General features: G+C 42.2%; 90 protein-coding genes, 2 pseudogenes and 1 riboswitch. Of the genes and pseudogenes, 83 read left to right on the forward strand and 9 right to left on the reverse strand.

What is annotated here, in order from left to right:
• Positions 1-187 (forward strand): annotated as a pseudogene (locus CARFE_RS14265) (L-lactate MFS transporter); the annotation flags it as partial.
• A gap of 60 nt (positions 188-247) precedes the next feature.
• Here the strand turns inward: CARFE_RS14265 and CARFE_RS0104495 are convergent.
• Together CARFE_RS0104495 and CARFE_RS0104500 are read right to left on the reverse strand one after the other, a co-directional pair.
• Positions 248-2,920 carry an FAD-binding and (Fe-S)-binding domain-containing protein gene (locus tag CARFE_RS0104495; RefSeq protein WP_028051893.1) on the reverse strand — a complete coding sequence of 891 codons (2,673 nt, stop codon included), beginning with the start codon at positions 2,918-2,920 and terminating at the stop codon, positions 248-250.
• Positions 2,921-3,081: 161 nt separating this feature from the next.
• Entirely contained in the window at positions 3,082-3,663 is a 582-nt protein-coding gene (locus CARFE_RS0104500; protein WP_028051894.1) for a TetR/AcrR family transcriptional regulator, read from the reverse strand.
• A 119-nt stretch (positions 3,664-3,782) separates the two neighbouring features.
• On the opposite strand from CARFE_RS0104500, the gene CARFE_RS14270 reads away from it, so the two are divergent.
• Positions 3,783-5,132 (forward strand): RsmB/NOP family class I SAM-dependent RNA methyltransferase, encoded by a 1,350-nt coding sequence (locus CARFE_RS14270; protein ID WP_051250153.1) that lies wholly within the window; start codon positions 3,783-3,785, stop codon positions 5,130-5,132.
• Here the strand turns inward: CARFE_RS14270 and CARFE_RS14275 are convergent.
• A complete protein-coding gene (locus CARFE_RS14275) occupies positions 5,100-6,749 on the reverse strand; it encodes a diguanylate cyclase (RefSeq protein ID WP_051250154.1) in 1,650 nt (549 codons plus the stop codon). The two genes, CARFE_RS14270 and CARFE_RS14275, sit on opposite strands and share 33 nt — an antisense overlap.
• Positions 6,750-6,943: 194 nt before the next feature.
• Here CARFE_RS14275 and CARFE_RS0104515 point away from each other — a divergent pair, with 194 nt between their 5' ends.
• Both CARFE_RS0104515 and CARFE_RS0104520 read left to right on the forward strand, forming a co-directional pair.
• Positions 6,944-7,456 carry an adenine phosphoribosyltransferase gene (locus tag CARFE_RS0104515; RefSeq protein ID WP_028051895.1) on the forward strand — a complete coding sequence of 171 codons (513 nt, stop codon included), beginning with the start codon at positions 6,944-6,946 and terminating at the stop codon, positions 7,454-7,456.
• 114 nt (positions 7,457-7,570) lie between these two features.
• Positions 7,571-7,792: a hypothetical protein gene (locus CARFE_RS0104520; protein WP_028051896.1), complete on the forward strand. Its 222-nt coding sequence runs from the start codon at positions 7,571-7,573 to the stop codon at positions 7,790-7,792.
• A gap of 240 nt (positions 7,793-8,032) precedes the next feature.
• Here the strand turns inward: CARFE_RS0104520 and CARFE_RS0104530 are convergent, their stop codons facing one another.
• Positions 8,033-8,539 (reverse strand): DUF6125 family protein, encoded by a 507-nt coding sequence (locus CARFE_RS0104530; protein ID WP_028051897.1) that lies wholly within the window; start codon positions 8,537-8,539, stop codon positions 8,033-8,035.
• A 155-nt stretch (positions 8,540-8,694) separates the two neighbouring features.
• Between CARFE_RS0104530 and CARFE_RS0104535 the strand changes: the two genes are divergently transcribed.
• Entirely contained in the window at positions 8,695-10,665 is a 1,971-nt protein-coding gene (locus CARFE_RS0104535; protein WP_028051898.1) for a transporter substrate-binding domain-containing protein, read from the forward strand.
• Here CARFE_RS0104535 and CARFE_RS0104540 read toward each other — a convergent pair.
• The 3 genes from CARFE_RS0104540 to CARFE_RS0104550 form a co-directional block, all read right to left on the reverse strand.
• Positions 10,607-11,536: an ADP-ribosylglycohydrolase family protein gene (locus CARFE_RS0104540; RefSeq protein ID WP_028051899.1), complete on the reverse strand. Its 930-nt coding sequence runs from the start codon at positions 11,534-11,536 to the stop codon at positions 10,607-10,609. The genes CARFE_RS0104535 and CARFE_RS0104540 overlap by 59 nt on opposite strands.
• A 12-nt stretch (positions 11,537-11,548) precedes the next feature.
• The gene (locus tag CARFE_RS0104545; RefSeq protein WP_028051900.1) at positions 11,549-12,820 is read right to left on the reverse strand and encodes an ArsB/NhaD family transporter; all 1,272 of its coding nucleotides are present in this window, start codon (positions 12,818-12,820) and stop codon (positions 11,549-11,551) included.
• Positions 12,821-12,919: 99 nt separating this feature from the next.
• A complete protein-coding gene (locus CARFE_RS0104550; RefSeq protein WP_028051901.1) occupies positions 12,920-14,197 on the reverse strand; it encodes an ArsB/NhaD family transporter in 1,278 nt (425 codons plus the stop codon).
• A gap of 199 nt (positions 14,198-14,396) precedes the next feature.
• Between CARFE_RS0104550 and CARFE_RS15500 the strand changes: the two genes are divergently transcribed.
• The 10 genes from CARFE_RS15500 to CARFE_RS0104600 all read left to right on the forward strand — a co-directional run bounded on the left by CARFE_RS15500 (position 14,397) and on the right by CARFE_RS0104600 (position 23,690).
• Positions 14,397-15,107 (forward strand): XdhC family protein, encoded by a 711-nt coding sequence (locus tag CARFE_RS15500; RefSeq protein ID WP_051250155.1) that lies wholly within the window; start codon positions 14,397-14,399, stop codon positions 15,105-15,107.
• A gap of 1 nt (position 15,108) precedes the next feature.
• Positions 15,109-15,435, forward strand: coding sequence for an XdhC family protein (locus CARFE_RS0104560; protein WP_051250156.1), 327 nt, complete (start codon positions 15,109-15,111; stop codon positions 15,433-15,435).
• 86 nt (positions 15,436-15,521) lie between these two features.
• Positions 15,522-16,823 (forward strand): uracil permease, encoded by a 1,302-nt coding sequence (uraA, locus tag CARFE_RS0104565; protein ID WP_028051903.1) that lies wholly within the window; start codon positions 15,522-15,524, stop codon positions 16,821-16,823.
• Between the two features lie 96 nt (positions 16,824-16,919).
• Positions 16,920-17,717: a diadenylate cyclase CdaA gene (gene cdaA / locus CARFE_RS0104570; protein ID WP_028051904.1), complete on the forward strand. Its 798-nt coding sequence runs from the start codon at positions 16,920-16,922 to the stop codon at positions 17,715-17,717.
• A gap of 3 nt (positions 17,718-17,720) precedes the next feature.
• The gene (locus CARFE_RS0104575; protein ID WP_028051905.1) at positions 17,721-18,086 is read left to right on the forward strand and encodes a CdaR family protein; all 366 of its coding nucleotides are present in this window, start codon (positions 17,721-17,723) and stop codon (positions 18,084-18,086) included.
• Between the two features lie 46 nt (positions 18,087-18,132).
• A complete protein-coding gene (locus tag CARFE_RS0104580) occupies positions 18,133-19,731 on the forward strand; it encodes an NAD(P)/FAD-dependent oxidoreductase (RefSeq protein WP_028051906.1) in 1,599 nt (532 codons plus the stop codon).
• 2 nt (positions 19,732-19,733) lie between these two features.
• A complete protein-coding gene (gene glmM, locus CARFE_RS0104585; RefSeq protein WP_028051907.1) occupies positions 19,734-21,065 on the forward strand; it encodes a phosphoglucosamine mutase in 1,332 nt (443 codons plus the stop codon).
• Positions 21,066-21,138: 73 nt separating this feature from the next.
• On the forward strand, positions 21,139-21,306 hold the full coding sequence (locus tag CARFE_RS16165; RefSeq protein WP_154652719.1) for a hypothetical protein: 168 nt from the start codon (positions 21,139-21,141) through the stop codon (positions 21,304-21,306).
• An 83-nt stretch (positions 21,307-21,389) separates the two neighbouring features.
• The gene (gene glmS / locus CARFE_RS0104595) at positions 21,390-23,219 is read left to right on the forward strand and encodes a glutamine--fructose-6-phosphate transaminase (isomerizing) (RefSeq protein WP_028051908.1); all 1,830 of its coding nucleotides are present in this window, start codon (positions 21,390-21,392) and stop codon (positions 23,217-23,219) included.
• A gap of 54 nt (positions 23,220-23,273) precedes the next feature.
• Complete coding sequence (locus CARFE_RS0104600) at positions 23,274-23,690, forward strand: CD1247 N-terminal domain-containing protein (protein WP_011344901.1); 417 nt, start codon at positions 23,274-23,276, stop codon at positions 23,688-23,690.
• 18 nt (positions 23,691-23,708) lie between these two features.
• Here CARFE_RS0104600 and CARFE_RS14285 read toward each other — a convergent pair whose 3' ends face one another.
• The gene (locus CARFE_RS14285; protein WP_051250157.1) at positions 23,709-24,296 is read right to left on the reverse strand and encodes a coiled-coil domain-containing protein; all 588 of its coding nucleotides are present in this window, start codon (positions 24,294-24,296) and stop codon (positions 23,709-23,711) included.
• Between the two features lie 92 nt (positions 24,297-24,388).
• Here CARFE_RS14285 and spoIIIAA point away from each other — a divergent pair, with 92 nt between their 5' ends.
• The 68 genes from spoIIIAA to CARFE_RS14330 all read left to right on the forward strand — a co-directional run bounded on the left by spoIIIAA (position 24,389) and on the right by CARFE_RS14330 (position 82,003).
• Entirely contained in the window at positions 24,389-25,336 is a 948-nt protein-coding gene (spoIIIAA, locus tag CARFE_RS0104610; protein ID WP_028051909.1) for a stage III sporulation protein AA, read from the forward strand.
• A 1-nt stretch (position 25,337) separates the two neighbouring features.
• A complete protein-coding gene (gene spoIIIAB, locus CARFE_RS0104615; protein WP_028051910.1) occupies positions 25,338-25,841 on the forward strand; it encodes a stage III sporulation protein SpoIIIAB in 504 nt (167 codons plus the stop codon).
• 12 nt (positions 25,842-25,853) lie between these two features.
• Complete coding sequence (gene spoIIIAC / locus CARFE_RS0104620) at positions 25,854-26,054, forward strand: stage III sporulation protein AC (RefSeq protein ID WP_011344897.1); 201 nt, start codon at positions 25,854-25,856, stop codon at positions 26,052-26,054.
• A 9-nt stretch (positions 26,055-26,063) separates the two neighbouring features.
• Entirely contained in the window at positions 26,064-26,453 is a 390-nt protein-coding gene (gene spoIIIAD / locus CARFE_RS0104625) for a stage III sporulation protein AD (RefSeq protein WP_011344896.1), read from the forward strand.
• A 10-nt stretch (positions 26,454-26,463) separates the two neighbouring features.
• Positions 26,464-27,591 (forward strand): stage III sporulation protein AE, encoded by a 1,128-nt coding sequence (spoIIIAE, locus tag CARFE_RS0104630; RefSeq protein ID WP_028051911.1) that lies wholly within the window; start codon positions 26,464-26,466, stop codon positions 27,589-27,591.
• A gap of 10 nt (positions 27,592-27,601) precedes the next feature.
• The gene (gene spoIIIAF / locus CARFE_RS0104635) at positions 27,602-28,084 is read left to right on the forward strand and encodes a stage III sporulation protein AF (RefSeq protein WP_028051912.1); all 483 of its coding nucleotides are present in this window, start codon (positions 27,602-27,604) and stop codon (positions 28,082-28,084) included.
• Positions 28,081-28,662 carry a stage III sporulation protein AG gene (spoIIIAG, locus tag CARFE_RS14290; RefSeq protein ID WP_051250158.1) on the forward strand — a complete coding sequence of 194 codons (582 nt, stop codon included), beginning with the start codon at positions 28,081-28,083 and terminating at the stop codon, positions 28,660-28,662. Before spoIIIAF ends, spoIIIAG begins: the two co-directional genes overlap by 4 nt.
• Positions 28,649-29,113 (forward strand): SpoIIIAH-like family protein, encoded by a 465-nt coding sequence (locus tag CARFE_RS0104645; RefSeq protein WP_028051913.1) that lies wholly within the window; start codon positions 28,649-28,651, stop codon positions 29,111-29,113. Before spoIIIAG ends, CARFE_RS0104645 begins: the two co-directional genes overlap by 14 nt.
• Before the next feature lie 121 nt (positions 29,114-29,234).
• Entirely contained in the window at positions 29,235-31,088 is a 1,854-nt protein-coding gene (gene oadA / locus CARFE_RS0104650) for a sodium-extruding oxaloacetate decarboxylase subunit alpha (protein WP_028051914.1), read from the forward strand.
• Between the two features lie 59 nt (positions 31,089-31,147).
• Positions 31,148-32,497 (forward strand): acetyl-CoA carboxylase biotin carboxylase subunit, encoded by a 1,350-nt coding sequence (gene accC, locus CARFE_RS0104655; RefSeq protein WP_028051915.1) that lies wholly within the window; start codon positions 31,148-31,150, stop codon positions 32,495-32,497.
• Between the two features lie 77 nt (positions 32,498-32,574).
• Complete coding sequence (locus CARFE_RS0104660; RefSeq protein ID WP_011344889.1) at positions 32,575-32,976, forward strand: Asp23/Gls24 family envelope stress response protein; 402 nt, start codon at positions 32,575-32,577, stop codon at positions 32,974-32,976.
• 45 nt (positions 32,977-33,021) lie between these two features.
• The gene (amaP, locus tag CARFE_RS0104665) at positions 33,022-33,561 is read left to right on the forward strand and encodes an alkaline shock response membrane anchor protein AmaP (RefSeq protein WP_011344888.1); all 540 of its coding nucleotides are present in this window, start codon (positions 33,022-33,024) and stop codon (positions 33,559-33,561) included.
• Between the two features lie 13 nt (positions 33,562-33,574).
• Positions 33,575-33,787 (forward strand): DUF2273 domain-containing protein, encoded by a 213-nt coding sequence (locus tag CARFE_RS0104670; protein ID WP_028051916.1) that lies wholly within the window; start codon positions 33,575-33,577, stop codon positions 33,785-33,787.
• A gap of 17 nt (positions 33,788-33,804) precedes the next feature.
• Positions 33,805-34,242, forward strand: a complete 438-nt coding sequence (nusB, locus tag CARFE_RS0104675; RefSeq protein ID WP_028051917.1) for a transcription antitermination factor NusB — start codon at positions 33,805-33,807, stop codon at positions 34,240-34,242.
• Complete coding sequence (locus CARFE_RS0104680) at positions 34,239-35,198, forward strand: tRNA (adenosine(37)-N6)-threonylcarbamoyltransferase complex transferase subunit TsaD (RefSeq protein WP_028051918.1); 960 nt, start codon at positions 34,239-34,241, stop codon at positions 35,196-35,198. The genes nusB and CARFE_RS0104680 overlap by 4 nt, the downstream gene beginning before the upstream one ends.
• A 52-nt stretch (positions 35,199-35,250) precedes the next feature.
• Positions 35,251-36,087 (forward strand): sulfide/dihydroorotate dehydrogenase-like FAD/NAD-binding protein, encoded by an 837-nt coding sequence (locus CARFE_RS0104685; RefSeq protein ID WP_028051919.1) that lies wholly within the window; start codon positions 35,251-35,253, stop codon positions 36,085-36,087.
• Between the two features lie 4 nt (positions 36,088-36,091).
• Entirely contained in the window at positions 36,092-37,486 is a 1,395-nt protein-coding gene (gene gltA / locus CARFE_RS0104690) for an NADPH-dependent glutamate synthase (RefSeq protein WP_028051920.1), read from the forward strand.
• A gap of 138 nt (positions 37,487-37,624) precedes the next feature.
• Positions 37,625-39,043, forward strand: a complete 1,419-nt coding sequence (gene xseA, locus CARFE_RS14295; protein WP_051250159.1) for an exodeoxyribonuclease VII large subunit — start codon at positions 37,625-37,627, stop codon at positions 39,041-39,043.
• A complete protein-coding gene (gene xseB, locus CARFE_RS0104700; RefSeq protein WP_226986703.1) occupies positions 39,030-39,266 on the forward strand; it encodes an exodeoxyribonuclease VII small subunit in 237 nt (78 codons plus the stop codon). The genes xseA and xseB overlap by 14 nt, the downstream gene beginning before the upstream one ends.
• A gap of 12 nt (positions 39,267-39,278) precedes the next feature.
• Entirely contained in the window at positions 39,279-40,166 is an 888-nt protein-coding gene (locus tag CARFE_RS0104705; protein ID WP_028051921.1) for a polyprenyl synthetase family protein, read from the forward strand.
• A gap of 449 nt (positions 40,167-40,615) precedes the next feature.
• The gene (locus CARFE_RS16685) at positions 40,616-40,738 is read left to right on the forward strand and encodes a hypothetical protein (protein WP_268874211.1); all 123 of its coding nucleotides are present in this window, start codon (positions 40,616-40,618) and stop codon (positions 40,736-40,738) included.
• Positions 40,739-40,869: 131 nt separating this feature from the next.
• The gene (locus CARFE_RS0104715; protein ID WP_218852499.1) at positions 40,870-41,454 is read left to right on the forward strand and encodes a hypothetical protein; all 585 of its coding nucleotides are present in this window, start codon (positions 40,870-40,872) and stop codon (positions 41,452-41,454) included.
• Positions 41,455-41,476: 22 nt separating this feature from the next.
• The gene (gene dxs / locus CARFE_RS0104720) at positions 41,477-43,336 is read left to right on the forward strand and encodes a 1-deoxy-D-xylulose-5-phosphate synthase (protein WP_456064301.1); all 1,860 of its coding nucleotides are present in this window, start codon (positions 41,477-41,479) and stop codon (positions 43,334-43,336) included.
• The gene (locus CARFE_RS0104725) at positions 43,333-44,133 is read left to right on the forward strand and encodes a TlyA family RNA methyltransferase (RefSeq protein WP_028051924.1); all 801 of its coding nucleotides are present in this window, start codon (positions 43,333-43,335) and stop codon (positions 44,131-44,133) included. The genes dxs and CARFE_RS0104725 overlap by 4 nt, the downstream gene beginning before the upstream one ends.
• 82 nt (positions 44,134-44,215) lie before the next feature.
• Positions 44,216-45,079: an NAD(+)/NADH kinase gene (locus CARFE_RS0104730; protein ID WP_028051925.1), complete on the forward strand. Its 864-nt coding sequence runs from the start codon at positions 44,216-44,218 to the stop codon at positions 45,077-45,079.
• Positions 45,072-45,674: a tRNA (mnm(5)s(2)U34)-methyltransferase gene (locus tag CARFE_RS14300; protein ID WP_154652720.1), complete on the forward strand. Its 603-nt coding sequence runs from the start codon at positions 45,072-45,074 to the stop codon at positions 45,672-45,674. The genes CARFE_RS0104730 and CARFE_RS14300 overlap by 8 nt, the downstream gene beginning before the upstream one ends.
• Positions 45,643-46,095 carry an arginine repressor gene (argR, locus tag CARFE_RS0104740; protein ID WP_011344873.1) on the forward strand — a complete coding sequence of 151 codons (453 nt, stop codon included), beginning with the start codon at positions 45,643-45,645 and terminating at the stop codon, positions 46,093-46,095. Before CARFE_RS14300 ends, argR begins: the two co-directional genes overlap by 32 nt.
• 8 nt (positions 46,096-46,103) lie before the next feature.
• Positions 46,104-47,762, forward strand: a complete 1,659-nt coding sequence (gene recN, locus CARFE_RS14305; protein ID WP_051250160.1) for a DNA repair protein RecN — start codon at positions 46,104-46,106, stop codon at positions 47,760-47,762.
• 116 nt (positions 47,763-47,878) lie between these two features.
• On the forward strand, positions 47,879-49,216 hold the full coding sequence (gene spoIVB, locus CARFE_RS14310; RefSeq protein ID WP_051250161.1) for a SpoIVB peptidase: 1,338 nt from the start codon (positions 47,879-47,881) through the stop codon (positions 49,214-49,216).
• Positions 49,159-49,950, forward strand: coding sequence for a sporulation transcription factor Spo0A (gene spo0A / locus CARFE_RS0104755; RefSeq protein WP_028051926.1), 792 nt, complete (start codon positions 49,159-49,161; stop codon positions 49,948-49,950). Before spoIVB ends, spo0A begins: the two co-directional genes overlap by 58 nt.
• An 88-nt stretch (positions 49,951-50,038) precedes the next feature.
• A complete protein-coding gene (gene steA, locus CARFE_RS0104760; protein WP_028051927.1) occupies positions 50,039-51,160 on the forward strand; it encodes a putative cytokinetic ring protein SteA in 1,122 nt (373 codons plus the stop codon).
• A gap of 19 nt (positions 51,161-51,179) precedes the next feature.
• Positions 51,180-52,061, forward strand: coding sequence for a copper transporter (locus CARFE_RS14315; protein ID WP_051250162.1), 882 nt, complete (start codon positions 51,180-51,182; stop codon positions 52,059-52,061).
• A 10-nt stretch (positions 52,062-52,071) separates the two neighbouring features.
• A complete protein-coding gene (locus CARFE_RS0104770; RefSeq protein WP_011344867.1) occupies positions 52,072-52,749 on the forward strand; it encodes a glycosyltransferase family 2 protein in 678 nt (225 codons plus the stop codon).
• Between the two features lie 168 nt (positions 52,750-52,917).
• Positions 52,918-53,565 carry an MraY family glycosyltransferase gene (locus CARFE_RS0104775; protein WP_245570755.1) on the forward strand — a complete coding sequence of 216 codons (648 nt, stop codon included), beginning with the start codon at positions 52,918-52,920 and terminating at the stop codon, positions 53,563-53,565.
• A 97-nt stretch (positions 53,566-53,662) separates the two neighbouring features.
• On the forward strand, positions 53,663-53,872 hold the full coding sequence (locus CARFE_RS0104780) for a 4Fe-4S dicluster domain-containing protein (protein ID WP_011344865.1): 210 nt from the start codon (positions 53,663-53,665) through the stop codon (positions 53,870-53,872).
• Positions 53,869-54,936 (forward strand): 3-methyl-2-oxobutanoate dehydrogenase subunit VorB, encoded by a 1,068-nt coding sequence (locus CARFE_RS0104785; protein WP_028051929.1) that lies wholly within the window; start codon positions 53,869-53,871, stop codon positions 54,934-54,936. The genes CARFE_RS0104780 and CARFE_RS0104785 overlap by 4 nt, the downstream gene beginning before the upstream one ends.
• Complete coding sequence (locus tag CARFE_RS0104790; protein WP_028051930.1) at positions 54,937-55,674, forward strand: thiamine pyrophosphate-dependent enzyme; 738 nt, start codon at positions 54,937-54,939, stop codon at positions 55,672-55,674. It begins immediately after the preceding gene.
• Positions 55,674-56,234: a 2-oxoacid:acceptor oxidoreductase family protein gene (locus tag CARFE_RS0104795; RefSeq protein WP_028051931.1), complete on the forward strand. Its 561-nt coding sequence runs from the start codon at positions 55,674-55,676 to the stop codon at positions 56,232-56,234. Before CARFE_RS0104790 ends, CARFE_RS0104795 begins: the two co-directional genes overlap by 1 nt.
• 21 nt (positions 56,235-56,255) lie before the next feature.
• Positions 56,256-57,779, forward strand: coding sequence for an HD-GYP domain-containing protein (locus CARFE_RS15505; RefSeq protein ID WP_051250163.1), 1,524 nt, complete (start codon positions 56,256-56,258; stop codon positions 57,777-57,779).
• Between the two features lie 4 nt (positions 57,780-57,783).
• Positions 57,784-57,981, forward strand: coding sequence for a hypothetical protein (locus CARFE_RS0104805; RefSeq protein ID WP_011344860.1), 198 nt, complete (start codon positions 57,784-57,786; stop codon positions 57,979-57,981).
• 94 nt (positions 57,982-58,075) lie between these two features.
• Positions 58,076-59,164: a DUF3866 family protein gene (locus CARFE_RS0104810; RefSeq protein ID WP_028051932.1), complete on the forward strand. Its 1,089-nt coding sequence runs from the start codon at positions 58,076-58,078 to the stop codon at positions 59,162-59,164.
• The gene (locus tag CARFE_RS0104815; RefSeq protein ID WP_028051933.1) at positions 59,157-59,813 is read left to right on the forward strand and encodes a hypothetical protein; all 657 of its coding nucleotides are present in this window, start codon (positions 59,157-59,159) and stop codon (positions 59,811-59,813) included. Before CARFE_RS0104810 ends, CARFE_RS0104815 begins: the two co-directional genes overlap by 8 nt.
• Positions 59,814-59,869: 56 nt before the next feature.
• Complete coding sequence (gene spoIIM, locus CARFE_RS15510; RefSeq protein WP_051250164.1) at positions 59,870-60,484, forward strand: stage II sporulation protein M; 615 nt, start codon at positions 59,870-59,872, stop codon at positions 60,482-60,484.
• A 9-nt stretch (positions 60,485-60,493) separates the two neighbouring features.
• Positions 60,494-61,357, forward strand: a complete 864-nt coding sequence (gene xerD / locus CARFE_RS0104825; RefSeq protein ID WP_028051934.1) for a site-specific tyrosine recombinase XerD — start codon at positions 60,494-60,496, stop codon at positions 61,355-61,357.
• Between the two features lie 11 nt (positions 61,358-61,368).
• Positions 61,369-62,535 (forward strand): phosphopentomutase, encoded by a 1,167-nt coding sequence (locus tag CARFE_RS0104830; RefSeq protein ID WP_028051935.1) that lies wholly within the window; start codon positions 61,369-61,371, stop codon positions 62,533-62,535.
• A 72-nt stretch (positions 62,536-62,607) separates the two neighbouring features.
• Positions 62,608-63,741 (forward strand): D-alanyl-D-alanine carboxypeptidase family protein, encoded by a 1,134-nt coding sequence (locus CARFE_RS0104835; RefSeq protein ID WP_028051936.1) that lies wholly within the window; start codon positions 62,608-62,610, stop codon positions 63,739-63,741.
• A 99-nt stretch (positions 63,742-63,840) separates the two neighbouring features.
• Positions 63,841-64,182, forward strand: a complete 342-nt coding sequence (gene spoIIAA / locus CARFE_RS0104840; protein ID WP_028051937.1) for an anti-sigma F factor antagonist — start codon at positions 63,841-63,843, stop codon at positions 64,180-64,182.
• The gene (locus CARFE_RS0104845; protein ID WP_011344852.1) at positions 64,172-64,600 is read left to right on the forward strand and encodes an ATP-binding protein; all 429 of its coding nucleotides are present in this window, start codon (positions 64,172-64,174) and stop codon (positions 64,598-64,600) included. Before spoIIAA ends, CARFE_RS0104845 begins: the two co-directional genes overlap by 11 nt.
• Positions 64,601-64,617: 17 nt before the next feature.
• A complete protein-coding gene (gene sigF, locus CARFE_RS0104850; RefSeq protein ID WP_034541638.1) occupies positions 64,618-65,370 on the forward strand; it encodes an RNA polymerase sporulation sigma factor SigF in 753 nt (250 codons plus the stop codon).
• 115 nt (positions 65,371-65,485) lie between these two features.
• Complete coding sequence (locus CARFE_RS0104855) at positions 65,486-65,680, forward strand: dodecin family protein (protein ID WP_011344850.1); 195 nt, start codon at positions 65,486-65,488, stop codon at positions 65,678-65,680.
• A gap of 65 nt (positions 65,681-65,745) precedes the next feature.
• Entirely contained in the window at positions 65,746-66,189 is a 444-nt protein-coding gene (gene spoVAC / locus CARFE_RS0104860) for a stage V sporulation protein AC (protein ID WP_028051939.1), read from the forward strand.
• Positions 66,186-67,178: a stage V sporulation protein AD gene (spoVAD, locus tag CARFE_RS0104865; protein ID WP_028051940.1), complete on the forward strand. Its 993-nt coding sequence runs from the start codon at positions 66,186-66,188 to the stop codon at positions 67,176-67,178. The genes spoVAC and spoVAD overlap by 4 nt, the downstream gene beginning before the upstream one ends.
• An 11-nt stretch (positions 67,179-67,189) precedes the next feature.
• Entirely contained in the window at positions 67,190-67,546 is a 357-nt protein-coding gene (gene spoVAE / locus CARFE_RS0104870) for a stage V sporulation protein AE (RefSeq protein WP_028051941.1), read from the forward strand.
• Between the two features lie 49 nt (positions 67,547-67,595).
• Positions 67,596-68,576 carry an acyl-CoA dehydratase activase-related protein gene (locus CARFE_RS0104875; RefSeq protein WP_028051942.1) on the forward strand — a complete coding sequence of 327 codons (981 nt, stop codon included), beginning with the start codon at positions 67,596-67,598 and terminating at the stop codon, positions 68,574-68,576.
• Positions 68,548-69,663, forward strand: coding sequence for a CoA protein activase (locus CARFE_RS0104880; RefSeq protein WP_028051943.1), 1,116 nt, complete (start codon positions 68,548-68,550; stop codon positions 69,661-69,663). The genes CARFE_RS0104875 and CARFE_RS0104880 overlap by 29 nt, the downstream gene beginning before the upstream one ends.
• The gene (locus CARFE_RS0104885; RefSeq protein WP_011344844.1) at positions 69,635-70,621 is read left to right on the forward strand and encodes an acyl-CoA dehydratase activase; all 987 of its coding nucleotides are present in this window, start codon (positions 69,635-69,637) and stop codon (positions 70,619-70,621) included. Before CARFE_RS0104880 ends, CARFE_RS0104885 begins: the two co-directional genes overlap by 29 nt.
• A gap of 79 nt (positions 70,622-70,700) precedes the next feature.
• Positions 70,701-70,879: riboswitch (Lysine riboswitch) on the forward strand.
• A 103-nt stretch (positions 70,880-70,982) separates the two neighbouring features.
• Positions 70,983-72,320 carry a diaminopimelate decarboxylase gene (lysA, locus tag CARFE_RS0104890; RefSeq protein ID WP_028051944.1) on the forward strand — a complete coding sequence of 446 codons (1,338 nt, stop codon included), beginning with the start codon at positions 70,983-70,985 and terminating at the stop codon, positions 72,318-72,320.
• 54 nt (positions 72,321-72,374) lie between these two features.
• Complete coding sequence (locus tag CARFE_RS0104895) at positions 72,375-73,445, forward strand: GerAB/ArcD/ProY family transporter (protein WP_028051945.1); 1,071 nt, start codon at positions 72,375-72,377, stop codon at positions 73,443-73,445.
• A 49-nt stretch (positions 73,446-73,494) separates the two neighbouring features.
• Positions 73,495-76,089 (forward strand): CBS domain-containing protein, encoded by a 2,595-nt coding sequence (locus tag CARFE_RS0104900; protein ID WP_028051946.1) that lies wholly within the window; start codon positions 73,495-73,497, stop codon positions 76,087-76,089.
• An 11-nt stretch (positions 76,090-76,100) separates the two neighbouring features.
• Positions 76,101-76,733, forward strand: coding sequence for a site-2 protease family protein (locus CARFE_RS0104905; RefSeq protein ID WP_028051947.1), 633 nt, complete (start codon positions 76,101-76,103; stop codon positions 76,731-76,733).
• 12 nt (positions 76,734-76,745) lie between these two features.
• Positions 76,746-77,726 (forward strand): tryptophan--tRNA ligase, encoded by a 981-nt coding sequence (gene trpS / locus CARFE_RS0104910; protein ID WP_011344839.1) that lies wholly within the window; start codon positions 76,746-76,748, stop codon positions 77,724-77,726.
• A gap of 5 nt (positions 77,727-77,731) precedes the next feature.
• A complete protein-coding gene (locus tag CARFE_RS0104915; protein ID WP_028051948.1) occupies positions 77,732-78,451 on the forward strand; it encodes a segregation and condensation protein A in 720 nt (239 codons plus the stop codon).
• The gene (scpB, locus tag CARFE_RS0104920; RefSeq protein WP_011344837.1) at positions 78,402-78,980 is read left to right on the forward strand and encodes an SMC-Scp complex subunit ScpB; all 579 of its coding nucleotides are present in this window, start codon (positions 78,402-78,404) and stop codon (positions 78,978-78,980) included. The genes CARFE_RS0104915 and scpB overlap by 50 nt, the downstream gene beginning before the upstream one ends.
• 23 nt (positions 78,981-79,003) lie before the next feature.
• Positions 79,004-79,612: a hypothetical protein gene (locus tag CARFE_RS0104925; protein ID WP_028051949.1), complete on the forward strand. Its 609-nt coding sequence runs from the start codon at positions 79,004-79,006 to the stop codon at positions 79,610-79,612.
• Positions 79,613-79,628: 16 nt separating this feature from the next.
• Positions 79,629-80,054, forward strand: a complete 426-nt coding sequence (gene ytfJ / locus CARFE_RS0104930) for a GerW family sporulation protein (protein WP_028051950.1) — start codon at positions 79,629-79,631, stop codon at positions 80,052-80,054.
• A 159-nt stretch (positions 80,055-80,213) separates the two neighbouring features.
• On the forward strand, positions 80,214-80,792 hold the full coding sequence (locus CARFE_RS0104935) for a nucleoside recognition domain-containing protein (RefSeq protein ID WP_028051951.1): 579 nt from the start codon (positions 80,214-80,216) through the stop codon (positions 80,790-80,792).
• Position 80,793: 1 nt separating this feature from the next.
• Positions 80,794-81,321 carry a spore maturation protein gene (locus tag CARFE_RS0104940; protein ID WP_011344832.1) on the forward strand — a complete coding sequence of 176 codons (528 nt, stop codon included), beginning with the start codon at positions 80,794-80,796 and terminating at the stop codon, positions 81,319-81,321.
• Positions 81,322-81,346: 25 nt separating this feature from the next.
• The gene (locus tag CARFE_RS14330; protein ID WP_051250165.1) at positions 81,347-82,003 is read left to right on the forward strand and encodes a phosphatase PAP2 family protein; all 657 of its coding nucleotides are present in this window, start codon (positions 81,347-81,349) and stop codon (positions 82,001-82,003) included.
• Between the two features lie 176 nt (positions 82,004-82,179).
• Here the strand turns inward: CARFE_RS14330 and CARFE_RS16430 are convergent.
• A pseudogene (locus CARFE_RS16430) lies at positions 82,180-82,459 on the reverse strand (transposase); the annotation flags it as partial.

Genomic DNA, 82,459 nt, shown 5'->3' on the forward strand with positions numbered 1-82,459 from the left:
AAATTATGGTTTGGTTTTTACCGCTTGGGGCATTGGAGGGGTTTTTGGCCCGCTTTTAGCCGGTAAAGTGGTAGACCTGACGGGGACTTATCTGTTGGCCTATAAAATTTCTGCTGCCCTTTTAGGCGGAGCGGTATTGCTTGCTTTACTTTTAAAAATACCGCGCTATGTCCTGGCCAAAGCGTAATTTTAGGGACGGTTCTGTCAACCACCATTTTCTGGGGCTGACAGAACCGTTTTTTTTTTGCTATTTTTTAAGCATTACGCAGGAGGGAGCTAAGAGCTTAACGGCAGCTTCCATGTAATTTTTAATTGGCTCGGTAGGGTCAAAGATGTCATTTATTCCAAGAGCCATGGCAACTAAATCGGTGATATCTTTTTGCCTTACTTTCGCATTTAAGGCGTTAGAAGTATAATTCATCTGTGAACCGCAGCCGGCACAGTTGGTAACGATATAATCTGCCTGGGTTTCTTCCGCCTCCTGAATCCGTTTTTGCCCTGAATAAGCAACGGTCGGCATGGAGTGAAACGATGCTACCAGTCCGCAGCAGAGTCCTTTTTCCCGGTTGTGCTGCATTTCCACTAACTCTACTCCCGGTAACGCTTTTAAAACATTTCTCGGTTCATCGTAAATGTTAAACCAGCGTCCGACATGGCAGGAATCGTGGTAAGTTACTTTAACATTTAGAGGCTGAGTGAATTTGAGCTTCCCTTCAGCGATAAGCCGGTTTAAAAATACGGTGACATGTTCGGTTTCAATATCCCAGTTAATCCCCAGATGGTGGGCCATCTCCGGATAGTTTTCGGTAAAGGTAGCAAAACAGCCGGGACAGGAGAGAATTAATTTTTTGATACCCCGGGCTTTTAAATTTCGGTAATTTTCCCGGACTTTTTCGGCAAACTGTTCTTGGTAACCGCCGAGAACATGATATAGACCACAGCATCCTTCTGCTTCTCCCAGGTACACAAAAGGTATGCCGGCCTTATTCATGATCCGAGCGATGTTTTGCGGCATATTTTTCATTATGATACTTGCCCAGCAGCCCGGCCAGTAGGCAATTTCACCTTCTTCCACATATTCAATATCCGGAAGCATCCAGTTTTTAGCCTCTTTTGGTACTCCCCAGAAGTTTCCGGTATTTACTACGTTATCTTTAACTAAATCCAAACCGGTGATAATATATCCCTTCTCGTTAACTATTGGTCTTAAGCCAATCCAGCGTTCGGCGTTAGGTAAATTGGTTTGACATACTACGTCACATTTTTTACAGGTAGTACACAGTACTAACGAGCTAACTAATTCTTCGCTGAGTTCAATTTCCCCTTTGGCGTACTGGTTTAATAAATACCATTTACCTCTGGGAGAGTTCGATTCCCAGGGGTCGGGCATAAAGACGGTACAATTGGTTCGGCAGAAACCGCACTGGGCACAAATATAACTTTCTTCCACCATTTCTGCCGGTAGTCCCTTTATGGCTTTACCGTTGCTATTTTCTTCTTTGCTGCCGCCTAATAGTTTACCGAGACCGCCTAAAAGGGATTTACTGAAATTAGCACTCTTCATTGCGGCGTTTAAAGCTTTTAAGGGAGAGTTCTTATCCAGAGATGGGGGAAGAATCTTGCCAGGGTTTAAAATACCGCTCTGGTCGGTTTTTTGTTTAAAACTTAAAATTTTTGTCACTAAATCTTTACCTAAAAACTCTTCCGCATAATCGGTAAAATACATGCCAAGGGCAAAAATCCGTCCCTGCATCTTAAAGGCCATGTCATTTACTACTAAGGAATTAGCGTAAAGCAGGGGGAAATTGAGTTTTCGTTCGTCCGCTAAAAGAAATCCCAAAAAGGTAATTTGGTCTTTAGCGGCAAAAGTGCCTTCAAAAGCAAATTCGCCTTTAAACTTATTTTTTGTTTCGGTTAAAAAGCGCCAGGCATGATTTTTTGGCAATAAAACTTCGGAAGCTACAATTGATGGACCAAGACGTTTTAAACGCATGGGATAAAAACGGTTGTTCCATTCCTCTTGAGCAACAGCGGAGGGCATTATTTGTCCGCCAAACCGGTTTAAGGTTTCCGTAAGGCTATCTAAATCTTTCTGGGTTGGAGATAGCAGGACAAAATTAAGAAAATATTTATCTTCAGGAAGAATATAGTGATTTTGGGCTTTTTGCTGAAGTTTTACAAATTCCGGGGACATTAAATTTACGGACCACAGGGGAAGATTTTCTTTTTCTAAACTATCCATTAATGCACTTAAACTTTCAAGCTCTGGAAAAGCTGCCAGTACGGGTACTTCTTCCTTTTTGGGCATAATTTTTAGCGTAACTTCGTAAATCAAGCCGGTGATACCTTCTAAACCGTAAATTAATTTTAGCTCTTCGCCTGCAAAAGTTTTTTCCGTTCCATCCCCGAGAATAGCCTTAACCTCTACGATATTTTCTGAAAAACTTCCAAACATATAACTACCGATACCCGTGCCGCCCTGGGCAACCCAGCCGCCAACGGTGGAACCGGGATAGCTGGTAGGATAGAGCCGTAACGTGTAACCGTAACGGTTTAGATACTCATCCAACTCCTGCCAGACAAGCCCTGGCTCAACGGTGACGGTTTGCTTTTCCGGGTTAAAGGAAATAACCTTTTTCATCCTGATAAAATCTACCACAATTCCACCTTTGGTGGGAACGGCTCCTCCAAAGCCAGCGGTAGCAGCGCCCCGGGGAACAATAGGAATTTTTGCCGTTTGCGCATACATTACTAACTGTTTAATTTCATCTTTACTTACAGGCTGAACTACAGCATCGGGCAGGGAGTTAAAAGTCTTTTTAACGGCACTCGGGATAACTCCCATGTCATGGCTGTAAAGAATTCTTTCGAGGTAATTATCCCGAAAACGTTCCTGAAAAATTTCCTTTAATTTTTCCATTTTTAAAACCTCCTGCAAAAGTTATTTTGAGAAACTTGTAACAAAAAATTATAAGAACAAAAGTCCCTTTACACCGTTTCACCTCCTTAAAAGAAAGAATATTCTTTCACTAATATTTATATAAAAAAGAATATTCTTTCTGTTGCATTTAAAAAATAAAATTACTTTTTTAAGGCATCAAATATTAGCTGGGCAGTGGTATCGATGATACTTGATAAAGGCTGGGTGATAATACCGTCAGTTTTTAATTCTATTAAACGCATGACAGGGCCGGAAATAAAAGCAGCTAAAAGTATCTGGTCAGTATCTTTAAAAGTACCTTCCTTTTGGCCAAACTCAACGATTTTTTTCACGGCTTCCAAGCCTTCAGCAGTGCAAATAGTAAAGTTGCAATCTAAAATTTCTTTGGGACGGGCGTGTAAAAGGTAGTTAACGGTGATTAAATCTTCATCGGCCCAGTTAAACATCATTTCTACAAAACCACGAATTTTTTCTTTAGCGGTGGCCTTTGTTTCAACCTGTAACTGGTAACGGCTTAAGAAGCTTTCCACCGCATCTTCGTGAATGACGCGGGCCAATTCCTCTTTAGAAGAGAAGTGATGATAAATTGCCCCAATACTTACCCCGGCATCTTTGACAATATCCGGGATACTGGTCCGGTGGTAACCTTTTTCAACAAAGAGTTTACGGGCTGACAGGTAAATTTTTTGTTTTATCTCTGTCTCAGGAGTTTTTTTTGCCAAATCCGCACCCCCACAGAAAGAACATTCTGTTTATATTATACCTTAAATTAAGATTTTGGCAAGGATAAATTTTTGTGTTATTTTGAATATGTAACAGAGTTTTGTGGAGGCTGGGGCCATTGGAAGGATTTTGGGAAAAGTACCAGACTTTTTTAGGAAATGCAGCGGAAAAATTAAAAGAAGTAATTAATGCTCCTCCTTTTCGCGGTTTAAGGATTAATCCAGAAAAAATTAGCGAAGAGGATTTATACAGACGCTATGGATATTTAGAAACGGTTCCCTGGTGCCCGGAAGGTTATTATCTTTCTGAAGATATGTTTTTAGGAAAAGATCCCTGGCACTGGGCGGGGGCATTTTATTTACAAGAGCCTTCGGCAATGCTGCCGGTGGAAGTTTTGGATCCAAAGCCAGGAGATAAGGTACTGGATTTGGCTGCTGCTCCCGGGGGTAAATCGACGCAAATCCTAAGCAAATTAAAAGGGGAAGGAATTTTAGTTGCCAATGAAGTAAATTCTTTCCGGGCTAAAGTGCTTACGGAAAATTTGGAACGGTGGGGCTATGAAAATTTTTTAGTTCTAAATGAAAGTCCGCCAAATCTTGAAGAAAAGTTTGAAGCTTATTTTGATCGGATTCTGGTAGATGCTCCGTGCTCCGGTGAAGGGATGTTTAGAAAAAATCCCAAAGCTATCGATGAATGGTCCATTGAGCATGTTCTGGGGTGCAGCGTGCGCCAGAAAAAGTTATTAACCACTGCAGCAAAACTCTTAAAAGAAGGAGGGGTAATGGTTTATTCAACCTGTACCTTTAATCCCGAAGAAAACGAAAGAGTGGTGGCTTGGTTTTTAAAACAAAACCCTAACTTTGCACTGGAAAGCATTGAAATCAAAGGGGTTTCGCCGGGTGTACCGGAGTGGGCCGAAAGTAACCTGGAGTTACAGAAAACCTTTAGGATCTGGCCCTTTAAACAAAAGGGGGAAGGACATTTTGCTGCACGAATGGTTAAATTGTTTGATGATGGAAAGAAAACGCATTTACCCAGGAAAGGTAAACCAAAAAGAAAAAAGGCAAATATGGAAGAGTTTAGCAAGTTTTGGCAGGAATATTTTACTGTACCCGAGCCGGAAGTAGTCTTTAAAGGAGAAAAATTATTTCTCATGCCGCAAAGTTTGCCGGATATAAACGGTCTAAAGGTGGTTTGTGCCGGCAGAGAACTTGGCGAAATAAAAAAGGGACGCTTTGTACCGTCCCAGACTTTAGCTTTTAGTTTGTTGAGCAAAAAATTTACTCGTGCTCTGGAATTGCCCGGGGAGCTGCTTCGAGCATTTATAAAAGGTGAAAGTTTTTCGGTACCGTGGGCGGAAGGCTGGTATTTAATCTGCGATAATGGTGTAGCTCTTGGTTTTGGGTACGTCAAAAAAGGAATATTTAAAAACCAATTAGCTAAAAATCTCCGTAGTTTCGCTTTTTAGCTGGTATAAGGTTTTTATAAAGACATCCAGCAAGTCGGGGTCAAAGTGACTGCCACTGCATTTTTTTATTTCGAGGATGGCTTCTTTGAAATTTAAAGGTTCACGGTACGGGCGGGTTGAGGTCATGGCGTCAAAGCTATCGGCCAAAGTAATTATCCGCGCAAGTAAAGGGATATTTTTTCCCGAAAGACCGTCGGGATAACCGCTGCCATCGTATTTTTCATGGTGGTGGTAAATTATTGGAATCAAAGGTTTTAAAAAAGATATGGGCTCTAATATTTCGGCGCCGATAACTGGATGTTTTTTAATTGCACCTGATTCTAAAAGGTTTAGAGGTCCCGGTTTATTGATAATTGCTTCATCAATCCAGATTTTACCCACATCGTGTAAAAGTCCTGCTAAATAAATAATTTTGAGGCTTTCCTGCTCAAGGTTTAAGTTTTTGGCCACATGGTAAGACAAAATGCTTACCTGACGGGAATGTTCTAAAGTATAGTGGTCTTTAAAATCAATTAAGGATAATAAAACTTTTAACGTTTTAAATAAGGTTTTTTCCGCCTGGTTAAAATCAGAAAGTATTTCATCCTCGATAGCGAAGTGGTTTAAGATGTTAAAGCGGCTTCTTTTAATCTGGTACATGGCTTTATCGGCAAGATCCAAAACCATTTGCGGAGTGGGAGCAATCCCTAAAGTTGAAGCTCCTACCGAGGCTCTAATAAAACCGCGAAAACGATTTTTCCCAATTACATAAGTATATTGTTTGATTTTTTCTGATATTCTTTGGGCTACATTTAAAGCAGTTTGGTAGTCAGTTGCTGGTAGTAAAACGGCAAACTCATCACCACCGTAACGAAAAACAAGGTCGTTTTTGCGTACGGAACTTTTTATGATTTTTGCGGTAGTTTTAATGATTTGGTCACCGGCTCTGTGGCCAAACATGTCATTAAACTTTTTAAAATTGTCCAGGTCGATCATGATAACCGAAAGGGGAAGCTTTGTTTGGTCTTCGGCTATTTTTAAAAGGCATTCCTGCAGGTAACGGTAATTATAAACGCCGGTTAAGAAATCTTGATATATACCTTTTTCCAGCCGGTATAAGAGCTGTAGATTTTCAATGACGTAAGCCGTATGATTTGCAAAAAAAGTCAAAAGTTCTAAGTCTTCAATAGTAAAAAAATCTTTTTCTTTATGAAATACTATAATTACACCCAAAGTTTTAGACTTTCCGACCATAGGAGCTGCAATAGCACTTTTGTGACCGTAGTAGTTAACTATTTCTTTGTTGGTAAGGGGAGAAGTGGTGGTATCGTTTATTAAAACAGGGTGTTTTTCCTTAAAAACATAAATACTGAGCCCCTGGTTTTCATTGATATTTTCCGGAAGTGGTTTAGCGGCAGATGAATAATGGGACTTTAGTTCAAATTCATATTTGGGGTTTTTGGGGATGACAATATTACATCCTAAGGCCTGCCATAAATCTTTAAGGTAAAAACATACCTCCCTTAAGATGTCATCGGGGTCTTTAAATTTTGCCAGCAGCTGATGAAATTCATTTACCTTTTGCAGGGGGTTTTTAAGATTGTTAACTCTAATATAGGCAGGTAGAGGATTTAACATAGTTACCCTCCCGCTTGTACTTTATATAGAGTATTTCTACATAAGATGGTAAAATCCTTTTTGATTTGCAAAAATTGTGAAAATGTATACATTGATTTTTATTTAAAAAAGGCGAAAACTATCTTGTAAAACAACTAAAGATATCCTAATATACAAGAGGTATTACTTTAATTTAACTTTGACGGAGGTAAAGTATGGACCTGAAAAAATATATTTATGATATTCCGGATTTTCCAAGTCCGGGGATTATCTTTCGGGATATTACCCCTTTGCTGCAAAATCCCGAAACTTTTCGCCGAACCGTAGAATTATTGGCCGAAAAGGTAGAAGAGTTAAAGCTTACCCACGTGGTAGCGATTGAGTCCCGGGGATTTATGTTTGGGGCTCCTTTAGCTTATAAGCTGGGACTTGGTTTTGTACCGGTGCGCAAGGGAGGGAAGTTGCCCCGGGAAAGTATAAGTGTTTCCTATGATTTGGAGTACGGAAGCAACACTCTGGAAATTCATACCGATGCGTTAAAACCGGGGGATCGAGTGGTAATTGTTGATGACGTCTTGGCTACTGGCGGAACCATGAAGGCAACGGTTGAGCTTTGTGAAAAATTAGGAGCGCAGGTAGAAGCCCTTTTGTTTGTAATTGAACTTTTACCCCTAAAAGGGCGGGAAAAGCTTGCCGGAAAAAAGGTAATCTCGCTTGTTCAATATTAGGTTCTTATCTCTTGGAAGGGATTTTGCGGGGAGTGAGTTAATATGAAAATTATTGTTTACGGAACACGGAAACGGGAGTGCTACAGTTGAGGAACGCTTCCAACTCAGGAAGAGTTGGTAAAGTTTTTAAAGCCAAGCCTGGAACGCCGCTTCGGTGGCAAAGTAAGCATCCAGTTTGTAGACGTGGAAGGAGAATTACCTCAAGAAGTAAAGGAAAAAATAAAAGAATACCCTTTGCCCCTGGTGTACTTTGACGAGGTATTTAAATTTGCCGGTACTTTAAATTACTCGGTGCTGGCAAGACACCTGGAAGAAGTGGGAATAAGAGAAGAATAACCGGGCACAGAAAGGCCCGGTTTTCTTTTGCAAGAAATTTGCATATCTCTTGTAAAGTTTATATTAAGTATGTTAGAGAAATGTAAAAATACCGGATGAAATCTTGAATTAATCTTTTCCATTATTAAAATATTAAAACGGAGGTGATAATGTTATGAAAAAAGATTCCTTAAAGGGTTTATTCTGGTATGAAACTTACGTAAAAATGATTACTGGCAACAAAAATAAAGGCCCCCAAAATTAATCTTCAACCCAGAACTCCCAGGCGCAGTAAAAATCGTCTGGATGCTCGTCCGGCGGGCAGGCCAGGCACCGGGTTTTAATCCGGGAATCAATGGTTTGAGCAAACCCGGAATATTCGGTTATCCCCACCGGCTTACAGGGAAAGTCTGGAAGATTTTTACGCTTGCGTGCTTCCTGGACCCGACAGGTTTTCATCTTGTAAATTAACTTGTTACCTTCTCTGGAGATTTCCTGCTGGTTTAAAAAGCCATACAGGCGAAACCGAAGGGCAACTTCTAAAGCTGCAAGGCCCCCGTTTTCCGGAAGTTTTAAAAAATCTTTAATTCGTTTGGCCTCGATGACTGTAAACTGGGCCCAGGCAGCTTCATCGAGCTCGATGGCTTTTTCCAGACCAAAATTTTTTTCCACCTCCAAAAACCAAAGGCCATCGTGAGCAAGCCATCTCTTGGCAAAATCCTCTAAAAGCTTTAAGGCCTGCTCTTTAGTTAAGTCTTGCGGATTCATCAAACCCCCTCCTTAAAGTTGTAAAAATTCGAAATATTTCCCCTATTTTGTTATTCGCTTTTTTATAAAAAAATCCTTTATAGTTATTTTTTTTATTAAGATTAAAAGGAATTGTTACAACTTTTGTCGAATATTACTCGCTTGAGGTGGGAATTTTGTCGAAAAAAGGCGTTAGGGTAATTTTTGGTATTATACTATTTATCGCATCTTTTTTAGTATTAGCAGCTAACCTGGCATTAGCTCGAGAGAAGGTTATCGTTGTTGGTGATAACGATTATCCCCCTTTATGCTATCTTGATGGTAACGATAATCCTGCGGGGTTTGATGTGGATTTAATTGTTGCAGTTGCCCGCAAGGCAGGAATTGATATTGAAATTAAGCTTTTACCCTGGGCTGAAGCCCGGAAAATGGTTGAAGATGGTAAGGCCGATGTCCTTTTGGGGGTAAATTATACCCGAACCCGGGCCAAGTTGTATGACTTTACCGAGTCGTATCTGGAAAACCGTCAGGTAATTTTTGTTAGAAGCGATAACTATGTGGTAAAAAGCTTTGACGATTTACGGAACCTGAAGGTAGGTGTCCAGAGGGCGGATGTCGCTTTAGACTTTATAGGTGATTATCCGGATATTACTCTGGAGTATTTTGAAAACCAGCAACAAGCTCTTAAAGCCCTCGGACAGAATGAAGTTGATGCGGTAATTGGAAATTATTATACCGGTCTTTACTGGCTGCAAAAACTGAATCTCGAAAATAAAATCAAGGTTGTGGGTATACCCCTTTCTATTACCAGGTACGGTTTGGGGGTTAAAAAAGGGCAAAACCAGGAGCTATTAAAAAAGTTAAATGGAGCTATCGTTAAATTAAAAACTACCGGAGAGCTTGATAGCCTTAAAACCAAGTGGTTTGGGGAATCTCCTTACGAGAAAAGACTATATTTTAACCGGATTCGTACATATGTTATCTTGGGAATATTTATTTTTACCGCAATCCTGCTGTTTATTTTATGGTTAAACCGTCTTTTACAGCAAAAAGTAGAACGGGCTACCTATGAGTTAAATTTAGCTTACCGTGAACTGGCCGCTCAAAAAGATTTAATGGACAAAATGTTAGAACATGAATTAAACGGTATTATAACTTTGGATGAAAATCGTATAATAAAAAGAATAAACAACAGCGCCTTAAGGATATTAGGAATTTCCGAAAAACAGATGGAAGGAAAACATTTTTCTTTTACACCGCTTAAAGATTATTTTCCTGAGCCTTTTTTAGAGCGAGCTTACCAGGGACAGACCTGTTCCCTTAATGAACATCGGGTGGTTGTAGAGGGACAGACGAAATATTTAAGCATAAACTTTATAAGCATTCCTTCAATTAGGGCGGTATTAATTAATTTTAGAGATGTGACCGAAGAAAAAAAGAGCCTTGAGTTAATGATCAACCGGGATAAATTAATAACCGTTGGCCAGCTGGTAGCGGGTTTTGTTCATGAAATAAAAAATCCTCTTTTTACGGTAAAAAGTTATTTAGAGCTGTTGCCGCTTAAGGCAAATGACCCTGCCTTCCGGGAAGAAGTTATTAATATAATAAAAAATGAATTGGACAACGTACAAAAATTGATTAATGATTTACTTAATTACGCGCGTCCGCAAAACTCGAAAAAAGAGATGGTTGTTTTAGAAGAAGTAATTGCTCCTTTATTGAATTTATTAGAACCGCAGTTTATTGCCAAACAAATAACGGTATTTAAAGAAAACCTGGGTTTTGCGGTTTATGCTGATCCCATGCAGTTAAGGCATGTTTTTATGAATCTTTTGTTAAATGCTATCGACGCTATCCAGGGTAAGGGTGAGATAAAAATTAAAGCTGCGGAGTACGGGGACAAAATAAAAATTGAGGTACAGGATACCGGAGTAGGTATCCCACCTCAGTACTTAAATCAAATTTTCAACCTCTTCTTTACCTCTAAAAAGGATGGCAACGGTATAGGACTTGCCATCTGCCAGAAATTAATTCAGGAAAATGGGGGCAGTATTTTAGTCGATAGTACTCCGGGCGCGGGTACGACCTTTACCATTTTTTTACCCAAAGGAGTTCCCCTAACTGTTCAAGATGAGAAGGTTGGGTAAGCTTTTTTAATAACTCTTCCGGCAGTTTCGCCCGGCCGTAATAAATACCGGCCAGGGCACCGGCAAGGGCGGCACGACTGTCGGCATCGCCGCCTAAGTTGGCGGATTTAACGATTATGTCCAGGGGATTATCTTCGGCAAGGAAAATATAGACCGCTGCTTCGACGGTATCGGTGACAAAACCCCCGGTTTTTAAGTCACAGGCGTTTAGATATGATAAACGGTATAATCTTTCCCGGGAAGCTCTGGCTTGAGCCAGAGTTTCTCTTTTTAGATAGAAGTCTGATTTTTTTAAGGCTTCTTCATATGCTTTTAAACGGTTTTTAGTTTGTAAAAGCTCTTTTAGAAAAAAGCCGCAAAAAACTACCAGATAATCGGTCACAGGATGGGGATGGGTAAGTCTTGACAGGATTAAAGCATATTGCCGGTAAACTTCATCGTCACCATAAAAAAGGGCTGTAGGTATTATACGAGGTAGACTGCCGTTTCCACAAAGCCTTTCTCCCAGTTTGCTAATTAAATAATTTTCAATTTTTTCCAAATCAGCGCCAAAGATGCCGTAAGCTTCCAGGGAGGTTCTGGTAGCAATACCGTATAATTCGGGCCGTTTGGAAATTTCTTTTTGCAGTTCTTCCAATAAGTAAGGAAAAGGATTTTCCGGATCTTGCAAGATTGCTTCGGCGGTTTTAGTTAAAATTATGGTTTCATCGGATCCTTCTCCGGGGGGTAGGTTAAAAGGACCGCCGCCGGCTATGTCCTGAAAGACGCCGTATTTGTTTCTAATTTCTTTTTCTTCCATATTTTCTAAAGTAACTCCCAAGGCATCCCCCAAATAAAAGCCTAGAAGACAACCGGTATATTTTTCTTTCATAAAACCTCTCCCTTACATAAAATAAAACAAAGTTAGGTAAACCATGGAGATTATTATTGATAATAGCATCAGAGGGAAACCGTAAATAAAATATCTTCCATAACTTATAGGATACCCTTCTTTTTCGGCAATTCCGGCAACAATAACGTTGGCCGAAGCACCGATAATCGTACCGTTACCGCCAAGACAGGCTCCTAAGGCTAAAGACCACCAGAAGCTTTCCATTATTTCCGGGGAAAAGGATGCCAGTTCGCCCATGGTTTTTATTAGAGGTATCATGGTGGCGACAAAAGGAATATTATCGATAAACGCTGAAGCTATGGCTGAAACCCAGAGGATAAACATTCCGGTTAGATATACATTGCCTTTAGTTAATTCTAACCCCCAAACGGCTATATTATGGATTACTCCGGTTTCTTCTAAAGCTCCAACCATGATAAAAAGCCCTAAAAAGAAAAAGATCGTGGGCCACTCTACCCCTAAAAGGACGTGTTCAATATCCTTACCGGAAATTGCCAGAAAAACCATGGCCATAAAAAGGGCGACGGTTGCCGATTCTAAGTGAAATAGTTGATGAAGACTAAAACCTAAAATTGTAAGGGCAATGATAATTAAACTCTTTTTTAATAAAAGATAATCGGTAATTTTGTGTCTGGGATCTAAAGTTAAAAGATTTTGTTTTAATTTATCGTCCACCGCAAAACTTTTTCTAAATAGAAAGTAGAAAATAGTAGAAGTTACTATAAGTATTACCAAAACAACCGGGGTAAGGTTAATTAAAAAATCAATAAAGCCAAGATGGGTTTGGCTTCCGATCATAATATTGGGAGGGTCCCCAATTAACGTGGCTGTACCGCCAATATTGCTCATTAAGATTTGGTTAATTAAAAACGGGTAAGGAGAAATATTAAGGGCCCGGGTAATGGTCAAGGCTACCGGCACAATCAGTAAAACAGTAGTCACATTATCTAAAATTGCCGATAAAAAAGCGGTAATTAAACCCAGAACAATTAGAAGTGCTATAGGATTGGCCCGGGTGAGATGAACCGCTTTAAGGGCTAAATACTCGAATAAACCGGAGTGCTTGGTGAGAGCTACGATAATCATCATACCTAAAAGAAGGCCCAAAGTATTCCAGTCGATGTAGTGGATTGCTTCTTCCTGGGTTAAGGTGCCGGTAATTAAAATCACGGTTCCGCCTAAAAGGGCAATGGCTGTTCGGTTTATTTTTTCGGTAATGATAAATAAGTAACTCACTAAAAAAACAGCAATAGCAATAAACATTAGGCACCTCCGGGCTTTTATTTTTTATCTTACCATTTATAAAAGAAAAGTATCAAATTTAATACAAAAGCCGCGCTTATGCGCGGCTTAAAAAAATCGTTAGAAGTAAAATAGGAGAAGATAAATCATCGAAATTACTATCGAAACCAGCATTAAAGGAAAGGCTATTTTCATAAAACCCATAAACGAAATCGGATAGCCGTTTTTCTCAGCTAACCCTGCCACAATTACGTTAGCTGAAGCACCGATTATCGTACCGTTGCCGCCCAGGCAGGCCCCTAAAGATAAGGCCCACCACAGCGGCTCTAAAGCCTGTGGTGTCATGCCGGCTAAAGCACCCATCTTCTGAATTAACGGAATCATCGTGGCCACAAAGGGGATGTTATCAACAAATGCCGAAGCTATGGCCGAAAGCCAGAGAATTAACATCCCGGTTAAAGTGAAATTACCTTTGGTTGCTTCCAGGCTCCAGCGGGCTACCCGGTCGATAACTCCCGTTTCCACAAGGCCTCCTACCACGATAAACAAGCCGAGGAAAAAGAAAATGGAAGGCCATTCCACGGTTAAAAGCACTTCCTCCGGCTCGTCCCGGCTGATGGTTAATAAAAGAGCTGCACCAAATAAGGCGATGGTGGCCGATTCTAAACCAAGTGCACCGTGCAAAATAAAGCCAAGAATGACGAGGCCTAAAACAAAAAGGCTTTTCTTTAAAAGGGCAAAATCTTTAATTTCGTCAATTTCATTTAAATCAAGTAACTTCTTTTTTAATTCTGCTGACACATTAAAATCTTTACGATAAATTAAATAAAAAAGAAACATGGTTGCAATATGGATTATTGCTACGACTGGAGTTAAATTCTTAAGAAAATCTAAAAAGTCCAAGTGAGTTTGGCTGCCAATCATAATGTTGGGCGGGTCACCGATTAAAGTGGCGGTACCGCCGATGTTACTGGCTAACACCTGTGAAATAAGAAAGGGAATAGGATTTATCCCCAGCCGGTCAGTTATAGTGAAGGTTACCGGAACAATTAGTAAAACTGTTGTAACGTTATCTAAAAATGCCGATAAAAAGGCAGTAACGGTAGCCAGAGCTATTAAAATATAAACTGGCTCACCTTTGGCCCATTTAACCGCTTTTACCGCCAGGTACTGAAAGACTCCTGTTTTCTTGGTAATGCCGACAATAATCATCATGCCAATTAAGAGACCCAGGGTATTCCAGTCGATGTGGTGGATTGCTTTTTCTTGAGAGACAATTCCAAGAATAATTAATAAAGTACCGCCTAAAAGTGCGGCAATGGCCCGGTGAAGCTTTTCGGAAATAATTAAGGCATAGGTCCCCAAAAAAATGGTGAGGGCAATTAACGATTGACCCATTTCCTTCTCCCCCTTTTAGTGAATCATAAGCCGTAATTGTCACCATAAATTCATCTTAAAACATAATAAATCCTTTGTAAATGTTTGATAATTTAAAAACTTATTGTTTATAAAAAAGTATCTTTATTAGGGTGCATGAATGTTTTAATATATTAGGAAAGACCTCTAAATTATAAAAATCCACAAAAGAGGAGTCGTTATGTTGTATAAAGTAATAGAAGAAAATTTAGCTAAAGGGAAAAAATGTATTCTGATTTCCCGCTTATTTTCCGAGGATAAGCTTCTTTTAGCTGAAAACGGTGAACTTCTTTTTGCCGCTACCGATAAATCGTTGGGGCTTAAAAAATATTACACCGGGGAAATTAACGAACCGGTATATTTAAAAGAGGAACAAATTTTCGTTGAACCTATTATTCCTCAAAGAAAGCTTCTTATCCTTGGAGCAGGTCATGTGGCTCGACCTTTGGTTACTTTTGCCCGGGAACTGGGCTTTCATATCACCCTTTACGATGACCGTCCAACCTTTGCCACAAGGCAAAATATTCCGGGGGCCGATGAGTACGTATGCGATAGCTTTGAACGGGTTTTAGAACATGTTAAACCCGCGGAAAATTTAGCAGTGGTAGTAGTTACCCGGGGGCACCAGCATGACCTTACCTGTGTGGAGCAGTTTTTACCTTATAAACTGGCCTATCTTGGAATGATTGGTAGCAGGACTAAAGTAAAAGCTGTATTTAAAGCTTTAAAAGAAAAAGGCTTTACCGAAAGCGAGTTAAAAAAGATTTTTGCACCTATTGGTTTAGACCTTGGGGGGACAGAGCCGGCAGAAGTTGCGTTGGCTATCATAGCTGAAATTCAGGCGGTTTATTACCATAAAACTCCAAAACATCGTAAACTCCCGGAGGTTTGATATGGAGACCTTGAATTTTGAGTTTTTAAAGGAAATAAATAAAATTCTTGAGGAACAACCCGGGGTGTTGGCCACGATAATTGCCACCCATGGTTCAACTCCAAGAAAACCCGGAGCCCGCATGTTGGTTTTGCGAGATGGTACTACCATCGGCTCCATCGGGGGCGGATGCGTGGAAGCGGAAGTAAAAAGGGAAGCCCTAACTCTTTTTGATAATCCGCAAAAAAAGTATGCTTTGGTAAAAAGCCAATTAACAGACTTTTTGGCGGGAGAAGAGGGGATGATCTGCGGAGGAAGTCTTGAGGTTTATTTAGAACTTTTAACTTGAAACCTGAAAATTTTGGCGATTATTGTTACAATTTTAAGTAACATGATAGAATAAAAAAAATTAATTTTTTTGGAAAGGGTGAAAAGATGGCAAGACGAATAATCCAGGTAGAAGAAAAGCTACCTCTGTTGGAAACGTTGCCGCTCAGTTTCCAACATCTTATGGCAATGTTTGGGGCGACGGTTTTAGTGCCGCTTCTGTTTAAAATTGATCCGGCAATTGCTTTATTAATGAACGGCATTGGGACACTGCTTTACACCTACATTACCCGGGGTGGAATTCCTGCTTATCTTGGGTCCAGCTTTGCCTTCATTGCTCCTACCTTACTTATCATGTCTAAATGGGGTTATTCTGTTGCCCAGTCTGGTTTTATCTTTTTTGGTTTATTCTTCATTGTGGTTTCCGGAATTATTTACATAGCAGGTACCAAATGGATTGATATAGTGTTACCACCTCCGGTGATGGGGGCCGTAGTTGCGGTAATTGGTCTGGAGTTAGCACCGGTAGCGGCCCAAATGGCGGGAATTGCTCCCAGCGGACAAAATTGGACAATGGATCCCAAAGTAGTCATGGTTTCCATGTTTACTCTTTTGGTTGCAATAATTGGGTCAGTAGTTTTCCGGGGTTTTTTGCAGATTATTCCGGTTTTAATTGCCATTATAGCCGGATATTTTTTTGCCTGGACTCAGGGGATGGTAGATTTTTCAGTGGTGGCTAAAGCTCCCTGGTTTAAAATACCAACCTTTAGTACACCTCAGTTTAATTTAAATGCCATTATAGTCATGGCGCCGGCAGCTCTTGTAGTATTGGCAGAACATATTGGTCATTTAATAGTTACTGGAAATATCGTTGAGCGGGATCTGGTGAAAAAACCGGGTCTTCATTTATCCCTATTTGCCGATGGTGTAACTAACGTAATTTCCGGTTTTACCGGCTCTCCTCCCAACACTACCTATGGCGAAAACATTGGGGTAATGGCGATTACCAGGGTTTATTCGGTATGGGTAATTAGAGGGGCTGCAGTATTAGCTATTATCCTCTCGTTAATTGGTAAACTTGCTGCAGCAATCCAAACCATTCCCCGGCCGGTGATGGGCGGAATAAGTCTTTTACTGTTTGGAGTTATAGCTGTTTCAGGTATTCGGATGTTAATTGAACAAATGGTTGATTATGGGAAAAATGTCAATTTGGTTTTATCGGCAGTAGTTTTTATTGTAGGAGTAAGTGGAGCTAAAATAACTTTAGGAACGGTTGAAATAAAAGGCATGGCTTTAGCTGCAGTAGTAGGTGTGATCTTGAGTTTAATTATTCACGGTTTAAATTATTTAGGGTTATTAAATGAGAATCTTACCGTTTCAGAAAATCTTGTTCGCAAAAATGAATCTTGATTAAACCGGCATTAAATTTTATGCCGGTTTTCTTACTTTTTTAGGAGAAAAATGTTAAAATAACGTATGTAGTAGCAAAATACAGGGAGAAGTTTTATGGGCATAAAAGAGGTTATTCCTTATTTTTTGACAACTCTGTTAGATATTGCTATAGTTTCCTTTGTTATTTACAAACTTTTGGTTTTAATTCGGGGAAGTCGGGCCGAATCCCTGTTAAAAGGGGTTGTGATTTTACTTTTAGCGAACGCTTTAGCAAAAGCCCTGGGGTTAAACACTGTAAGCTGGCTTTTGAAACAGTCAATGACTTTTTTAGCGGTGGCCCTGCCCATTGTTTTTCAACCGGAACTGCGCCGGGCTTTAGAACAGCTTGGCCGGGGCTCTCTTTTTAAAACTACCCTTACCGAAACCGATGAAAAGCAGTTAAGGCATAATATTGAAATATTAACCGGTGCCGCGTTAAAGCTTTCCGAACAAAAAATCGGGGCACTTATCGTGGTGGAGAAAAATACCGGTTTAAATGAATACATAGAAACGGGAATCAGGATAGATGCCGAACTTTCGGCGGAGCTTTTAATTAATATCTTTATTCCTAAATCACCTCTTCATGATGGGGCGGTGATTATTCGTAATGGCCGGATAGCTGCTGCTGCATGTTTTTTACCGCTGTCCCATAATGATTTTTCTTTAAAAAATCTCGGTACCCGTCACCGGGCTGGATTGGGCCTTTCCGAAGAGACCGATGCAGTGGTGTTAATTGTATCGGAAGAAACGGGAGTAATCTCCCTGGCGGTGGAGGGGAAACTTTACCGGTATTTAAGCCGCGAGGAACTGCAGCGAAAACTTACTGAAAATCTTTTATTTTACCGGGAAAGCGCCAAAAAATGGAGGTTTTAAAACTTGCGGGAAAATTTAATTTTAAAAGTAACATCGGTATTTTTGGCGGTTCTCTTATGGTTTTACGTAGCAAACGAAAAAAATAATTTTCTTCCCTTTTACAAGAAAGAAGTTAAAGTAACGCCGGTAATTACCGGCAAACCGGCTCCGGGGTACCAAATTGTACGGACGAAAATAACTCCCCCCAAGATACAGGTTTCCGGCTGGATTCCCTCGGGGGTTTTGCAGGATACGGTATTTACGGAAGAAATTAATATAGATGGGGCCAGAAAAAGCAAAAAGGTTACAGTTTCCCTTATTCGGGAAGATGGGGTATATTACAGCACTGATAGGGTCGAAGTATACATTGAAATTGACAAGAAAAAATAAAATATCTATAATTTCATTGATATTGGCAACCTAAAAGGTGACGATAATGCTTTTTAAAATAAGTAATTTAAGGTTAAGAATCGAAGACGATGAAGCAAAATTAAAAACCGAACTGTGCCGAAAATACGGTTTGAGGGAAGATAAGGTAATATCCCTGAAAATAATTAAAAAAGCCGTTGATGCTCGTAGAAAAGAGCGGCTTTTTTTTGTGTATACGGTTTTGGTGGATCTTGCTATTTCTCAGGAAAAAGCGAAAAGACTCTTAGAGGACCAGTATGTTTCTATCCCGGAACCGGAAGTGGAAGATTTTCATAAGCTAAATGTAGCTTTAAACCAACCGGTAGTGGTGGTTGGGGCAGGTCCGGCAGGCCTTTTTGCGGCTTTGTCTTTAGCAAAAGCTGGCTTTCCGGTTTTACTGCTGGAAAGAGGGAAGCCTGTAGCCGAACGGGTAGAGGATGTGCGGGAGTTCTGGCAAAAGGGGAACCTTAATCCCGAGTCCAATGTGCAGTTTGGGGAAGGCGGAGCGGGGACTTTTTCCGATGGCAAACTTACTACCCGCACCCACGACCGGAGGATTGCTTTAGTTTATAAATGGCTTTTGGCTGCCGGAGCTCCCGAAGAGATTTTTTATCTTGCCAAACCTCATATAGGTACCGACCGCCTGCGGGAGGTTGTAGTTAATTTAAGGAAGGAAATAATCCAATTAGGTGGGATGGTTCGCTTTTCGGCTAAAGTCACGGGATTATTGGTGGAAAAAGGGAAAGTTGTAGGTGTTGTAGTAAACGGCCGGGAAGAGTGCCGGGCAGCGGCGGTAGTTTTAGCAATAGGCCATTCGGCCCGGGACAGTTTTTCCATGTTATTAAATGCAGGTATTATGATAGAGCCCAAGCCTTTTGCTATAGGACTAAGAATTGAACATCCGCAAACCCTAATTGATAAAGCTCAATATGGCCGGTATGCCGGGCATCCCAAGTTAGGGGCTGCCGAGTACCAGCTTGTCTATAAAAACAAGGAAATGGGGCGGGTTACTTTTAGCTTCTGTATGTGTCCTGGCGTGGTGGTGGTTGGAGCTTCCTCTGAGGAAGGCGGTGTGGTTACTAACGGGATGAGCTATTACCGCCGGAACGGGAAATTTGCCAACAGCGCTCTTGTGGTATCGGTAAATCCCGAGGATTTTTACGAAGGGCCTTTGGGTGGAGTTAAATTCCAAAGGGAGATTGAGCGAAAAGCCTATAAAATTGGCGGCGAAAACTACTATGCGCCGGCGCAACGGGCTGTAGATTTTCTCTCAGGGAAAATAAGTAGTTTTGAAGAAGTAGCCAATGCTACTTATAAACCGGGAGTTATAGCTTCCGATTTAAACGATCTCTTTCCCGAATACGTAAATCAAATGCTAAAAGAAGGCCTGATGGATTTTAATCGGAAAATACCGGGCTTTATTGAAAAAGGAATATTAACGGGGCCGGAAACTCGAACGTCTTCACCGGTGCGGATTACGCGGGACGAAAAGGGGATGGCTTTAGGTTTTTTGGGACTTTTTCCTGCCGGGGAAGGGGCCGGCTATGCCGGCGGAATAGTAAGTGCTGCAGTAGACGGGATAAGAGCGGCGGAAGCGGTTATAAAATACCTGACAAAGGAGGAATGATGATGGGTAAGCTTTTTGGTACCGATGGGGTGCGGGGTGTTGCTAACCGCGATTTAACTCCGGAACTGGCTTATAAACTCGGTAGAGCTGCAGCCTATGTGTTAAAGGAAAAATATAATGGACAGGGAATAGTGGTAGGGAAGGACACCCGCATTTCCGGAGACATGTTGGAATCAGCCTTGGCTGCCGGAATTCTTTCCGTTGGCCTTAATGTTTTAAGAGTTGGGGTTATGCCTACACCGGCTATTGCTTATTTAACCCGGGAATTAAAAGCTACTGCCGGGGCAGTAATTTCTGCTTCGCACAATCCCATGGAAGATAACGGTATTAAATTTTTTAGCGGTTCGGGTTTTAAACTTCCCGATGAAATCGAAGAAGAAATTGAAAAGTATGTTTTAGGAGAAAAGGAAATTCCCATCCGGCCAATTGGTGCAGAAATAGGCAGGGTACGGGAAATTTCCGATGCGGTATTACTTTATAAATCTTTTGCTAAAAATACGGTAGAACTTCCCTTTAGTGGCCTTAGAGTTGTGGTGGATTGTGCCAACGGAGCTGCTTCTTACGTTGCTCCCAAAATTTATGAAGAACTTGGGGCGGAGGTTATTCCTATTTTTAACACTCCCGATGGTACCAATATTAATGCTAACTGCGGTTCGACCCACCCGGAAGCTTTAATGCGGGCGGTGGTGGAGGAAGGGGCCCATCTGGGTCTTGCCCATGATGGTGATGCTGACCGGGTGCTGGCGGTGGATGAAAAGGGAAATTTAGTTGACGGCGATCAGATTATGGTGATTATTGGTAAGTACTTAAAGAAAAAGGGTTTATTAAAAAATAACCGGATAGTGGTAACGGTAATGAGCAATTTGGGGTTAAAAAAAGCTTTTGCCCGGGAGGGTATTGAAGTTTTAGAGACGAAAGTTGGTGATAGGTACGTTTTAGAAGAGATGTTAAAAAATGGAGCGGTTATCGGTGGCGAACAGTCCGGGCACATTATCCTTTTAGACCATAATACCACCGGTGATGGAATTATTACCGCTTTACAGCTAATGCAGGTAATAGTGGCTGAAGGGAAAAAGCTATCGGAACTTGCTCAGGAAATGCCCAAATTCCCGCAGGTCTTAAAAAACGTGCGGGTTTTGGATAAAGAAAAAATTATGGCATCAGAGGAACTTGCCAAAGCCATTGCCCGGGGTGAAAAAAAGCTCGGGGAAGGAAGGATTTTGGTTCGGCCTTCGGGAACCGAGCCACTAATTCGGGTTATGGCGGAAGGAGCTGATGCAAAACTTACCGAGGAGGTGGTGGATGAGATTATAGCGGTTATCGAAAAATTATAGGCAATTTATTACCTTAAAGCGCCGGGACCCCTTTTGGGGTTGACGAGGTGGAGGTTTATCGAGGTATCGGCGGATGCCTCCCGGCTTATCGCGGCCGTTAAAGGCGTCGGACAAAACCGAAGAGCAATCTTCGGGACAAAGGGCGCCGGGCGAACTAGAGGTTAGAGGTTGGAAATTAGAGGTTGGAGAAAGCGCAGTTAAAGAATTGTCGGCAGGAGCCGACCCTACAAAACCCCGTTAAATAAAAACGGGAAAGGTATTTTATTGCTTTTTTGCCTTTTGGAAAAATTAACGAGAAATAAATTTTGATTGGGGGAAACAAACATGTGCGGAATTGTTGGCTATATTGGACCCAAACCTGCAGCACCGATTTTAATCAGTGGCCTTAAAAAATTGGAGTACAGGGGTTATGATTCGGCAGGTATAGCCGTTATCGAAGATAGCCATATCAAGATTACCAAGTCTGTGGGAAAAATTGCCAATTTAGAAGAAAAGCTTGCTGGGGTTATTTTAAATGCCACTACCGGTATAGGTCATACCCGCTGGGCAACTCACGGTAAACCGTCGGATGAAAATGCCCACCCGCACTTGGACTGTACCGGCAAATTTGCCGTGGTGCATAACGGGATTATCGAAAATTACCTGGATTTAAAAGAAGAATTAATGGCTGAGGGACATACTTTTCGTTCGGAAACCGATACGGAAGTCCTTGCTCACCTTTTGGAAAAGTATTATGCGGGTGACCTTTTAGAGGCGGTAATAAAGCTTCAAAAAAGATTACACGGTTCATATGCGGCAGCTTTCCTGGCTTTAGAGGAACCGGGCAGGATAGTGGCGGTAAGAAAAGATAGCCCTTTAATTGTGGGTTTAGGGGATGGCGAAAATTTTCTTGCGTCAGACATTCCGGCCATTTTGAACCATACGCGAAAGACTTATATCCTTCAGGATGGCGAAATTGCAGAATTAACCGCTAACACGGTGAAAGTCTACGACATGGAAGGAAATCCGGTGGCCAAAGAAATCTATGAAGTAACCTGGAATGCCGAAGAAGCGGAAAAAGGCGGTTACGCCCATTTCATGCAAAAGGAAATTTTTGAACAGCCCAAAGCCTTAAGGGATACTTTAGCCGGTAGGTTAGATGCCGAAAACTTAGAAGTAAAGCTGCCGGAAATTGAGGAAAACCTTGAATTTTATAAAAGCTTAAACCGCATTTTTATTTCTGCCTGCGGGACCGCTTATCATGCGGGACTTGTAGGGAAATATCTTTTGGAAAAATTGGTGCGGATTCCGGTTGAAGTGGATGTGGCTTCGGAGTTTCGCTACCGGGATCCTTTAATTGGGCGAAATGACCTCTTGGTGGTAATCAGCCAGTCGGGGGAAACAGCCGATACGTTAGCAGCGCTAAGGGAAGCAAAAAAGCGTGGAGCCCGGGTTTTAGCAGTAACTAACGTGGTAGGAAGTTCCGTATCCCGGGAGGCCGATGACGTGATTTATACCTGGGCAGGTCCGGAGATTGCGGTGGCTTCAACCAAGGCGTACACTACCCAGCTTCTCGTGATGTACCTTTTTGCTCTTTATCTGGGAAGAGTAAAAGGCACCATTGACGAAAAACTTTATAAAGAAATGGTCTTTGGTCTTAAAGAAATTCCCCAGAAAGTGCAGGAAGTTCTTGAAGCAGAAGATAAAGTTATTGAGTTTGCCAAAAAGCATTTAAATAAAGAGGATGCCTTCTTTATCGGCAGGGGTCTTGATTTTGCGGTAAGCTTAGAAGGGCAGTTAAAGTTAAAAGAAATATCTTACATTCATGCCGAAGCTTATGCTGCCGGTGAGTTAAAGCACGGGACTTTAGCTTTAATTGTCAAAGACGTACCGGTAATAGCTCTGGCTACCCAGGAAGCTCTATTTGAAAAGATGCTTTCTAACATTAAAGAAGTAAATGCCCGGGAAGCTACCATTCTTGGAATAGCTTTTGCAGGCAAAAAGGAAATAGCTAAAGTTACCGATGAGCAAATATATCTACCCCGGGTACCGGAGCTTTTAGCACCAATCCTTGCGGTGGTGCCTTTGCAGCTTTTGGCGTACCATATGGCAGTTTTAAGGGGTAACGATGTTGATAAACCGCGCAACTTAGCAAAAAGCGTGACGGTGGAGTAAAATTTGCTCTCCCGGAAATAATAAAAAAGAAATTATTTTCCGGGAGGGATTTTTGTGGATGACATTGTCGGCAGGGTAAGCTACTTGCAGGGACTTGCAGAAGGCATTAATTTAAAGGAAAAGGGTAAAGAAGGGGAAATAATTACGGAAATAATTGATTTAATCGCTGACCTAACGGAAGAAGTAAGGAGCTTAAGAGACGACCAGGAACGGCTTGAAGAGTACGTAGAAACGGTGGACGATGATTTATATGAATTAGAAGATGCAGTTTACGATGATGACGAAGAGTTTACCTATGTTACCTGTCCCGAATGCGGAGAACGGGTTTATTTTGAAAGGGAGCTTTTGGAAGCGGACGATAATTATGAGATTACCTGTCCTAACTGCGGGGCCCTGGTGCTGGTAAGTGAGTTTATTGAAAATAGGAGAGAACAGGCTTTAAATCAACAAAATTACGATGATGTAATTTAAGGCGGGAGCAATCCCGCCTTAAAAATTTACCTGGGGTTTGTAGCCGGTTTTAAGTACCCAAAATTCTTTTTCTAATTCCTGTAAGCGGTGGGCCAAAAAGTCGGTTTTCAGAGAGTAGGTCCTGGCAAATTCTGCAAATTTACTTTGGTTTTCAAGAATTTCCTGTTGCTTTGCGGCGATCCCTGCAACTTCACGGAAAAGCTCCGGCATTTTTTCGGTAAGATATAAAACGTTTTTAGCAATGATGTTTTGGTTTTCTTCTAAAGAGCTTGTCCTTTTTTCCAGGGAATCAAAGCGATTTTCCAGAGTTTCTACCCGAACTTTAAGACTAATAACCTCACCTTCTAAATGATCAAGCCTTAGTTCAACTTTGTCCAATCTTTCTTCAACTTTGTCCAATCTCTTTTCTACGCTGTCCAGTCTTTGTTCGACTCTATCCAGTCTTTGCTCAACATTTTCCAGTCTTTGTTCAATTCTATCCAGTCTTTGCTCGATGTTTATTACTTTAGTATTTAGGTCAAAGAGACTTTGGTCAATCCGTTGCAGGTGACTGTTTAGATTACTAAGGGCTTTTAAAACTTCCTGCGTGAATTGGGCTTGCTCCATAAAAATCCCCCTCAAGTTTTATTAACTAAATTATAGCATAAAACACTAACTTGTCTAATATTTTATATACAAAAAAAGGAAGGAGGGGAAGAATGCGGGAAGTTTTTGAGATTTTAACCCCGACCTTAAGAAAGGTTTTAGAGGGAGTCGTTGATCTTCCCCTGGAAGAAATTAGAGTCAGGAAAAACCGGCCTTTAAGCCTAATCTTTGGAGAGGAAGAAGTATTTATCAATGGGCGGGGGGAATACACTTTTGAACAGGACAACGGGGTATGTCTGGCGGAGGAGGAGTTTTTGGCACTATTTCAATTAATTACGGCCTCATCTTATTATGCTTTGGAAGAAGAATTAAAACAGGGATACATAACAATAAAAGGGGGGCATCGTATTGGTTTTACCGGTCAGGCGGTATTGGAGGATGGGAAGGTACGTCATATAAAAAATGTCTGTAGCATCAACATCCGGATAGCGCGGGAGACAAAGGGAGTGGCAGAAAAAATAGTACCATATCTTATTAACAAAAACGGCGAGCCGGTCAATACCTTAATTTTGTCTCCACCCCGCAGCGGGAAAACAACCATGCTCAGGGATTTAGCAAGAATTTTTGCCAACGGCTCTGCCCAGATCGGAATTCCGGGGATTCCGGTGGGAATTGTGGACGAGCGTTCGGAAATTGCCGCATGTTATAAAGGAGAACCGCAGTTGGATGTTGGTATCCGGGCCGATGTTTTAGATGGCTGTCCTAAAGCCCAGGGAATGATCATACTTTTACGCTCCATGGCTCCAAAGCTAATCGTTACCGATGAAATTGGGCGGGAAGAAGACGTGGGAGCACTGGTAGAAGTGGCCAATGCCGGTGTAGCGGTATTTACATCGGCTCATGCCCGGGATATGGATGATTTAAAAAAGCGGCCCCGGTTTTTACCCTTTTTGAAATTGGAGATTTTTGAAAGATACGTAATTTTAAGCCGGCGAGAAGGACCGGGGACGGTGGAAGCGGTGTTAGATGGTCAGGGAAAAGTTATCTTTGGGAGGGGTTAGAATGTACCTTAAGCTTTTGGGAGCGTGTCTAACCGTTGCCGGAACCGGTGCTTTGGGATTTTACCTTGGTAACAGGTACTTGCAGAGGGTTAGGGATTTAGAAAGGTTAATTAACCTCTTAAACTTCTTAAAAACCGAAATTCGTTATAAAGCTACACCTTTACCGGAAATTTTTGCAAAAATGGCTAATTCCGAAGAAGGAACGGTGGCCAAGCTTTTTGAGATTAAGGATAGGACCTTGCCGGTTAATCAGGGACTAAAAAAAGCTCTTGCGGAAGGGTTCTCCCAAACGGCTCTATTAAAGCGTGAACAGGAAATACTCTTAGCGTTTGCTGAAAAAATAGGAATATCGGATTTGCGGGAGCAGGAAAATCTCTTAAATTATACCTGCGAACAGTTAAAACTTGTTTTAGCCGAAAGCCGGCAGGAAGCCGAGAAAAATGTCAAGCTTGTTAATTACTTGGGAGTGCTTGTGGGAGCGTTTTTGGTTTTGCTGTTTTTTTAAAGGAGGGTTATAATGGCGAGCATTGAGATTATTTTTAAAATTGCAGGAGTTGGCATCTTAACCGCGGTTATTCATACGGTTTTAAAACATGCGGGCAAAGAAGAACAAGCGTACATGGCCACCCTGGCAGGGATATCCATAGTACTATTTTGGGTGATTCAAATACTGGCGGAACTTTTTACGGAAATTAAAACCGTGTTTAAGCTGTTTTAGGAGGTTCTTATGGAGATTGGAACGGTGGTGGGCCTTGGTTTAATAGCTACTACTTTGGCCTTGATTGTTAAAAAGGAGCGTCCGGAAATAGCAGTTTTATTAAGCTTAACCGCTGGAGTAGTGGTATTTTTACTTTTAATGGATAAAATTGCGGCAGTTGTGGAAGTGTTTACCGGTTTAGGGGAGCGAGCTGGTCTTAACAGTTTATATTTGGGGATTATTTTTAAAATAATTGGCATATCGTATCTTGCGGAGTTTGGTGCCCAAATCTGTAGGGATGCGGGAGAAGGGGCAATTGCTCAAAAAATCGAGCTGGCAGCCAAAATTTTGGTCATTATTTTGGCAATTCCCATCCTTATGGCGGTTTTAGAAACTTTATTAAAACTACTGCCCGAGTAGGATGAAAACCATGAAAAAACTCAGTATTTTTGTTTTTACCTTAATTTTCCTTATCCTCAATGGAGTGGTCCCGGTATTTGCCAACGAAGTAAGCCTGCCAGTTGAGGCGGAGAAAATTTTAAATTCTGCTGAACAGGAATTAAGAAAAGTCGTTCCGCAAGTGGATCTTAAAAGAGAAGTATTGGCAATTTTTCGGGGAGAGAAGGAAATATCGTTTGCCGAAATATGGGAAAACCTGAAGGGAATCCTTTTAGCTGAAATCCGGGGAAATATAAAAATTCTCCTAAAGCTGTTTATTTTAGCTATTATCCTTTCCCTATTACGGCAGTTGGAAAATAGCTTTTCTTCCGGAAGCATAGCGCAGATTTCCCAAGCGGCGTGCTACCTAGCTTTTATGCTTTTAGCCCTGCAGAGTTTTACCCTGGCTTTAAAGATTGGCAGGGAAGCGGTGGAAGGAATGGTGGGGGTGGCTCTATCTTTGCTCCCGGCAAGTCTTGGCTTGATTGCGGCAGCGGGAGCCGTGACTACTTCTGCCTTGCTTTCTCCGACTTTATTTGGGGTAATTGGGATAATGGGGAGTGTCATTAAAAACTTCGTTTTTCCCCTGCTTTATCTCAGTATTTTAGTGGAGATTGCTGCCGGAATAAGCGACCGATTTTCCCTGGATAAATTAATAAAGTTTGCCCAGCAGTTAAGTATCGGGTTAGTTGGTCTAATGTTAAGTTTACTTTTAGGGGTTGGGGCTTTAGAAACCGTTGCCGGAGGGGTTGCCGATAATTTTATCTTAAAGACTGCAAGGTTTGCCACCGGGACTTTTGTACCGGTAGTGGGAAAAGTTTTAACCGATGCCGTAGAAGCCGTTGCCGGAACTGTTTATCTGTTAAAAAATGCGCTAAATGCCTTGGGCATTGTGATTTTGTTCGGGGTGGTTACCGCTCCAGCGGTTAAAATACTGGTTTTAGGAGGTTTATATAAATTTGCCGGAGCTGTTTTAGAGCCCCTTGGAGAAGAAAACTACGTTAAGACTTTAACCGGAATGGGTAATGCCCTCCTTTTAATCTTTGGCGTTTTAGCAATTTTAAGCTTATTTTTATTTTTCCTGTTTGCGGTGTTGATTTCCGCGGGTAAACCCGTATAGGGGTGATAGGATGGAAAGTTTAATTAAACTTGCCCGGGAAATAATTTTTTTACTTCTCCTTTTTACTTTTTTAGAACTGCTCCTGCCTCTTGGACAAATTCGGAACTTTACTCGGGCAATGATTGGCCTTTTACTAATTATGGCCATGCTAACATCACTGATGGAGCTTTTGCATGCAAACTGGAATTTGGCGGTTTTTTTACCGGAAAGTCAAAGTAAAACAGTAGCGGTGAGTCAGGGAAGTTTGTTGGAAAATGCCAGGTCAGAGGCGGAGAAAACCCTGGAAGCTCAGGTAAAAGCCCTTTTAAACTTAAACGGGGGCAAAGTAAAAGACGTGGAGGTTAAGCTTGGAGAGGGACAGGTGGAGGGAGTTACGGTTTACTTAAAAAAGCCGCTGGAGGAGGGGGAAGAAGTGCGTTTTGCGGAAGTTTTAAAAGCATTTTTTGGTATAGAAAAAAACATAAATTTTAAAGCATTGGAGGTGGGTCAATGAAGTTTTGGGAATTTTTTAAAGAGATGGAACGGGACAAACTTGTTTTCTTTGTAAGCCTTGCGATAATTGGTTTGGTGTTCCTGGCGTGGGGGGATAGCCAGAAGAGTAAAACCACAACCCCGGAGTTACCAAAAAGCAGTGCTCAGATTGAATCGGAAATTAGCCGCCAGGAGAAAGAACTTGCCGAACGTCTTGAGGGTATTTTAGGAAAAATTGCCGGAGTTGGGGAAGTAGCGGTTGAAGTTAAGCTTTTACGCAGTTCGGCAAAAGAGTATGCTTTAAACCGTAATGCCGGGCAAAAAATTACCAATGAATCGGAAAAATCGGGAATTAATCGGAGTATCAACGAAAACACCGACCAAAAAGAAGTGGTATTAATAAAAGACCGGGAAGGGCAGGAAAGCCCGGTGTTGTTAACCGAAGAAACACCGGTAGTGGGTGGAGTTGTTGTAGTGGCCGAGGGAGCAGGAAATCCAGCACTAAAAGAAAAAATTGTCCAGGCGGTTGCCAGTGCCCTGGCGGTACCGCTTCATAAAATTGAAGTACTGGAAGGGGGGAGCGGGGTTGTACGTCATTAAAAAGCAATGGCTGGTTGGCCTTGGGATTTTTTTAGCGTTAGTTATTGCTTTAGTTGTAACTGTTCCAAGGCCAGAGGAAAGTATAACAAGTACAAAACCAAACACTGTAGTTGATAGCTCGTTAACGACGGCCAAAAATCTCGGGGAGTTCAGATTAATGCGGGAAAAAAATCGTTCTTACTTAATAGAAAGCTTAAAGGAGCTTGGGACCAATCGCCAGGCGGCGGAGGAAAGAATTTTAAAAATTTTGGATTTTAAGGAAAAAGAAAGTTTTTTGGAGGAAACCTTAAAAGCCCGTTATGATACCGATGTGGTTGCCTATCTTCAGGATACCCAGGCGGTAGTGGTGATGAAAAAAGAGGAAGATGATAAAATCCGCCTGGAAATAAGAGATTTTGTGGCCCAAAATTTAAATTATCCTCCCGGTAAGGTGCTGGTAATCTTTAAATAAGTATACTTGTATACTTATTTCCAAAGAGTTTCGTGAATTTATAAGTTTTTATATAATAACCGTGTAAAAGCAAAAAAAGAGGTGCGAGTACCTCTTTTTTTTATATTCAGGGGTGAGAGAGATGAGGCGCAGAGTAAAAATTACCGATACAACCTTAAGAGATGGTCACCAGAGCCTTTGGGCCACCAGGATGCGGACCGAACACATGCTTCCCATCTTAGAAAAACTTGACCGGGTGGGTTATCATTCCCTGGAAGTGTGGGGCGGAGCTACTTTTGATGTTTGCCTGCGCTATTTAAAAGAAGATCCCTGGGAGCGCTTAAGAGCAATTAAAAAAATTGTTAAAAATACCCCTTTACAAATGCTTTTACGGGGTCAGTCGTTAGTTGGTTACCAGCATTATCCCGATGATGTGGTAGAACGGTTTGTTTTTAAAGCTGTGGAAAATGGCATAGATATTATAAGAATTTTTGACGCTTTAAATGATATTCGCAATATGGAAGTCCCGATTAAAGCCGCAAAAGCCGCCGGGGCTCATGTGCAGGCGGCGGTAGTTTATACTGTTAGCCCGGTGCATACTTTGGAGCATTATGTTGAAACTGCCAAACGTTTGGTGGAAATGGGTGCCGATTCCATTTGCATAAAAGATATGGCGGGGTTATGTACCCCCTACCAAGCTTATGAATTGGTGGCGGCTTTAAAGAGAGAGTTAGGGGTACCCCTGCAATTTCACAGCCATTACATCGGGGGTCTTGCCGTTGGGGCTTACTTAAAAGCCATTGAAGCAGGGGTGGATGTGGTGGATACCGCCAGCGTACCTCTGGCGTTCGGTGCTTCCCAGCCGCCAGTGGAAACGGTGGTGAGAGCCCTGGCGGATACCCCTTATGATACCGGACTTAATATTCACGAGCTTTTTGAGATTGCCCGTTATTTTGAAGATTTGCGTAAACGGTTAGGCTATGAACGGGGGGTTACCCGCATTTCCGATATGCGGGTTTTTGAACACCAGGTACCGGGTGGGATGATTACCAATTTAATTAGCCAGTTAGAAGAGCAAAAGGCGTTGCACCGCCTGGAAGAAGTTCTGGAAGAAATACCGCGGGTCCGGGCGGAACTTGGTTATCCTCCCTTGGTTACTCCTACCAGTCAAATTGTAGGGACTCAGGCGGTGTTAAATGTTTTAACCGGGGAGCGGTATAAATTAATTCCAGGAGAAGTTCGCTCGTATGTGCAGGGATTGTATGGAAGGCCGCCAGCTCCTATTGACCCGGAAATTAAAGCCAAGATACTTGGGGACCTAAAGCCGGTGGAGTGCCGACCTGCTGACTTGTTAGAACCGAGAATGGAAAAAATAAAAGAAGAGATAAAAGATTTAGCCCGGTCGGAAGAAGATCTTTTGTCTTATGCTTTATTCCCCCAAATTGCCCGCAAGTTTTTTGAAGAGCGGGAGCAGGGGAAATTGACACCGGTGGTGAATAATAATGAAGTAAGAAAAAAGCCTAAAGAATTAGGGAAGGAGGAACAAAATTTGAATTTAAAGGAAATACGGGAATTAATACTCTTGTTAAATGAAACAAGTATTTCGGAACTGATTATTGAAAGTGAAGGTACGAAAATTGCCATAAAAAAAGGCCAGGGGTCGAGCGAAGGAACGGTAACTATGTTACCGCAGGCCCCAGCAACGGAGGCAAAAGGAGTTGAGAGCAAAGAAAAAGTAGAAGAAAAAAACGAGGGTAATTTTTCGTTGATAACTTCACCTATGGTAGGTACTTTCTACCGAGCACCCGCTCCAGGAGCGCCGCCTTTTGTGGAGGTCGGGCAGAAAATAAAGCCTGGAGATGTCCTTTGTATCATTGAAGCTATGAAACTTATGAATGAAATTGAAAGTGAGATAAGTGGCGAGATTGTAGAGATTTTAGTTGAAAATGGTGAAATGGTGGAGTACGGTCAACCGCTCTTTAAAGTAAAGGTATAGGAAAAAATTTGCCCAAAAGTTTTTGACTTTTGGGTAATTTTTTGGAAAGGAATGATTGGATGTTTAAAAAAGTTCTTGTAGCCAATCGGGGAGAAATTGCCGTCCGGATTATTCGAGCATTGCGAGAAATGGGAATTTCAAGTGTTGCGGTTTATTCGGAAGCGGACCGGGAAAGTTTGCATGTAAAGCTTGCCGATGAGGCGATTTGCATTGGCCCGAAAGAATCAAACCGAAGCTACTTAAATATACCGGCGATTATCAGTGCTGCTCTGGTCACCGGAGCCGAAGCTATTCACCCGGGCTACGGCTTTTTGGCGGAAAATGCGGCTTTTGCCGAAGCGGTAGAAGCAAGCGGATTGACTTTTATTGGTCCGCCCCCCCGGGCCATCGAGTTAATGGGAGATAAGGCTACGGCCCGTCAAACCATGATTGCAGCGGGAGTTCCGGTAGTGCCCGGTTCCAAAAAAGTTGTTGAAAATGTGGAAGAAGCTGTGGCTATAGCCCGGGAGATTGGGTATCCGGTAATGTTAAAGGCTTCGGCGGGGGGCGGTGGTAAAGGGATGAGGATTGCCCAGAACGATGAGGATTTGGCCAAAGCTTTTATTACCGCCCGTACTGAAGCTCAAAATGCCTTTGGCAATCCCGATGTTTATTTAGAAAAATACGTGGAAGAACCGCGGCACATCGAGATTCAAGTTTTAGGAGACAAGCACGGAAATTATGTTTATTTATTTGAACGGGATTGCTCTATCCAGCGGCGTCACCAGAAGTTAATTGAAGAGGCACCTTCTCCCTTTGTTGACCCGATTCTGCGGGAAAAGATGGGGGAGGCCGCTTTAAAGGCCTGCCGGGCCGTTGATTACTACAGTGCCGGAACGGTGGAGTTTTTAGTGGATAGAAATAAAAACTTTTATTTTATGGAGATGAACACCCGTATTCAAGTGGAACATCCTGTTACGGAGTTTATTACCGGTGTAGACCTTATTAAAGAACAAATTAAAATTGCCGCCGGAGAAAAGCTGTCCATAAGTCAAAAAGATTTAAAAATCAACGGTTGGGCTATAGAATGCCGGATTAATGCTGAGGATCCGGAGAAGAATTTTATGCCCAGTCCCGGAACGGTAACCGAATATTTGCCTCCCGGTGGTAATGGGGTGCGGGTCGACAGTTTTCTTTATTCCGGCTATAAAGTTGTACCCTATTACGACTCGCTGGTGGCCAAGGTGATAACCTGGGGGCAAAACCGGGAAGAAGCAATTTCCCGGATGCAGAGGGCTCTTTTGGAAATGCGTGTCGAAGGAATTAAAACAACAATTCCTTTTCATTTAAAGGTATTGGAAAATGCCTTTTTCCGTAAGGGTGAAGTTTACACAAATTTTGTGCAGAGAAGAATTTTGGCCGAAGAGTAATTATTATTGTTGAAAAATTTACCGCTTGTTATAATATGATTAAAAGATGGTTATAAAAATTCGAGGAGGTTTTTTTCGTGGATGGCAGAGATAATAAATTAATCCGTGAAGAAGGGACCGAAATTGGGAGTATAAAAATCAGTGACGAAGTTGTTGCGGTAATTGCCGGATTAGCAGCTTCGGAAATTCCCGGTGTGGCGGGAATGAGCGGTACTTTGGCTGGGATTGCTGAAAAGCTCGGGATGAAGTCGATGGCCAAAGGTGTAAAAGTTGAAGTAGGGGAAAGGGAAACGGCGATTGATTTATATATCATAGTGGAGTATGGTGTGAGAATTCCTGATGTGGCCAGTGAGGTTCAGCAAGCGGTGAAAAAAGCTGTGGAAAACATGACTGGCCTTACAGTAGTGGAAGTCAATGTGCATGTCCAGGGAGTGCACTTTCCCGCTGAAGGGAAGGAAGAGGAAATACGGGTCAAGTAGTGGCGGGTTATAACCCGCCAATCTTATTGACAAAGGGGGGTAGAAATGAACTTTTTAGACCGGAGTATCTTATTTCTTTATGGTTTTGTAACGGTCATCTTACTTTTTTGTTTTATGCTGGTGGTTTTAGGCTGGCATTTGCCAATTTTTTACATAAAAAATTTGCTTTTTGATGTCCAATTGCGGACCGCACTTTTTGCTTTTCTCCTGGTACTGTTCCTTTTAGGCCTGAGAGTGGTTGCCTTAAGCTTAAAAACCCAGCATAAAAGAGATAAGGGAATTTCTTTAGAAGGGGAGCTTGGCCAGATAAACGTTACCTTTGATACCATAACGGCTTTAATTAAAAGGGTTGCGGGAAAAATTCCGGGAGTAAAAGAAGTACGGCCGGTTTTAGAAGCTTATCCCGAAGGATTAGGGGTAGAAGTATTGGTGCGAGTACTTCCGGATTTAAACATACCGGAAACCTCCAAGCGGTTGCAGGAAGAGATAAACAGCTACATCCAGGAAAGCTTGGGGATAAAACTTTCCAGGATCAAGATAAAAGTAGAAGATATTGCCCAGGAATTAAGGCCGCGGGTAGAATAGGAGTGTGGAACCAATGGACGAGTGGGAAGTTTTCTTTCAAAAAAACCGGGGAAAAATATTAGGGATGGTTATTGGTGGAGGTTTTGGTTTTTTAGCCATTGCTTTTGGCTTCTGGAAAGCATTATTCCTGGCGATATGTCTTGGCCTGGGTTATTTTATTGGAAAACGTTTAGATGAGGATCAAGATTTTAGCCGGGTTTGGGAGAAAATTTTTAAAGAGCGGTAACATAGGGGAGAGCGATTGTGAATCGTCATACGGCAAGGGAATTAGCATTTAAGGCGCTGTTTGGACTGGATTTTGCTCCAGAAAAAACTTTGGATACCCTGGAAAGTCTGTGGGCGGAAAAAATTGCTGAAGGGAAAATACCTCCGGAAAAATTGGTGGATTTCTCCCGGGAATTGGTGCGGGGGGTTATTGAGAAAAGGGAACGATTGGATGAGATTATTCGCCGGCGTGCCATCGGGTGGGATTTTAAAAGACTGGCAAAGGTGGACAAGACTCTTTTGCGCCTGGCTTTGTATGAAATGTTATATCGACCGGATATTGACATTCCGGTTTCTATAGATGAAGCGGTGGAATTGGCCAAAGTATACGGTGAAGAAGAGTCGCCAAAATTCATCAATGGAATTTTGGGATATGTGGCTGAACATATCGATGAATTCTGGGAGGATAATAAATGAGAGACGTTTTTCTGGGGTTTGATACAAGCAACTACACAACGTCCTTTGCCGCCGTAGACGGTGAGGGACGTTTAATTTTTGACTTAAGGGAAATACTGCCGGTACCGGAAGGCGAGGTAGGGTTAAGGCAGAGGGATGTAGTTTTCCTGCACCTGCGGCATTTAAAGGAAATGGTGCAGGAAGGTTTTAACAGAATTTCCCGGGACCAGGTGCGGGGTATTGGTGTCTCGGTTAAACCGAGACCGTTACCGGAATCGTATATGCCATCTTTTTTGGCGGGAGAAGTGATTGCCAGTACCCTTTCCCTTGCTTTAGACGTACCCCTTGTCAAAACTACCCATCAGGAAGGACATTTGGTGGCGGCCCTTTGGTCTTTAAAAAAAGATTTTCCCAGGTTTTTAGCCATCCATTTTTCCGGAGGAACCAGTGAGATTTTAGAAGTTGAAAAAGAACCTCAAGGTTACAAAGTAAAGGTGCTGGGTAAAAGTCTTGATATTTCTGCCGGACAGCTGGTAGACCGCATTGGGGTCTTATTGGGACTTCCTTTTCCTTCCGGCAAATTTTTAGAGGAATTGGCCCAAAAGGCAGTAGGGATTCTCAAAGTGCCGGCGACTTTTGTCAATGGCAACTGGCACTTCTCCGGGGCAGAGGCATATTTAAAAAGAAAGCTTAAAGACTTTCCGGCTTTTGAAATTGCGCGGGCAGTAGAGGAAGTAATAGCCAGGACTTTATTTAAAATTATCCAGTATCACGCCAAAGATAATCTTCCGGTAGTTTTAATGGGCGGGGTTGCGGCAAATAATTATATAAAAAATTTTTTATTGGAAAAATTAAAGAAAAGAAGGGTAGCAGTAGATCTTTACTTTGCTGAAGTCCAGTATGCTTCCGACAATGCTGTTGGTGTTGCGGAAATCTCGCGAATTAGCAGGATTTTTAAAATTAGTGAAGAATATTAATAAAATTATGGAATAATAATAAAATTCATAAAACTCAAAGGAGGGCGGCTTAGTGTTTAAAATCTTAAAAAAGGAAAACTTAGCACCATCAATTAAACTTTTTGAAATTGACGCGCCTTTGGTGGCAAGAAAAGCTCAGGCTGGGCAGTTTATTATTTTAAAAATTGACGAAAAGGGAGAAAGGATACCGCTCACCATAGCCGATTATGATCGGGAAAAAGGACTTATCACCATTATCTTCCAGGAAGTGGGAAAAACCACCAAACAGCTGGGACTCCTTAATGAGGGGGATGCGGTTAGCGATTTTGTAGGCCCTTTGGGTGTTCCCTCCCACATTGAAAACTTCGGAAATGTGGTGTGTATTGGCGGAGGAGTGGGTATTGCCCCCATTTATCCTATAGCCCGGGCGTTAAAAGAGGCCGGAAATAAAGTTACTGGGATTATTGGTGCTCGCTCGAAAGAATATCTCTTCTGGGAAGAGAAAATGCGGGCGGTAACCGATGAGTTGCTGGTAACTACCGATGACGGTTCGTATGTGAGAAAGGGTTTTGTCACCGATGTTTTAAAAGAAGTAATTGACCGCGGGGAAAAAATTGATTTGGTGGTGGCGATCGGGCCGCTACCGATGATGAAAGCGGTAGCTGAGGTTACCCGGCCTTATCAAATAAAAACCATAGTTAGTTTAAATTCCATTATGGTGGATGGAACGGGGATGTGTGGAGCCTGTCGGGTAACGGTTGGCGGCCAAACTAAATTTGTCTGTGTTGATGGCCCGGATTTTGATGGTCATTTGGTTGATTTTGATGAGCAAATGCGTCGGGCAAAAATCTACCAGGATGAAGAAAAGAGAGCCCTCTTAAAATTTGAAGAGGGCTGCGGGAGGTGCTAAAGCTATGGCGTTTGATCGGCCAACAAAAAAGTATCCCATGCCTGAACAGGACCCTAAAGTGAGGGCAAAAAACTTTGATGAAGTGGCTCTGGGTTACAGTTTGGAACTTGCCATGAAAGAAGCTGAACGGTGTCTTGACTGCAAGAAACCTGCCTGCAAGCAGGGATGTCCGGTGGAAGTTGATATTCCTGACTTTATCCGATTTATTAAAGCGGGAGATATTGACAGCGCTATCAATAAAATAAAAGAAAAGAATGCTTTACCGGCGATATGCGGACGGGTGTGCCCTCAGGAGTCCCAGTGTGAAGGCCAGTGTGTTTTAGGAAAAAAGGGTGAACCGGTGGCTATCGGCCGTTTAGAACGATTTGCTGCGGATTATGAACTGGCCAAAGGCACCCAAAATGTTACGGTTGCTCCTCCTACCGGGAAAAGAGTGGCGGTGATAGGTTCGGGACCGGCAGGTCTGACCTGTGCTGCCGATTTGGCCAAACTGGGTCATAAAGTTACTATTTTTGAAGCTCTCCATGTTCCCGGCGGCGTGTTAATGTACGGGATTCCCGAATTCCGTTTACCCAAACGGATAGTGCAACAGGAAATTGACAATCTAAAGAAACTTGGTGTGGAAATAAAAACCAACACCGTGATTGGTAAAAGTTTAACCGTTGATGAACTTTTAGATGAAGAAGGCTATGATGCGGTATTTGTGGGTACCGGGGCAGGACTTCCGAATTTTATGGGGATTCCCGGGGAAAATTTAAATGGGGTATATTCGGCCAATGAATTTTTAACCCGGACCAACTTAATGAAAGCTTATCTCTTTCCCGAATACGATACTCCTATAAAGGTAGGCGAAAAAGTTGCAGTTTTAGGAGCCGGTAACGTGGCTATGGATGCCGCCCGGACCGCATTGCGGCTTGGGGCGAAAGAAGTCTACATCGTTTACCGGCGCTCGAGAAACGAGATGCCTGCCCGCTTGGAAGAAATTCACCATGCCGAAGAAGAAGGGGTAAAGTTTATGTTACTTACCAACCCAACCCGCATAATCGGTGATGAGAATGGATGGGTTAAAGCTATGGAGTGTTTAAAGTATGAACTGGGTGAACCGGATGAATCGGGTCGGAGATCGCCGGTTCCAATACCCGGCTCGGAATTTATTATTGAAGTGGATACGGTGGTGGTAGCTATTGGGCAAAGTCCGAACCCCCTGGTTCCCCGAACCACAAAAGGCTTAGAAGTGGGACGCAAAGGCAATATTATTGCCGATGAAAACGGAAAAACTACCCGGGAAGGAGTCTGGGCTGGCGGCGATATTGTTACCGGTGCTGCTACTGTAATCAAGGCAATGGGGGCTGGTAAAAAAGCTGCCAGGGCTATCCATGAATATTTAATGTCTAAATAGTTACCAACGAGTTTTAAAACCTTGAATAGGTTAAGCTTGTAGATCAAGCGATTTTTATGTTATTATTTAGAAAAGAACAGATGTTCCGGATTTAATTACTTGATTTAATTACTTTAATTAAAGAGGTTGGTACGATAAATGGCTTTATTTATTGTTTCAGTTTCGGAATTAACCGATTATATTGCCGAAAAATTTGAAAAAGATGATTGGTTAAATCAGGTTGCGGTAGAGGGGGAGCTTTCTAACTGCAAGTTTTCCCAGGGACACCTGTATTTTACCTTAAAAGATGAAAGGGCAGAGCTCAAGGGCGTCATGTACAAAGGACGGGCCTCGGCTCTGCCTTTTATTCCTCAAGATGGCCAAAAGGTCATTGTTTTTGGCCAGGTGGCGGTCTACAAAAAAAGGGGTATATACCAAATATATGCTGAGATGATTGAGCCCCTTGGTATCGGGGCTCTTTATTTAAAATTTGAGCAAACAAAAGAAAAGTTAAAGGATAAAGGATATTTTGCCGAAGAGCGGAAGAAAAAACTGCCCCGCTATCCCGAAAAAATTGGCATTGTTACGTCGAAAAACGGTGCAGCTATTAGAGATATTTTAACAACAATAAAAAAGCGTTGGCCCAAGGCTACTCTCTATTTAGTTCCTGTGGCGGTGCAGGGCGATGAAGCTCCCGGACAGATAGTAAAGGCGCTAAATTTATTAAATCGTTATAAGCTGTGTGAAGTAATAATTTTAGCCCGGGGAGGGGGAAGTTTTGAGGAGTTAGCGGCTTTTAACGAAGAGACGGTTGCCGATGCTATCTATGCTTCTAACATTCCCGTAGTTACAGGAATTGGGCATGAAACCGATACTTCAATTGCCGATATGGTTGCCGACCGCCGGGCGCCGACCCCAACGGGAGCGGCGGTTGAAGCTACCCCCAATTTAGTGGAAATATGGAATAATTTACGAGAGCAACGCCAGAAAATGGTCAAAGCTTTAGCTAATTATTTCCAGCGGGAACAAAAAAATCTGGAATTTCAGGAAAGAAGAATATTGAGAGCATACGAAAAATTAATAACCGATAAAAGCCGAGAAGTTACCGAAGGACTGACAAGGCTTTTAAGGAGTTTTAAAACAACTTTTCAGCAAGAAAAAAATCGGCTAAGCCTTTTAAAGGAAAAACTTATCCTTCTTTCCCCATATCTTCGTCACAAACAGCAAAAAGAAAAACTCGAAGAGCTAAAAGAGAGACTTTTTTTACGGTGTGCTGAATTATTAAAAAGAAATCAGGCGGTTCTTATCCAGCAAAGTTTGAGGCTAAGAACTTCCGTAAAAAATCTTGTTTTACAAAAAAACTTGGTACTTTCCTCTTATGAAGAAAGATTAAAGCTTTTAAATCCGTTAAAAATTTTAAATCGGGGTTATGCGGTGGTCTTTGATTTTGAAGGCAGGGTTGTTACTTCCGTTAATAATCTTCCGGAAAGATTTAAAATTAAATTTTCCGATGGGGAAGCCTTGGCTAAAGCCCTTGGCAAAAATATAATTGAAGGTGATAAAAATGATGACCTTTGAAGAAGCGATGAATAGATTAAACGAGATTGTGGAACGTTTGGAACGGGGAAATGTAGGGTTAGAAGAAAGCTTGGCTCTTTTTGAAGAAGGATTAAAGCTTCACCGTTTTTGCAGCGAAAAGTTGAAAGAGTTAGAATTAAAGTTAGTGGAAGTTCAGGAAGATGAAGCCGGCGAGGTTACTTTTGAGGAAATTGTGGAAATGGAAGATGATTTACCTTTTTAGCGGAGGAGTTTCATGGAGTTTGAAAGCCGTTTTAAAAGATATCGGAAAATGGTAGAAGAAGGTATTGGGCGTTTTCTGCCCCCGGACGATACCTATCCGCCAGTAATTCACCAAGCGATGAACTACAGCCTTAAAGCTGGTGGGAAAAGGCTAAGACCAGTCCTGATGCTGGCTGCAGGGGAATGGAGTGGGATTGCTCCGGAAAAATTGCTCCCGGCGGCGGTAGGGGTGGAGTGTCTGCACACCTATTCGCTTATTCACGATGACCTGCCGGCAATGGATAACGATGATTTTCGCAGGGGAAAGCCAACTAACCACAAAGTTTTTGGAGAAGCCATTGCTATATTAGCGGGAGATGCTTTATTAACCAAAGCTTTTGAACTAACTGCCAAGACCCTGGAACAGGGGATACCCGCGGAGCGGGTGGTCCGGGTAATTCAAGAACTGGCGGTAGCTTCCGGCTCCGAGGGGCTTATTGCTGGCCAGGTGGTGGATTTAAGTTCCAGTGAAGCCAAAAAAGACCCCGAGGTTTTGTTATATATTCATCTTAACAAAACTGCTCGCCTGATACGCTATAGTTTAATTGCCGGAGGGATTTTGGCGGGAGCTACCGAAGAAGAAATTAAAGCTCTGGATGATTACGGGCGCCATCTGGGCCTTGCTTTTCAAATTGTTGATGACCTGTTGGATGTAGTTGGTGATTTTCAAAAGATTGGAAAACCGGTGGGGAGTGACGAAAAAAATCAAAAGCTTACCTATGTTTCGCTTTTTGGTATTGAGGAAACCAAAAAAAGGGCGGAAGAAGAAATTAATGCGGCAAAGAATGTTTTAAAGCCCTATGGTGAGAAAAGCAGCTTTTTTATAAAGCTTGCTGAATTTATCCTAAAAAGAGAATCTTAGACATTATTTAGGAAAAAATTACTTTTGCTATGTTGCTGGATTTTTGTTATAATTGTAAGACAATTGAAAATAGCACGGGACGGCTGATGCAGTATCCTAGTCGGACCCGCACCTTTCGAAGACGGGCCTAAAAATCCGTCGCGGGCACATCGATGAAGTTCCTGGTGCTGGCTTACGACGCCCAGTCGGGGGCTGGTGCTGGGAGTTAAGGTTGGAGGGCGAGCCGCAATGGCATGCGGGCGTGGACCCTCCTTCCACGGAGACCCAAGTGCGTGGGGAGTATTCACGAACTACGGCTTGGGATTAAACCTGCACGTGGGGGCGTGCTACGTGCAGTGTAGCCTGCCTTGAGTGAAATGGGGGGATATTAGGTTAAGGGGAGAAGCCGATCGGGCCCTTAGGCTTCGAACCTTCTAATTGAAACCCATTTTGCAAAAGAGGCTAGATTGGTGCGGGAGCCGTCGGGGAAATCCTCTAGGCTGTTTGGCCCGGCCAAGGTCTTACGGGGATTGCAGTATGGACTAAGTGGTGATCCAGTTCCGCAGCGGGTAACCCTGCGGCAGAAGCTTTAAAGGGAAACCGCCTCCTCGGTGACGAGAGGTAGCTTCTGGGGAAATCCTACTGGACCTTAAGCCATAAAATTAACCCGTAAGGCTATCAGCCGTCCTGGCTACCTGGACCCTACCATTGAGGTGAAAAATCGTTGGGTAAAACCAAAAATAATCATTCCAAAGGGGAAAACGATTACTTCGGGCGTGTGATAAAGATAGCCTCTTTAACCTTTGGGTTGGCGTTAATTTTTACCGTTTTATCCGAGTATTTTATTGCCCGAACCCAGAGTATTTTCTTTGCAACTTTTTTTTTGGTGGTAATTATTCTTTTAAACATTGTCTTTGATATAGTGGGTACGGCGGTGGCGGCTGCTGAAGAAGCCCCGTTTCATGCGATGGCCAGCAAGAAAATACGAGGAGCTAAGGAAAGCTACCTTTTGGTGAGAAATGCCGATAAGGTAGCTAATTTTTGTAATGACGTTATTGGGGATATTGCAGGAACCATCAGCGGGGCCCTGGGCATTTCCCTGGCATTACAGATCGGCCGGTATTTTCCAGGGCATTTAGCGTTGATAAATATTTTAATTACCAGCTTTATTGCTGCCGTGATTGTTGCCGGAAAGGCTTTAGGTAAGAAAATTGCCATTGAAAAGGCCGAAAAGGTTATAGCCCTTGCGGGCATAACTATCTACCATTTGGAAAAAACTATGAAGGTTAAGATTATCAAAGACAGTTAAAGGAGGACTCCCTTTGGGACCTATTTTAGAGCGAATTTCCCTGCCGGAAGACATAAAAAAACTAAAACCCAGTGAATTAATGGCCCTTGCCCAGGAATTGCGGGAATACATTATTACCGTTGCCAGCCAGAATGGAGGTCATCTCGCTCCAAGTTTAGGAGTGGTGGAACTGACCATCGCCCTTCATTTTGTTTTTGAGGCTCCCAAAGATAAAATTATCTGGGATGTAGGGCACCAGGCTTATGCTCATAAAATTTTAACCGGCAGAAAAAAACAGTTTAAAACTTTAAGAACTTTTGGCGGTCTGTCGGGTTTTCCCAAAAGGGATGAAAGCCCTTATGATGCTTTTGGTGTGGGGCACAGCAGTACTTCCATTTCGGCAGCTTTGGGAATGGCTTTAGCCCGGGATTTAAAAGGTGAGCAGTACGAAGTGGTAGCGGTTATCGGGGATGGAGCTTTAACCGGAGGAATGGCTTTTGAAGCCCTTAACCATGCCGGGCATTTACAGAAAAAGCTAATTGTCGTGGTAAATGATAATGAAATGTCCATTGCCCAGAATGTTGGGGCTTTATCCGCCTACTTAAGTCGCATCCGTACCGACCCCAAATATTCCAGGGGTAAAGATGAATTAGAAGCCCTCATCAAAAAAATTCCGCATATTGGACCGACAATGGTGAAAATTGGCGAAAGACTAAAGGATAGTTTTAAATATCTTTTAGTGCCTGGCATGCTGTTTGAAGAGCTGGGATTTACTTATTTGGGACCTATCGATGGGCATAATATAAAAGAAATGATTGAAGTGTTCAGCCGGGCCAAAACTTTTGCCGGACCGGTGGTTGTCCACGTCATTACCAAAAAGGGGAAGGGCTATCATTGGGCTGAAGAAAACCCAGATGGCTTTCACGGTGTCGGCAAATTTTACATAAGCACCGGTGAACCGGTAGAAGCACCCAGGGTAAGTTTTACCGAAGTTTTTGGCAAAGCTCTGGTGGAGCTTGCCCAGGACCGTCCGGAGGTGGTGGCCATAACTGCTGCCATGCCAACCGGTACCGGACTAAATTACTTTGCCCAAAATTATCCCGAGCGTTTTTACGATGTGGGAATTGCCGAACAGCATGCGGTGACCATGGCGGCAGGAATGGCCTGTGAAGGGTTGAAGCCGGTGGTGGCTATTTATTCGACCTTTTTGCAGAGGTCTTTTGACCAGATAATTCATGATGTTTGCTTGCAAAATCTTCCGGTGGTCTTTGCCATTGACCGGGCGGGAATTGTCGGTGAAGATGGTCCAACGCACCACGGGATTTTTGATTTAAGTTATCTAAGGATGATTCCTAATCTTACCATTATGGTACCCCGAAATGAAGATATGTTGCGGAAAATGTTGTTCACGGCTTTAAACCACTCCGGCCCTGTTGCTCTCCGGTATCCCCGGGGAGCGGCGGTAGGGGTTGAACTAACACCTTATGAGCAGCTACCTATTGGCACTGCGGAAATTTTAAAAGAAGGCAGCGATGGAGTTGTTATCGGAGTTGGACGCCCGCTAAACTATGCTTTAAAAGCCGCCCAAAAACTTGAGAACGAAGGTATATCTTTAACTGTTATCGATGCCCGGTTTGTAAAACCTTTGGATTATAAGCTTTTAGAGGAAGTTGGTAGCTTACATAAACCGGTTATTACCGTTGAAGAAAATGTTGTTGCTGGAGGTTTTGGTTCGGCGGTAAATGAATATTTCTCCTTTAGGGGAATTGGAACAAAGGTGGTTAATTTAGGAATAGCTGACGAGTTTCCTCCTCATGGTAAGGTGGAGGAAATTTTAAACCTTTACGGCTTAACGGAAGAAAAGCTTTATTTAAAGTTTCGGGAGATCTTAAGTAAGCTATGAAAAAAAGGCTTGATGTTTTAATGGTGGAAAAGGGATTGGTCCATAGCCGGGAAAAAGCCCGGGCCCTAATTATGGCCGGTGAAGTTTTAGTGGGAGAACAAAAAGTTACCAAGCCCGGCACGATGGTAACGGAAGATTCACCCATTAGAATTTTAGGGCAGGGTTTAAAATATGTCAGCCGGGGCGGTTATAAGTTGGAAAAAGCTTTAGAAGAATTTAAGATAAATCTTCAGGGGAAAATTGTCATTGACATTGGGGCTTCCACCGGCGGCTTTACCGATTGTGCTTTGCAATATGGAGCAAATACCGTTTATGCAGTGGATGTTGGCTACGGTCAGTTAAGTCTTAAACTGCGGCAGGATCCCAGGGTAGTCGTTTTTGAAAGGACGAATATTCGCTACTTTTCTGTGGATAATTTACCGGAAAAACCTGGCTTTGCTACCTGTGATGTTTCTTTTATTTCATTAAAGTTAGTGCTGCCGAAAATTAAGGAAATTTTGGCGCCCCGGGGAGAAGCGGTGGTGTTAATAAAACCGCAGTTTGAGGCCGGACGAGAAAAGGTGGGTAAAAAAGGGGTTGTGAGGGATCCCGATACCCACCGGGAAGTGGTGAAAAATCTTTTAGAGTATGCCGAAGGGCTTGGGTTTCAACCTTTGGGGCTTACCTATTCTCCTATTACCGGCCCCGAAGGAAACATTGAATATTTACTCTATCTTTCGACCGACAATACTAAAGAAAAGGTTAAAATTGATGTTGACCGGGTTGTAACGGAGGCTTTTTTACGTTTTAATAAATAAGCAGGGGTTATCCCTGCTTTTTAAGTATAAAGGAGGAATTAAGGGAGGTTTGCGAGAATTAAAATAGCGGAGGTTGGCTACTTTGAAAACGATCGGTGTTGCGGTGAATAAAGATAAAAAACTTGGGCCCATTTTATTGGAAAAAATAATGGAAAAGGCCCGGGATTACGATTTTTTGCTGAAAAACCGCTACCTTGTTTCGGGAGAATGCGGTATAGTTGAAATAGCGGAAATCGATGAAAAAACCGAAAAAATTGATCTGGTTCTGGTTTTAGGGGGCGATGGGACGATTTTATGTGCTACCCGCTATTTTGCTCCTAAAGCAATACCCATCTTGGGAATAAATTTGGGTCAACTGGGTTATTTAAGTGAACTTGACCCCCAGGAAATAGATTTTGGACTGCAAAAAATCAGGGCAGGGGAATACCTTGTAGAAGATCGTACTATGCTTGAAGCCAGGGTCAGGCGTGCCAATCAGGAAGTTGCAGTTTTTTATGGTTTAAATGATGGAGTGTTAACCAAAGGTGCTTTTGCCCGGATTATCAACTTTGCAGTGTTTGTTGATGAACAGTACATAACCGAATATGCGGCGGATGGGGTAATTGTGGCAACTCCCACCGGGTCTACTGCTTATTCCCTCTCGGCGGGAGGAGCTATCCTCGATCCCGAGGTCAAAGCTTTTATTATTACCCCGATTTGTCCGCACACTCTTGCCGCCCGTTCCCTGGTGGTGGCGGATGATAAAGAAATAAGAATTGTGGTTAAGACCGCATTGGAAAGCAGTATGCTAACCGTTGATGGACAGCAGGGGTTTGGGATTAAACCGGGAGATGAAATTATTATTAAAAAAGCTCCTTACCAGGCAAAATTTATTAAACTTAAAAATCGTAGTTTCTATCAGCTTTTAAGAGAGAAGATGCGGGAGGCCAATCGTTACCATGATTAATTTAGAGAAAATTACCGGCCTCGTCCATTTATACCTGCAGGAAGTCGTGCAAGCTGGAGATGTTGCCGTTGATGCGACCGCCGGCAATGGTAACGATACATTGTTTTTAGCTCACCGGGTAGGGGAAAACGGTAAAGTTTATGCTTTTGACATTCAGGAACAAGCGCTGAAAATAACGGAACAAAAGCTTAAGGAAGCCGGTGTAGCCGAAAGAGCAGTTTTCATCTTGGATTCCCACGAAAAGGTTTTAGAGTATGTTCGGGTTCCCATAAAAGCTGCGGTTTTTAATTTAGGCTATCTTCCCGGAGGAGATAAAAGCATAGTTACAAAACCGTCTACCACTATCACCGGCCTTGCCGAATGTTACAAGTTATTACTTCCCGGAGGAATAATAACGGTTACCGTGTATGTGGGCCATGCGGGCGGGGAGGAGGAAAGGATGGTGATAGAGGAGTTTTCGCAAAGAATTCCCGACCGCGAAGGGTATGTGATTAAGCATGAATTTTTAAATCGACCACAAACTTATCCTAAGCTTTATATAATTGGGAAAAGGAGGAGTACGGTTGAAAATTCGCCGTCAGAAAAAAATTCTTGAACTTGTAGAACAGAAAGTAATAAGAACCCAGGAAGAGTTAGCGGAAGCTTTAAAAGAGGCCGGTTTCGATGTAACTCAGGCTACCGTTAGTCGGGACATAAAGGAACTGGGCTTGGTTAAAATTCCCTTTCAAAAGGACAGCTATCGGTATGCTCTGCCGCAAAAAACTGTATCCGCTGCGTCTATTGAACGTTTAAAAAGACTTTTTGCCGATGCGGTAAGCAGTTATGACCAAAGTGAAAACCTCATAGTTATTAAGACCTTACCCGGTGCAGCCCAGGGAGTAGCCAGTGCTATTGACCAGGTAGCATTTCCGGAAATTCTTGGGACTATTGCCGGGGATGATACTATTTTAATAATTGCTCGGGATCGGGAACAGGTTCCCAAAATCTTAGCGAGATTTGACGAATTTTTGACTTAGGTGATGATATGCTTTTAGCTTTGACGGTGGAGAATTTTGGGTTAATTGAGCGGGTAAATATGGAATTTACTCCGGGCTTAAATGTTCTTACCGGTGAAACCGGGGCCGGAAAGTCGATGCTAATTGATGCGTTACTTTTACTTTTAGGACAGAAAGCCCGCGGGGATATGGTGAGAAAAGGGACGGGTAAAGCCCTTTTAACCGCAACCTTTGAGTCGGAAAAGCTTTGCCGGAAACTTCGGGAGTACGGTTTGCCTGCCGATGAGGTGAACATTTTTTCCCGGGAAATTGCGGCGGACGGTAAGTCGGTTGCCCGGATTAACGGCACAGTGGTTCCGTTAACGTTATACCGGGAAGTGACTTTGGGGTTAATTGATGTTATGACCCAGCATGAGCAGCAAATGCTTCTTGCTCCTTCTTACCACTTAAAGCTTTTAGACCGTACGGGTAATGAGGAATTTCAGCGGTGGTGTAAACAGCTAAAAGAGGCCTATGAAGCGTGGGTGGAGGCGGAAAAACAGTACGAGGAAATAACTTCCCAGGAAATGGAGCGGTTAAAAAGAATCGATTATTTAAAGTTTTGCATTAATGAAATAGAAAAAATCAACCCTTCTTTTGAAGAAGAAGAACAGCTCAAGCTTTTACATAATAGGCTTTTAAACCAGGAAAAGCTTTATGGACTTATTGGTAATGCCTATCGGGAAATTTACGGCGAAAATGAACCGGGAATTGTTGACCGGTTGGGAAGAATCATCAAGGATTTAAAAGAGGCGGCCCGTTTTGACGCTTTTACCGAGGAAATTTCAAAAAAAGTCGAGGAAGCTACCCTTCTTTTAGAAGAAGCGGCTTTGGATCTAAAAACTTACTTGGACGATATGGAGAATCAATCCGTTAATCCCGATGAGGTTGAAGAAAGGCTCTATCGTTACGAGTTATTAAAGAAAAAGTACGGGCCTACCCTGAAGGATGTTTTGAATTTTTTGGAAAAGGCGCGGCAAGAATACCAAAATTTAAGCGAAATTGAAGAAAATAAAGCTTTTTATCAGGAAAAGGCCGTAAAATTGCGGGAAAACTATTATAAAATAAATTCCCTGGTTAAAGAATATCGAAGAAAGCTTGCGGTAAAGCTCGAAGAAAGCATTGCGCAGCATTTAAGAGAGCTTTTAATGCCGCATGCTCAAATAAAAGTTGTTTTTACCGACGCATCCCCCGGTCCGCGCGGGGATGAAGCTATTCAGTTTTATTTTCTTCCCAATCCCGGTGAAGATTTAAAACCCCTGGCCAGAATTGCCTCTGGGGGAGAGTTATCCCGTCTGTTACTGTCCTTTAAGCTGTACTTTAACCAGGTAGACGAGCATGAAACTCTCATTTTTGACGAGATTGAATCCGGTCTTGGGGGTAGTATTATCGAAGTGGTTGGCGAAAAATTAAAAAAGTTATCGTCAAATCACCAGGTACTCTTAGTTACCCATTCCCCTATTATAGCCGGTTTTGCCGATACCCATTTTGTTGTGGAAAAGGTAGTGAGCGAGGAACGTACGGAAACACGGGTGAAAAAACTAACTTTTGAGGAAAGAAAATGGGAAATTGCCCGAATGCTGGGCGAAAAGGAAATAGAAGCATTAAATTTAGAAATGGCTGAAAAAATTCTCAAAAAAGGAAAATAGCGGTTATTACCGCTATTTTTTTTTGGATATCACTCCAGAAAAATAACAACATAACGACGAAAACAAGAGAAAAAATAAAATTAACAAAAAAACTCGATGAAATGGGGTGATATCCATTGATAAAAGAAAAATATCGTAATAAATGGCTGATAATTGTCTTTATTTTACTGTTAGGAGTTATAAGCACCTGTTTACAATTAAGTAGCCTTCCGGAACAACCAAATCTGGCAAAAGCTAAAGAAAATTGTCTTGAAGTAAAATTATTGGGCTTAATCACCATTAAAGAAAATTCCGAAAAAAAGATTCCCATAAAATATCTTGTACCCGGAGGGCAAAGTATAGGGGTTTATCTTAAAACCCCTGGCGTTATGGTGGTTGGTTTTTCCGACGTAAAAACCAAAGATGGCGAAATAAATCCAGCCCGGGAAGCAAAGCTCAAAGAAGGGGACCTAATTTTTAAGGTTAACGACCTTCCGGTTAATCATGAATTTGAATTAAAAAATTTAATTAATCATCTGGGGGGACAAAAAATTACTTTAACTATTAAACGGGGAAAAGAAACGTTTAAGCGGGAAATAAATCCGGTATATAGTGAGGAGGAAAAACGCTGGCGCATTGGCGTATTTATTCGTGACAATATTGCAGGACTGGGGACCCTGTCTTACTATAACCCGCAGGACAAAACCTTTGGGGCTCTTGGCCATACTATTATTGATCCGGATACCGGCAAAGTTTTTCCGGTACAGCAGGGAAAAATTGTCGAGGCCAAAATTCAAGCAATTTATCCCAGCCGAAGAGGACAGCCGGGGGAAAAAATTGGAAAATTTATCCATAAAAACATTGTAGGCACTGTGTATTTAAATAACCGATTCGGGATTTTTGGCAAAGCAAGCCAGGAAATAATAAATCCTTATTTCCCAAAACCGGTACCGATTGCTTTTAAGGAGGAAGTCAAACCTGGGCCTGCGGAAATTTATACGGTTGTAAAGGGAGAAAAAATAGAGAAATTTACCGTTTATGTCGAAAAAGTGAGACCGTATCAAAAAGATGGTCGAAACTTAATCTTAAGGATAAAAGATCCCCGGCTGTTAAGCCTAACCGGCGGGATTGTCCAGGGAATGAGCGGTTCGCCGATAATTAAAGAAGGCAAGTTTATAGGGGTAGTGACCCACGTGTTTTTAAGTGATAGCAGCAAAGGTTACGGTATTCTTATAGAAAACATGTTAAAAGAAGTGTATAATAGTAATAACTTTTGGGTGCTTAACTCTACTTTTTCTTTTGTAAAATACTGTCGCTATTTTTCGGAAAAAAATATTTTGTCAATAGCAGGAAAAAGATTTATACCGTCGAAATGTATTTTAGGCAATAAAAAGGAAATTATTAGGAGGCGGGGGAAGTGGATCCAATTAGAATTGTCATCATTGATGACAACCGGGAGTTTTGTGAGCTTTTAAAAGAATTTATAAACCAGCAGGAAGATTTTTTCCTTGCTGGAATAGCCCATAATGGCGTTGATGGGTTAGAGGTAATTGCCCAGCAAAAACCTGATATTGTAGTTCTTGATATTATTATGCCCCATTTGGACGGGATCGGCGTGCTGGAAAAACTTACCGAATTTGAAGATAGACCTAAAGTAATTTTGCTCACCGCTTTTGGCCAGGAATCAATAACGCAAAAAGCGGTGGAGTTAGGTGCTGATTATTATATTTTAAAACCTTTTGATTTTTCGGTTTTAGCTGCGCGCATAAGACAGTTAGCGCAGGGTATGGTTGCCAGCAAACCAATAACTGCTTCCAATACAACTTCCGTTCTTTCCTCCCAATTACCCAAAACAAAAAATCTGGAGTTATTGGTAACCAATATCATCCATGAAATGGGTGTACCGGCCCATATTAAGGGTTATCATTATTTAAGGGACGCCATTTTAATGGTTACGAAAGAAGTGAATCTTTTAGGGGCAATAACCAAGGAGTTATATCCCATGATTGCTCAAAAGTATCATACCACTCCCAGCCGTGTAGAGAGGGCCATCCGCCATGCCATTGAACTGGCCTGGGATCGAGGGAATATTGAGTTAATTAACAAGTATTTTGGTTATACTATTGATGTCGAACGGGGTAAACCTACTAATTCCGAGTTTATTGCTATAATTGCCGACCGCTTGCGTTTAGAAGCCAAGGTTAGTTAATAATAAGTTTTACGGTAAGCGCCAGGTTTCCTGGCGTTTTTTACTGTGCTATAATAGGAAGGAAAAAAGTATCTTGGGGTGGCAACAAATGGAAATCAAGGGCGTAGCCCTTTTAGACAAAAAAACGAAAAATTTAGTAAAACGCTTAAAACCGGGTCAAATAGCCGTTATTGACCACCAGGATATTGATGAGGTAGCGGCCCGTGGCCTCATTGAAAAGAAGGTAAAGGCAGTTATTAACTGCGCTCAATCCATTAGCGGTAAATACCCCAACATTGGGCCGCTTTTACTTGTGCAAAATGGGATTATCCTTATTGATGAGGCTCCCCAAAAACTTTTTGAGGTTTTAAACGAAGGCGATTTTTTAATTATTAGGGATGGGAAAATTTATAGAAATGACGAGTTTTTGGGCGAAGGCACGGTTTTAAATGAAGAAAAAATCAAAGCTAAAATGGAAGCTACCAAGGAAAATTTAGGAGAAACCATGTTGGCCTTTATCGAAAATACCTTACATTATGCCCAAAAGGAGACGGGGCTTGTTTTAGGACAGTATCCGCCTCCGCCGATAAAAACTGATTTTCGGGGAAGGCACGCCCTGATTGTGGTTCGGGGCCATAATTATCAGGAGGATTTAAAAGCTATCCGCATCTATATAAATGAAGTCAGACCAGTTTTAATTGGAGTTGATGGTGGGGCGGATGCTTTAAGGGAAGCGGGTTACTGTCCGGACATTATTATTGGAGATATGGATAGCGTTAGCGATGAAACGTTAAAATGCGGGGCAGAAATTATCGTCCATGCTTATCCGAACGGTGAAGCGCCTGGTTTAAAACGACTTCGGGATTTGGGACTTAACGCTAAAATTTATCCAGCTCCGGGAACATCGGAAGATATAGCCATGCTGTTAGCGTATGAAAAAGGTGCGGAATTAATTGTCGCGGTGGGAACCCATTCCAATCTTTTTGATTTTTTAGAGAAGGGGCGCAAAGGAATGGGGAGTACTTTTTTGGTGCGCTTACTTGTGGGCGCTAAACTTGTGGATGCCAAAGGGGTTAATAAACTGTACAAAAGTCGCTTGAAAGCAAGATATTTACTCCACCTGATTGTTGCGGCTTTAATTCCTGTTTTAATTATTTTAGCTGTGTCGCCGGTTACCAGAAATTTATTCCGGGTTTTGTTAATTCAGCTCAAGCTTTTATTTGGAATATAGTATTGGAGGCGATTTTGTTATGATTATAGATTTTAAATACCACATTGCGTCGTTAATAGCGGTATTTTTAGCTTTGGGCCTGGGAATTTTTATCGGAACTTCCTTAGGATATGATAACCGAATTGGTGAAGCAATTTTAAAGCAGCAAAAGCAACTTACCCTGGGGATTGAAAAACGCCTGGACGAACTTAAGAAAAAAAATGATGAGCTGGAAGCTCTAAATGAAGAGTTGGAAGTAACCAATAAAGTTTTAAAACAATATCAGGAAGAAACCTTACCCGTGCTGATTAAGGGCAAATTAACCGGCAAAAAAGTGGCGATTGTTGTAACCGGCTATTACGGCCTAAACGATGAGGTAAAAGAAGTTTTAAAAAAGGCGGGGGCGGAAATTGTCAGTGTTACTGAGATTATACCGGAGGAACTTACCAATCCTGCGGATATAGATTATATTAAAAGCCAGATGAAATGGCAAACCAAGGATAAAAAAGAATTCTACACCAAATTTGCCCTGGAAGTGGGGAAGAATCTTTTAACTCCGGGAGATGGTTCGACCCTTTTAGCTTTAGCCAAAACCGATGCTTTAAAAATAACCGGGAAATATGGAGTGCCTTTAGATGGTGTGGTGGTTATCGGTGGCGGTCTAAATGAAAGTGATTTGGTGAACTATCTTGACCTTCCGCTTATTAAGTTTTTAAAGACTGTACCGGTGGTAATTGGGGGAGAGTACAGCAACGTTGAAAAGTCCTATATTAAGTTTTACCAGAAGGAAAGAATTACGACAATAGATGATTTGGACCTGCCTTCGGGACAGTTAAGTTTAGTTTATGGTTTACTGGGAGTAAAGGGAGATTACGGCATTAAAAGCACTGCCAAAAGGTTAATACCGCCCATGGGGCAGTAAGGGGGAAAATATGGGGAAAAAAGTTTCGGTAATCATTCCAGCTTATAATGAGGAAGGAAGAATCGGGGAAACCGTAAAAGCTTCGTTTAAAATTTCCGGTGTAGAAGAAGTTATTGTTGTTGATGACGGCTCCACGGATAACACCTATAATGAGGCGGTTTTGGCGGGAGCTAAAGTTATTAAACTTTCCCAGAATGTGGGCAAGGGGAAAGCTATTGAAGCGGGAGCCAGGGAGTTTACCGGCGATTTTGTTTTATTGTTAGATGGAGATTTAGGAAATTCGGCAGTCTATGCGGAAAAACTTTTAACTCCACTTTTTACCGGCGAAGCCGATATGGTTATTGCGCGTTTTGGTGCTCCGAGGAAAAAAGGGGGCTTTGGCCTGGTAAAAAGGTTAACTCGGTGGGGATTAAAAAGTTTTACGGGACAGGTGGTGGAAGCGGTATTATCGGGACAAAGGGCTTTTACCCGGGAAAGCTTTTTAGGATTACTTCCTCTGGCGGAAGGTTATGCTTTGGAGTTTGGGATGACGGTGGATGCTCTTAAAAAAGGTTACCGGATTGTTGAAGTGGCGGTGCCAATGACCCACCGGGAGACCGGGAGGGATTTAAAGGGTTTTATTCATCGCGGTAGACAATTTGCCGATATTTTAAAAGAAATTATCAGACGAAAGGTTGGGAGTAAATAGGGGGTGTAACCAATCTTTACGAAAGTTTTATTTTTTGTGGTTGCCTACATTGTAACTCGCCTGACAATATCTCCCGTTTTAAACTTGCTAACCAAGACAGGACATTTAAGTCAAAATTTTCGCGGTGAGTTAATTCCCCAATCGGGGGGAGTGGTTTTTTTGTTAGTGATGCTTTTGGTGGCACCGCTAATCTTAATTTTTTCCCGGGGAAGTTACTGGTTTTTGTTTTATTCAGGGGTTTCGACCATGACTTTTTTAGGGATTATCGATGATTTTTTGGGCGATGCCAGGGCCAAAGGGCTAAAAGGTCATTTTAAAAAGTTAATTTTTGAGCACGAACTTACTACCGGAGCTTTAAAAGCAATTGGTGGTGCTTTCTTAGCTTTGATGTTGACGGTAAAAGAGCCTTTTTGGTATTTTATCGTAGATTTTTTACTGATAGTCCTGGGGATTAATTTTATGAACCTTTTTGATCTTCGTCCGGGAAGAGCGGGGAAGGTGTTTATCTTAATTGGCCTCATCATTGGAATTAGTTACTTTAACTACCCGGCGGTGACTTTCCTCTTTTTGGCTTTAGGGATTATTTCCGCTTACCTACCTTTGGATTTAAAGGCCAGGGTAATGATGGGAGATGCCGGTTCCAATGTGCTTGGATTTATTTTAGGTTATTCGGGAGTGCTCCTTTTTTCTTTTAAAGTAAAAGTTGGAGTTGTGGTTTTTTTGATTTTGTTTCACCTTTTTACGGAAAAATATTCACTGACGGAAATTATTAAAAATAATCGGTTATTAAGCTACCTTGATGAACTGGGAAGGTAAGAAGGATTTCTGCCAAAAAAGTCGAATAAGTACAAAAATTTTAAAAAAGCGGTTATTGAGACCGCTTTTTCTTTTAAGATAAAGAGGGGGGAGCAAGTTGGGTGTAGTTGTTTCTAAGGAGTACTGTAAAAGTTGCGGACTTTGTATTAATATTTGTCCGGCCAAGGTCCTGGGGGTTTCCCGGGAGATTAATTTGTTAGGTTATAACCCTGTAGAAGTGGTAAATCCCGAAAACTGCCGGGAATGCGGTTTTTGTTACCTGGTTTGTCCCGATGCGGCTTTGACGGTGGAGGTGAACAAAAAATGAAAGTGTTGATGAAAGGGAATGAAGCGTTTGCCGAAGCTGCGGTCCGGGCCGGTTGCCGTTATTTTTTTGGTTATCCCATTACCCCCCAAAGTGAGGTACCCCATTATTTAGCCCAAAGGCTACCGGAAGTGGGAGGGGTGTTTTTACAGGCGGAAAGTGAAGTAGCGGCAATTAACATGGTTTATGGAGCGGCTGCCGCCGGAGCCAGGGTGATGACGTCTTCCTCGGGACCGGGGATTAGCTTAATGCAGGAGGGGATTTCCTATTTAGCGGGAGCCGAGCTTCCGGCGGTTATCGTTAATATTATGCGGGGAGGTCCGGGGCTGGGCAATATTGCTCCTACCCAGGCCGATTATTTCCAGGCTGTAAAGGGTGGGGGACATGGGGATTACCGGGTTATTGTTTTAGCACCGGCCAATGTGACGGAAATTTTTACTTTAATGGAGAAAGCCTTTGATTTAGCGGATAAATACCGCATGCCGGTGATGGTTCTGGGAGATGGAATCTTGGGGCAGGTAATGGAGCCGGTAGAACTGCCGCCTTTAAAGGAAATAAACCCGCCGCCCAAACCCTGGGCGGCTACCGGGAAAATTGAGCGGGATGATAAGACCAGAAGGATAATAAATTCCCTCTATATCGTTCCGGAAGAAAATGAAAAGCATTTAGAACAGCAATTTGCCAAATACCGGCAAATTGAAGAAAGTGAGCCATTACATGAAAATTTTTTAGTGGAAGATGCCCAAATTATCTTAGTAAGTTTTGGCACGATGGCGCGCATTGCGAAAAGTGTGGTGCTGAAAGTACGGGAGCGGGGAATTAAGGCTGGCTTGATTCGACCTATTACCCTCTGGCCCTTTCCCAGGAAAGCTTTTACTGCGGCCAATATTCCGGTAGCTAAAAAAATATTAACGGTGGAGATGAGCGGCGGACAGATGGTGGAAGATGTGCGCCTGGCGGTTAATGGAAGAATTGACGTAGAGTTTTTTGGCAGAACGGGAGGTATGGTACCCGAAAGCAAAGAAGTTTTGGAAAAAGTATTAGCCCTGGCCCGGGAGGTGGAATAAATGTTTAAGCGTCCGGCCCTTTTGACCGAAAAAAATTTTCATTACTGTCCCGGATGCCATCACGGTATTATGCACCGGCTTTTGGCGGAAGTTTTAGAGGAATTTAATTCCGAAGAAACCATCGGGGTAAGTTCGGTAGGTTGCAGTGTTTTTATTTATGATTATATAGATATTGACTGGGTGGCAGCGGCCCACGGGCGAGCTCCGGCTGTGGCTACTGGAGTTAAAAGGGTAAAGCCTGACCGGCTGGTGTTTACTTATCAGGGGGATGGGGACCTGGCTGCGATTGGTACCGGGGAAATAGTTCATGCCGCAGCCCGGGGGGAGAAAATTACGGCAATTTTTATCAATAATGCCGTTTACGGGATGACCGGAGGGCAAATGGCTCCTACAACCCTTACCGGGCAAAAAACTACCACCACCCCCGAAGGTCGAAACCCTGCCCATCAGGGCTATCCGGTAAAAATGGTGGAGATGTTAAGCGTTTTAGATGGTGTAGCGTATGCGGCCCGGGTGGCTTTAAATACCCCTAAGCGCATCTTAGAAGCCAAAAAAGCCTTAAGAAAAGCTTTTAAGGTACAGAGAGCTAACTTAGGCTTTTCCATTATAGAAGTATTGTCAGCCTGCCCAACTAACTGGGGGGTTTCTCCGGTTGAGGCCTTAAAATGGGTAGATGAAAAAATGATAGCGTACTACCCGCTCGGGGAATATAAAACCCCGCAAGAGGGGGTGGAGTGATGGGGAAAAATTTTTTAATGGCTGGTTTTGGCGGTCAGGGAGTGCTGTTAATGGGGGAAATCCTGGCTAAAGCTGCCCTTTTAGAAAATAAAGGAGTATCCTGGCTTCCCGCTTATGGTCCGGAAATGCGGGGAGGAACTGCTAACTGTGCGGTGGTAATAGAAGAGGAAGGGGAAGTGGTAAGTCCCCTGGTTTTTGAACCGGAAGTGCTGGTGGCGTTTAATAAGCCTTCGTATTTAAAGTTTTTACCCAGAACAGTACCCGGAGGTATTGTGATAGTTAACTCCGATTTAGTGGATGTTGAACTTTCCGGTCCGGTAAAGCAGGTTTTTTTGCCGGCAAACCAGGCATGTTTGGAACTGGGGAGCATGAAAGCGGTAAATATTTATCTTCTGGGAGCATTAATAGCATTAACTTCGATAGTAAAGACTGAAACTATATCAGGGGTTTTAAAAGAAATATTTGGACCAAAAGGTGTTTATCCCTTAAACGAAAAAGCTTTTTGGCGGGGATACGAGGATGCAGGAAAACGGGCAAATCATGTCGAAACAGTTAATTAAAAGGTAGCTGGAGTGTATTTTATGGTGGACCAAATCATCGGTGATTTTCACCGTTTGCGCTTTCTTGCCCTGGTAGGAGCTTTGCTTTTTTTTCTTTGTAACTCGGAGCCAATTAATAAAAAAGCTTTTCTTATTTTTCTAATTGCTGTTATTTATTCTATTGTTTTGTACGCATATTTGTTAAAAAAACCAGAAAAAAGAGATTTTGGTTATAAAGTTTCTTTTTGGCTGGATTGTTTGCTGTTAACAGCACTAATTTATTACACCGGTCTCGGTCATAGTTTATTTTATTTTGGTTATGTGCTGCTGGTGGCTATTCACACCTTTTATTATGGTCCGCAGTTTGGTTTATTAACTGCCACCGTTAGTACTGCTATGTATTTTATCGTTTGCTACTTAGACCCTGAAGTTAAGTGGTTTGATTTCTTGTTTAAAGCTGGTTTTCTTTTTGTCATGGTTATTGGGGTGGCGGTGGTATACTGGGAAAATTACCGGTTAAAAAAGTTATATCTTGAGGAAATTTCTAAACTTCGGGATTTGACAGCTAAAACCCAGAAGATTGCCCAAATACAGGACTTAAAAGAGCTTGCTGATTTTGGATTAAAAATGGCGGTAAACATTAGTGGTGCTTTGGCGGGGATAGTCTGGGTTTTGGATGAAAGGCGGAAAAACCTTCACCCCATAGCGGTATTTGGTATCGAAAAAAAAGATCTTCCGTGGCTCCTCCCTGCGGAATTTCTTTCTTCGCTTATTTCTGCTGAAAATTGTGAAGCAATTATTGCCGGTGAAAGTTTTACTAAATTAACTTTTGAGAAAAACTATCAGAAAGTTTATACTGTTTGTTTAGCCGGCAAAGAGCAAAGGATTGGTTTTTTAAATTTATACGGTAACGGGGAGTTTAAAAACCTCGATTACTTAACGATATTTTGCGGTTATTTGGCGTCACAAATGTCAATTGTTCGTCTTTATGAACAATCCAAAGAGCTTTGCTTTAGTATTACTCAGGCTTTAGTAATGGCCATTGAAGCCAAGGACTCTTATACTGCCGGCCACTCCCAGCGGGTTACTGCTATTGCCGAAAAAATTGGGAAAAAGTTGGGCTTTTCGCAGGAGCGCCTGGAAAAACTCAGGAAAGCTGCACTTTTGCATGATATTGGCAAAATCGGGATTTCTGAAAAAATATTAAATAAGCCCGGTAAACTATTGCCCGAAGAATATCGAGAAATCCAAAACCATCCGGGAATTGGTGTGGAAATAATTAAACCCATTGAGCAAATGCAGGATATTATTGAAATCATTTACCACCACCACGAATGGTATGATGGAACTGGCTATCCGGCAAGGCTTAAAGGGGAAGAAATACCTTTGGAAGCAAGAGTGCTGGCGGTGGCCGATGCTTTTGAGGCGATGACGTCCGACCGTTCTTACCGCAAGGCACTAACAAAAGAGGAAGCTATCGCCGAAATTATAAAACAAAAGGGCAAACAGTTTGACCCGCAAGTTGTGGAGGCTTTTTTAGAAGTTGTAAAAGAAGACGGGGGTTAGGAAAATGCCAGTTAAAGTGAAAAATGAACTCTGCCGGAAATGTGCTCATTTAACCAATTGCCGGGCGGTATCATCCTGTGTTCCCGGTGCCTTAAATTTTGATCAAAAAGAAATAAAAATTTTTATAAAATACGACCGCTGCTGGAACTGCCGACGGTGTTTGGCCTATTGCAGTGATGGCGGGTTAATTTATGAAGAGTAAGGGGGGAGTTAATCTCCTCTTTTTTTGTCAATTTGTTCTTTATCCTAAATAAGTTTATAATATTGGTGAATTGATGAACGGACGGAGGCTTAAGATGATTGAACTTAAAGAAGGCAAGGCCATAGAGATTTTGGCTGAAGATGAAGAAACTCAGGAATTATTGGTGGATGTGGAAGGAAGTTTAGAAAAAGCCATATGTTATTTTAACCTTACCGGAAAAGTTCGGGTAGGAGACCGCCTTTTGTTAAACACCACGGCAGTTACCTTAAAACTTGGAACCGGCGGCTTTCATTTTGTAGTGGCCAATTTTAGCCGGCCCTGGCAAAGCCTGAAAGGACCGGGGCATATTATTAAACTTCGGTATACTCCGCTGCAGTTAAAGTGCCTGGCGGCGGAAGAGGAAGGCAGTCCCTATCACGTTGCTGTCCAAAATTTCCAAAGTTTAAAGGGAATGCCGGTGGTGGTTTGCAGTTTGCATAGCCAGTTATTACCGGTAATTGCCGGGATTAACTCCCAAAATAAGAATTTAAGAGTTGCTTATCTTATGAGCGACCAGGGGGCACTGCCCATTGCTTTTAGTAAAACGGTAAAAAATTTAAGGAAAAAGGGTTTAATTTGTGGAACCATTACCTTTGGCCACGCCTTTGGCGGCGATATCGAGGCGGTTAACGTTTATTCGGCCTTGATTTTGGCAAAAGTAGCGCTAAAAGCCGATGTAGCAGTAATTGCCATGGGACCGGGCAATGTGGGTACCGGTACAAAATGGGGTTCTACCGCCCTGGCTCAAGGGGAGTATCTAAATGCGGTAAAAATCCTGGGAGGTTGCCCTATCATGGTACCCAGGGTCTCCTTTGCCGATCCCCGGGAAAGGCATTTTGGCTTAAGCCACCATTCACTCACTGTCATAAATGAAATTGCCCTTGTTGATTTTTTTCTGGCTCTACCAGAGTTAAAAGATTATAAGAAAAAAGAGCGCCTTTTAGAGCAGACCAAAGCATTCTCCCAAAGGGTGCAAGTTCATTATTTTCCCGAAGAATTTTTAAATAAGCTTCTACTTGAAGAGGTGGAGAATCTATCTACCATGGGTAGGGATTTTACCAGCGACCGGGAGTTCTTTTTAACGGCCGCTGCTGGAGGGGTTCTTGCGGTAGAAATGCAAAAGAGGGTTGAAAAAAATGGCTAAGTTACTGGTTACTTCCGATGCCAGTATGGCTGCCTGGTGCGGTCAAGCGGGAATGGCGGTAGTGGTGGTGGACGTTATCGATATGTCCACAACTCTGGAGGGGGTTTTAGAGGAAGGAGCTGTGGCTGTCTTTGGAGCAAGTCCTGCCAACTTTCGGGCGCCGGTACCCCTAAATCCTTATGGAATCGGGAAAAAGGCCGGAATCCAGGCGGTAAAAGCAAATACCGGTATTATCATTATCGCCGAACCCCGGGTGGGGGATGAGATAGAAAGGCAAAGGCGCATCCAGCCGGTGGTGGACGGGATTAATGCCGCTGGTGGCCGGGTAATAAAAGTAGTTCCTAATATAGGAAAAGAAACGGTTAAACTAACCGATTTTCACGGAAAAGTGGTGGTGGCGGTAACCGATTCCGGCGGGGTTGCTTTTGATGCTGCGGTTACTGCCGGTGCTCCCGAAGTTTTTACGGTAACTGTAGCGCGAACGGTAAAAAGCAATACCAAAGAGGTGGTGGAAAAAGGTCTTGCCCGGATAAAAAATGCTTTAGATCACCATGGACGGGTTGCCCTGGTGGCAGCCAGTGGGCGCAGTATTGAAGATGTTGAAGGGGCTTTTTATTACTACCGCCTGGCCTTAGCAAGGTATAGATAAGCTTTTTACCTCATACCTATTATTAAGCTCTTGTTCAAAAGGTATGGGGTGAAAAAATGCGGGAAAACGAGTTTTTGAGCACCTGGCCGCAAAAAAAATATTTTTTACTCTATCTTGGGATGTTTATTTTTTTTCTCTGTGGTGTAGGGTGGGGGGTCCGGGAAGCGATTCTTTTAGATAGGCAGGAAAAAGAAATAGTGGTGCAGGAAGCAGCTAAATTACTGAATACCGTAAGACAAAGTTATAATCCGGAAACGGTCTTTACTTACACCAGCGGTCAACTTTTTTCCATTTACCTTTTGCTTTTTCTTTTAGGACTTTCGGTAATTGGCTTTCCGGTGGCTTTTGCGGTGGTGTTTAGCCGGGGAGTTATGCTTGGTTTTACCGGTGCGGTTTTAGCTTCCCAGAATTCCGGTAAAGGGGTATTTTTGGCTCTGGCCGCCCTGTTACCCCAGAACATTGTTTATCTGCCTTCGTTATTGCTGGCGGCTTCAGGAACGGTAGTTTTTGCCCTAAAACTTTTTAAGGTTTACTTTAGCAGGGAAAAAAAATTGGGCTTTACTTTTGCCGGTTACGTGGTTTTAATGGTTTTTGCCGCAGCTGCGGCTTACGGAGCGGCGGCGATAGAAGCTTATTTATCTCCCAAAATAATTTTTTACTTTTTAAAGTAAGGTGGTTTGATGCTTGACCTTTTTATCGATTATTTATTGTTAGAAAAGGGCTTTTCTCTAAACACTCTCCTGTCTTACCGCCGGGATTTAGAGAAGTTTGTTTCTTTTTTGGAAAAACGAAATATCAGTATCATTGACGCAACTTCAAAGGATATTAAACTTTATTTGCAGGATTTAGCCCGGGAGCTAAAACCGGCAAGTGTAGCGAGAAATCTTGCTGCAATCCGAAGTTTTTATAAATATTTACTTCGGGAAAAGATTGTCGGGGAAAATCCTGCTTTGGATGTGGACGGGCCTAAACTTGGGTTAAAATTACCGGAAATCTTAAGTTACGAAGAAATTGATTTGCTTCTAAAAGCCCCCGACCTTTCTACCTGGGAAGGGGTGAGAGACCGGGCGATGTTAGAACTGCTTTATGCCACCGGGCTTAGGGTGTCGGAGTTAGTGAATCTTGAACTACCTAACTTATATTTGGACGAGAGATATGTTAAAATCTTGGGTAAAGGAGCAAAGATGCGGATTGTTCCCTTTGGAGAAGTAGCAGCCCATTACTTAAACCAGTATTTAGCCCTGAGAGCTAAGCGGAAAAGCAACTCTTTAAAGCTTTTTATTACCCGGAAGGGCAGTGGTTTTACCCGTCAGGGATTCTGGAAAATGCTAAAAAGATACGGGCAAAAAGCTGGAATAGTAAAAAACTTGACCCCCCATTTAATCCGCCATTCTTTTGCCACTCATCTCCTGGAAAACGGTGCGGATTTAAGAATTGTTCAGGAACTCCTTGGTCACAGTTTTATAGAAACGACGCAAATTTATACCCACTTAACTACGAGAAAACTGCGAGAGGTATTTCGTAAAGCACATCCACGAGCTTAGGAGGTATTAAGGTGAAAAGAGTAGTGTTAATAGTTTTGGACAGCGTTGGCATTGGAGAACTACCCGATGCCCACCTTTACGGTGATGAAGGCAGCAATACCCTTGCCAATACCGCAAAAAAGGTGGGGGGGTTTGAGCTTCCAAACTTAGAAAAACTTGGGCTTGGTAAAATCCATTCTATTTTGGGACTAAAAGGAGATATTAAAGCTCTTGGGGCATACGGTAAAATGGGAGAAAAGTCTCCCGGCAAAGATACCACTACCGGCCATTGGGAGATTTGCGGACTGATTTTGGAAAAGCCTTTTCCGGTATATCCTAACGGGTTTCCGGAAGATTTAATCAAGCGCTTTGAAGAGGCCATTGGCCGGAAAACATTAGGTAATAAACCCGCTTCCGGTACTGCTATTATTGAAGAATTGGGCGAGGAACATATGCGGACCGGCTATCCTATTGTTTATACGTCGGCGGACAGTGTCTTCCAGATAGCCGCCCATGAAGAAATTATTCCTCTGGAAGAGTTATACAAAATGTGTAAGATTGCCCGCGGACTTCTTACCGGCGAGCATGCGGTGGGGCGGGTGATTGCCCGGCCGTTTACAGGCACTCCCGGAAACTTTAAAAGAACCGCCAACCGCCACGATTATTCTTTGGAGCCAACGGGGAAAACCGTCTTAGATAAATTAGTGGAGCAGGGGTATGAGGTCCTGGGAGTAGGCAAGATTTATGACATTTTTGCCGGACGGGGACTTACCTGGCATGAATCTACCAAAAATAACGAAGATGGCCTTGTAAAAACCGTTAACCTTCTATATAAAGATTTTACGGGTCTATTATTTACCAACCTGGTAGATTTTGATATGGTGTACGGGCATAGAAATAATGCCGAAGGTTATTATGAAGCTTTAAAACAATTTGATTCCTATCTTCCCAAGATTATGGAAAAACTAAGAGAAGATGATTTATTGATAATTACCGCCGACCACGGCTGTGACCCTACAACTCCCAGTACCGACCATTCCCGTGAGTATGTACCGCTTTTAGTTTATGGTCACAGTATTAAAGAAGATGTAAACCTGGGTACCCGGGAAACCTTTGCCGATGTAGCGGCAACTTTAGAAGAGATTTTTGGTTTGGAACCGGGAATAGGTCAAAGTTTTTGGGGCGAAATAAGAAAATAAAAGAAAAGTGCATAAACCTTTCCTCCCTCAAATATACTATTGGTGAAATAGGGACAAGAGGGGGGAATTTTTATGCCCAAAAGGCTTATAATTTACCTTTTACTGGTGTTAGGCCTTGGACTTACTACTAACGCTTTAGCAGCTCCTCTGGAAATTAACGCTAGGGCGGCAATTTTAATGGAACCTTATACCGGTAAAATTTTATACGAAAAAGAAATTCATAAAAAACTGCCCATTGCCAGCGTGACAAAATTAATGACGTTGCTTTTAGCCATTGAAGCGGTTGAAAAAGGGAAAGTCAACCTGGATGATATAGTAAAGGTTAGTGAAGAAGCTGCCTCCATGGGTGGGTCCCAGCTTTACATGTATGCCGGGGAAGAGTTTTCCTTTAAAGACCTCTTAATGGCCGTGGCAGTTGCTTCGGCCAACGATGCCTGTGTTGCGGTCGCCGAAACGGTGGCGGGGAACGAACAGGCTTTCGTGGAAGAAATGAACAAAAAAGCGGAAGAGCTCGGCATGACCAATACCCATTTTGTTAACAGCTACGGTTTTGATGATCCTAAACATTACAGCACCTGTTATGACCTGGCTATTTTATTAAGAGAAGCGATTAAGCATCCGCTCTTTTTGGAACTTAGCCAGATTAAAGAGTTTACGTTAAGGGGTGGTGAAACCCGCCGCTTTAATACCAATAAACTGCTCTGGTATTACCGCGGGGTAGACGCCGGAAAAACCGGCTGGACGGAAGAGGCGGGTTATTGTTTGGCTTCCACGGCAAGTCGTGACGATCTTCGTTTAATTGCCGTGGTTTTGGGTTGCCCGGTCAAAAAAGGCCACTTTACCGAATCGATAAAGCTTTACAACTACGGTTATGCCAATTTTAAGGCGTACCCGATATTGGCTGAAAAGTTTTCTGTTAAAGTTAAAGTGGTAAAGGGAGAAAAGGAACAAATAGTGGTTGGACCCGGGGCACCGGTACTGTTAGTTGAAGAAAAAGGGAAAAAATTAAATCCCCGTTATGAATTAAAACTTCCGGAAAAAATTACGGCTCCGGTAAAGAACGGTCAGGTAATGGGTGAGGTTGTTATTTATGATGGGACAAAGATAATCGGCAGAGCTCCCCTTAAGTCTTTAGAGGATTGTTTAAAAGCTCGACTCGATTTTGCCATCGGGCGATTTTTAAAAAGCCTTTTAACTTTTGAGTAGCTTTTTGCTACTTATTTTTTTAAAACTTCTTGCAGGAAAAATCTGGATTTATATAGAATTATTGTTTTGAAACACATTTTTGGGGGGATTTTTTTGGAAGTGGAAAAGGAAGTTAAAAATAAGGTGTTATTTGTTCGGATAACCGGAGAGGTAGATTTAAAGGAGGCAGACCGGCTGCGCCGGGAAGTTGATGAAATAATTGAAAATTACCCGGTAAAAGATATTGTCTTTAATTTAAAGAACGTTGACTTTATCGATAGCTCCGGACTTGGGGTGATCCTGGGACGGTTTAAAAAAATAAGAAGTCTTGGGGGCAGGGTATATTTAGCTTCAACCAATGAAAAGATTAAAAAGATCTTAGAACTTTCCGGTTTTTTCCGGATTATGAAAGGAATTTCCCGGGAAGAGGAAGTTTGGGAGGAAACGGCTCATGAAGCATAACTATTTTAACCTGACGATTCCCGCCTTAAAAGAAAATATCGGTTTGGTACGGATTGTGGTGGCGGCTTTTGCTGCCCAGAAGGATTTAACCCTTCCCGACTTGGACGATATTAAAGTTGCGGTATCCGAGGCGGTTACCAATAGCATCGTTCACGGCTACGGTAATAATCCCGGAGAAATAAAGGTTAATGGTTATTTTACCGAGGAAGGGATGTATATTGAAGTAATAGATTTTGGCAAAGGTATTGAACGGGAAAAAATCAGGGAAAAAATGGTATTGGACCCGGAGGATGAGCACCCGGGTTTGGGCTTTCTCTTTATGCAGAGTTTAATGGATCGGGTGGAAATCGTGCCTATGGAGCGGGGGACAAAAGTGATTTTATTTAAAAGAATTTTAAAAGATAACAGAACCGTGTGAACTTTCGTTTTTCTTCTATGAATTTACCCCGCTTCCCAAGGCTCGGTGAACAGGAAATAAAAGAATTAATAGAAAAAGCCCATAAGGGAGATGTGGCTGCCCGGGAAAAACTTATCAATTGTAATTTAAAATTGGTCTTTAAAGTGGTGGAACGTTTTTTACACCGGGGCTACGAAGTTGAAGATCTGTTTCAAATTGGGACGATTGGGCTAATTAAAGCCATTGATAAATTTGATTTAAAACAACAGGTGAAGTTTTCCACGTATGCGGTTCCCATGATTGTGGGGGAAATTCGTCGTTTTCTTAGAGATGACCAGCCTATCCGGATTAGTCGTTCTACCAAAGAACTGGGGGTAAAGATTTTAAAAGAAAAGGAAGCGCTTACCGTAAAGTTAGGCCGGGAACCTACAATCGCCGAACTGGAAGAAACTCTTGGTTACTCGCGGGAGGCGATTGTTGAAGCATTAGAAGCGGGACAGAGCTTGGCTTCACTTTTTGAAACGGTTCATCAGGATGATGGAGACCCGATATACCTGTTAGATCAGATTAAGCAGGAGGGTGATGAAGAACAAACCCTTTTAGAAAATATCTCGATAAAAGAAGTGCTAAGCAAGTTAGAACCGCGGGAGCGGTATATTTTAATTAACCGCTTTTTTAAAGAAAAAACCCAAATGGAGATTGCCAGAACTCTCGGAATTTCCCAGGTACAGGTTTCAAGGCTTGAAAGACAGGCCCTCTTAAAATTAAAACGGTACCTGAACGAGAGTTAAATTTATTTCCCTGAAATACAAAAAATAACAAAACAATAAAATATTACCTTAATAAATAGCCGGTCCAGGGTTCATTTTAATAAATGGAAAAAAATTTTTTAAGGAGGAATCAGCAATGCATGTAAAAGTAGCCGAATTAGTGGGAGAATCACCAACCGGCTGGAAGGATGCGGTACAAACCGCAGTAAATGAAGCATCGCGGTCCCTGGGGACGGTAACCGGAGTAGAAATTTTAAATTTTACCGCTAATGTGGAAGGCGGACGGGTAGTAGAATATAAGGCCAATGTAAAAGTTGCTTATGTGGAATAACGGAGGTTTTCCTCCGTTATTTTTTTATTTTTTAGGGGGAAAATTATATTTTGAGGTGAAATGTGATGGCTATTGATAAAAATGAGTATCAAAAAACTGTAGAAAAAATTAAACCTAAGCCGCCGGTACTAAAAAACTGCTTATTGGCTTTTTTAATGGGGGGCTTTGTTTGTCTTTTAGGAGAAGTTTTGTTTCATTTTTTAAGAGGCTACGGCCTTTCGGAAAAAGACGGTTACACCGTTGTAAGTGTGGTGTTTATCTTAATCTCGGCAATTTTAACGGGTACCGGGATTTATGATGATTTGGTGCGGATTTTTGGTGCCGGCTTAATCGTTCCCATTACCGGCTTTGCGAACTCCATGGTATCGCCGGCTTTGGAACATAAACAGGAAGGCTTGGTTCTCGGTGTTGGGGCGAAACTATTTACCGTAGCCGGTCCGGTTATTATTTACGGGGTACTTAGCTCTCTTATTGTGGCAATTATTTTAAGGGGGCTGGGAAAATTATGAGGCAAACCCGGGAATTTGCTAATCCGCCGGTAGTATTGGGTTATGCAACTATAGCTGGACCAAAAGAAGGGGAAGGCCCCCTGGCTACCTATTTTGATAAGATTATTAACAACCTTTATTATTATGAGGATACCTGGGAGAAAGCGGAGCAAAAAATGTTTTTGGAAGTAGTCGAAATGGCTTTACAAAAAGCTTCTGTAAAAAAGGAAGAAGTGGACTTTTTTTTGGCCGGGGACTTATTAAACCAAATTATTTCGGCTAATTTTGTTGCAAAAAGTTTGGGGATTCCATTTTTTGGATTATATAATGCTTGTGCTACTTTTTACGAAGGACTAATCCTGGGGGCTATGTTAATAGCCGGTGGTTTTGCCAAAAAAGTACTGGTGGGTGTTTCCAGTCATTACGCCACCGTTGAACGGCAGTACCGTAATCCTACAGAACAGGGGGTTCAGAAAACGCCTACATCCCAGTGGACGGTTACCGGTGCGGCCGCGGTGGTTTTGGGGGAAGGAGAAGGCAAAATTAAAATTCCCCGGGTTACGGTGGGCAAAGCGTTGGATTACGGTATGTTTGATCCTTCGGACATGGGTGGGGCGATGGCTCCTGCAGCTTTTGACACTTTACTTGCCCACTTTAAAGAAACGGGTTTGTCTTACGATTATTATGATTTAATGGCAACCGGAGATTTAGCCCGGTTTGGATGGCAAATCCTGGTTAAACTTTTACAGGAACGTAATATCAACTTTGGTCAAAGGCTTACCGATTGCGGAATCATGATTTATCGACCGGATCAGCAGGTAAATGCCGGAGGTAGCGGTACAGCTTGTTCGGCTTTAGTTACCGCTGGCTACGTTTTTAACGAGTTGAGTCAGGGAAAGATTCATAAATTTTTGGGTATAGGTACGGGTGCTTTACTTTCTCAAGTTACATCCCAGCAGGGAATGTCCATACCGGTAATTGCTCATGCAGTAGCCTTTGAATGTTACTGAGGGGGATGAATATGGATTTCCTGTTAAGTTTTTTGGTTGGAGGGGTAATTTGCTTAATTGGTCAGCTGATGATGGATCTCACAAGCTTTCGGGTGACTCCTGCCCATGTTTTGGTTAGCTTTGTAACTGCCGGTGCACTTATTTCCGGTTTTGGAGTTTACGAAAAATTAGTAGAACTTGCCGGTACCGGGGCAACTTTACCATTAACTGGTTTTGGGCATTTACTGACGCAGGGAGCAATAGAAGGATTTAAACAAAAAGGAATATTAGGGCTTTTGGGGGGCGGAATAGCAAATACCGCCACGGGTATTTCCGCGGCGATTATTGCCGGTTATATAATTGCCCTTATCTTTAAACCCAAGGGGTAGGTATAAAAATTTTTTTCCCTGGAAATGCTCTTAAAGATGGGGTGGTTAGATGAAAATAGGTATTCCGCGAGGTTTATATTTTTACGATTATTATCCCTTTTGGGAAACTTTTTTCCAAGAGTTGGGAGTAGATGTTGTAACCTCAAAACCTACCGATAAGGAGACCCTTAACTTGGGGGTAGAAGCGGCGGTAGATGATGCCTGTTTGCCGGTTAAAGTTTTTTTCGGCCATGCGCGGTTTTTAAAAGATCGGGTAGATTATCTCTTTATACCCCGCTATGTTAGTGAATACCGGCGTACTTACATCTGCCCGAAATTTTTGGGATTGCCCGAAATGATTATCTTTCGCTTAAAAACCCAAAATGTTCTTTCCCATGACTTAACGGCCTATCGAAAGGGAGAAGATTTTTACCGGGGGATTTATGTTCTTGGGAAAAAAATTACGCCAAACGGTATGAAAATAATGCGAGCGATTTATGCAGCCTGGAAAAATCAAAAAGCTTATTTGCAAAAAAAGTACCTTGGATATCAACCGCTGGATTTAATTGATGGGAAGCAAAATTATGTGCCGGACTTAAAGAAACCGCTTTTTGCGGTGGTGGGTCATGCCTACAATATTAATGACCGTCATGCCAGTATGGATTTAATAAAAAAAATTCGCCGGTTTGGAGGAGAAGTTTTAACTCCTGATAACGTTCCCTTTGCGGAAGCGGTAAAAAAAGCTGGGATTCTACCCAAAAAACCCTTTTGGAGTTTTGCGATTAAAAACTTTGGTGGCAGTATTTATCTCGCCGAAAATTACCCGTTAAAAGGGATAATAAGTTTAAATTCTTTTGGCTGCGGACCTGATTCAATAATAACCGAACTTACGGGCCGGTATTTGAGAAGAAAATTTTCCTTACCTTTTTTAAACCTTACCATTGACGAACACACCGGTGAGGCGGGACTTGTAACCCGTCTTGAAGCTTTTTGGGATATGACGGTGGAAAGGAGTTTTGCCGGTGAAAGTTACCTACCCGCACATGGGTAATATGGCTATAGGGGTAAAAGCAATGTTAGAAGAACTGGGGGTAGAAGTGGTCCTACCTCCGCCCATTACCAAAAAAACCTTAACTCTGGGTACTAAGTACGGACCGGAATTTGCCTGCCTGCCTTTAAAGCTTAACCTCGGGAATTTTATTGAGGCGTATGAACTGGGTGCCGATACAATCCTCATGGCAGGAGGAACTGGCCCATGCCGCTTTGGTTATTACGCATATGTGGAGCAGGAAATATTAAAGGAATTGGGGATTAATTATGACCTTTTAGTGTTAGAACCACCCGAAAGAAACATTATGGAGTTTATCGCTAAACTAAAAAAAATTACCGGTAATAAACCAATTTTTCAGGTTATAAGGGCGGTTAAAAAAGGATTTTTAAAAATAAAAGCTGCCGATGAAATTGAAAAAAAAGTAGCCTTTTTTAGAGCCCGGGAAATTACCAAGGGGGCAACTGACCGGGTGTGGCAGGAGTTTTTGCAAAATTTAAATCGGGCTCGAGAGGAAAAGGAAATCGAAGAAGCGGTAAATCAAGCAGTTGTGGCTTTGGCAAGGATACCCATGGATTTGGCCCGCAAGGTGTTAAAGATAGGAGTGGTTGGGGAGATTTTTACCCTCTTAGAACCCTTTACCAACTTTAATATCGAACGATATCTTGGCAACCTGGGAGTGGAAGTGCAACGCACCATTTATTTAAGTGAATGGGTAAACGACCACCTTTTTCTGGGACTTTTTAAAAACTATAGCCGGCATAAAGAAATTGTGAAGGAAGCACCGCCCTTTCTTTGCCATTTTGTGGGGGGACACGGGCAGGAAACGGTAGGCGGAGTTAAATACTTAAAAAAACAGGGATTCGATGGGGTAATTCAGCTCTTACCTTTTACCTGTATGCCGGAAATTGTTGCTCAAGCAGTTCTGCCGGCGGTAAGCGAAGTCGAGGATATCCCGGTCTTATCTTTGGTGGTTGATGAACATACCGGTGAGGCCGGGTTTATCACCCGGTTGGAAGCTTTTTGTGACCTTTTAAGTTTTCGCCAGAAAGGAGGAAATCATGAAAAAAGGCGTATTTCTGGGAATTGATGTAGGTTCGGTAAGTACCAATTTAGTGGTGATTAATGAAGAAAAGGAAATTTTGGAAGCAATTTATTTGAGAACGAACGGCCGACCTCTTGTTGCCTTAAAAGAAGGTTTAAGAAAAATTTACGACCGAATCAAAGAAGAAGAAATATTAGGGGTGGGGACAACCGGAAGCGGCCGACAGTTGGCAGCGTTGGTGTTAGGAGCAGATACCGTGAAAAACGAAATAACTGCCCATGCGGTGGCTGCTAACTATTTGGTACCCGGAGTACGAACCATCTTAGAAATTGGTGGACAGGATTCCAAGCTTATTCTCTTAAAAGATGGTGTAGTAACCGATTTTGCGATGAATACCGTGTGTGCGGCCGGTACCGGTTCGTTTTTGGACCAGCAGGCGCAAAGGCTTAACATTCCTATTGAAAAATTTGGAGAAATAGCGTTAAAAGCCCAGAATCCGGTTAGGATAGCCGGGCGGTGTGCGGTATTTGCCGAGTCCGATATGATTCACAAGCAACAATTGGGCTTAAGTATCGAAGATATTCTCGCGGGCCTTTGCGATGCTCTGGTAAGAAACTACTTAAACAATTTAGCTAAGGGCAAAAAGCTTTACGATAAAATTGTTTTTCAGGGCGGTGTGGCGGCCAACATTGCCATGCGAGAAGCTTTTAGGCGGGCGCTTTGTACCGAAGTAATTGTGCCGCCCTATTTTGAGGTAATGGGAGCTTTAGGAGCAGCGTTAATTGCAGCTTTTGAGCGGGAAAAACAGCCTTATAAAACCAGGTTCAAGGGCTTTAACGTGAAAGATGCCGAATTAAAAACCGAGAATTTTGAATGCCAAAACTGTCCGAACTTTTGTGAAGTGGTTAAAATATATGAAGATTACGAGGTGGTGGGTTATTTAAATGACCGCTGCGGCCGTTACAGTCAGATGAATAACAAAAAATTAGCGGGGATAGGTTGACGAACTTAGAAGTTTAATGTTATAGTTATTAGAAGTAAAGGGCAATTAAAACTTAATACGCTAATACCTCATCTCTTTGAGGTGAGGTAGAGGTGCGGATGGTCAAGAGTAACCGGGCAAAAACCCCGCAGGTTAATGCTGCCCGGTGAAAGGGGCCTTCGCCGAAATCCCTTACGGTAGCGGACGTAAGGGGTTGGGCCTATGCCGAACAGGTATAGGACTGTCACCCGTTTTAGCGGGTGGAGCGCTACCTTGCTGGGAGCTGAGGTATTTCCTCGCTATTGCCGCATGCCAATTGCGGGTCTTTGGGGAAATACCAAGGGCCCGCAATATTTTATTATTTATAAGGGGGAGAGATGGCATGCGTTTTACCGGTACGATGAGGGTAAATGAAAAAGGTCATTTAGAAATAGGCGGTGTCGATACGGTAGATTTGGCCCGGGAGTTCGGTACCCCACTTTATATTTTAGATGAGGAAGAATTTCGAAAAAACTGCCGGGAATACTACCAAAACTTCACCCAAAAACACCCCGGGTCAATGGCGATTTATGCGGGAAAAACCCTTTTAACTACTGCAATTTGCCGTTTAGTTGAAGAAGAGGGTTTGGGGCTTGATGTGGTGTCCGGCGGCGAACTTTATACTGCTATAAAAGCAGACTTTCCTTTGCACAAGGTGTATTTCCACGGCAACAACAAAAGCCCCGAGGAAATCAGGCTTGGAGTTGAAGCCGGAGTAGGCCGCTTTGTGGTGGATAATCTTTACGAACTGTATCTTTTAAATGACATTGCAAAAAGCTATAAAGTACGGCAACCAATATTATTAAGGGTTAGTCCCGGGATTGAGGCCCATACCCATGAGTATATTAAAACCGGGCAAATTGACAGTAAATTTGGTTTTCCCATTGAAACCGGTCAGGCAATGGATGCGGCCCAAAGGGCCTTGGAACTGGACGGAATTGAATTAAAAGGTTTTCACTGTCATATAGGCTCGCAAATCTTTGAACTTGAGTCTTTTGCTCACACGGTAGAAGTCATGACCGCCTTTATGGCTGAAGTATTTAAAGCTACCGGTTTTATGACGGAAGAATTGGATTTAGGCGGCGGTCTTGGTATTTACTATGCTGAAGGTGATAACCCTCCTACGGTGGCGGCAATGGCGGAGACTATTTTTACAACTTTAGAAAGTCAGTGCCAAAAACTCGGACTTAAAGTACCAAAGGTGATAGTAGAGCCGGGACGTTCAATTGCCGGTCCCGCGGGAAGTACGTTATACACGATTGGGGCAATTAAAGATATCCCGGGAATTAGAACCTATGTTGCGGTGGACGGTGGGATGGGTGACAATCCCCGACCGGCATTATATCAGGCTAAGTACGAAGCAATAGTGGCAAATAAAGCTAACGACCAGCCGGTCAAGTTAGTTTCAATTGCCGGTAAGTGCTGTGAGTCAGGGGATATGTTGATTTGGGATATTGAATTGGCGGAAATTAAGCCTGGAGACCTTTTATTGGTTAGCAATACCGGAGCTTACAACTATTCCATGGCGATGAATTATAACCGTTTACCCCGACCGGCCATGGTTTTAGTTGGTGGGGGAAAGGCGGAGCTGATTGTTCGCCGGGAAACTTATGACGACCTGTTAAGCCACGATTTAATCCCCGCACATTTAAAAACGCGCAAGGTAGTTACCATGTATTAGAATAAAAACCTCTTGATTCTTCCATACTATTGGTTAGAATCAGGAGGTTTTTTTATGAAAATTAGCTGGGGAGAAGGAGTAGCTTTAATAATAGGTGCAACGGTAGGATCGGGCATTATCTCGTTGCCGGCAATAATGGCTGAGGCTGCCAAGAGTTCCGGCTGGTTGCTCATTTTTCCCGGGGGATTTATAAACTTTCTTTCACTTTTAACGATAGTTGTTGTCCAAAGTTATTGGCCAGACCAAACTTTTATCGAGTACGGGGAAAAGCTTTACGGTAAATTTTTAAGTCGTTTTTTTGCCCTTATTTTTGTTTATTATTTTCTCTGGTTGGCAAGCTTGGTTCTCAGGGTTTTTACCGATTTTGCGGCAGATACGCTTTTAGAAGAAACGCCGACTTACATAATGATAATGTTATTCCTTTTATTATTTTTTTATTTTTGTAACTCCGGTTACGAAACGGTGAAAAATATAAATGTGATCTTTATGTTTATAAAACTTGCCTTACTGCTTGTAGTAACGTTTTTTATCATTAATAAATGGGAGGTAGAATATTTAAAGCCGGTAATAAATCCCGAAATTAATCTTTTAAAAGGTATTTTTGGTAGTGTATTTTCCTTTTCAGGTTTTAGTATTTTTTTATATTTTGCCAAAGATTTCCGTGACTTGAAAGACGGGATAAAAGCTTCGGTCGTAGGTATGGGGCTTGTAACTTTAATTTATGCAGCTGTATGTTTAGTAGGTCTAATGATTTTTGGACCGGAATCGTTAGCACGGATGCGTTATCCCTCATATGAGATTATCAAAATGTTAAATATCGGGTATGTTGTTTACCGCTTGGATAGCTTACTGATTGGTGGCTGGATGACGGCAATTTTCACGGTGGCGGGACTTAATATTTTTGCTGCGCTGTTAGTGTTACGTAAGGCCTTTGGGCAAAAAGATTACCGGCATTTAACGGCTCCAATCTTGCTTTTGGTATTTTTTTGGGCTATTGCTCCTCAAAATATTGCCGAAGTAAAGGATGACATGGGAACCTTATCCTGGTTGGCATTTTTTCTTGAAGTAATTTTTCCCTACATCTTATTACTTTTAACCATTATCAAAAAGAGAAAGAGTACTTAGTTAACGTTTTATGGTATAATTATATAGATTAAGTGTAACGGAGGAAATTATGGATTTAATTACTACCCATCACAATATGGATTTTGACGGTTTAGCATCAATGGTTGCTGCGGGGATTTTATTTCCCCAGGCAAATCTTCTTTTGCCGGCCAAGGTTTTGCCAGCAGTGGAGGAGTTTCTTGCTCTTTACAAAGATAGCTTAAAGATTCAGAAAAAAATAACTACCCCCAGGGATGTAAAAAGGCTAATCCTGGTGGATAGTTCGGAACTTTCCCGCTTTTCTCATATCCGGCATTATCTAAACGAAAATCTGAAAATTATTCTTTATGACCATCATCCTTTAGCTCCCGATTTAAAGCCTTATCTTGCTGAAAAATTTGTAAAGCCCACGGGAGCGACTGTTACCCTGTTAATACAAAAATTAAAAGAATTAGGGATAGAGATTTCCTCGGTTGAAGCTACGGTTATGGCTTTGGGAATTTATCAGGATACGGGAGGGTTGTTGTATCCCTCTACTACCAAAGAAGATATTGAAGCGTTAGCCTATTTATTTAATTTTGGGGTCAACTTGGAAGTAGTGAACCGGTTTATAAAAAGACCGCTTTCCCGGGAACAGGAATTTTTGTTAAAAGAACTGTTAAATAATGCTGTCACCGAAGAAAGCAAGGGCTTTTTTTACCTTGCCACCTGGGCCAGAGCCGATGATTATTTACCCGGGCTATCTTTTATGGCCAGCTATTTAATGGAAATGCACCGTCCGGATGTCCTTATCATGGCCGTGCAAATGGGTAAAACGGTGCATTTAGTTGGCCGTTCTACCAAGGAAGAGATTGATTTACGTTCAATTTTATACGGCCTTGGGGTCAAAGGACACCCGCAGGCGGTTTCTTTAACCCTTAAAGATAGGGATGTTCAGGAAGTTTTAGAAATAGCTTTAAAATTGCTTAATAATTTTAAGATTCCCGCAAAAACCGTTAGAGAAATTATGAGCTGGCCGGTGAAATTTGTAACTGTGGATAGTACCGTGGAAGAAGCGCGAAAAATTATGGTTCGCTACGGCCATTCGGGGTTACCGGTGCTGGAAGGGGATAAGTTAGTTGGGATTATTTCCCGAAGAGATGTCGATAAAATTATCCATCATAACCTGGGACATGCTCCGGTTAAAGCTTACATGAGTAAAAATCCTGTAACCATTGAACCTGAAGCGTCCCTGGAAGAAGCATTAAGACTTTTAATAAAGCATGATATTGGCCGGTTGCCGGTGGTAGAAGGAGGAAAGTTAATAGGGATTATTTCCCGGACGGATCTTTTAAAGCAGTATCACCGGCCTGAAGAATTAAGGCCCCATAAAACCCTTTACCGGGAAGGGAGTTTTGAGGTAAACTTAAAGAAGCTTTTGGATGAAAATATTTCCCCGGAAGGTCAGGAGCTAATCAACGTCGTCGGCAAATGGGCAAGTCAACTTGGCATGCGGGTATTTTTAGTCGGGGGAATTGTGCGGGATTTACTTTTAGGCCATAAACAAAAGGATTTGGATATTGTGGTGGAAGGTGACGCTCTTGTTTTAGCCCAAGAAGTGGGCAAAACCCTTTCGGCAATAAAGTTTATTCCCCATGAGCGTTTTAAGACTGCCTCGATTATCCTGAAAAACGGGCAAAAGATAGATTTTTCAACTTCCCGGGTGGAATTTTACCAGCATCCTGCTGCACTGCCGGAGGTGGAAGTTTCCACTATTAGGGAAGATTTATACCGGCGGGACTTTACCATAAACTCTATGGCTATAGAAATCACCTACGGCCATACCGGTGAACTTTTTGATCCTTTTGGAGGGCTTTTGGACTTAAGAGAAGGGATTATAAGGGTTTTACACAACTTAAGCTTTGTCGAAGATCCTACGCGAATTTTAAGGGCGCTTCGTTTTTTAGGTAGATTTAATTTTAAACTTGAGGAAAACACCGAAAAGCTTTTGGTTGATGCTATTGCAGGCGGATTTTTACACTTGGTTTCTCCTGCAAGAATCCTGTACGAATTAAAACTTATTTTTGCCGAAAAGGATATTTTAAAAATCCTTAAATTTTTAAAGCATTACGGTGTTTTTCAGGAAGTTTTTCCAAAAGCTTTTTATGAAGAAGATTATTTAAGACGTTATTTCAATTATACTGTGGAATATTTCCGGTTACTAAAAGAAACGAATATTCCCTGGCTGCACGGGGTAATGGGGGTTTATGCAAAAAATTTAGAGGGAATTGAGGAGTTTATAAAAAAATATCCTTTAACGGGAGAAGAAGAAGAAGTTTTAAGACAGGGAGCTTTAGGAATTAAGGAAGCGTTAAAACTTTTATCTCTCCCCCGGGAAGTAAAAGGGGTGGAAATATTCGAAACTTTAACGAAACTTCCTCCGGAAGGTTACTGGGCTTTATATCTGTTACTGGATAGATTCCGGGCCAGAGAGCGATTTAAAACGTATTTCGAAGAACTGAGATTTATCAAGCCCGAAATTACCGGCGAAGATTTAAAAGCCTTGGGTTTAAAGCCCGGTCCCCTGTATCGAGAAATTTTACATAAAATAAAAATGTTAAAAATTGATGGGGTTTTAAAGAATAAAGATGAGGAAATTTTATATGTTAAACAAAATTATTTTTGAGGAGAGTTACCATGGATAGTTTTTTTGGGTTCTTAAGGATTCCGTCATTGTACGACCTGGGAGTGATGCTTCCGGGGATAGTCGTCGGTTTAACCATCCATGAATTCAGTCATGCTCTGGTAGCTACAAGCCTCGGGGATGATACGCCCCGGAGGGAAGGAAGGTTAACCTTATCCCCCCTTTCCCATATCGACCCGGTAGGATTTTTGCTGCTTTTAATTGCCGGTTTTGGCTGGGCTAAACCGGTTCCCGTTAATCCTTACAACTTCCGGGGTGAGCCGCGTAACGGTATGGCTTTGGTGGCCTTAGCCGGACCTTTATCCAATTTTGTGCTGGCTTTTATTATCGTTCTTTTCCTGGCTTTCGGGGGGATAAATCTTCCCTATGCTTGGGAAATTGGCATTACTGCGGTAGCGATCAACGTATCTTTGGGGGTATTTAACCTTTTACCGGTTTTTCCGTTGGACGGGGAAAAGATATTTAATCGTTTTTTTTCTTACGAAATCCGGAAGTTTATGGTTAGCTATGGTCAGGCAATACTCCTTTTATTACTTTTTACCGGCGCCATTTCCTTTGTTTTACAACCAATTACGCGGTTTATCTTAAATTTTTATTTTGCACTGTTTAAGCTTTTGGCAGGATAGGAGGATTTGAATATGGAAAAAATCGTATTAAGCGGGATGAGACCAACGGGGAGGCTCCACTTAGGCCATTTACTGGTGCTCGAAAACTGGGTTAAACTGCAAGAGGAAGCTAAATGCTTTTATATGATTGCCGACTGGCATGCTTTAACTACCGAATATGAAAATACCGATGAAGTTTTACAAAACATTGAATATTTAGCTTTGGATTTTCTTGCTGCCGGAATTGACCCGGAAAAATCAGCATTGTTTGTGCAATCGGAAGTAAAGGAGCATGCGGAGCTGGCTCTTTTGTTTGGTATGTTTACTCCCCTTTCGTGGTTAGAACGGGTTCCCACCTATAAGGACCAAAAGGAAAAGCTTGGAGAAATGGGGAAAGATTTAAATACTTACGGTTTTTTAGGTTACCCTTTACTGCAGGCAGCGGATATTTTAATTTACCGGGCAAATTTAGTGCCGGTAGGGGAAGACCAGCTTCCCCATTTAGAGCTTACCCGGGAGGTCGCCCGGAGGTTTAACTATCTTTACGGTAGTGTATTTCCCGAGCCGCAGGCGGTGCTTCATGCCGTTCCGCTGCTACCGGGGATTGATGGACGGAAGATGAGTAAAAGTTATAAAAATGAGATTGCTTTATCCAGCACACCGGAGGAAGTCTCTGAGCAGGTGAGAAATATGATTACCGACCCGGCAAGGGTTCGAAAAACCGATCCTGGACACCCCGAGGTTTGTGTGGTGCATACTTACTATCAAGTTTTTTATCCGGAAAAAGTAACCGAAATAGAAGAACAGTGCCGAACGGCAGGAATAGGCTGTGTGGCCTGCAAGAAACAGTTGGCTTTAAAAATTAACGAAATTTTAGAACCCCTTAGGGAAAGAAGGGAAGAATTTTTAAAAGGCAAAAAGTATCTTGAAATATTGGCCGAAGGGCAGGCAAAGGCGAGCCGGGCAGCTAAGGAAACAATGAGGGAAGTTCGGGAAAAAATGAAGCTGAGGTAAGTTATATGTATAAGATTGTCCTGCCGGTCTTTGAAGGACCGTTAGATTTACTGCTCCATTTAGTGGAAAAAAATAAAATTGATATTTATGATATTCCCGTTGCGGAAATTACGCGGCAGTACCTTTGGTACTTAGAGCAGTACCAGAAACACAATTTGGAAATAAAAAGCGAATTTTTAGTGATGGCCAGCCACCTTTTATACTTAAAAGTAAAAATGCTGTTTGGGAAAAAAGAGGAGGAAGAAGACCCGCGAACCGAACTGGTCGAACGCCTGGTAGTCTACCAGAAGTTCCGGGAAATAGCCCAGTATTTAAAAGAAATTAGGGGAAACTTTCCCAGCGTTTATCGCCGCAAAGTTAACGTTGAAGAGTTATTAAAGATGTATTCGGTGCGTGAGCTGAAAGAAATTCCTCTAAAAAAACTTACCGAAAGCTTAAACCAGACCTTGCTGCGCCTTGAAACTTCGCCAAAACCAATTACCTTACCGGAAAAGGAATATACCATAGAAGAAAAAATGGGAGAAATTTTGCGGTACTTACTCAGACAGGAAAAAGCTCTGCCTTTCTCCCAGCTTTTTGCCCGGGTGGAAAGTAAAAGAGAAGCGATTATCCTGTTTTTAGCCCTATTGGAGCTTTTGCGCCAGGAAGTGGTGGAGGCTTGGCAGGTGAAAACGGATGGAGAAATCTGGATACGGTATGTCGGTTCTGTTTCCAATAAATCTTGAAGGGGCTTTAGAAGCGCTTCTTTTTGTAAGTCCGGAACCCTTATCCCTGAAAAAAATTGCCCAGACGTTGGAATTATCCGTAGAGGAAGCAAAAGAAATAGTTTTGCGGTTGCAGGAAAAACTCGAGCAGGACCAGCGGGGTATAATGCTGCATTTTTCCGGGGAGGAGGTTTGGCTTACCACCCGCCCGGATTTTTCCGTTTATATAGAAAGGCTTTTTAAGCCCCCGGCCCAGCATTTAACCCAGGCAACTTTGGAAACCTTGGCCATTATTGCTTACAAGCAACCGGTTACCAAAACGGAAATTGAACTCATCCGCGGAGTAAAAGCCGATAGTTCTATCGCTACTCTTTTAGAAAAAGGGCTTATTGAAGAGGCGGGACGGAAAGATGCTCCCGGCCGTCCCATTATTTACAGGACCACTGCCAAGTTTTTGGAGTTTTTTGGCTTGAAAAGTCTCGATGAACTGCCACCGTTAAATTTGGAGAATGAAGCGGTAAATGATGGAAATAATAATTTTGAGGAGTAATTTGGTAAAAGAGGTGGCAGTTATTGGAGCTTGGTCTTTATTTTGAATCTACCGAAGATGTAGAAATTAACCTTGTTTTTCGTCTTTTTTTTGGGCTTTTGAATTTTGAAGTTGCCCTGCCTTTACCGGAATTTACCGAGCATTTTGGTGGAGAAATTCCGGTAGTGGGGCATTTTATTTTTTCTAACCAAAAGGCGGTTAAAAAAACGACAAAAGTGAAAATGTTCCGGGGAAAGGTAATTAGATTTCTAAAAGCCTACTGGGATTACCTTAAACTTTTTAACAAAACTAACCTTTATTTTCAAAAGGGGTTAATAATTAAAAAACTATCTGTAGAATTAAGCCCGGGTCTGAAGGACCCCTTTTACTTTGGTATAGTTTCGGGGGTTTTGTATTCGTTATTTGGAACGCTTTATGCCCTTTGTGCCCGGCGTTTTAAAAAAGTAGAGCGATTTTTTTTAAATATAGACCCCCGCCTGGGAATCAGGTTTTCTTTAAAATTATCTCTTTTAATAGAAATACCCTGGTATCATTTACTGCTAACCGCCACCTTCTTATTTTTCCTCCTCCTGAAACAAAAAATAAAAGGTATATTCAGGCAACCTTTGGTACAAATTAAAGGGGAAAAGTAAATTGGAGGTGGAGGAAATGGAAACTCAGCATCATCCCATTGAAAGTTTAATGAAAACGGCTATGGAAAGTATAAAAGAAATGGTAGATGTGGATACGGTGGTGGGAAGCGCCGTAGAAACTCCCGATGGCAGTGTGATTATTCCCGTATCCAGAGTAACCCTGGGCTTTGCTGCTGGAGGAAGTGAATTTTCTACCGGCGAAGGAAAGGAAAAATCTTTACCCTTTGGGGGTGGCAGCGGCGCCGGCGTTTCGGTGCAACCGGTGGGTTTTTTGGTAGTGGGGAAGGGACAAATTCGCCTGTTACCGGTAGATACCAATGCTTTGGTGGATAAGCTTATCGACCTGACCCCAGAGCTTTTAGCTAAAATCCAGAACTTTGTCGGCAACAACCGCAAAAAACCCGATCTCCCCCTCGAAGCCTTCGAAACTCCAACCGCCTAATTCAAGGACGGTTCTTATATTTACGTCCATACGCCAAAAAGAGGGACGGTTCCGGTATTTGCGTCTAAACGCCTAAAAAAAGAACCGTCCCTTTTTTGGTGTTCTAAAGGGGGAGAAGGGTGAATAGGATAGTAGTACAAGCCTGGGGAGGAGAGAAAGATGCTGAATTATCTGTGGGGGGGAATGGTGCTTCTTGGGTGTTTGGCGGCTTTTTTGCAGGGAAAGCCGGAGTTAATAGTTAAAGCGGCTTTAGAGGGGGCCAAGCTTGCGGTAGATACAGCTTTTGGACTTGTAAGCATTATTACCTTTTGGCTGGGGATAATGCGCATCATGGAAGAAAGCGGCATAGTAGAAAATCTCTCAAAGGTCCTGGCTCCATTAATTCGCCTGCTTTTTCCGGAGATTCCACCGGGACACCCGGCGGAAGGTGCGATTCTTTTAAATTTGAGTGCCAATATTTTGGGTTTAGGTAATGCTGCCACCCCTTTTGGTTTAAAAGCGATGGAAGAGCTTTCCCGCTTAAATCCGCAAAAAGATACCGCAAGTCGAGCAATGTGCACTTTTTTAGCCTTAAATACTTCCGCCGTAACATTATTACCCGCCACAATCATTGGACTTCGGCAGAAATTTGGGGCGGCAAGTCCTGCTGACATCGTAATTCCCACTTTTTTAGCAACCTTAATAGGATTTACTTTGGCGTTAATTGCCGATTACTTTTTTAAAAAATCAAGGTGGTAAAATGATTATAAAATTAGGCAATTGGCTTTTACCGTTAATCTTGTTTTTTGTGATATTTTACGGTATGTTAAAAAAAGTAGAGGTTTATGAAACTTTCTTGGAAGGAGCCAAAGATGGGTTTAACACCGCCATCCGGACTATCCCTTATCTTGTAGGGATGGTAGTGGCTATAAATATTTTTTTTGAATCCGGGGCTTTAAAAGTATTGGCGTTAGGGCTAAATCCGCTTTTAAATAAACTTGGCATTCCGGCGGAAGTCCTGCCTCATGCCCTTTTAAGGCCCCTTTCCGGTGGGGCTGCCTTGGGAGTTGCCGCCAAATTAATGGAGGCATACGGTCCCGACAGTTTGATTGGGCGGATGGTATCTACAATGCAAGGGAGCAGCGATACTACTTTTTACGTATTGGCCCTTTATTTTGGCTCCGTTGGGATTAAAAAATTTCGTTATGCTCCTTATGTTGGGTTAATTGCCGATTTTACAACTTTTCTTGCCTCGGTCTTTGTGGTAAAAATCTTTTTTGGCACTTAATATTAATTTTTTTCGGGGATAAGGTATGAAGAAACAGACAAAAGGTTTAATTGTTTATTTAATTGTAGGCGCATTAACGGGTGGCGTTTTATTTTGGGCTTTTGGAGAACTTACCGAAGTAATTTTTACTTCCCGGAAAAATTTTGTCTGGGACGAAATTATTCTAAAAAAGGTTCAGGCAATTTACTTTCCCGGAATTTTACCATTGATGAAAGGCATCACTTTCTTAGGTTCCATTGGTTTTTATATGATGCTGGTACCGGTTATTTCTTACTTTTTTTACCTGAAAAGACGTTATGATAGCCTTACGGCCTTTTTAGGAAGCTTCATTGGGGCTTCGGTTTTAAATTATGTCTTAAAGCTTCATTATTTAAGATTAAGACCAACGCTGTACTTTAAAATATCGGAAAGTGGCTACAGTTTTCCCAGTGGACATGCTATGATCAGCATGGCAGTTTACGGAATGTTTTTTTACCTTTTGGCAAAAAATAACTTTCCCCTTCCCAAAATTTTGCTTCTTATTCTGGGAATCGGTTTTCCTCTTTTAATTGGGTTTAGCCGAATTTACCTGGGGGTTCACTGGCCCACAGATGTTTTAGGTGGATTTATTGCCGGTTTATTTTGGCTTATTGTAACAATAATAATAACGGAAATTTTATTTTGGAAAAAAAGGAAGGGATGAGCATAATTAGGTAAATTTCAAAGTAAAAAAAGAAAAAGTTGGAAGCTAATTATTGTTAAAGGGGATGAAATAGGGTGAATAGGAAGACGTGTAAAAAACTGGGTATAAAAAAGGTTATACTAACCCCTTGAGAAATTAGGGAAAAATTTAAAGAAGAAAGGGACTAAAATAAAAAGTTAAGCAACCGTTTTGAAGCCAACCAGAGATTTAGACTTATCAACATGGTTATCGTTGATAGCAGCAATAGCCAGAGTGAGAAGGCAAATATGGCCAATAGTATTTAAGTTAGAAATAGAATTAAAGTTTCTTGTAAAAGCTTTTTCAAGATTTAGGTTTTTCCAGCGTGAATTGTATCTTTCCGATTCAGTTCGTAGAGCATAAATCTTTTTAAAGAAAACAGAATTTCTGTTAATTGAAGAGCGATAGTCGGAATTAACAGTAATGTATTTAGTGCAA

This window comes from Carboxydothermus ferrireducens DSM 11255 (genome assembly GCF_000427565.1).
Classification (GTDB): domain Bacteria; phylum Bacillota; class Z-2901; order Carboxydothermales; family Carboxydothermaceae; genus Carboxydothermus; species Carboxydothermus hydrogenoformans.

Coding starts and splice junctions, on each gene's coding strand:
- gltA (WP_028051920.1), top strand. CDS start 36,092: ATGGCGTTTGATCGGCCAACAAAAAAGTATCCCATGCCTGAACAGGAC.
- cdaA (WP_028051904.1), top strand. CDS start 16,920: ATGGGCATAAAAGAGGTTATTCCTTATTTTTTGACAACTCTGTTAGAT.
- CARFE_RS14330 (WP_051250165.1), top strand. CDS start 81,347: ATGAAGAAACAGACAAAAGGTTTAATTGTTTATTTAATTGTAGGCGCA.
- spoIIIAE (WP_028051911.1), top strand. CDS start 26,464: ATGAAAAAACTCAGTATTTTTGTTTTTACCTTAATTTTCCTTATCCTC.
- CARFE_RS14275 (WP_051250154.1), bottom strand. CDS start 6,749: ATGTTAAATCCTCTACCTGCCTATATTAGAGTTAACAATCTTAAAAAC.
- CARFE_RS0104845 (WP_011344852.1), top strand. CDS start 64,172: ATGAAGCATAACTATTTTAACCTGACGATTCCCGCCTTAAAAGAAAAT.
- CARFE_RS16165 (WP_154652719.1), top strand. CDS start 21,139: ATGCCTCCCGGCTTATCGCGGCCGTTAAAGGCGTCGGACAAAACCGAA.
- CARFE_RS0104795 (WP_028051931.1), top strand. CDS start 55,674: ATGGGGAAAAATTTTTTAATGGCTGGTTTTGGCGGTCAGGGAGTGCTG.
- lysA (WP_028051944.1), top strand. CDS start 70,983: ATGCGTTTTACCGGTACGATGAGGGTAAATGAAAAAGGTCATTTAGAA.
- spoIIIAC (WP_011344897.1), top strand. CDS start 25,854: ATGGCGAGCATTGAGATTATTTTTAAAATTGCAGGAGTTGGCATCTTA.
- CARFE_RS0104550 (WP_028051901.1), bottom strand. CDS start 14,197: ATGGGTCAATCGTTAATTGCCCTCACCATTTTTTTGGGGACCTATGCC.
- CARFE_RS0104495 (WP_028051893.1), bottom strand. CDS start 2,920: ATGGAAAAATTAAAGGAAATTTTTCAGGAACGTTTTCGGGATAATTAC.
- spoVAE (WP_028051941.1), top strand. CDS start 67,190: ATGGATTTCCTGTTAAGTTTTTTGGTTGGAGGGGTAATTTGCTTAATT.
- CARFE_RS0104810 (WP_028051932.1), top strand. CDS start 58,076: ATGATTGAACTTAAAGAAGGCAAGGCCATAGAGATTTTGGCTGAAGAT.
- CARFE_RS0104935 (WP_028051951.1), top strand. CDS start 80,214: ATGCTGAATTATCTGTGGGGGGGAATGGTGCTTCTTGGGTGTTTGGCG.
- CARFE_RS0104775 (WP_245570755.1), top strand. CDS start 52,918: ATGCTTTTGGTGGCACCGCTAATCTTAATTTTTTCCCGGGGAAGTTAC.
- CARFE_RS0104785 (WP_028051929.1), top strand. CDS start 53,869: ATGAAAGTGTTGATGAAAGGGAATGAAGCGTTTGCCGAAGCTGCGGTC.
- CARFE_RS14285 (WP_051250157.1), bottom strand. CDS start 24,296: ATGGAGCAAGCCCAATTCACGCAGGAAGTTTTAAAAGCCCTTAGTAAT.
- CARFE_RS0104545 (WP_028051900.1), bottom strand. CDS start 12,820: ATGTTTATTGCTATTGCTGTTTTTTTAGTGAGTTACTTATTTATCATT.
- spoVAC (WP_028051939.1), top strand. CDS start 65,746: ATGGCTATTGATAAAAATGAGTATCAAAAAACTGTAGAAAAAATTAAA.
- CARFE_RS0104560 (WP_051250156.1), top strand. CDS start 15,109: ATGGAGACCTTGAATTTTGAGTTTTTAAAGGAAATAAATAAAATTCTT.
- trpS (WP_011344839.1), top strand. CDS start 76,746: ATGGAAAAAATCGTATTAAGCGGGATGAGACCAACGGGGAGGCTCCAC.
- CARFE_RS0104905 (WP_028051947.1), top strand. CDS start 76,101: ATGGATAGTTTTTTTGGGTTCTTAAGGATTCCGTCATTGTACGACCTG.
- CARFE_RS0104815 (WP_028051933.1), top strand. CDS start 59,157: ATGGCTAAGTTACTGGTTACTTCCGATGCCAGTATGGCTGCCTGGTGC.
- CARFE_RS0104900 (WP_028051946.1), top strand. CDS start 73,495: ATGGATTTAATTACTACCCATCACAATATGGATTTTGACGGTTTAGCA.
- xerD (WP_028051934.1), top strand. CDS start 60,494: ATGCTTGACCTTTTTATCGATTATTTATTGTTAGAAAAGGGCTTTTCT.
- CARFE_RS0104855 (WP_011344850.1), top strand. CDS start 65,486: ATGCATGTAAAAGTAGCCGAATTAGTGGGAGAATCACCAACCGGCTGG.
- CARFE_RS0104670 (WP_028051916.1), top strand. CDS start 33,575: ATGGACGAGTGGGAAGTTTTCTTTCAAAAAAACCGGGGAAAAATATTA.
- uraA (WP_028051903.1), top strand. CDS start 15,522: ATGGCAAGACGAATAATCCAGGTAGAAGAAAAGCTACCTCTGTTGGAA.
- CARFE_RS0104540 (WP_028051899.1), bottom strand. CDS start 11,536: ATGAAAGAAAAATATACCGGTTGTCTTCTAGGCTTTTATTTGGGGGAT.
- CARFE_RS0104705 (WP_028051921.1), top strand. CDS start 39,279: ATGGAGTTTGAAAGCCGTTTTAAAAGATATCGGAAAATGGTAGAAGAA.
- CARFE_RS0104835 (WP_028051936.1), top strand. CDS start 62,608: ATGCCCAAAAGGCTTATAATTTACCTTTTACTGGTGTTAGGCCTTGGA.
- CARFE_RS15500 (WP_051250155.1), top strand. CDS start 14,397: ATGTTGTATAAAGTAATAGAAGAAAATTTAGCTAAAGGGAAAAAATGT.
- spoIIIAG (WP_051250158.1), top strand. CDS start 28,081: ATGAAGTTTTGGGAATTTTTTAAAGAGATGGAACGGGACAAACTTGTT.
- steA (WP_028051927.1), top strand. CDS start 50,039: ATGGAAATCAAGGGCGTAGCCCTTTTAGACAAAAAAACGAAAAATTTA.
- xseA (WP_051250159.1), top strand. CDS start 37,625: ATGGCTTTATTTATTGTTTCAGTTTCGGAATTAACCGATTATATTGCC.
- CARFE_RS0104940 (WP_011344832.1), top strand. CDS start 80,794: ATGATTATAAAATTAGGCAATTGGCTTTTACCGTTAATCTTGTTTTTT.
- CARFE_RS0104515 (WP_028051895.1), top strand. CDS start 6,944: ATGGACCTGAAAAAATATATTTATGATATTCCGGATTTTCCAAGTCCG.
- amaP (WP_011344888.1), top strand. CDS start 33,022: ATGAACTTTTTAGACCGGAGTATCTTATTTCTTTATGGTTTTGTAACG.
- CARFE_RS0104725 (WP_028051924.1), top strand. CDS start 43,333: ATGAAAAAAAGGCTTGATGTTTTAATGGTGGAAAAGGGATTGGTCCAT.
- xseB (WP_226986703.1), top strand. CDS start 39,030: ATGATGACCTTTGAAGAAGCGATGAATAGATTAAACGAGATTGTGGAA.
- spoIIIAB (WP_028051910.1), top strand. CDS start 25,338: ATGTACCTTAAGCTTTTGGGAGCGTGTCTAACCGTTGCCGGAACCGGT.
- glmM (WP_028051907.1), top strand. CDS start 19,734: ATGGGTAAGCTTTTTGGTACCGATGGGGTGCGGGGTGTTGCTAACCGC.
- CARFE_RS0104875 (WP_028051942.1), top strand. CDS start 67,596: ATGAAAATAGGTATTCCGCGAGGTTTATATTTTTACGATTATTATCCC.
- CARFE_RS0104895 (WP_028051945.1), top strand. CDS start 72,375: ATGAAAATTAGCTGGGGAGAAGGAGTAGCTTTAATAATAGGTGCAACG.
- accC (WP_028051915.1), top strand. CDS start 31,148: ATGTTTAAAAAAGTTCTTGTAGCCAATCGGGGAGAAATTGCCGTCCGG.
- CARFE_RS0104680 (WP_028051918.1), top strand. CDS start 34,239: ATGAGAGACGTTTTTCTGGGGTTTGATACAAGCAACTACACAACGTCC.
- CARFE_RS15505 (WP_051250163.1), top strand. CDS start 56,256: ATGGTGGACCAAATCATCGGTGATTTTCACCGTTTGCGCTTTCTTGCC.
- CARFE_RS14315 (WP_051250162.1), top strand. CDS start 51,180: ATGATTATAGATTTTAAATACCACATTGCGTCGTTAATAGCGGTATTT.
- CARFE_RS0104580 (WP_028051906.1), top strand. CDS start 18,133: ATGCTTTTTAAAATAAGTAATTTAAGGTTAAGAATCGAAGACGATGAA.
- CARFE_RS0104915 (WP_028051948.1), top strand. CDS start 77,732: ATGTATAAGATTGTCCTGCCGGTCTTTGAAGGACCGTTAGATTTACTG.
- CARFE_RS0104790 (WP_028051930.1), top strand. CDS start 54,937: ATGTTTAAGCGTCCGGCCCTTTTGACCGAAAAAAATTTTCATTACTGT.
- CARFE_RS0104885 (WP_011344844.1), top strand. CDS start 69,635: ATGAAAAAAGGCGTATTTCTGGGAATTGATGTAGGTTCGGTAAGTACC.
- spoIIIAF (WP_028051912.1), top strand. CDS start 27,602: ATGGAAAGTTTAATTAAACTTGCCCGGGAAATAATTTTTTTACTTCTC.
- ytfJ (WP_028051950.1), top strand. CDS start 79,629: ATGGAAACTCAGCATCATCCCATTGAAAGTTTAATGAAAACGGCTATG.
- CARFE_RS0104770 (WP_011344867.1), top strand. CDS start 52,072: ATGGGGAAAAAAGTTTCGGTAATCATTCCAGCTTATAATGAGGAAGGA.
- CARFE_RS0104805 (WP_011344860.1), top strand. CDS start 57,784: ATGCCAGTTAAAGTGAAAAATGAACTCTGCCGGAAATGTGCTCATTTA.
- oadA (WP_028051914.1), top strand. CDS start 29,235: ATGAGGCGCAGAGTAAAAATTACCGATACAACCTTAAGAGATGGTCAC.
- glmS (WP_028051908.1), top strand. CDS start 21,390: ATGTGCGGAATTGTTGGCTATATTGGACCCAAACCTGCAGCACCGATT.
- scpB (WP_011344837.1), top strand. CDS start 78,402: ATGGAGAAATCTGGATACGGTATGTCGGTTCTGTTTCCAATAAATCTT.
- CARFE_RS14300 (WP_154652720.1), top strand. CDS start 45,072: ATGATTAATTTAGAGAAAATTACCGGCCTCGTCCATTTATACCTGCAG.
- spoIIIAA (WP_028051909.1), top strand. CDS start 24,389: ATGCGGGAAGTTTTTGAGATTTTAACCCCGACCTTAAGAAAGGTTTTA.
- sigF (WP_034541638.1), top strand. CDS start 64,618: ATGAATTTACCCCGCTTCCCAAGGCTCGGTGAACAGGAAATAAAAGAA.
- recN (WP_051250160.1), top strand. CDS start 46,104: ATGCTTTTAGCTTTGACGGTGGAGAATTTTGGGTTAATTGAGCGGGTA.
- spoIIIAD (WP_011344896.1), top strand. CDS start 26,064: ATGGAGATTGGAACGGTGGTGGGCCTTGGTTTAATAGCTACTACTTTG.
- spoIIM (WP_051250164.1), top strand. CDS start 59,870: ATGCGGGAAAACGAGTTTTTGAGCACCTGGCCGCAAAAAAAATATTTT.
- spoVAD (WP_028051940.1), top strand. CDS start 66,186: ATGAGGCAAACCCGGGAATTTGCTAATCCGCCGGTAGTATTGGGTTAT.
- CARFE_RS0104530 (WP_028051897.1), bottom strand. CDS start 8,539: ATGAATCCGCAAGACTTAACTAAAGAGCAGGCCTTAAAGCTTTTAGAG.